The 111,691-nt window shown below is 67.6% G+C and carries 106 protein-coding genes (1 of these 106 cut by a window edge); 53 read left to right on the plus strand and 53 right to left on the minus strand.

Features of this window, described 5'->3' with window-relative positions:
- Positions 1-394 precede the first annotated feature (394 nt).
- The 4 genes from NUV79_RS07015 (at position 395) to NUV79_RS07030 (ending at position 3,615) form a co-directional block, all read left to right on the plus strand.
- On the plus strand, positions 395-778 hold the full coding sequence (locus NUV79_RS07015) for a PRC-barrel domain-containing protein (protein ID WP_257732357.1): 384 nt from the start codon (positions 395-397) through the stop codon (positions 776-778).
- Positions 779-1,037: 259 nt separating this feature from the next.
- Positions 1,038-1,925 (plus strand): transglutaminase-like domain-containing protein, encoded by an 888-nt coding sequence (locus NUV79_RS07020; RefSeq protein ID WP_257732358.1) that lies wholly within the window; start codon positions 1,038-1,040, stop codon positions 1,923-1,925.
- 44 nt (positions 1,926-1,969) lie between these two features.
- Positions 1,970-2,869, plus strand: coding sequence for a diacylglycerol/lipid kinase family protein (locus NUV79_RS07025; protein ID WP_257732359.1), 900 nt, complete (start codon positions 1,970-1,972; stop codon positions 2,867-2,869).
- A 95-nt stretch (positions 2,870-2,964) separates the two neighbouring features.
- On the plus strand, positions 2,965-3,615 hold the full coding sequence (locus tag NUV79_RS07030) for a phosphatase PAP2 family protein (RefSeq protein ID WP_257732360.1): 651 nt from the start codon (positions 2,965-2,967) through the stop codon (positions 3,613-3,615).
- 13 nt (positions 3,616-3,628) lie between these two features.
- Here the strand turns inward: NUV79_RS07030 and NUV79_RS07035 are convergent, their stop codons facing one another.
- Positions 3,629-4,117 (minus strand): pyridoxamine 5'-phosphate oxidase family protein, encoded by a 489-nt coding sequence (locus NUV79_RS07035; RefSeq protein WP_257732361.1) that lies wholly within the window; start codon positions 4,115-4,117, stop codon positions 3,629-3,631.
- A gap of 172 nt (positions 4,118-4,289) precedes the next feature.
- Here NUV79_RS07035 and NUV79_RS07040 point away from each other — a divergent pair, with 172 nt between their 5' ends.
- Together NUV79_RS07040 and NUV79_RS07045 are read left to right on the plus strand one after the other, a co-directional pair.
- A complete protein-coding gene (locus NUV79_RS07040) occupies positions 4,290-4,442 on the plus strand; it encodes a hypothetical protein (protein WP_257732362.1) in 153 nt (50 codons plus the stop codon).
- 125 nt (positions 4,443-4,567) lie between these two features.
- On the plus strand, positions 4,568-6,013 hold the full coding sequence (locus NUV79_RS07045; protein ID WP_257732363.1) for an aldehyde dehydrogenase family protein: 1,446 nt from the start codon (positions 4,568-4,570) through the stop codon (positions 6,011-6,013).
- Positions 6,014-6,070: 57 nt separating this feature from the next.
- On the opposite strand, the gene NUV79_RS07050 is transcribed toward NUV79_RS07045, so the two are convergent.
- Positions 6,071-7,084 carry a zinc-binding alcohol dehydrogenase family protein gene (locus NUV79_RS07050; protein ID WP_257732364.1) on the minus strand — a complete coding sequence of 338 codons (1,014 nt, stop codon included), beginning with the start codon at positions 7,082-7,084 and terminating at the stop codon, positions 6,071-6,073.
- Positions 7,085-7,183: 99 nt separating this feature from the next.
- Here NUV79_RS07050 and NUV79_RS07055 point away from each other — a divergent pair, with 99 nt between their 5' ends.
- Positions 7,184-7,546: a winged helix-turn-helix transcriptional regulator gene (locus tag NUV79_RS07055; protein WP_257732365.1), complete on the plus strand. Its 363-nt coding sequence runs from the start codon at positions 7,184-7,186 to the stop codon at positions 7,544-7,546.
- A 4-nt stretch (positions 7,547-7,550) separates the two neighbouring features.
- Here the strand turns inward: NUV79_RS07055 and NUV79_RS07060 are convergent, their stop codons facing one another.
- From NUV79_RS07060 to NUV79_RS07070, 3 genes are read right to left on the minus strand one after another with little or no spacing between them, the layout of a single operon-like run.
- Positions 7,551-8,429, minus strand: a complete 879-nt coding sequence (locus NUV79_RS07060; protein ID WP_257732366.1) for a transglutaminase family protein — start codon at positions 8,427-8,429, stop codon at positions 7,551-7,553.
- Positions 8,426-10,948, minus strand: a complete 2,523-nt coding sequence (locus tag NUV79_RS07065) for a circularly permuted type 2 ATP-grasp protein (protein ID WP_257732367.1) — start codon at positions 10,946-10,948, stop codon at positions 8,426-8,428. Before NUV79_RS07065 ends, NUV79_RS07060 begins: the two co-directional genes overlap by 4 nt.
- An 8-nt stretch (positions 10,949-10,956) precedes the next feature.
- Positions 10,957-14,358 carry a transglutaminase family protein gene (locus NUV79_RS07070; protein ID WP_257732368.1) on the minus strand — a complete coding sequence of 1,134 codons (3,402 nt, stop codon included), beginning with the start codon at positions 14,356-14,358 and terminating at the stop codon, positions 10,957-10,959.
- Between the two features lie 234 nt (positions 14,359-14,592).
- On the opposite strand from NUV79_RS07070, the gene NUV79_RS07075 reads away from it, so the two are divergent.
- The 8 genes from NUV79_RS07075 (at position 14,593) to eda (ending at position 22,986) form a co-directional block, all read left to right on the plus strand.
- Positions 14,593-16,194 (plus strand): ABC transporter substrate-binding protein, encoded by a 1,602-nt coding sequence (locus NUV79_RS07075; RefSeq protein ID WP_374679018.1) that lies wholly within the window; start codon positions 14,593-14,595, stop codon positions 16,192-16,194.
- Positions 16,195-16,348: 154 nt separating this feature from the next.
- On the plus strand, positions 16,349-17,413 hold the full coding sequence (locus NUV79_RS07080; protein WP_257732370.1) for an ABC transporter permease: 1,065 nt from the start codon (positions 16,349-16,351) through the stop codon (positions 17,411-17,413).
- Positions 17,414-17,425: 12 nt separating this feature from the next.
- On the plus strand, positions 17,426-18,331 hold the full coding sequence (gene nikC / locus NUV79_RS07085; protein ID WP_257732371.1) for a nickel transporter permease: 906 nt from the start codon (positions 17,426-17,428) through the stop codon (positions 18,329-18,331).
- A gap of 4 nt (positions 18,332-18,335) precedes the next feature.
- Entirely contained in the window at positions 18,336-19,193 is an 858-nt protein-coding gene (locus tag NUV79_RS07090) for an ABC transporter ATP-binding protein (RefSeq protein WP_257732372.1), read from the plus strand.
- Complete coding sequence (locus NUV79_RS07095; protein WP_257732373.1) at positions 19,190-19,942, plus strand: ABC transporter ATP-binding protein; 753 nt, start codon at positions 19,190-19,192, stop codon at positions 19,940-19,942. Before NUV79_RS07090 ends, NUV79_RS07095 begins: the two co-directional genes overlap by 4 nt.
- Before the next feature lie 171 nt (positions 19,943-20,113).
- Positions 20,114-21,616 (plus strand): glucose-6-phosphate dehydrogenase, encoded by a 1,503-nt coding sequence (gene zwf, locus NUV79_RS07100; protein WP_257732374.1) that lies wholly within the window; start codon positions 20,114-20,116, stop codon positions 21,614-21,616.
- On the plus strand, positions 21,616-22,302 hold the full coding sequence (gene pgl, locus NUV79_RS07105) for a 6-phosphogluconolactonase (RefSeq protein ID WP_257732375.1): 687 nt from the start codon (positions 21,616-21,618) through the stop codon (positions 22,300-22,302). Before zwf ends, pgl begins: the two co-directional genes overlap by 1 nt.
- Before the next feature lie 39 nt (positions 22,303-22,341).
- A complete protein-coding gene (eda, locus tag NUV79_RS07110) occupies positions 22,342-22,986 on the plus strand; it encodes a bifunctional 4-hydroxy-2-oxoglutarate aldolase/2-dehydro-3-deoxy-phosphogluconate aldolase (protein WP_257732376.1) in 645 nt (214 codons plus the stop codon).
- Between the two features lie 174 nt (positions 22,987-23,160).
- On the opposite strand, the gene NUV79_RS07115 is transcribed toward eda, so the two are convergent.
- On the minus strand, positions 23,161-24,264 hold the full coding sequence (locus NUV79_RS07115; protein ID WP_257732377.1) for an NAD(P)/FAD-dependent oxidoreductase: 1,104 nt from the start codon (positions 24,262-24,264) through the stop codon (positions 23,161-23,163).
- 11 nt (positions 24,265-24,275) lie between these two features.
- The gene (locus NUV79_RS07120) at positions 24,276-25,448 is read right to left on the minus strand and encodes a M20 aminoacylase family protein (RefSeq protein ID WP_257732378.1); all 1,173 of its coding nucleotides are present in this window, start codon (positions 25,446-25,448) and stop codon (positions 24,276-24,278) included.
- A 650-nt stretch (positions 25,449-26,098) separates the two neighbouring features.
- Here NUV79_RS07120 and NUV79_RS07125 point away from each other — a divergent pair.
- Positions 26,099-26,410, plus strand: a complete 312-nt coding sequence (locus tag NUV79_RS07125) for a DUF882 domain-containing protein (protein ID WP_257732379.1) — start codon at positions 26,099-26,101, stop codon at positions 26,408-26,410.
- A gap of 18 nt (positions 26,411-26,428) precedes the next feature.
- Here the strand turns inward: NUV79_RS07125 and NUV79_RS07130 are convergent, their stop codons facing one another.
- The 3 genes from NUV79_RS07130 to NUV79_RS07140 form a co-directional block, all read right to left on the minus strand.
- Positions 26,429-26,950 carry a GNAT family N-acetyltransferase gene (locus NUV79_RS07130; protein WP_257732380.1) on the minus strand — a complete coding sequence of 174 codons (522 nt, stop codon included), beginning with the start codon at positions 26,948-26,950 and terminating at the stop codon, positions 26,429-26,431.
- 30 nt (positions 26,951-26,980) lie between these two features.
- Positions 26,981-27,964, minus strand: coding sequence for a threonine ammonia-lyase (locus tag NUV79_RS07135; RefSeq protein WP_257732381.1), 984 nt, complete (start codon positions 27,962-27,964; stop codon positions 26,981-26,983).
- Between the two features lie 113 nt (positions 27,965-28,077).
- Positions 28,078-29,334 carry a peptide ABC transporter permease gene (locus NUV79_RS07140; protein ID WP_257732382.1) on the minus strand — a complete coding sequence of 419 codons (1,257 nt, stop codon included), beginning with the start codon at positions 29,332-29,334 and terminating at the stop codon, positions 28,078-28,080.
- A 237-nt stretch (positions 29,335-29,571) separates the two neighbouring features.
- Between NUV79_RS07140 and NUV79_RS07145 the strand changes: the two genes are divergently transcribed.
- Entirely contained in the window at positions 29,572-30,087 is a 516-nt protein-coding gene (locus NUV79_RS07145) for a DUF2478 domain-containing protein (RefSeq protein ID WP_257732383.1), read from the plus strand.
- Positions 30,084-30,707: a molybdenum cofactor guanylyltransferase MobA gene (gene mobA, locus NUV79_RS07150; protein WP_257732384.1), complete on the plus strand. Its 624-nt coding sequence runs from the start codon at positions 30,084-30,086 to the stop codon at positions 30,705-30,707. The genes NUV79_RS07145 and mobA overlap by 4 nt, the downstream gene beginning before the upstream one ends.
- An 8-nt stretch (positions 30,708-30,715) precedes the next feature.
- Here mobA and NUV79_RS07155 read toward each other — a convergent pair whose 3' ends face one another.
- The 3 genes from NUV79_RS07155 to NUV79_RS07165 all read right to left on the minus strand — a co-directional run bounded on the left by NUV79_RS07155 (position 30,716) and on the right by NUV79_RS07165 (position 32,594).
- Positions 30,716-31,117 (minus strand): SRPBCC family protein, encoded by a 402-nt coding sequence (locus tag NUV79_RS07155; protein WP_257732385.1) that lies wholly within the window; start codon positions 31,115-31,117, stop codon positions 30,716-30,718.
- 78 nt (positions 31,118-31,195) lie between these two features.
- Positions 31,196-32,311 (minus strand): Mrp/NBP35 family ATP-binding protein, encoded by a 1,116-nt coding sequence (locus NUV79_RS07160; RefSeq protein ID WP_257732386.1) that lies wholly within the window; start codon positions 32,309-32,311, stop codon positions 31,196-31,198.
- 25 nt (positions 32,312-32,336) lie between these two features.
- The gene (locus NUV79_RS07165; RefSeq protein ID WP_308218169.1) at positions 32,337-32,594 is read right to left on the minus strand and encodes a sulfurtransferase TusA family protein; all 258 of its coding nucleotides are present in this window, start codon (positions 32,592-32,594) and stop codon (positions 32,337-32,339) included.
- A gap of 152 nt (positions 32,595-32,746) precedes the next feature.
- On the opposite strand from NUV79_RS07165, the gene NUV79_RS07170 reads away from it, so the two are divergent.
- Positions 32,747-33,988: a molybdopterin molybdotransferase MoeA gene (locus tag NUV79_RS07170; protein WP_257732387.1), complete on the plus strand. Its 1,242-nt coding sequence runs from the start codon at positions 32,747-32,749 to the stop codon at positions 33,986-33,988.
- On the opposite strand, the gene NUV79_RS07175 is transcribed toward NUV79_RS07170, so the two are convergent.
- The 3 genes from NUV79_RS07175 to NUV79_RS07185 form a co-directional block, all read right to left on the minus strand.
- On the minus strand, positions 33,985-34,755 hold the full coding sequence (locus NUV79_RS07175) for a TIGR02186 family protein (RefSeq protein ID WP_257732388.1): 771 nt from the start codon (positions 34,753-34,755) through the stop codon (positions 33,985-33,987). The two genes, NUV79_RS07170 and NUV79_RS07175, sit on opposite strands and share 4 nt — an antisense overlap.
- Entirely contained in the window at positions 34,752-35,681 is a 930-nt protein-coding gene (locus NUV79_RS07180) for a sulfite exporter TauE/SafE family protein (protein ID WP_257732389.1), read from the minus strand. Before NUV79_RS07180 ends, NUV79_RS07175 begins: the two co-directional genes overlap by 4 nt.
- A gap of 181 nt (positions 35,682-35,862) precedes the next feature.
- A complete protein-coding gene (locus NUV79_RS07185; protein WP_257732390.1) occupies positions 35,863-39,213 on the minus strand; it encodes a hypothetical protein in 3,351 nt (1,116 codons plus the stop codon).
- A 355-nt stretch (positions 39,214-39,568) separates the two neighbouring features.
- On the opposite strand from NUV79_RS07185, the gene NUV79_RS07190 reads away from it, so the two are divergent.
- The 4 genes from NUV79_RS07190 to NUV79_RS07205 all read left to right on the plus strand — a co-directional run bounded on the left by NUV79_RS07190 (position 39,569) and on the right by NUV79_RS07205 (position 45,601).
- The gene (locus NUV79_RS07190) at positions 39,569-40,027 is read left to right on the plus strand and encodes a MerR family transcriptional regulator (RefSeq protein ID WP_257732391.1); all 459 of its coding nucleotides are present in this window, start codon (positions 39,569-39,571) and stop codon (positions 40,025-40,027) included.
- Positions 40,028-40,239: 212 nt separating this feature from the next.
- Positions 40,240-42,027 (plus strand): acyl-CoA dehydrogenase C-terminal domain-containing protein, encoded by a 1,788-nt coding sequence (locus tag NUV79_RS07195; RefSeq protein WP_257732392.1) that lies wholly within the window; start codon positions 40,240-40,242, stop codon positions 42,025-42,027.
- Positions 42,028-42,167: 140 nt separating this feature from the next.
- On the plus strand, positions 42,168-43,376 hold the full coding sequence (locus NUV79_RS07200; protein ID WP_257732393.1) for an acetyl-CoA C-acetyltransferase: 1,209 nt from the start codon (positions 42,168-42,170) through the stop codon (positions 43,374-43,376).
- 23 nt (positions 43,377-43,399) lie between these two features.
- Positions 43,400-45,601: a 3-hydroxyacyl-CoA dehydrogenase NAD-binding domain-containing protein gene (locus tag NUV79_RS07205; RefSeq protein ID WP_257732394.1), complete on the plus strand. Its 2,202-nt coding sequence runs from the start codon at positions 43,400-43,402 to the stop codon at positions 45,599-45,601.
- 110 nt (positions 45,602-45,711) lie between these two features.
- Here NUV79_RS07205 and NUV79_RS07210 read toward each other — a convergent pair whose 3' ends face one another.
- On the minus strand, positions 45,712-46,614 hold the full coding sequence (locus NUV79_RS07210; RefSeq protein ID WP_257732395.1) for a LysR family transcriptional regulator: 903 nt from the start codon (positions 46,612-46,614) through the stop codon (positions 45,712-45,714).
- Positions 46,615-46,729: 115 nt separating this feature from the next.
- Between NUV79_RS07210 and NUV79_RS07215 the strand changes: the two genes are divergently transcribed.
- The 3 genes from NUV79_RS07215 to NUV79_RS07225 all read left to right on the plus strand — a co-directional run bounded on the left by NUV79_RS07215 (position 46,730) and on the right by NUV79_RS07225 (position 48,503).
- A complete protein-coding gene (locus tag NUV79_RS07215; RefSeq protein WP_257732396.1) occupies positions 46,730-47,503 on the plus strand; it encodes an SDR family oxidoreductase in 774 nt (257 codons plus the stop codon).
- 151 nt (positions 47,504-47,654) lie between these two features.
- Positions 47,655-48,149, plus strand: a complete 495-nt coding sequence (locus NUV79_RS07220; RefSeq protein ID WP_257732397.1) for a peptide deformylase — start codon at positions 47,655-47,657, stop codon at positions 48,147-48,149.
- An 87-nt stretch (positions 48,150-48,236) separates the two neighbouring features.
- Positions 48,237-48,503: a hypothetical protein gene (locus NUV79_RS07225; protein ID WP_257732398.1), complete on the plus strand. Its 267-nt coding sequence runs from the start codon at positions 48,237-48,239 to the stop codon at positions 48,501-48,503.
- Positions 48,504-48,583: 80 nt separating this feature from the next.
- Here the strand turns inward: NUV79_RS07225 and aptA are convergent, their stop codons facing one another.
- On the minus strand, positions 48,584-49,924 hold the full coding sequence (gene aptA / locus NUV79_RS07230) for an omega-aminotransferase AptA (RefSeq protein WP_257732399.1): 1,341 nt from the start codon (positions 49,922-49,924) through the stop codon (positions 48,584-48,586).
- Between the two features lie 180 nt (positions 49,925-50,104).
- Here aptA and NUV79_RS07235 point away from each other — a divergent pair, with 180 nt between their 5' ends.
- The 3 genes from NUV79_RS07235 to NUV79_RS07245 all read left to right on the plus strand — a co-directional run bounded on the left by NUV79_RS07235 (position 50,105) and on the right by NUV79_RS07245 (position 54,481).
- Entirely contained in the window at positions 50,105-51,862 is a 1,758-nt protein-coding gene (locus tag NUV79_RS07235; protein ID WP_257732400.1) for a tetratricopeptide repeat protein, read from the plus strand.
- A 133-nt stretch (positions 51,863-51,995) separates the two neighbouring features.
- Positions 51,996-53,501, plus strand: a complete 1,506-nt coding sequence (locus NUV79_RS07240) for an EAL domain-containing protein (RefSeq protein ID WP_257732401.1) — start codon at positions 51,996-51,998, stop codon at positions 53,499-53,501.
- A gap of 110 nt (positions 53,502-53,611) precedes the next feature.
- Complete coding sequence (locus NUV79_RS07245) at positions 53,612-54,481, plus strand: TIGR01459 family HAD-type hydrolase (RefSeq protein ID WP_257732402.1); 870 nt, start codon at positions 53,612-53,614, stop codon at positions 54,479-54,481.
- A 6-nt stretch (positions 54,482-54,487) separates the two neighbouring features.
- Here the strand turns inward: NUV79_RS07245 and NUV79_RS07250 are convergent, their stop codons facing one another.
- Positions 54,488-54,874 carry a response regulator gene (locus NUV79_RS07250; protein ID WP_257732403.1) on the minus strand — a complete coding sequence of 129 codons (387 nt, stop codon included), beginning with the start codon at positions 54,872-54,874 and terminating at the stop codon, positions 54,488-54,490.
- A gap of 227 nt (positions 54,875-55,101) precedes the next feature.
- Here NUV79_RS07250 and NUV79_RS07255 point away from each other — a divergent pair, with 227 nt between their 5' ends.
- The 10 genes from NUV79_RS07255 (at position 55,102) to NUV79_RS07300 (ending at position 67,679) form a co-directional block, all read left to right on the plus strand.
- Positions 55,102-55,557, plus strand: coding sequence for a MaoC family dehydratase (locus NUV79_RS07255; RefSeq protein ID WP_257732404.1), 456 nt, complete (start codon positions 55,102-55,104; stop codon positions 55,555-55,557).
- Between the two features lie 97 nt (positions 55,558-55,654).
- Positions 55,655-56,638: a bifunctional riboflavin kinase/FAD synthetase gene (locus NUV79_RS07260; protein ID WP_257732405.1), complete on the plus strand. Its 984-nt coding sequence runs from the start codon at positions 55,655-55,657 to the stop codon at positions 56,636-56,638.
- 205 nt (positions 56,639-56,843) lie between these two features.
- Complete coding sequence (ileS, locus tag NUV79_RS07265) at positions 56,844-59,906, plus strand: isoleucine--tRNA ligase (RefSeq protein ID WP_257732406.1); 3,063 nt, start codon at positions 56,844-56,846, stop codon at positions 59,904-59,906.
- The gene (lspA, locus tag NUV79_RS07270) at positions 59,906-60,388 is read left to right on the plus strand and encodes a signal peptidase II (protein WP_257732407.1); all 483 of its coding nucleotides are present in this window, start codon (positions 59,906-59,908) and stop codon (positions 60,386-60,388) included. The genes ileS and lspA overlap by 1 nt, the downstream gene beginning before the upstream one ends.
- A 74-nt stretch (positions 60,389-60,462) precedes the next feature.
- Positions 60,463-61,104, plus strand: coding sequence for a hypothetical protein (locus tag NUV79_RS07275; RefSeq protein WP_257732408.1), 642 nt, complete (start codon positions 60,463-60,465; stop codon positions 61,102-61,104).
- A 147-nt stretch (positions 61,105-61,251) separates the two neighbouring features.
- Positions 61,252-62,541: a M16 family metallopeptidase gene (locus NUV79_RS07280; RefSeq protein ID WP_257732409.1), complete on the plus strand. Its 1,290-nt coding sequence runs from the start codon at positions 61,252-61,254 to the stop codon at positions 62,539-62,541.
- Positions 62,542-62,594: 53 nt separating this feature from the next.
- The gene (locus NUV79_RS07285) at positions 62,595-63,890 is read left to right on the plus strand and encodes a M16 family metallopeptidase (protein WP_257732410.1); all 1,296 of its coding nucleotides are present in this window, start codon (positions 62,595-62,597) and stop codon (positions 63,888-63,890) included.
- 35 nt (positions 63,891-63,925) lie between these two features.
- Entirely contained in the window at positions 63,926-65,251 is a 1,326-nt protein-coding gene (locus NUV79_RS07290) for a glucose-6-phosphate isomerase (RefSeq protein ID WP_257732411.1), read from the plus strand.
- A gap of 155 nt (positions 65,252-65,406) precedes the next feature.
- The gene (gene mutL, locus NUV79_RS07295) at positions 65,407-67,212 is read left to right on the plus strand and encodes a DNA mismatch repair endonuclease MutL (RefSeq protein WP_257732412.1); all 1,806 of its coding nucleotides are present in this window, start codon (positions 65,407-65,409) and stop codon (positions 67,210-67,212) included.
- A gap of 41 nt (positions 67,213-67,253) precedes the next feature.
- A complete protein-coding gene (locus NUV79_RS07300) occupies positions 67,254-67,679 on the plus strand; it encodes a GFA family protein (protein WP_257732413.1) in 426 nt (141 codons plus the stop codon).
- Positions 67,680-67,720: 41 nt separating this feature from the next.
- Here NUV79_RS07300 and NUV79_RS07305 read toward each other — a convergent pair whose 3' ends face one another.
- The 4 genes from NUV79_RS07305 to NUV79_RS07320 form a co-directional block, all read right to left on the minus strand.
- Positions 67,721-68,095 carry a DUF2019 domain-containing protein gene (locus NUV79_RS07305; RefSeq protein ID WP_257732414.1) on the minus strand — a complete coding sequence of 125 codons (375 nt, stop codon included), beginning with the start codon at positions 68,093-68,095 and terminating at the stop codon, positions 67,721-67,723.
- The gene (locus NUV79_RS07310; protein ID WP_257732415.1) at positions 68,092-68,784 is read right to left on the minus strand and encodes a hypothetical protein; all 693 of its coding nucleotides are present in this window, start codon (positions 68,782-68,784) and stop codon (positions 68,092-68,094) included. The genes NUV79_RS07305 and NUV79_RS07310 overlap by 4 nt, the downstream gene beginning before the upstream one ends.
- Before the next feature lie 120 nt (positions 68,785-68,904).
- Positions 68,905-69,465, minus strand: a complete 561-nt coding sequence (gene rsmD, locus NUV79_RS07315) for a 16S rRNA (guanine(966)-N(2))-methyltransferase RsmD (RefSeq protein ID WP_257732416.1) — start codon at positions 69,463-69,465, stop codon at positions 68,905-68,907.
- Between the two features lie 3 nt (positions 69,466-69,468).
- The gene (locus NUV79_RS07320) at positions 69,469-71,694 is read right to left on the minus strand and encodes a pseudouridine synthase (protein ID WP_374678960.1); all 2,226 of its coding nucleotides are present in this window, start codon (positions 71,692-71,694) and stop codon (positions 69,469-69,471) included.
- A 123-nt stretch (positions 71,695-71,817) separates the two neighbouring features.
- Between NUV79_RS07320 and NUV79_RS07325 the strand changes: the two genes are divergently transcribed.
- On the plus strand, positions 71,818-72,282 hold the full coding sequence (locus NUV79_RS07325) for a nucleoside deaminase (RefSeq protein ID WP_257732417.1): 465 nt from the start codon (positions 71,818-71,820) through the stop codon (positions 72,280-72,282).
- Between the two features lie 3 nt (positions 72,283-72,285).
- Here NUV79_RS07325 and NUV79_RS07330 read toward each other — a convergent pair whose 3' ends face one another.
- A complete protein-coding gene (locus tag NUV79_RS07330) occupies positions 72,286-72,537 on the minus strand; it encodes a hypothetical protein (protein WP_257732418.1) in 252 nt (83 codons plus the stop codon).
- Between the two features lie 102 nt (positions 72,538-72,639).
- Entirely contained in the window at positions 72,640-73,383 is a 744-nt protein-coding gene (locus NUV79_RS07335) for a sulfite exporter TauE/SafE family protein (RefSeq protein WP_257732419.1), read from the minus strand.
- 105 nt (positions 73,384-73,488) lie between these two features.
- Here NUV79_RS07335 and NUV79_RS07340 point away from each other — a divergent pair, with 105 nt between their 5' ends.
- Complete coding sequence (locus NUV79_RS07340) at positions 73,489-74,235, plus strand: ArsR/SmtB family transcription factor (RefSeq protein WP_257732420.1); 747 nt, start codon at positions 73,489-73,491, stop codon at positions 74,233-74,235.
- On the opposite strand, the gene NUV79_RS07345 is transcribed toward NUV79_RS07340, so the two are convergent.
- The 3 genes from NUV79_RS07345 to purD form a co-directional block, all read right to left on the minus strand.
- Positions 74,195-75,049, minus strand: coding sequence for a patatin-like phospholipase family protein (locus tag NUV79_RS07345; RefSeq protein ID WP_257732421.1), 855 nt, complete (start codon positions 75,047-75,049; stop codon positions 74,195-74,197). The two genes, NUV79_RS07340 and NUV79_RS07345, sit on opposite strands and share 41 nt — an antisense overlap.
- A gap of 275 nt (positions 75,050-75,324) precedes the next feature.
- The gene (locus NUV79_RS07350) at positions 75,325-76,239 is read right to left on the minus strand and encodes an alpha/beta fold hydrolase (RefSeq protein ID WP_257732422.1); all 915 of its coding nucleotides are present in this window, start codon (positions 76,237-76,239) and stop codon (positions 75,325-75,327) included.
- A 32-nt stretch (positions 76,240-76,271) separates the two neighbouring features.
- Positions 76,272-77,549 (minus strand): phosphoribosylamine--glycine ligase, encoded by a 1,278-nt coding sequence (gene purD, locus NUV79_RS07355; RefSeq protein WP_257732423.1) that lies wholly within the window; start codon positions 77,547-77,549, stop codon positions 76,272-76,274.
- A 92-nt stretch (positions 77,550-77,641) separates the two neighbouring features.
- Between purD and xseA the strand changes: the two genes are divergently transcribed.
- On the plus strand, positions 77,642-79,237 hold the full coding sequence (gene xseA, locus NUV79_RS07360) for an exodeoxyribonuclease VII large subunit (RefSeq protein ID WP_257732424.1): 1,596 nt from the start codon (positions 77,642-77,644) through the stop codon (positions 79,235-79,237).
- A gap of 3 nt (positions 79,238-79,240) precedes the next feature.
- Here xseA and NUV79_RS07365 read toward each other — a convergent pair whose 3' ends face one another.
- Positions 79,241-80,053: a dienelactone hydrolase family protein gene (locus NUV79_RS07365; protein WP_257732425.1), complete on the minus strand. Its 813-nt coding sequence runs from the start codon at positions 80,051-80,053 to the stop codon at positions 79,241-79,243.
- A 110-nt stretch (positions 80,054-80,163) separates the two neighbouring features.
- On the opposite strand from NUV79_RS07365, the gene NUV79_RS07370 reads away from it, so the two are divergent.
- Complete coding sequence (locus NUV79_RS07370; protein WP_257732426.1) at positions 80,164-80,385, plus strand: DUF2093 domain-containing protein; 222 nt, start codon at positions 80,164-80,166, stop codon at positions 80,383-80,385.
- Between the two features lie 7 nt (positions 80,386-80,392).
- Here NUV79_RS07370 and lpxK read toward each other — a convergent pair whose 3' ends face one another.
- The 5 genes from lpxK to NUV79_RS07395 all read right to left on the minus strand — a co-directional run bounded on the left by lpxK (position 80,393) and on the right by NUV79_RS07395 (position 84,624).
- Positions 80,393-81,397: a tetraacyldisaccharide 4'-kinase gene (gene lpxK / locus NUV79_RS07375; RefSeq protein WP_257732427.1), complete on the minus strand. Its 1,005-nt coding sequence runs from the start codon at positions 81,395-81,397 to the stop codon at positions 80,393-80,395.
- Positions 81,397-82,701: a 3-deoxy-D-manno-octulosonic acid transferase gene (locus NUV79_RS07380; protein ID WP_257732428.1), complete on the minus strand. Its 1,305-nt coding sequence runs from the start codon at positions 82,699-82,701 to the stop codon at positions 81,397-81,399. Before NUV79_RS07380 ends, lpxK begins: the two co-directional genes overlap by 1 nt.
- The gene (locus NUV79_RS07385) at positions 82,698-83,435 is read right to left on the minus strand and encodes a lysophospholipid acyltransferase family protein (RefSeq protein WP_257732429.1); all 738 of its coding nucleotides are present in this window, start codon (positions 83,433-83,435) and stop codon (positions 82,698-82,700) included. The genes NUV79_RS07380 and NUV79_RS07385 overlap by 4 nt, the downstream gene beginning before the upstream one ends.
- Positions 83,436-83,464: 29 nt before the next feature.
- On the minus strand, positions 83,465-83,707 hold the full coding sequence (locus NUV79_RS07390) for a DUF4170 domain-containing protein (protein WP_257732430.1): 243 nt from the start codon (positions 83,705-83,707) through the stop codon (positions 83,465-83,467).
- 89 nt (positions 83,708-83,796) lie between these two features.
- Positions 83,797-84,624 (minus strand): 3'(2'),5'-bisphosphate nucleotidase CysQ, encoded by an 828-nt coding sequence (locus tag NUV79_RS07395; RefSeq protein ID WP_257732431.1) that lies wholly within the window; start codon positions 84,622-84,624, stop codon positions 83,797-83,799.
- Between the two features lie 249 nt (positions 84,625-84,873).
- On the opposite strand from NUV79_RS07395, the gene NUV79_RS07400 reads away from it, so the two are divergent.
- A complete protein-coding gene (locus NUV79_RS07400; RefSeq protein ID WP_257732432.1) occupies positions 84,874-85,395 on the plus strand; it encodes a DUF6101 family protein in 522 nt (173 codons plus the stop codon).
- Positions 85,396-85,398: 3 nt separating this feature from the next.
- On the opposite strand, the gene ubiA is transcribed toward NUV79_RS07400, so the two are convergent.
- Entirely contained in the window at positions 85,399-86,352 is a 954-nt protein-coding gene (ubiA, locus tag NUV79_RS07405) for a 4-hydroxybenzoate octaprenyltransferase (RefSeq protein WP_257732433.1), read from the minus strand.
- A gap of 44 nt (positions 86,353-86,396) precedes the next feature.
- Positions 86,397-86,864, minus strand: coding sequence for a hypothetical protein (locus tag NUV79_RS07410; RefSeq protein WP_257732434.1), 468 nt, complete (start codon positions 86,862-86,864; stop codon positions 86,397-86,399).
- A 206-nt stretch (positions 86,865-87,070) separates the two neighbouring features.
- Between NUV79_RS07410 and NUV79_RS07415 the strand changes: the two genes are divergently transcribed.
- The 3 genes from NUV79_RS07415 (at position 87,071) to NUV79_RS07425 (ending at position 89,651) form a co-directional block, all read left to right on the plus strand.
- The gene (locus NUV79_RS07415; protein ID WP_257732435.1) at positions 87,071-87,817 is read left to right on the plus strand and encodes a 16S rRNA (uracil(1498)-N(3))-methyltransferase; all 747 of its coding nucleotides are present in this window, start codon (positions 87,071-87,073) and stop codon (positions 87,815-87,817) included.
- 171 nt (positions 87,818-87,988) lie between these two features.
- A complete protein-coding gene (locus tag NUV79_RS07420; protein ID WP_257732436.1) occupies positions 87,989-89,368 on the plus strand; it encodes a glutamate--cysteine ligase in 1,380 nt (459 codons plus the stop codon).
- Positions 89,369-89,471: 103 nt separating this feature from the next.
- Positions 89,472-89,651, plus strand: a complete 180-nt coding sequence (locus NUV79_RS07425; protein WP_257732437.1) for a Flp family type IVb pilin — start codon at positions 89,472-89,474, stop codon at positions 89,649-89,651.
- A gap of 9 nt (positions 89,652-89,660) precedes the next feature.
- Here NUV79_RS07425 and NUV79_RS07430 read toward each other — a convergent pair whose 3' ends face one another.
- Positions 89,661-90,542, minus strand: a complete 882-nt coding sequence (locus tag NUV79_RS07430) for a LysR substrate-binding domain-containing protein (RefSeq protein WP_047580398.1) — start codon at positions 90,540-90,542, stop codon at positions 89,661-89,663.
- A 179-nt stretch (positions 90,543-90,721) separates the two neighbouring features.
- Here NUV79_RS07430 and NUV79_RS07435 point away from each other — a divergent pair, with 179 nt between their 5' ends.
- On the plus strand, positions 90,722-91,084 hold the full coding sequence (locus tag NUV79_RS07435) for a DUF1127 domain-containing protein (RefSeq protein WP_257732438.1): 363 nt from the start codon (positions 90,722-90,724) through the stop codon (positions 91,082-91,084).
- An 86-nt stretch (positions 91,085-91,170) separates the two neighbouring features.
- On the opposite strand, the gene NUV79_RS07440 is transcribed toward NUV79_RS07435, so the two are convergent.
- Genes NUV79_RS07440 through NUV79_RS07450 form a run of 3 tightly spaced genes read right to left on the minus strand, consistent with a single transcriptional unit; the run spans position 91,171 to position 95,365 of the window.
- Entirely contained in the window at positions 91,171-92,061 is an 891-nt protein-coding gene (locus tag NUV79_RS07440) for a DUF937 domain-containing protein (RefSeq protein ID WP_257732439.1), read from the minus strand.
- Between the two features lie 35 nt (positions 92,062-92,096).
- Complete coding sequence (locus tag NUV79_RS07445) at positions 92,097-93,503, minus strand: MATE family efflux transporter (RefSeq protein WP_257732440.1); 1,407 nt, start codon at positions 93,501-93,503, stop codon at positions 92,097-92,099.
- Entirely contained in the window at positions 93,500-95,365 is a 1,866-nt protein-coding gene (locus NUV79_RS07450; RefSeq protein ID WP_257732441.1) for a monovalent cation:proton antiporter-2 (CPA2) family protein, read from the minus strand. Before NUV79_RS07450 ends, NUV79_RS07445 begins: the two co-directional genes overlap by 4 nt.
- Positions 95,366-95,564: 199 nt before the next feature.
- Here NUV79_RS07450 and ispH point away from each other — a divergent pair, with 199 nt between their 5' ends.
- The 3 genes from ispH (at position 95,565) to rnhA (ending at position 98,079) form a co-directional block, all read left to right on the plus strand.
- Positions 95,565-96,536: a 4-hydroxy-3-methylbut-2-enyl diphosphate reductase gene (ispH, locus tag NUV79_RS07455; protein ID WP_257732442.1), complete on the plus strand. Its 972-nt coding sequence runs from the start codon at positions 95,565-95,567 to the stop codon at positions 96,534-96,536.
- A 21-nt stretch (positions 96,537-96,557) separates the two neighbouring features.
- Complete coding sequence (locus NUV79_RS07460) at positions 96,558-97,523, plus strand: homoserine kinase (protein WP_257732443.1); 966 nt, start codon at positions 96,558-96,560, stop codon at positions 97,521-97,523.
- Positions 97,524-97,632: 109 nt separating this feature from the next.
- Positions 97,633-98,079, plus strand: coding sequence for a ribonuclease HI (gene rnhA / locus NUV79_RS07465; protein WP_257732444.1), 447 nt, complete (start codon positions 97,633-97,635; stop codon positions 98,077-98,079).
- On the opposite strand, the gene NUV79_RS07470 is transcribed toward rnhA, so the two are convergent.
- On the minus strand, positions 98,063-98,674 hold the full coding sequence (locus NUV79_RS07470; RefSeq protein ID WP_257732445.1) for a TetR/AcrR family transcriptional regulator: 612 nt from the start codon (positions 98,672-98,674) through the stop codon (positions 98,063-98,065). The genes rnhA and NUV79_RS07470 overlap by 17 nt on opposite strands.
- Before the next feature lie 88 nt (positions 98,675-98,762).
- Here NUV79_RS07470 and NUV79_RS07475 point away from each other — a divergent pair, with 88 nt between their 5' ends.
- The gene (locus tag NUV79_RS07475) at positions 98,763-99,281 is read left to right on the plus strand and encodes an anthrone oxygenase family protein (RefSeq protein WP_257732446.1); all 519 of its coding nucleotides are present in this window, start codon (positions 98,763-98,765) and stop codon (positions 99,279-99,281) included.
- Here NUV79_RS07475 and NUV79_RS07480 read toward each other — a convergent pair.
- The 5 genes from NUV79_RS07480 to NUV79_RS07500 form a co-directional block, all read right to left on the minus strand.
- Complete coding sequence (locus tag NUV79_RS07480; protein ID WP_257732447.1) at positions 99,278-100,060, minus strand: GNAT family N-acetyltransferase; 783 nt, start codon at positions 100,058-100,060, stop codon at positions 99,278-99,280. The genes NUV79_RS07475 and NUV79_RS07480 overlap by 4 nt on opposite strands.
- A gap of 20 nt (positions 100,061-100,080) precedes the next feature.
- Positions 100,081-100,530: a GNAT family N-acetyltransferase gene (locus NUV79_RS07485; RefSeq protein ID WP_257732448.1), complete on the minus strand. Its 450-nt coding sequence runs from the start codon at positions 100,528-100,530 to the stop codon at positions 100,081-100,083.
- Positions 100,531-100,603: 73 nt separating this feature from the next.
- Positions 100,604-100,834, minus strand: coding sequence for a hypothetical protein (locus NUV79_RS07490; RefSeq protein ID WP_257732449.1), 231 nt, complete (start codon positions 100,832-100,834; stop codon positions 100,604-100,606).
- A gap of 486 nt (positions 100,835-101,320) precedes the next feature.
- Positions 101,321-101,806: a peroxiredoxin gene (locus NUV79_RS07495; RefSeq protein ID WP_257732450.1), complete on the minus strand. Its 486-nt coding sequence runs from the start codon at positions 101,804-101,806 to the stop codon at positions 101,321-101,323.
- Positions 101,807-101,859: 53 nt separating this feature from the next.
- On the minus strand, positions 101,860-102,723 hold the full coding sequence (locus NUV79_RS07500) for a protein-disulfide reductase DsbD domain-containing protein (protein ID WP_257732451.1): 864 nt from the start codon (positions 102,721-102,723) through the stop codon (positions 101,860-101,862).
- Between the two features lie 249 nt (positions 102,724-102,972).
- Between NUV79_RS07500 and NUV79_RS07505 the strand changes: the two genes are divergently transcribed.
- A complete protein-coding gene (locus tag NUV79_RS07505) occupies positions 102,973-103,593 on the plus strand; it encodes a YqgE/AlgH family protein (RefSeq protein ID WP_257732452.1) in 621 nt (206 codons plus the stop codon).
- Positions 103,594-103,775: 182 nt separating this feature from the next.
- Here NUV79_RS07505 and NUV79_RS07510 read toward each other — a convergent pair whose 3' ends face one another.
- From NUV79_RS07510 to NUV79_RS07540, 7 genes are all read right to left on the minus strand, one after another.
- The gene (locus NUV79_RS07510) at positions 103,776-106,715 is read right to left on the minus strand and encodes an EAL domain-containing protein (RefSeq protein ID WP_257732453.1); all 2,940 of its coding nucleotides are present in this window, start codon (positions 106,713-106,715) and stop codon (positions 103,776-103,778) included.
- Positions 106,716-106,792: 77 nt separating this feature from the next.
- Positions 106,793-107,392: a GNAT family N-acetyltransferase gene (locus NUV79_RS07515; RefSeq protein ID WP_257732454.1), complete on the minus strand. Its 600-nt coding sequence runs from the start codon at positions 107,390-107,392 to the stop codon at positions 106,793-106,795.
- Positions 107,393-107,398: 6 nt separating this feature from the next.
- Positions 107,399-108,721 (minus strand): M16 family metallopeptidase, encoded by a 1,323-nt coding sequence (locus tag NUV79_RS07520; RefSeq protein WP_257732587.1) that lies wholly within the window; start codon positions 108,719-108,721, stop codon positions 107,399-107,401.
- A 14-nt stretch (positions 108,722-108,735) separates the two neighbouring features.
- Entirely contained in the window at positions 108,736-110,151 is a 1,416-nt protein-coding gene (thrC, locus tag NUV79_RS07525) for a threonine synthase (protein ID WP_257732455.1), read from the minus strand.
- A 71-nt stretch (positions 110,152-110,222) separates the two neighbouring features.
- A complete protein-coding gene (locus tag NUV79_RS07530) occupies positions 110,223-110,990 on the minus strand; it encodes an SURF1 family protein (RefSeq protein WP_257732456.1) in 768 nt (255 codons plus the stop codon).
- Complete coding sequence (locus tag NUV79_RS07535) at positions 110,987-111,361, minus strand: DUF983 domain-containing protein (protein ID WP_257732457.1); 375 nt, start codon at positions 111,359-111,361, stop codon at positions 110,987-110,989. The genes NUV79_RS07530 and NUV79_RS07535 overlap by 4 nt, the downstream gene beginning before the upstream one ends.
- Before the next feature lie 140 nt (positions 111,362-111,501).
- Positions 111,502-111,691: the final stretch of a cytochrome c oxidase subunit 3 gene (locus NUV79_RS07540; RefSeq protein WP_257732458.1), read on the minus strand. The gene runs 671 nt beyond the window's last position; only the last 190 of its 861 coding nucleotides appear in the window; its start codon lies off the right edge, out of view; the stop codon is at positions 111,502-111,504.

Below are 111,691 nucleotides of genomic sequence, written 5' to 3' on the forward strand. Positions count from 1 at the left end.
GTCCCGTGGCGGCGCCGCCGATGATGGCCCCGGCGCCAGCCCCGATCAGCGCACCCGTGCCGGCATTCTGTTCGCGCGCCGTGCAGGCGCCCAGAGCGGCGCCCAGCGCCGCGACGAGCATCAGTTTCTTGATGATCATGACCTCTCCTCCTCCGTGAGATGACGAGTCGCTCGCAGCATCAAACAGCGTTGGGCGCCTAAGGTTCCGCCGGGCGATGGGCCGCCATCGGCCTCCTCCATCGGTCATCAACTTTGGAGAGGGCTTTTGTGTCGGCACAAAGGCCGCGAAAATTCTCGGCTCATCGGAACCTATCGCGGCAGCGCTGGTTGGAGAGACAAGTCCCGCCGGAGGACAGGTTCTCCGGCATCCCATCGTGAACCAAGGGGGAAGACGATGACCGACATTCCCATGACCGCCGCCGTGACCGCCAACCCGCTGATCGCCGGTGCCCGCGTCGCTGGAACGGATGTCTACAACACCGCAGGCGACCATCTCGGCGAAATCTACGACGTGATGCTCGACAAGCTGACCGGCAAGGTCGCTTACGCGATCATGTCCTTCGGCGGCTTCCTCGGGCTGGGCGAGAAGTATCACCCCATCCCGTGGAGCGTGCTCGACTACGATACGCAGCGCGGCGGCTATGTCGTGCCGCTGACCAAGGAACAGCTCGAGGCGGCGCCGATGTATGACAGCGAGGGCGAGCCCGACTGGGACGACAAGGCTTATGGCAAACGCGTCCACGACTACTACGGCACCATGCCCTACTGGATGATGTAGGAGCTGCCAGGCGCAGGTCGCGGCGGTTGCTATCCCCCCAGCCGAACCGTCGTGGCGGCGGGATGCGGGCCGAAAGGCCCGCATCTTCTTTTTGGGCTTCCATCAAACGCTGAATGTCGCGGTTTCCGAACCATTTTCGTCGATCCGCGGGAACAGCAGAGCCCTTCGCGCGTCTATCCGCCGGGGGATTATGACGCCCGATGATCCGCAGCGGAGAGTTCGCGCAGCGGTCCCGGCCCTCACATCAGGAGAAGGCGAGATGCGCATCCGCTACGGCTATCGGATCGAGCTGGTCTGTGCCCATGACATGCCCTTGATCACGTTGCTCGACGTGCACCCGTCGCGCCGGCACGATCTGACGACGCCGGACGAGATGAAGGTGACCGCGCTGGCCGATCCGTCCATCGGGATAGCGATGGCGCAGGATCTCGACGCCTTCGGCAACATTCGCCGCCGCATGGTCGCGCCGCCCGGCGGCATCCGCCTGGAATCGGAGGGGATCGTCCACGATTCCGGCGAGCCCGATATCATCAACCCGTCCGCCCGCGAGGTCTCGCCCTCACGCCTGCCGGACTCCGCCCTCGTCTACCTCCTGGGCAGCCGTTACTGCGAGACCGACAAGCTCTACGATCAGGCCTGGAGCCTGTTCGGGCAGGTGCAGCCGGGCTGGTCGCGGGTGCAGGCGATCGTCGAGTTCGTCCACAATCACCTGACTTTCGGCTACCATTTCGCCCGTAACACTCGCACGGCCGCCGAGGCTTTCGAGGAGCGGATCGGCGTTTGCCGCGACTTCGCCCATCTGGCGGTTACGCTCTGCCGCTGCATGAACATCCCGGCGCGCTACTGCAACGGCTATCTCGGCGATATCGGCGTGCCCGCCAATCCCGCGCCGATGGATTTCAACGCCTGGTTCGAGGTTTTCCTCGGTGGGCGCTGGTACACGTTCGATGCCCGACACAACGAGCCGCGCATCGGCCGCATCGTCATCGCGCGTGGCCGGGACGCGACCGATGTCGCGATGATCAGCTCCTTCGGAACCCATGCGCTGCAGCGCTTCGAGGTGATCACCGAGGAGGTCGAGGACGTGCCGATGCCCTTGATGCCGCCGGTGCCGGAACAGTTCAACGCTCGCCCGGCTGCCGCCTGAGCGCCCTTGCGCGTGGTCGAACGCCACCCATCTAGACCAGCACCATGCGCTACACTGTCGTCGTCAATGCCCGCGCCGGAACCGTCCTCGAAGCCGGCGCGGATGCTTTCGCTGCGCGGCTGGAGGCAGCCTTCGCCAACCATGGCTGCGGAGTGGATGTGCGGCTCGTGCCGCCGCGCGAGATCGACGATGCGCTCTCGCTCGCGATCGAGGACAAGCATGCGCTGCCGGTTTTGGCCGGCGGCGACGGCACGATCAATGGCGCCCTGCCGGTCCTGATCCAGGCAGATCGCCCGATCGGTATCCTGCCCATGGGGACGGTCAACGTGCTCGGCCGTGATCTCGGCCTGTTCGGCACGCTGGAGCAGCAGGTCGCGGCGCTGTGTGGAGGCGAGCCCGTGGAGATGGATGTCGGGCGGGTCAACGATCGCCTGTTCCACTCGCTCTCCGGCATGGGCTTTTTCAGCCTGATGGCGCGCGAGCGCGAATATGCGCGCCGCCGCTTCCCCTTCAGCCGCGCTGCCGCTTTCGGCGTCGCCGCGACGCGCTCGATCCTGTTCACGCGGCCGGTGACGCTCGACATCACCGTCGGCAACGATCATCGCATCGTCGAGGCGGATGCCGTGCTGGTCACGGTCAACCGTTTCGAAGGCGCGGACTGGCGCCGCCCGAGACTCGATGACGGCCTCTTCGAGGTCCATGTGCTCAACGCCGGCGGGCTCTATTCGCGCAGCAAGGCGGCGCTCTCGGTGGTCTCGGGCCATTGGCGGAACTCGCACAACCTGACCTCCTTCACCGGCGATGCGGTGACCCTGATCCGGCGCGACAAGCGGCGCGGCCACATCACCTTCGACGGCGAGGTCGAGCGCAAGGCGGGGCCGTTGAGCTACGGCTTGCTGCGGAAGGCGCTGCGAGTGATCGCGGCGCGCCCCGCGAGCCACTGAACGAGGGCCGGATCATGGGTGGCAGAACGCCGCCTGTTCGATGTTCGCGAGCGCCTGTTAATCTCCTGCCCGATCCCTTCCGGAGACCGCCTTTCTTGCCCCAACCCCGTATCCTGGTTCCCGCTGCCGCCGCTCTGGTCTTCCTCGGGCTCGCGCTGCTGATCGTCTCCGGGCGCAGCTTCTCCCTCGATACGACGCTGATCATGCTGTTCCGTGACGCGGCCAACCCGGCTGTCCCGATCGGGCCGGCCTGGTTCCAGGAGGCTGTGCGCGACATGACCGCGCTCGGCAGCTTCATCGGCCTGTTCTTCATGGCGCTGACGGCGACGCTGGCGCTCTGGCTCTGCGGCTATCGCCATCTCGCGATCGGGCTCGTGGTCAGCCTCATCGCCGCCTTCCTGGCAAGCACCGGCCTGAAGATCGCGATCGCCCGCAAGCGGCCGGATATCGTCGAGCACGCCGCCTTGACCTTCACCGCCAGCTTCCCGAGCGGCCACGCCTTCCTCTCGGCCGTGACGCTGCTGACCATCGCCGGCTTCGTCGGCCTCGCCTCGCGGCGGACGGATATCGCCCGCTTCTGCATGGTCATGGCCGTGGTCATGGTCGGCCTGATCGGGCTCAGCCGCATCTATCTCGGCGTGCACTGGCCTTCCGACGTCCTCGGCGGCTGGGCCCTCGGCATCGTCTGGTCGAGCGTCGCCACGGCCTGGCTCGGCCGCCGGATGGCGGAATCCGACCCGGCCTGAGCCCGATTGGGGCTCAGCGCATGTCGATGGTGGCGTTGACGCCGAGAGCGGGCGTGCGCCCGAGAATCTTGGCGGTCGCCAGCTTGAAGGCGACCAGCACGCTGCTCGACGGCCCATCCCAGATCTCGGCCGAGGTCGGCGTCAGGGCCAGCAGGGTCGCATCCGGATCGTGCGGCCCGTTCGGGAACCAGGCGCTCGCCATCGGCGTCCAGACCTGCCGCAGCGTCTCACGGTCCGGAACTTCCGAGGCCGAGCAGGAGATCGCGGTGTAGAAGTTGCGGTCTTCGTGGCTGATCGCGACGCCAACGGAAGGCGAGCGCAGCGCCGCTCCAATGATACCGGTATGCCGGTGCGTGATGAAGAGCAGGCGGTGATGGTCGCGGTCGAGATGGCCCGACATCGGTCGGGTCCTGATATCGCCTTCGGTGACGAGCGAAACCATGTAGACCGGGTGCGCCGCCAGCGCGGCCCAGATGCGTTCCTGCAGTTCGGTGTCTGGCATGGCAACCTCCTGCCGGTGCGATCCTGTCACGACCGGCCCCGCATGGAAACCGGCCTGTGCGTCATGCCAACGCCGCGTGGCAGGCAACGTTCCCGGTTCTCGCTGGAACATCATGGCCGGCCCTGCGTTGGGGATGGGCTCGCGGCCTCGCCGCCATTATCGGGAATTGTCCATGGCTCTATCGCGTAATCTCCTGGCCGCGCTGGTCCTTGTCCTCGTCGCTGCCCTCGCCGTGACCGGCTTCTCGCTCTACCAGGAGAAGAAGCAGCCTGATGGCGTCGAGATTTCGGTCGGCAAGAACGGGCTGTCGATCAAGGAAAAATAGTCCCGCAGCAGCTGCAGTCGTCCGTCACGCGGCCATAAAGATGGGCGGCTGCCCAAAGGGCATTGGCCTTGCCGGCTCAAAGGCGCTAACACCCGAACCACGAACCTGTGTCGTGGGAGAACGAGATGAACGCGCCCTTCAAGAACCTCATCGCCGGCGAATGGGCCGGCGGCACCAATGCTTCGCGCAACATCAATCCCTCGAACACCAATGACGTCGTCGGCGAGTATGTCCAGGGCTCGGTCGAGGACCTGAACAACGCGGTCGCCGCCGCCAAGGCCGCCTTTCCGGCCTGGAGCCGCTCCACCCCGCAGGAGCGCTACGACATCCTGAAGAAGGCCTCCGACGAAATTCTCGCGCGCAAGGACGAGCTCGGCCGCCTGCTCTCGCGCGAAGAGGGCAAGACCCTTGGCGAGGGCATCGGCGAGGCGACCCGCGCCGGTCAGGTCTTCGCCTTCTTCGCGGGCGAGTGCCTGCGCCTCGGCGGCGAGATGGTTCCGTCCGTGCGTCCGGGCGTCGGCGTCGAGATCACCCGCGAGGCGGTCGGCATCGTCGGCATGATCACGCCCTGGAACTTCCCGATCGCGATCCCCGCCTGGAAGATCGCGCCTGCGCTCGCCTGGGGCAACTGCGTCGTTCTGAAGCCCGCCGATCTGGTGCCGGGCTCGGCCTGGGCGCTGGTCGACATCATCCAGCGCGCCGGCCTGCCCAAGGGTGCGCTCAACCTCGTCATGGGCCGTGGCTCGGTCGTGGGCCAGGCGCTGCTCGAGCATAAGGACGTCGCCGCGATTTCCTTCACCGGCTCGGTCGGCACCGGCCGCAAGGTCGCGGCTGCCGCCATTGCCGGCAGCCCGATGAAGAAGGTCCAGCTCGAGATGGGCGGCAAGAATCCGCTCGTCGTGCTCGACGACGCCGACCTGAAGGTCGCCGTCGAGGTTGCCGTCAACGGTGCCTTCTTCTCGACCGGCCAGCGCTGCACGGCCTCCTCGCGCCTGATCGTCCAGGCCGGCATCCACGACAAGTTCGTCGAGGCCTGCATCGAGCGCCTGAAGGGCGTCGTCGTCGATGACGCGCTGAAGGCCGGCACTCATATCGGCCCGGTCGTCGACCAGAGCCAGCTCGACCAGGACCTGAAATACATCCAGATCGCCAAGGACGAGGGCGGCAAGCTGGTCTTCGGCGGCGAGCTCCTGAAGCGCGATACCCCCGGCTTCTATCTGGCGCCGGCGCTGTTCACCGAGACGACCAACGCGATGCGCATCTCGCGCGAGGAGGTCTTCGGCCCGGTCGCCAACATCGTCCGCGTCAAGGATTACGACGAGGCGCTCGCCGTCGCCAACGACACCGAGTTCGGCCTCTCCTCGGGCATCTGCACGACCTCGCTGAAGCATGCGACGCATTTCAAGCGCAACAGCGAGGCCGGCATGGTGATGGTCAACCTGCCGACGGCGGGCGTCGACTATCATGTCCCGTTCGGCGGCCGGAAGGGCTCCAGCTACGGCCCGCGCGAGCAGGGCGCCTACGCCAAGGAGTTCTACACCACGGTCAAGACGGCCTACACGCTGGCCTGATCGGTTCGGAACCGACGAGAATTGGAGGGCCGCGCCGGAAGGCGCGGCCCTTTTCGTTCAGAAGCCTTCCAGCACGATCTTGCCCTTGGCGCGGTTGCTCTCGATCAGCGCATGCGCCCGCTTGAGATTGTTGGCGTTGATCGTGCCGAAATGCTCGGCCAGCGTCGTGCGAACCTTGCCTTCGTCCACGAGCCGCGAGACCTCCGCCAGAAGCTTGCCCTGCTCGCCCATATCGGCGGTGTGGAACAGCGAGCGGGTGAACATCAGCTCCCAGTGTAGCGACAGGCTCTTGCGCTTCAGCGGATTGGCATCGAGCGTCTTCGGGTCGTCGATCAGGCCGAACCGTCCCTGCGGCGCCATGAGTTCGACGATGCTCTCCAGATGGCTGTCGGTATGGGTGGTCGAGAACACGAAGGCCGGCGCGCCGATGCCGAGCGCGGCGACCTGCTCGGCCAGCGGCTTCGTGTGGTCGATGACATGATGCGCGCCGAGCTCCTGCGCCCAGGCGCGGGTCTCCGGCCGTGAGGCAGTCGCGATCACCGTGACGTCGCTGAGCTGGCGCGCGAGCTGGATCGCGATCGAGCCGACGCCGCCCGCACCGCCGATGATCAACAGCGCATGCGCCGCGCCCGGCACGGGCTTGCGGACATCGAGCCGGTCGAACAGCATCTCCCAGGCGGTGATGGCTGTCAGCGGCAGGGCGGCAGCCTCCGCGAAGCCGAGGTTCTTCGGCTTGGGCCCGACGATGCGCTCGTCGACGAGATGGAATTCCGCATTAGAGCCGGGCCGGTCGATCGCCCCGGCATAGAACACGGCATCGCCCGGTTTGAAGCCGGTCACCTCCGGCCCCACCGCCTTGACGATGCCGGCAGCATCCCAGCCGAGCACGCTGGTCTGGCCTTCCCCCGGCTGGCTGCGGACGCGGATCTTGGTGTCGACCGGGTTGACCGAGACCGCCTTGACCTCGACCAGGAGGTCGCGCCCGGCCGCCTTCGGCTCGGGCAAATCGAGATCGATCAGGCTGGTCTCGGCGGCGATGGGTTGCGACTGGCGGTATCCGACGGCGCGCATGGCGTCTCTCCTGCATTGCGATACAGCCGAGATGCGCATAACCTTCAAAAGGCGCAAGAACGCACAATTTCAGCCTATAGTATCGAAAAGGATACCCTCATGCCGCCGCGCTTCCAGGAGCCGTATTGCTCGGCCGGCTGCCCCGTCGAGGCGGCGCTGGGCCTGATCGGTGGCAAGTGGAAGGGCATCGCGCTCTATCACCTGATGGGCGGCACCTTGCGCTTCAACGAGATCCGCCGGCGCATTCCCGGCGTCACCCAGCGGATGCTGACGACGCAGTTGCGCGAGCTGGAGGCGGACGGCCTGATCGTGCGGGTCGTCTATCCGGAAGTGCCGCCGCGGGTGGAATACAGCCTGTCAGTCAAAGGGCGGACGCTGGAGCCGGTGATCATGGCGCTGAAGAGCTGGGGCGAAACCCACGCCCGTTCGCCGCAGCCGCAGGGGGCCGAAGCGGCGGCCTGAGGGCTCAGCCGACCGGGACCACGTCCACGGCGACGCCGACCTTCTGCGTGCCCGGTCCGATCACCACGCCGTCGAGCGGGGCGACATCGGCATAGTCGCGGCCGAAGGCGGTGACGATATGGTCGTCCGCGACGATCAGGTCATTGGTCGGGTCGAGCCCGACCCAGCCGATCTCGGGCCCGCACCACAGCATCGCCCAGGCATGGCTGGCATCGGCGCCTTCGAGCCGCTTCTGGCCCGGCGGCGGGATGGTGCGGATATAGCCGGAGACATAGGCCGCCGGCAGGCCGAGCCCCCTGAGGCCGGCGATCATGATATGCGCGAAATCCTGGCAGACGCCGTGGCGCTGGGCGAAGGCCTCGGCCAGCGGCGTCGTCACCTCCGTCGCTTCGGGGTCGTAGACGAAATCGCGCCTGATCCGGGCCATCAGGTCGCAGGCCGCCTCCAGCACCGGCCGGCCTGCGTCGAAGCTCGACCGCGCATAGTCGATCACCGCCGGGACATGCGGCACGAGCCGGCTCGGATAGAGGTGATGGGCCGGCGAGTCCGGCTGGAGGCTCCGGGAATCGAGCGCCAGCGCCGCGACATCCTCCCAGTTCCGCGTCAGCCCGGCATGGGGCGGCGGCGGCCGGTCGACCTCGATCCGCGCCCTCATTTCGAGCTTCAGCTCGCGATGCGGCTTGGTGATGGTGATCGTGGTCATGTGATTGCCGAAGAAGCAGAGCCCGTCACTGCGCTCGGCCGGGCGGGGTGCGATCAGCAATTCGCTCTTCAGCACGCGCTGGCCGCTGCCGTCGCGCGGCAGCAGGCGCAGGATGCAGCGCGAAAAGGGCACCGGCCGGCTATAGCCGTAGGTGGTGACGTGGCGCAGCTCGTAGATCACGCGATGCTCGTCATCCGCGAGCCTTCGGGGCCGCTGTTCTGCAGGAAATAGCGGTCGGCGATCGCGCCCGAGAGCCCCATCAGCAATTGCTCGAACAGCAGGATGCTGGTCCGGTCGAGCCGGCTCGCCTCCATCGTCCGGCAATCGGCGGCGAGGCGCAGTACCAGCCGGCGCGGCGCCTCCAGCATGCCGTCATCGGAGAGTGTCGGCAGGTTGGCGATCTCGGTGTCGAGCCGCTCGACCTGGAAGGCGACCGAGCGCGGGTTGTAGGGATCGAGCATGACGAGATCGAGCACCGGCTGCAGGCTGGCGCCGAGCAGGTAGCGCGAGCGATAGGTGATCTGCGAATCCGTCAGGTCGAGCAGGGCATCCAGGTTGTCGCCGGAGGCATTGCTGTCGGCTAGCTGCCGGGCGAAGCGACAGGTCGCGATGCCGCGCTCCAATCGCCGGCCGATATCGAGGAAGCGCCAGCCATTGCCGCGCACCATGTTTTCCTGGCCGAGGCCGGAGAAGGCGGCGAGCGTTTTCAGCGCCCGGTCGGCGATCTCATAGGCTTCGCCCTCGCTCGGCTTGCGGCCCTCTTCGGGGTCGAGCTGGTGCTGGAGGTCGCCGAACAGCCGCCAGGCATCGACCGAGAGGCGCTCGCGGATGACCGAGGCGGTGCGCCGGGCTTCCCGCAGCGAGGCTGCGGCGGAGCCGTAGTCGTCGAGGCTGTAGAGCGCGGCATAGGCCTGCGCCGCCGGTGTCCGCTTCTCCTGCCCTCCCGGAGCCGCGCCCCAGGCGACGAGCATGCCGGCGAGCTGGCGCACGGTATCGTTGCGCCCCGGCGCCGGGTCCGGGTCGATCAGGCGGCCGAGGAGAGCCCGCACCAGCCGCAAGGTGGCCTCGCCGCGCTCCAGATAGCGCCCGAGCCAGAAAAGGTTGTCGGCCGCCCGGCTCGGCAATGTGCCGGTGACGCGACGGATGCTGATCCGGTCCGGCGTCGGCAACAGGCTGACCTGCGCGACCGGCTCCTCCGACGTCACCCAGACATCGCTGGAGCGCACGCCGTTGCGCATGCTGACCGCCCGTGCGTCTGGCTCGTCCGAGATGCGGCAGAAGCCGCCGGGCATGACTTTCCAGCCGTCAGGCGTCGCGGCGGCGAAGACGCGCAGCGTCATCGGGTGGGGTTCGAGCCGGCCGTTCTGGAAGACCGGCATGGTCGAAAGCCGGACGACCTCCTGCCCGACATAGTCCATGCCATGCGCTTCGATCCGCGCGCGCAATGCCGCTCGTTCCGCCTCCGGCAATTCGCCGGCCACGACCTGCGTCGTATCGAGCCCGCCTCCGGCATTGCGGAAGGCCGGCGCGATGCTCATCTCGCCGAGCCGGTCGAGCACGGCCTGGCGCTCCTGCGGCTGTCCGCACCACCATGTCGCGATGTTCGGCAGGATCAGGTCCTGGCCGAGCACGTGCCGGGCGAGCGCCGGCAGGAAGCCCATCAGGGCGCGCGCCTCGACGACGCCCGAACCGAGCCCGTTGGCGACATGAACCTGTCCCTGACGGACCGCCTCGACCAGCCCGGCGACACCGAGCGCCGAGCCGGAATTGAGCTCCAGCGGATCGGCGAAATCGCCATCGATGCGCCGCCAGATCACGTCGGCGCGCTTCAGCCCGGCGATGGTGCGCACATGCACCCGGCCCTCGCGCATCAGCAGGTCGCCGCCCTCGACCAGCAGGAAGCCGAGATAGCGCGCGAGATAGGCCTGCTCGAAATAGCTTTCGTTGAGCGAGCCGGGCGTCAGCAGGGCGATGCGCGGCTCGACGCGCTTCGAACGTGTGACGAGTCCGGCGCGGAAGCTCTGGAAGAAGGCCGCCAGCCGCTCGATATTCATGCTGCGGAACATGTCGGGGAAGGCGCGCGCCAGCGCCAGCCGGTTCTCCAGTGCATAGCCGGTGCCGGAGGGCGCTTGTGTCCGGTCCTGCAGCACCCACCAGCGCCCGTCAGGCCCACGCCCGAGATCGGCGGCATAGAGCTGCAGCGTGCCGCCGCCTGCGATGCCGTGAAGCGGGCGCAGGTAGTCGGGGCTGCCAGTGACGACGGCGGCGGGCAGATGGCCCTCCGCGATCAATTCGCCCGGCCCGTAGATGTCGTCGAGCACGGTCGAGAGCAGTTCGGCGCGCTGCGTCACGCCGGCCGCGATCGCCTGCCATTCCGCCTCGGGGATGACCAGCGGCACATGCGAGAGCGGCCAGGCCCGCTCGCCGACGCCGGGGTCGCGCTCGTCGATATCGCCATGGACGCGATAGGAGACGCCGGTATCGCGGACATGCCGGTCGGCCAGCCCGAAGCGCTGGGTCAGCTCGGAGGGCGACAGCGCGCACCAGGCCGAGAGGAACGGCTCCCAATGCGGGCGTACTTGGCCGTTTTCGTCGATGAACTCATCGAAGACGCCAGGCAGCGGGCGATAGCCGGCGAGCAGCGCCGCGCGCCGCTCGGCCCTGCTGCGTCCCGATCGGATGCGCCCCTGCACCGCCATTCTTCGCGTCAAATCCCTGTCGGGCGCCTCAGGTCCAGCGTGAGCGGGAATTCGGCGCTGCGTTCCTCCGGCGGAATCGCCAGAGGGCCGGGACTATGACCGATCGCCTCGAAACGCGCGAGCCGTCTTGCCTCCGCCTCGTAGGAATTGACCGGGGGTGTCTCGTAATTGCGACCCCCGGGATGGGCGACATGGTAGACGCAACCGCCGAGCGACCGGCCGGACCAGAGATCGACGATGTCGAAGGTCAGGGGCGCGTGCACGGGGATCGTCGGATGCAGGCCCGAGGCCGGCTGCCAGGCCTTGAAGCGCACCGCTGCGACCGCCTCGCCCGAAATGCCGGTTGGCGTCATCGGCAGGCGGCGGCCGTTGCAGGTTATGAGATGGCGGCCCGGCACCAGCCCGGTCGCCTTGACCTGCAGACGCTCGATCGAGGAATCGACATAGCGCACCGTGCCGCCGATCGCGCCTTCCTCGCCCATGACATGCCAGGGTTCGAGCGCCTGCCGGATCTCGATCTCGACGCCGCCATGCGCGACCTTGCCGAAGAAGGGGAAGCGGAACTCGGCCTGCGCCTCGAACCAGACGGGATCGAAAGCATAGCCGGCGCGCTGGAGATCGCCGAGCACGCCCTTGAAATCCTGCCAGACCATCTCCGGCAGCATGAAGCGGTCATGCAGGGCGGTGCCCCACCGGATGAGCTTGCCCTCCAGCGGCTCGCGCCAGAACCAGGCGATCAGCGCGCGCAGCAGCAATTGCTGGGCGAGCGACATCCGCGAATCCGGCGGCATCTCGAAGCCGCGGAACTCGACCAGCCCGAGCCGCCCGGTCGGCCCATCGGGTGAATAGAGCTTGTCGATGCAGATCTCGGTGCGGTGCGTGTTGCCGGAGACATCGACCAGGAGGTTGCGGAACAAACGGTCGACCAGCCAGAGCGGGATCGGCGCCTCGCCGGGCTTCGGCACCTGCGCCAGCGCGATCTCCAGCTCGTAGAGCTGATCCTGCCGGGCCTCGTCGATGCGCGGCGCCTGGCTGGTCGGGCCGATGAACAGGCCGGAGAACAGGTAGGAGAGCGAGGGGTGCCGGTTCCAATAGAGGATGATGCTCTTCAGGAGGTCCGGCCGGCGTAGGAAGGGCGAGTCGGCTGGCGTCACGCCGCCGAGCACGGCATGGTTGCCGCCGCCGGTGCCGGTATGGCGGCCGTCGACCATGAACTTCTCGGCGCAGAGCCGCGCCAGCCGTGCCTCCTCGTAGACGCCCCGCGTGATCGCCGCCGCTTCGCGCCAATCCGTCGCCGGATGGATATTGACCTCGATCACGCCGGGATCGGGCGTGACCTTGATCACGTCGAGACGGGGATCGAAGGGCGGCGCATAGCCCTCGATATGCACGGGCTGGCCGAGCTCTTCCGCCACCGCCTCGACGGAGGCGACCAGGTCGAGATAATCCTCCAGCCGCTCGACCGGAGGCAGGAAGACGCAGAGCACGTTGTCGCGGATTTCGAGGCTGAGCGCGGTGCGGACATGATCGCCGCCGATCTCCTGCTCGCGCCGGTCCTGGACCGGCCCTGAGGCGGTGGAGCCTCCAATGCTCATCTGCGCCAGACCGGGCCTTTCCTCTCCGGGTGCTGGCTCCGTGGGCCGTGCCTCGGGATGATCGGTCCAGCTCGCCCCGGCCGGACCAGCGGCTGCCAATGGCGGGCGTGGCTCCATCGGGTCCTGCGGATGGATATGCGGATATTCGGCCTTTGGCACGACCGGCAGCGAGCCCAATGGCAGGCGGTAGCCGACCGGCGAGTCGCCCGGCACGAGGAAGAGCTTGCCCCGCCGCAGTTTCCATTTCTCCGAGCGCCAGCGCCGGTCGCTCGCGCCCGCCTGCCAGCGCTGCACCGGGATGACATAGCCGCGCGGATTGCCCAGGCCGAGCTCGAAGACGCGCGCCATCCGCGAGCGCTCCTCTGGATCGGAGAGGCGCGAATCGAGCGGATCGACATTGTCGGGAAGCTGCGCCTCCTTGAGCAGCCAGACGCCGGTATCCTCATAGGCCGGCATCACGTAATCGGCGCCGAGCCCGAGCTTTTCGGACAGCCCTTGGGCCAAGGCTTCGGCATCGCGAATGGTGGCGCTGATCTCCAGTTCGCGGTCGCCGCCGGTCTGCGCCTCCGGCTCGCGGGCGATGAGATCGGCATTGCGCCAGATCGGCTGGCCATCTCGCCGCCAGTACAGGGCGAAGGCCCAACGCGGGAGGGTCTCGCCCGGATACCATTTGCCCTGGCCGTAATGCAGCATCCCGCCGGGCGCGAAACGTTCGCGCAGGCGCCGGATCAGCGTGTCGGCGCGCTGGCGCTTGGTCGGCCCGACGGCGGCGATGTTCCATTCCGCGCCGGTCTGGTCGTCGATCGAAACGAAGGTCGGCTCGCCGCCCATGGTGAGCCGGACATCCTGCGCCTTGAGATCGGCCTCGACCTTGTCGCCGAGCGCATCGAGCTCGCCCCAGGACGCATCGGAGAAGGGCAGGGTGATGCGCGGCACCTCATGGACGCGCGTCACGCTCATCTGGAAGTCGAATGTCGTCTCGGCATAGCTCGTGACGCCCGAGACCGGCGCGGCCGCGCGATAATGCGCCGTAGCCGCCAGCGGCAGATGGCCCTCGCCGGTGAGCAGGCCGGAGGTCGGATCGAGCCCGACCCAGCCGGCGCCGGGAATGTAGACCTCGGCCCAGGCATGCAGGTCGGTGAAATCCTTGTCCGTCCCGCGCGGGCCTTCGAGCGGATCGATATCCGCCTTCATCTGGATCAGGTAACCGGAGACGAAGCGCGCCGCGAGGCCGAGATGCCGGAGCGCCTGGACGAGCAGCCAGCTCGTGTCGCGGCAGGAGCCCGACCCGATCGACAGCGTATGCTCCGGCTCCTGCACGCCGGGCTCCATGCGGATGCCATAGGCAATGCGCTGCTGCAGGCGGGCATTGAGGTCGACGATGAAATTGACCGTGTTCATCGGCTCGCGCGGCAGTTCGGCGAGGAACGCTGAAAGCAGCGGCCCTGCGGGTTCCTTCACCAGATAGGGCGCGAGCTCCTCGGTCTGCTCTTGCGTATAGGCGAAGGGGAAGGTCTCGGCCTGCGCCTCGACGAAGAAGTCGAACGGGTTGATGATCGACAACTCGGTGACGACGTCGACCTCGATGCGGAACTCCATCACCGGTTCCGGGAAGACAAAGCGCGCCAGCCAGTTGCCGGCGGGGTCCTGCTGCCAGTTCACGAAATGCTGCGCCGGCGTCACCTTCAGCGAGTAGCTTTCGATCCCGGCCCGGCAATGCGGCGCCGGCCGCAGGCGCACGATCTGCGGTCCGAGCGTGACCGGCCGGTCGTAGCGGTAATGCGTGACATGGTTCAGCGCGGCGATGATGGCCAAGTTTCGCCCCCTAGTCCCAGGCGATAGCCGCCTGCAACGTCAGGTTAGCGGTGCGGCTGGCGCGCGCAAGGCATAGCCTGTGCCTGGGTGACGTGATTAGCCGGTATCCCTGCTCAAGAGATGTGCAAAATGCTCCGTTCCGTCCGTTCCATCGCCGTTCGTTGACTGGACAGTCGCGATGGACTGGTTGCAGATAGCGCCCAACGGGCGGCCATCGCCCGCGCAACACGAATGATGGGGAATCCGATGCGTCACGTAGCCAAATTGATGGCGGTTTCGGCCTTTGCCGCCCTGATGTCGACGACCGCCTTCGCGCAGACGCCGAAGGACACGGTCGTGATGGCCAAGCAGATCGACGACATCATCACGCTCGATCCGGCCGAGGCTTTCGAGTTCTCGGGCGTCGAGGTCGGCGCGAATGTCTACGACAAGCTGATCAACATCGACATTTCCAAGAACAACGAGCTGATCCCGGATCTCGCCGAGAGCTGGAGCGTCAGCCCCGACAACCTCACCTACACCTTCAAGCTGCGCAAAGGCGTCAAGTTCCACTCGGGCAACCCGGTGACGGCGGCCGACGTGGTCTATTCCTTCCAGCGGGCGGTCACGCTCAACAAGTCGCCGGGCTTCATCCTGCGCCAGTTCGGTTTCGTCGCCGAGAACGTGCTCGACAAGGTCAAGGCCGTCGACGAGAACACCGTCCAGATCACGGTCTCGAAGCCCTACGCGCCGACCTTCTTCTATAACTGCCTGACCTCCGGTGTCGCCGCGATCGTCGACTCGAAGCTGGTCAAGGCCAACGAGAAGGACGGCGACTGGGGCAATGGCTGGCTGAAGCTGAATTCGGCCGGCTCCGGCGCCTACAAGGTCCGCAGCTATCGTCCGAACGAGCAATACACGCTCGACGCCAACGAGAGCTGGTACAGGGGCGCGCCGAAGAGCAAGCGCATCGTCGTGCGCCATGTCGCCGAGCCGGCCTCCCAGCGCCTCCTCGTCGAGAAGGGCGACGTCGACATCGCCCGCAACCTCTCCAAGGACCAGCTCACGGCGGTTAAGGGCAACGACGCGCTCAAGATCGTCCAGGGCGATAAGGGTTACATCCTCTATCTCGGCCTGAACCAGAAGAACCCGAACCTCGCCAAGCCCGAGGTCCGCGAGGCGCTGAAGCTCCTGGTCGATTACGCCTCGATCGAGAAGAACATCCTCGAGGGCACCTACAAGGGCCACGAGTCCTTCCTGCCGCAGGGCTTCCTCGGCGCGATCTCGGACAAGCCCTACCAGCTCAACGTCGCCAAGGCGAAGGAGCTGCTCGCCAAGGCCGGTCTCTCCAACGGTTTCACCGTCACCATGGACACCCGCTCGATCTCCCCGATCACCGACATCGCGCAGGCGATCCAGGCGACCTGGGCCCAGGCCGGCGTCAAGCTGGAGATCATCCCCGGTGACGGCAAGCAGACCCTGACCAAGTACCGCGCCCGCACCCACGACATCTATATCGGCCAGTGGGGCCCGGACTATCTCGACCCGCACACCAATGCCGAGACCTTCGCCATCAACGAGGACAATGGCGAGGAAGCGAAGTCGAAGACGCTGGCCTGGCGCAATGCCTGGAACATTCCGGACATGACCAAGGTCACCCAGAGCGCCGTGCTGGAAGCCGATGCGAGCAAGCGCAAGACCACCTATGAAGCTTTGCAGCGCGACCACCAGAAGGTCTCGCCCTTCGTGATCATGTTCCAGCAGATCGAGGTCTCGGCCGAGCGCAAGAATGTGAACGGCTGGGTCATCGGACCGAGCTCCGACACCAACCGCTACGCCACCATCGTCAAGAACTGAGCCTTCCGGCTCAGGAGCCCGCCGCGATCCCGAAAGATCGCGGCGGGCTTCCTTTCATGCTCATCCCGGACATGGCCAGGAATTCGGCGCGGCGTGAAACGCCTGCGGCCACTTCCGGCGCTCCGACGAAAAACACTGGAAACGGAGGCGGGTCATGACAGCCGTGACGCAAGCTCCCACAGGCAAGGCCGCCGCGCCGGGCAGGCTGCGGCGTTGGGGCCGCGCGCTCTCGCGCGAGCTGACGACCGTGGTCATCACCATGTTCGGCCTGCTGCTGGTCACCTTCTTCATCGCCCGCGTCATCCCGATCGACCCGGTGCTCGCCGTCGTCGGCGACAACGCCAAGCCCGAGACCTACGAGGCGGCGCGCATCGAACTCGGCCTCGACAAACCGCTCTGGCAGCAATTCGCCATCTATATCGGCAAGGTCTTCACCGGGAATCTCGGCACCTCCGTGCTGACTTCGAATCCCGTCGTCGAGGACATCAAGCGCGTCTTCCCGGCGACGCTGGAGCTCGCGACGCTCGGCACGCTGATCGGCGTCCTCATCGGCGTGCCGCTCGGCATCCTCGCCGCCGTCAACCAGGGCCGCTGGCAGGACCAGGTCGCCCGCGTCGTCGGGCTCGTCGGCTATTCCGTCCCGGTCTTCTGGATCGGGCTGATGGCGCTCTTGCTGTTCTACGCCAAGCTCGGTTGGGTCTCCGGACCGGGGCGTATCTCGGTGGTCTGGCAGGACATCGTCACCACCCGCACCGGCGTCATCATGATCGACGCGGCGCTGGAGGGCGAATGGGAGGCGTTCTGGGATGCCTTCTCGCATCTCATCCTGCCGGCACTGGTGCTCGGCCTGCTCTCGGTCGCCTATATCAGCCGCATGACGCGCAGCTTCATGATCACCGAGCTGCAGCAGCAATATGTCATCGCCGCCCGCGTGAAGGGCGTCTCCGAGACCGCCGTGATCTGGCGCCACGCGTTGCGCAACGCCGCCGTGCCGCTCTTCACCGTGATCGCGCTCTCCTACATGCATCTGCTGGAGGGCTCGGTGCTGACCGAGACGATCTTCGCCTGGCCGGGCCTCGGCCGCTATCTGACCAACGCCCTGCTCAACGCCGACATGAACGCGGTTCTCGGCGGCACGCTGGTGGTCGGCGTCGTCTTCATTGCGGTCAATCTCCTGACCGACATCATCGGCCGCCTGGCCGATCCGCGCGTGCGCTGAGGAGGCGGACTTATGAGTGACACCTCCTCCACCGGGCTGCATGCCTGGCTGATCAGCGACAGCCCAGAGTCGCGCCGCCAGGCCCGTCTCGGCCAGCTCTACCGGCAATGGCTCGCCTTCAAGCGCAACCCTATGGCGGTGGCGGGCCTCGCCATCATCGTCCTGCTGCTGCTGATCGCCGCCTTCGCGCCCCTGATCGCGCCCTTCGATCCGATCGCGCAGGCGCTCGACAAGCGGCTCATGCCGCCGTCCTCGATCAACTGGTTCGGCACCGATGCGCTCGGCCGCGACATCTTCAGCCGCATCGTCTACGGCACGCGGATCACGCTGGTCATCGTGCTGCTGGTCGTCGTCACGGTCGGCCCCTTCGGCCTGCTGATCGGCGCGATCTCCGGCTATTACGGCGGCTGGGTCGACCGTCTGCTCATGCGCATCACCGACGTGTTCCTGGCCTTCCCGCGCCTCGTCCTGGCGCTGGCCTTCGTCGCGGCGCTCGGCCCCGGCATCGTCAACGCCATCATCGCCATCGCGATCACGACCTGGCCGCCTTATGCCCGTGTCGCCCGCGCCGAGACGATGGTGATCCGCAACCAGGACTACATCGCCGCGATGCGCCTGCAGGGCGCGTCGCAGGCCCGCATCATCTGGAAGCATGTCGTGCCGATGTGCATGTCCTCGCTGATCGTGCGCACCACCTTCGACATGGCCGGCATCATCCTGACCGCCGCCGGGCTCGGCTTCCTCGGCCTCGGCGCGCAGCCGCCGATGCCGGAATGGGGCGCGATGATCTCCGCCGGTCGCGAGCAGATTTTCGACCAGTGGTGGGTCGCGACCTTCCCCGGCGTCGCCATCTGCATCGTTGCGCTCGGCTTCAACCTGCTCGGCGACGGGCTCCGCGACGTCATGGATGCGAGGTAAGTCGATGGCGAGCGAGCAGCCTCTTCTTGAGGTCGACAATCTCAAGGTCGACTTCCACACGCCGACCGGCATCGTCCGGGCCGTGCGCGGCCTCTCCTTCACGCTCGGCCGCGAGCGGCTCGGCATCGTCGGCGAATCCGGCTCGGGCAAGTCGATGACCGGCCGCGCCATCCTCGATCTGATCCCGCACCCGGGCGTCGTCAGCGCCGACCGCATGCGTTTCCGCGGCCAGGACCTGACGGCGATGGACAAGGGCGCGCGGCGCAAGCTCCGCGGCCGCCATATCTCCATGGTGATGCAGGATCCGAAATTCTCGCTGAACCCGGTCGAGACCGTGGGCAGCCAGATTGCCGAGGCCTATCGCATCCACCGCAAGGCCGGCGCCCGCGAAGCCCGTGAGCGCAGCCTCGCCATGCTGGAGCAGGTGCAGATCCGCGAGCCCGCCCGCGTCTACGATCTCTATCCGCACGAGGTCTCGGGCGGCATGGGCCAGCGCGTCATGATCGCGATGATGCTGATCGCCGAGCCCGAAGTCCTGATCGCCGACGAGCCGACCTCGGCGCTCGACGTCACCGTCCAGCTCCAGATCCTCAATATCCTCGACGATCTCGTCACCGAGCGCGGCATGGGGCTGATCTTCATCAGCCACGACCTGCATCTGGTGCAGTCCTTCTGTGACCGCGTCATCGTCATGTATGGCGGCAAGGTCATGGAGACGCTGCCGGCGGCCGAGCTTGCCGACCCGGCGGCGCGCAGCCGCCGCCATCCCTATACGCTCGGCCTGCTCGAATGCCTGCCGGACCTCGACCATCCCCGGGCGAAGCTCGCCACCCTCAACCGTGACCCGGCGTGGCTGGCATGACGAACGCAGCGATCTCCGTCGACAAGCTCAACGTCTCTTTCGGCGATTCCCATGTCGTGAAGGACCTCTCCTTCGAAGTCCGCAAGGGCGAGAGCTACGGCCTCGTCGGCGAGTCCGGTTCGGGCAAGTCGACCGTGCTGCGCGTGCTCTCCGGCCTCAACCGGGAGTGGAGCGGGACCGTCACGATCGAGGGCGCTGTCCAGCCCAAGGTCCGCGACAAGGCCTTCTATCGCAACGTCCAGATGGTGTTCCAGGACCCCTATGGTTCGCTGCACCCGAAGAAGACGGTCGACGACACCTTGGCCGAGCCGCTCGCGATCCACGGGCTCGACAATGCCGAGGCCCGCATCGGCAAGGCGCTCTCCGATGTCGGTCTGCCGGCCTCGTTCCGCTTCCGCTATCCGCACCAGCTCTCGGGCGGACAGCGCCAGCGCGTCGCGATCGCCCGCTCCCTCGTGCTCGAACCCTCGATCCTGCTGCTGGACGAGCCGACCTCCGCGCTCGACGTCTCGATCCAGGCGGAGGTGCTGAACCTGCTCGCTGCGCTAAGGCAGGAGCGCAAGCTGACCTATATCCTCGTCAGCCACGATCTCTCAGTCGTCGGGCACATGTGCGAGCGCCTGCTGGTCATGCAATTCGGCCGCGCCGTCGAGGAAATGACGGTCGAGACGCTGGCCGCTCGCCAGCCGCAGACGGCCTATGCCCAGCAATTGCTGACCGCGAGCGCCGGCTTCCGGCGCGCGGGCTGAATGGCGAGGGGACCGGCCCTGCGCCGTCCCCTCTTTGCAGCGCGGCAAAACCGTCCCACTCTGGCCGCAGCCTTGCGTTAGCTGCTTCGCGTCCGGAACGGACAACGGCCGGCTAGCGAAGCTTCGCGCCGGTCCAGCGAACCGGCACCGCCTGACGGAGTTACTGGATTGATGGACGCCATCGTGGACAACGCGCTTCGGCCCGAGACCGCTCCCGAGCGGACGCCGGTTCCGCCCTTCGATCTCGTGATCTTCGGTGCGGGCGGTGATCTCGCCTTGCGCAAGCTCTTCCCGGCGCTGGCCCAGCGCAACCGCGAAGGCGTTCTGCCGGGCGAGAGCCGCATCCTCGCCATCGTCCGCAAGGAGGAGGATGTCGAGGGCCTGCCGAAGCAGATCGCCAAGCGCCTCGACGAGGAAGGCATCCCGAAGGATCAGGTCGAGCCCTTCCTGCGCCGCCTGACCATGGTGATGCTCGATGCGGTGAAGCCGGAGACCTATGGCGCGCTGAAAGAGGCTCTGGGCGAGAGCGAGCGCGTCCGCTCCTTCTATCTCTCGACGCCGCCGGACCTCTTCATCCCGATCTGCGAGAACCTCGCCAAGGCCGATATCCTGACGCCGACCTCGCGCGTCATCCTGGAGAAGCCGCTCGGCCGCGATCTCGCCTCGGCGCGGGCAATCAACGATGCCGTCGCGCGCATCCTGCCGGAAAGCCGCACCTACCGGATTGATCATTATCTCGGCAAGGAGACGGTGCAGAACCTGCTCGTCCTGCGCTTCGCCAACACGCTGTTCGAGCGCTCCTGGTCGAGCCGCGACATCGACCATGTCCAGATCACCGTGGCCGAGACGGTCGGGCTGGAGCAGCGCGCCGGCTATTACGACAAGTCCGGGCATATGCGCGACATGGTCCAGAACCATCTCATGCAGTTGCTCACCCTCTTCGCCATCGAGCCGCCGAACATGCTGGAGGCCGGCGCCGTCCGTGAGGAGAAGATCAAGGTGCTGAAGGCGCTGCGCCCCATCGTCGGGCCGGATGTCCAGCGCTACACGGTGCGCGGTCAGTACGGTGCCGGGCAGATCGATGGCCAGCGCGTGCGCGGTTATTCCGAGGAGCTCGGCCACGGCTCGAACACCGAGACCTTCGTCGCCATCCGCTGCGAGGTCGACAACTGGCGCTGGGCCGGCGTGCCGATCTATCTGCGCACGGGCAAGCGCATGGCGCAGCGCTATTCCGAGATCGCGGTCACCTTCAAGCCGGTGCCGCACTCGATCTTCGGCGGTGGTTCCTGCGACCGGCTCGACGCCAACCGCCTCTTCATCCGCCTGCAGCCCAATGACGGCGTACAGCTTCAGTTGATGATGAAGGTGCCGGGCTCCGGCCGGCTCAAGATCGTGCCGCGCCAGCTCGACCTGCGCTATTCCACCGCCTTCGACGAGCGCACGCCGGACGCCTATGAGCGCCTGCTGACCGACGTCATCCGCGGCGACCAGACGCTGTTCATGCATCGCGACGAGGTCGAGCAGGCCTGGTCCTGGGTCGATCCGATCATCGCCGGCTGGCAGGACTACTATCCGCATCCGCATCGCTATGCCGCCGGCTCCTGGGGACCGTCGCAGGCGATCGGCCTGATCGAGCGCGACGGCCGCTCCTGGGCCGATCCGGACTTGGTCTGATGGCCGGCCCGCTCGCCTGGCACCGTTTCGCCACGCTCGCCGATGCTTCCGAGGCGCTGGCGGAGGCGGTCGCAGTGCGGCTGAAGGATTTGCTCGCAGGGCAGGGCAGGGCGCTTCTCGCCGTGCCCGGCGGTACGACCCCGGCCGGCTTCCTCGCTGCGCTCGGGCAGCATGATCTGGCCTGGGAACAGGTCACGCTCCTGCCGACAGACGAGCGCTTCGTCGCGGCCGATGACGCCGCCTCGAACGAGCGCATGATCCGCGCGCAATTCGCGCCGCTGGTCGAGGGGCGGGCCAACTTCCTGTCCTTCCACGAGCATGGCAGCGATATCGAGGCCGCCGCTGCTCTGCTCTGCGCCAAGCTGGCCGAACTCCCCGAGGTCGATCTGCTCGTCAGCGGCATGGGGGCGGACGGGCATATCGCCTCGCTCTTCCCCGGCGCCGAGGCCACCTTCGACGCGGTGCCGGACAGCGGCATCGTCGTCGCCCGCCCGCCAGGCTTGCCGCCGCGCCTGTCGCTCTCGCCGGCTCGTCTGCTCGGCGCTGGCTGGGCGAGTCTGCTCGTCTCGGGTGCCGCAAAGGAAGCGGTGCTCAAGGCTGCGCCCGAGCGCGAGCAGCAGCCGCTGCCGGTCGATCTTCTGCTCGGCAGCGCGCGAGGGCTCGACGTCTACTGGGCGAAGGAGTAGAGCCGGATTTCCTGCTCAAATCGATTGAAAGACGAGACCATGGACGAGACTGCCGCGATTGCCCGGTTGAAGAGCTGCGGCGTGATCCCCGTCGTGGTGATCGAGGACGCCTCGCGCGCCGTCGATCTCGCTCACGCACTGGTCGCCGGCGGCATCGATGTCGTCGAGGTCACGCTGCGTCGCCCGGCCGCGATGGAAGCGCTCGCGGCGATCGCGAAATCGGTGCCGAAGGCATTGGCCGTGGCTGGCACGGTCGTGACGCCGGCGCAGGCTCAGCAGGTCAAGGATGCCGGCGCGCAGGCCGTGGTCAGCCCCGGCTTCAGCGAGAGCGTCGACGAGGCCCTGCGCAAGGCGGGCCTGCCCTGGCTTCCGGGTGTCGCCACTGCCTCCGATTGCATGCGCGCGGTTGCTGCCGGGCGCACCACGGCGAAATTCTTCCCGGCCGAGCAGGCTGGCGGCCCGCCGGCCCTGAAGGCACTCTCCGGCCCGTTCCCGCAGATGACCTTCTGCCCGACCGGCGGTGTCAGCCTGAAGAACCTCGGCGACTACCTCGCCTTGCCGCAGGTCATCTGCGTCGGCGGTTCCTGGCTGGTTCCGGCCGATGCGATCGCTACAGGTGATTGGAAGCGGATCGAGACGCTGGCGCGCGAGGCGAAGGAAGCGTTCCTGAAGGCACGGGCGTAAGCGCGGGAAAAGAAGCGAGGCGCGAGAGCGAAAGAGTGTCATCCCGTGCGCGCTGCGGCATGCGAATGCCGCTGCGCAGACACGGGATCGTCCTCAGAAAGAGGCGCCTTCTCGTCACGCGGTCCCGTGTCTGCGCAGCAGCGTTTCACGCTGCAGCGCGCACGGGATCACACCCTACGATAGTGTCTCGCGCACCATTTCCGCGATCGCGAGCGAACTCGTCAGCCCAGGGCTCTCGATGCCCAGTAGGTTGACCAGTTCGGCGACTCCATGAACCTCCGGCCCGTCGATGCGGAAATCCGGCATCGGTTCGCTTGGCCCGTGCAGTTTCGGCCGGATGCCCGCGTAATCCGCGACCAGCGCGCCATCCGGCAGTGCGGGCCAGTAGGTCCGGATTGCCGCGTAGAACTTCTCCGCTCGCGCCGGATCGACCACCAGATCCTGATCGTGCTCAACCCATTCGACATCGGGGCCGAACTTGACCCGCCCGCCCATGTCGATCGTGGCGTGGATGCCGAGGCCCGCCGCCTCCGGCACCGGGTAGACGAGATGGCTGAACGGCTGCTTGCCCGTCAGCGCGAAGTAATTGCCCTTGGCATAGTGCTGCACCGGCACATGCTCAGGCTGGAAGCCTTCGAGCAGGCCGAGCAGCTTCGGCGCGCCATGGCCCGCCGAATTGACCACGGTCCGCACACTATAGGTCGCCGGATCGTCGCCGCCGAAATCGACGCTGAATCCATCAGCCTCGCGCCGCCAGCCGGTGATCGGCGTGTTCAAGGCAAGCGAGCCGCCGGCCGCCTCGCATTCGCCGAGCAGCGAGAGCATCAGCGCATGGCTGTCGACCACGCCGGTCTCGGGCGAGATCAGCGCGATCTCGCAGCGCACCTCGGGCTCCATCGCCCTGGCCTCGGCGCCGGAGAGCCAGCGCAGCGTATCGACGCCCGAGGCCTTGGCGCGGGCCATGATCGTCTCCAGCGCCGGCTTCTGGGCCTCGGAGGTGGCGACGATCAGCTTGCCGCAAGCCTTGTGCGGTAGGCCGCGCTCCTGCAGGTAGCGATAGAGCTTTTCACGGCCCGCGACGCAGACGCGGGCCTTCAGCGAGCCGGGCGGGTAGTAGATCCCGGCATGGATGACCTCGGAATTGCGGGCCGAGGTCTGGGTGCCGATGCCCTCGGCCGCTTCGGCGATGACGACCTCGCGTCCGGCCAGCGCCAGCTCGCGGGCAACCGCGAGGCCGACGACGCCGGCCCCGATCACCAGACAATCGATATCGCTCATCGCCTGAGCCGTCAGCCGCGCTGCGGCATGGCGATCTCGATGAGGCTCGCCCAGTAGTTCACGCCCACCGGGATCGCCGCATCGTTGAACTCGTAGGCCGGGTTGTGCAGGCCGGCCGAGTCGCCATTGCCGATATTGATGAAGGCGCCGGGGCGCTCCTCCAGCATGTAGGAGAAGTCTTCCGAGCCCATGGTCGGCGGCACTTCGGTGTTGATCGCGTCCGAGCCGAAGGCCTCCTTCGTCACGCTGGTGGCGAAATCGGTCTGGCCGGCATGGTTGAAGGTCACCGGGTAGCCGCGGCGATAGTTGAGCTGGTACTTCATGCCGAAGGCCTTCATCACGCCCTCGACGATCTCGGCGATGCGCTTCTCGGCGAGGTCGCGGGTTTCCGGCGTCAGCGTGCGGATCGAGCCCTTGATCTCCGCGGTCTGCGGAATGACGTTGAAGGCCTCGCCGGCATTGAGCGCGGTCACCGAGACGACGATCGAGTCGAGCGGGTCGGCATTACGCGAAGAGACTGTCTGCAGCGCCGAGACGAGCGCGCAGGAGGCGACGATCGGGTCGTTGACGCGATGCGGCGCGGCCGCATGGCCGCCGAGGCCCTCGATCTTGATGTGGAGCTGGTCGGCCGCGGCCATCGCGGGACCCTTGCGGATTTCGAACTTGCCGACGGGCACGCCCGGCTTGTTGTGCATGCCGTAGACTTCCTGGATGCCGAAGCGGGTGATCAGCCCGTCGTCGATCATCGCCTTGGCGCCGGCGCCGCCTTCTTCGGCCGGCTGGAAGATCAGCACGGCGGTGCCGTCGAAATCGCGGGTCTCGCTCAGGTACTTGGCGGCGCCGAGCAGCATGGCGGTGTGGCCGTCATGGCCGCAGGCATGCATCTTGCCGGGCACGGTCGAGCGGTGCGGCAGATTGGTCTCCTCGTGGATCGGCAGCGCGTCCATGTCGGCGCGCATGGCGATGACCCGGCCGGAATCCTGGCCCTTGCCCTTGATGACGCCGACCACACCGGTCTGGCCCACGCCGGTGGCGACTTCGTCGACGCCCCATTCCCGGAGCTTGTCGGCGACGAGGCCGGCGGTCCGGTGAACGTCGTACATCAGCTCGGGGTGGCGATGGATGTCGCGGCGGATCGCGGTGATTTCCGGGGTGAGCGCCGCGATGATGTCGGTCTTGGGCATCGTATCCTCTGAGATGGCATGGGGCGACCGCGCAGAAAGCGGGTGCCGTCGCGCAGGCTAGCCCAGCCTCGCACCGCCTGTCCAAGCCGGTGGCGCGCAGGGGATGGGCCTTGGCGGAATGGCCGGGCCTTTCCACCGGGTCATCCCGTGCGCGCCGCGGCATGAAATGCCGCTGCGCAGACACGGGACCGTCTCCCGTAGAGGCGCTTTCTCAGGGCGCATGAGCAGAGGCACCTTCTCGTCGCGCGGTCCCGTGTCTGCGCAGCAGCGCTTCACGCTGCAGTGCGCACGGGATGACAGCTCCCTTTCTCGGTGCCACTCCAGATCGCCGGTCAGGGTTCATCGGTGGATTGACCAAGAGCCATGAACGATCTGGGTAACGGTAGTGAAATAATCTCGAAAGGACGTAGCCATGATTTGGCCTTGCTTGACGATTAGCGGAGGCGGCATCCGCTCGGGCCATCGAGATTATCTGGCCTGATCCTTTCAATTCCCCCTTACATGTTTGGTAGATGATGCGTCGCTTGTCGTTGCTTGCGTTACTGTGTGGTTTCTTGCCTGCGGCCGCCCTGGCTGATGTTACGCCCGAGAAAGTTTCCTTTCAGCCGCAGGTCAAAGGCCTGGGCTGCCTCAAGCCCGAGACGAAGGCGATGATCGCCGAGCTCGTCGCGAAGATCGGCCCGATCCAGATCACTTCGACCTGCGGCGGCCGTCATGCCCGCCACTCACAGCACTATAGCGGCCGGGCGATCGATTTCCGGCCGATGGCGACCTCGTCGCGCAAAGCAGCCGCCGCCGCACGCGCGATCGACAATGTCGGCGGCGTCGGCACCTACTCCAACGGGCTGGTTCATGCCGATGTCGGCGAGCGCGAGCTGTCCTGGTACGGCCACAAGCGCAGCCGTTACGCTTCCGCCAGCAAGCGCAGCCGCTATGCCCGGCTCGCCCGCAATAGCAACTGACGAAGCCTGCTACGCCCTTTAGGGGGACGTGGTCGTGAGCCTGTGCCGATAGACCAGATCGTTCGGGTCCGGTCTGTCGGCCACCAGGTCTCGCGCCGCGCCGAGCCGCTCGGCCACGGCGGCCGAACCTGTATTGTTCGGCGCGATATAGCTGACCAGCTCGGGAACTCCGAGCGTCTGCGCGGCCCAACTCCGCAGGGCGATGGCGGCCTCGGTGGCATAGCCCTGTCCCTCGTGGCCCTCATAGAGCAGCCAGCCCAGCTCCTTCTCCGGAAAGAGCGGGCCATGGCTGATGCCGACCTGTCCGATGCAGATGCCGTCCGCGCGCCGGTCGATCATTAGCCCGCCATGGCCGTACAGGCTCCAGCAGGCGATGTCGTGGCAGAACAGGCCCCAGGCCTGCCGCTTTGACAACGGCCCGCCCAGCCCGGCGGCACGCGGCGAGGCCAGGAAGGCGGCATAGGCGGGAAAATCCGCCTCCGCCATCGGGCGCAGCACGAGGCGCTGCGTCTGCAACGTCGGGATCGGACGGTTGGTCATGGCAGGTTCCGGAAAGGCGTTCGGGCCGGTTCAGACGCCGAAGCTCTTGCGCCAGCCCTCGATATCCTCAAGCGCGACATTCGAACCGCAGAGCACGAGGCAAACCCTCTCGTCGGACCGGAAGCTGTCCTTGCGCGCCAGAGCGGCTGCGACCACGCAGGCGGCAGCCGGCTCCAGCAGAACCCGCCCGTTCTGAAGCACCCAGACCAGCTCGCGGACGGTGTCCGCATCGGGCACCACGACGATCTCCTCGAGGAATTGCCGCGCCGCCGCCATGGTGCGTTTCGTCGCGAAGGGCGCGCCGAGCGTGCGGGCGATCGAGGTCGGGCGGATTGAAACGGGTTCCCCAGCGGCCAGCGCCTGGGTCATCGTCGTGGCGCCCTCGGTCTCGACGCCGTGCAGGCGCACCGCCGGGTCGAGGCCCTTGAGGGCGGTGCCGACGCCGGCCGAGAAACCACCGCCGCCGATCGAGATGAAGACATGGTCGAGCCGCCCGCCGGCATCCGCCGCCAGTTCGAGGCCGAGCGTGCCATGGCCGGCGATGATCGCGGGGTCGTCATAGGAATGGACATGGGTCATGCCCCGCGCGGCGTAGTCTTCGGCCTTTGCGAAGGCTGCGAGTGAATCCTCGCAGAGCTCGACCTGCCCGCCCGCTTCTTCCGTCAGGCGGATGTTGAGGGCCGGCGTCGCCTTCGGCATCAGCACCAGTGCCCGCGTGCCGACGGCTCGCGCGACCAGCGACACGGCGATGGCATGATTGCCGCCCGAGACGGTGACGACACCGCGTGCCAGCTCGGCTTCGCTGAGCCCCATCAGCTTGTTGTAGCAGCCGCGGACCTTGAACGAGCCGCCGAGTTGCAGGCTCTCGACCTTTACCCAGGTCTCGACGCCGAGCCGCGCGGACAACCCCGCGCTGTAATAGGTCGGCGTGCGGCGGACCTTGCCGGCGATGCGCGCCGCGGCGGCCTGGACGTCGGCGAGAGTGACGTCGAATGCGGTGACGTCGAAGGTCATGGCGCTCTGGTCCTTTGCCGCGGCGATTCCGGTTCGGCGGCACGAGAGCGCGGCGGATGCCCAGCCGTCAAGCGTCGGCCAGTCGCATTCGACATTGCAGCTGAAACCTGCCGTCAGGGAGCGGCAGGCGGGCCCGCCTTGGGGCGCGTATGATTGACCGGGCGCGTCGGCAGGGGGACGGCGGGGCGGTCGGTGCGGTATTGGCCGCGCGCGATGGCGCCGAAGAGCAGCATCACGGCTGTCAGCGTCATCAGCCACCACGGCAGGAGCGGCGCGAAGCCGAAGACGCTGAGCGCGAAGGCGGTGGTGAAGGCTGCGACGCCGCCCGCCGCCAAGGCACCGGTCATGCGGCCGGCGGCGCGGATCGCGAAATAGAGGCAGGCTGCGGCGGCCGCGGCGCCGACCAGCCCGAGCTCATACCAGGTCTCGAACAGCAGGGTCGCGGGAGCAGGCTGCGGCAAGGTGCCGTTCATCTGCCCGCGCACGACGGTATCGAGCCCATGCCCGGTGATCAGCTCGATCGGCGACTGACGGATCACGTCGGCCCAGATCGAGAGCATCTGCGCGAAGTCGTCGGCGCTGTCGGGCAGGATCGAGACCAGCGGCGCCAGCAGAAAGGGCAGGATCGGCGCGAACAGCATCAGCCCGGCGACGATCGCGGCGATGATCTGCGTCGCGCGCTCACGGTTGGCGGTAACGGCGCCGAAGGCGACCGCGCCGAAGATCATCGCCAGCGTTTCGCCGTCCTCGAAGCGGGTCAGCGCCAGCAGCGTTACGACAAGCGCCAAGCCCAGCGCGCTCAGGCCGCGCTCGCGCGACAGCAGCCAGGCCAGCGCCGGCCAGGCCATGATCAGGATGATCGAGACGCCGCGCTCGACGGCGCCGGGCGGCGTCTCGGCATGGCGCAGCGCCGCAACCGCGATCAGCCCGAGCGCGAAGATGCCGGCGCTGCCGGTGCCGAGCGCGACGAGGTTGAGGTTCGAGGAGCGCATCCGCTCGGGCAGGGCGGAGAGGCCGACGAAGCCGAGCACCGCTGCCAGCATGAGATTGCCGGCCTTTTCGGCGGCGGCGGCCGGGAACGGGCTCCAGACCAGCGAGAGGAAGGCCCAGGCGATCAGGCCGATCAGGATCAGGCCGGGGCGGCTGACCAGAAGCTCCCGGAGCGTGCCGACGAACTTGCGGGGCTCCTCGACCAGGGTCGCGATGATCAGCAGGGCGACGCCGATCGGCACCAGCACCACGGCGGCGCGGCGCGAGACCAGCGCGGCCAGCGGCAGGACGAGCGCCAGCGTGCCGAAGCCGATGCGTCGCAGCAGGAGCGCGGCGTCGGTGGCCGGATCGAGCGGGGCTTGGGCGTTGTTGCGGATCATGCGTTCCGGCGGGGTCCTGACAGCCTCTCGGCCTGCCCGGCCGCCCGGGATGAGCCGCTGCCACCCTAGCGGGCGCGAGCGCCCTCGACTGTAGGTGCGGCGCAACACTGGAAGCCTGTTTTGATATCGTCAGATCGGTAGCGCGGAGCAGGATGATCTTCCGCCGGCCTTTGATTGCTCCCGGTGGTGCGACGCCGGGCCTCTGGCGAAGCGGCGGTGTTCGTGAGAGAAACCGGCATGACCATGCTGGCGGCCATCCCCTTTGCGAGCGGTTTTCCGATCGATGCCTTCATGCACGGGCTCGTCGACAGTCTGAAGCGGCAGGGCCTGCGCCTTGGCGGCGTCGTCCAGCACAATGATGCGACCTGCGACGACCGCTGCATGGCGATGTCGCTGGAGGATGTCGCGAGCGGCCGGCGTTTCCCCATTAGCCAGGATCTTGGCGCAGGCGCTTCGGGCTGCCATCTCGATGCAGCCGGGCTCGCCGCCGCCGCCGTCGCCTTCTCCGATGCATTGGCCGGCCGCGTCGATCTCGTCATCGTCAATCGCTTCGGGAAGCAGGAAGCGGCGGGCGAGGGTTTGCGCCAGGAGATCGCCGGAGCGCTGCTCGCGGGCCTGCCTCTGCTCATCGCCGTGCGCAGCGATTTTCTGCCGGCCTGGCGGGCATTCGCCGGTGACGACTGGCTCGAATTGCCTGTCGATGAGGCGGTGGTGGAACGCTGGGTGCAGGCCGCAACGCGCGTCGCAGCTTGAGCCTCGTGGCGAAGGCGTCGACCATCGGCCTGATCCTCGCGGGCGGCCTCGCCCGGCGCATGGCCGGTGGCGACAAGGCGCTGAAACCGCTCGCCGGCCGGCCGATCCTCGCCCATGTCATCGATCGCCTGCGCGGCCAGTGCGACGATCTCCTGCTCAATGCCAACGGCGATCCGGCGCGGCTTGCCGATTTCGGCCTGCCGGTCGTCGCCGATACGGTGCCCGATTTTGCAGGGCCTCTCGCCGGCATATTGGCCGGGCTCGACTGGATCGCTGCGCATCGGCCGCAAACCGAGTGGCTGCTCAGCGCCGCCGCCGATACGCCCTTCATTCCCGGCGATCTCGCCGCGCGCCTGCATCAGGCGAGGGCCGCTGCCGGCACGCCGCTGGCCTGCGCCGTTTCGGGCGGGCAGCAGCATCATGCCATCGGCCTCTGGCCGGTCGTGTTGCGGGAGGATTTACGCGAGGCGCTCGTTGCAGGAGAGCGCAGGCTCGGCCGTTGGACGCAAGGGCATGGCGTCGCCCAAGCGGAATGGCCGGCCGAGCCGATCGATCCCTTCTTCAACGTCAATACGCCGGAGGACTTGGCCGAAGCTGAGCGGCTGGCGGCAGGTCTCTGACGGGCGGCTCACCCCTCCAGCAGCGCCTTCAGTGCCGCGAGGTCACGGCTGACCATCGCCGCGTCCCGCGCCATTTCGTCGTCGGACATGCCCTCGCGCTGGAACAGCGTGAACACGATTTCGGCCCCGTCGCCATTAGCGACGACGCGCATCGGGTTATGCATCGCGGGCCCGTGCTCGGGGATGACGGCATGGTCGAGCACGCCATGGTTGTTCGGCTCGCTGAACAGGATGCGCATCGGGCCCATCGGCGTCTCGGCGCGCCAGGTCATGCCCTCGACCGGCACGAAGCTATGGCCGAGGCCTTCGGCCCAGCGCGGGAAATTCGCGGGCTCGGCGAGGAAGGCATAGACCTCCTCCACCGGCCGGTCGATGCCGACCCCGATATGGCGGGCGCGATGAACGGCCATGATTTTTGTCCTTCTGTATAGAACAAAAGAAGAACAAATAGACTTGTCTGTCAAGTAGCCGAAGGCATTCGGCGCAGGCTACTCGATGACGATGCGCGGCGCCGCCCGAACCGCACCGCCGAGGCTGGCCTGCACCTGCCGCGCCAGCGCGACATAGGCCTTGGCATGGGCGCTCGACGGGTCGCTCGCGACGATCGGCCGGCCGCCGTCGGAGGTTTCGCGGATCGGCATCGCCAGTGGGATTTCGCCGAGGAAGGGGATGGAAAGCCGCTCGGCCTCGTGCCGGGCGCCGCCATGGGCGAAGATGTCGGAGCGATGGCCGCAGGCCGGGCAGGTGAAATAGCTCATGTTCTCGACGAGGCCGAGGATCGGCACCGCGACCTTCCTGAACATCGCGACGCCGCGGCGCGCGTCGAGCAAGGCGAGGTCCTGCGGCGTCGAGACGATGACGGCGCCGGCGAGCGGCACCTGCTGGGCCATGGTGAGCTGGGCGTCGCCGGTGCCGGGCGGCATGTCGACGACGAGCACGTCGAGATCGCCCCAGGCGACCTCGCGCAGCATCTGGGTGATCGCCGAGATCACCATCGGCCCGCGCCAGATCATCGGCGTCTCCTCGTCGACGAGGAAGCCGATCGACATCACCTTGAGGCCATAGGCCTCCATCGGCGCCAGCGTCCGGCCCGAGACGATCTGGGGCTTGCCGGTAATGCCGAAGATCTTCGGCATGGACGGCCCATAGATGTCGGAATCGAGCACGCCGACCTTGAGGCCGAGCGTCGAGAGCGCCACGGCGAGATTGGCTGCGGTCGTCGACTTGCCGACGCCGCCCTTGCCGCTGGCGACCGCGATGATCTGCTTCACGCCCGGCACGCCGGCCGGCCGGGGCGGGCCGCCCGGTCCGGGGCGCTGCGCCTGCTGGCGCGCCTGCATCCCGGCCGAGGGGCCAGCCTTGTCGGCGGTCAGCCCGACGAGAACCTGCGTCACGCCGGGCAGGCCGCCGACGGCGCTTTCGGCCGCCTTGCGCACCGGCTCCATTGCAGCAGCCTCGGTCGCGTCGATGCCGATGGCGAAGATCACCTTGCCGCCATCGACGAGGATGTCGCCGATGCGGCCGGAGGCGGCGAGCGATTGTCCGCTCGCCGGCAGCTTCACCAGTTCGAGGGCCCGCAGGACATCGGCTTGGGAGACGGTCACGTCATTGGACTCCGTTGGCTCGCGGCTAGGCCGCCTTGCGGATATGGAAGACGAGGGCGCCGTCCGCATCCCCCTGCCGCTCGATGATGTCGCCGGTTTCGCGCACGAGGTTCGGCAGGTCGATCGCCGCCATCGGGTCGGTGCATTCCACGACGAGGAGCGTGCCGGCCCGCGCGGCGATCAGCGATTTGCGGACGCGCAGCACCGGAAGCGGGCATTTCAGGCCGCGCAGGTCGAGCTGGATCGCATCGGGGGGCGTGCCCGTCGGGGCCATCGTCGTCATGCTGCTTCATAGGACGGCTGTTCGGCGGCGGGCAACCGCCGCCGTGCCGCAGGGCGCTTGACCCCGCTGGCCGCGCCGCCGATGAAGAAGCGATCGATCGGGAGGAAGCGGGCGGCGATGCGCTCAGGCGGCCGAAGCAGGCGGGAACCGTGATGGCGCGGCTGGGTGATGGCCGGGGCGATTCCGGGCTCGTCACGCTCGACGAGGCGGCTGCCGATGCGGTCTCGCGCGTGCATCCTGTCGCCGGCACCGTTAAGCTCTCGCTCGCCGAGGCTGACGGCCATGTGCTGGCCGATGCGGTGATCGCGCCGCTCGGCCTCCCGCCCTTCGCCAATTCCGCGGTGGATGGTTATGCCGTCCGCTGCGCCGATCTCGCGCCCGGCGCGGCGACCAGCCTGCCGGTGCTGGGCCGGACGATGGCCGGAGAGGCCCCCGCGAGCTTGGGGCGCGGTGCCTGGCGCATCTTCACTGGCGCCCCGGTTCCCAAGGGCGCCGATACCATCGTGATGCAGGAGGATGTTGTCGCGAGCGACGACATGGTCACCCTGCCGGCCGGAATCAAGCGCGGGGCCAATCTGCGGCTGGCAGGCGAGGATGTCGCGCACGGGCAGGAGGTGCTGCCGGCAGGCCGGCGCCTGCTTCCTCGGGATCTCGGGTTGCTCGCGGCGCTGGGGCTGGCCGATGTCACGGTACGTCGCCGCCCGCGCGTCGCGCTGTTTTCCACCGGTGATGAGCTCACCGAGCCGGGACAGCCGCTCGGTTCCGGCGCGATCTATGACGCCAACCGGGCGATGCTGCGGGCCATGCTGGCGCGTGCCGGAGCCGAGGTCGTCGATCTCGGCATCCTGCGCGACGAGGCGATGGGTCTCGAGCAACGGCTGCGCGAGGCGGCAGCCGGTTGCGATCTCGTCATCACCTCCGGCGGCGTCTCGGTTGGCGAGGCCGATCATGTCAGGGATGCGGTCCTGGCCTGCGGTGCGCTCGACCTCTGGCGTGTCGCGATCAAGCCGGGCAAGCCGATCGCGATCGGCAATGTCGCGGGAACACCTTTCGTCGGGCTGCCCGGCAATCCGGTCGCGGTCTTCGTCGGCTTCGCCTTCGTCGCGCGCTCTTTGCTCGCCCGCCTGGCCGGCGAAGCCTATGCTCCACCGCGGCCATGGCCGGTCAGGTTGGGCTTCGCGCATGTCAGGAAGCCGGGTCGTCGCGAATTCCTGCGCGTTTCGCTCGAGCAGGGCGCCGATGGCATCGTCGTCGCGCGCAAGCATCCCGGCGAGGGCGCGGGCTCGCTGGCCTCCCTCGCGCAATCCGATGGGCTCGTCGTGCTGGCCGAGGAGGTCGCGCAAGTCGAGGCGGGCGATTTCGCGCCGTTCCTGCCCTATGCGGAGCTTCTCTAGTCGCGCCGGAAGATCACGCTCGCGCTCCAGCCGAGGAAGAGGGCCAGCAGCACCGTGGCGAGGCCGTACAGGATGGGCCAGTCATAGGCTCCCGATGCCAGCCGCTGTTCGATGCCGGTCTTGACCACTTCGAAATTGGTCTGTTGCCGCGCCAGTGGCACGCCGCCGGAATAGAGCACGATATCGACGGTGTAGGCGCCGGTCGGCGCCGTCGCGGGGATGTCGACCGGCGCGCTGAACAGCGCGCTCGACAGGAAGGTGACGCCGCGCTCCTCGTAGCCGTAGAGGTCCTTGGCCTGCATGATCCTGACGAGGCTTTCGCGGAAGCGCCGCGCGCCGGGATCGAGATCGACCCAGCTGCCGGACGGCCGCTCGGCATTGGCGAGGCCGATGCGGTCGCGCTGGGCCGTCTCGTTGGACATCATCTCCGCGATCGGCCGGTTGCTGGCGACGTGCAGGAAGACTGGGTTGTCGGGAAAACGACGCTGCGTCCGGTTGATCCAGATCGGCCCGAGCCGCTCCTTCTCGCGCACCAGCAGCATCCGCCGGGGGCCGCGCACCGTGACGATGATATCGTAGGGGTCGCCGCGCGCGACCGTACGGCCGTCGCGCTCGACCAGTCCGAAGACCGTGAGCTGGCTGCCGGTATAGTTCGAGGTGATCTGGATCTGATGGCTCGACATCGCCGCGATCAGAGTCTCGGCGCGGACCGCGCTGGCCGTGAGCCCGATCGTGAATGCGGTGAGGAGTGCGGCGAGCCATTTCATCGCGCGCTCTCCGGCACGACGACCGAGAAGGGCTCGCTCGGCGGGATGAAGAGCTCGATGGCGAAGCGCAGGCCGACCGACAGGATCAGCAGCGCCAGCAGCAGGCGGAAGGATTCGACATTGAGGTTGCGCGCCGCGCGCCCGCCGAACTGCGCGCCGATCACGCCGCCGACCAGCAGCAGCACGGCCAGCACGATATCGACCGACTGGTTGGTGACGGCGTGCAGCACGGTCGCGCCGGTCATCGTCACGAGGATCTGGAACAGCGAGGTGCCGACCACGACCGCCGGTGGAATCCGGAAGAAATAGATCAGGCCGGGCACGAGGATGAAGCCGCCGCCGACGCCGAGCACCGCCCCGATGAAGCCGATGACGATGGCGAGGAACGCGATCGGCAGCACGCTGCAATAGAGCCCGGAACGGTAGAAGCGCTGGCGGAAGGGCAGGCCCATCCACCAGGGATGCATGCCGCCGCGCCGCTTCAGGCGCGCGGGCTTGCCGGCTCGGACGCGCAGCATCGCGCGCAGCGCGTCGTAGAGCATCAGCCCGCCGATGATCGAGAACAGCGTGACATAGGACAGCGTGATGACCAGCTCGAGCTGGCCGAGCCGGCGCATCGTGTTGAAGAACAGCACGCCGAGCACGGTGCCGAGGATGCCGCCGCTGACGAGCACGCCGCCGAGCTTGAGGTCGAGCGCCTTGCGCCGGAGATAGGTCAGCACGCCGGTCATCGAGGAGCCCGCGACCTGCGCCGCGACGGTCGCGACGGCAACGGCCGGCGGGATGTCGAGGAAGATCAGCAGTGGCGTCAGCAGGAAGCCGCCGCCGACGCCGAACAGGCCGGAGATGAAGCCCACCGCGCCACTCAGGCCGAGAACCATCAGCACGCTGATCGGCAGCTCGGCGATTGGCAGGTAGATCTGCACGCTGTCCCCTCGCAAGCGGCGCATGGGCTTTTTGCATGCGCTGGATTGACCCCAGACTAGGCTGTCCGGGTTAAGACAAGGTCTTGAAATGGAAAGACGGGCCGTTTCCGGCCCGTCCTAGGAAACGATCGTTCTTAGTCTCGCGTCAACACGTCGAAAGCATGACGTTGCGCGATGCGGCTCAGGATCGGGACGGCTTTGCCGGCTTGGCCACCGCCGCGGTGGGCTGGGAATCCCAGCCCTTGGCCGGCGGAGCAACTTCGTTGGCGGCAGCGTCGAGCGTCCGGGGCTTCCAGCCCGACGCCAGCCCCTTGGCCGCGGTGAGCTCCTCGGGCTTCATGCGCTGGGCCACCTCGTCGCGCTTGCGGCCGGCATCCTCGTCGCCCTGGGCCGCCGCGACCGAGAACCAGACAAAGGACTGGGCAAGATCGGTCGGCGCGCCGAGGCCGCGCCCGAGCAGCACGGCCAGATTGTACTGGCTGTCACGGACGCCGAGTTCGGCGGCGCGGCGGAACCATTCCGCCGCCATGGCATAGTCCGGCTTGCCGGCGATGCCCTCGGCATGCAGCACGGCGAGGTTGTGCATCGCCTTGGCGTTGCCGCGCTCGGCGGCGCGCTGGTACCAGACCCGCGCAAGCGACAGGTCGCGTTGCGTGCCGATGCCCTTCTCGAACATGTTCCCGACGCGGAACTGGGCGGGCGCGAGCCCGGCGACCGCCGCGCGTTCGAACAGGCGCAGCGCGAGCTTGGCGTCGCGCTGGTTGGCCGGGCCGTCGGCCGCCTTGCTCGCAAGTTCGTAGACCGCGCGCGCGTCTCCATCCTGGGCTGCCTTGCGCAGTCCGGCGCTGCCGAACCCCGCCGGCAGGTCGCCGATTCCGGTCACGGCCTGAGCCTGCTCGGGAGGAGCCGCTGCAGGGGCGGCTTCGGGCGCGACTGGCGCCGCGGGAGCAGCCGATGCAGTGACGGAGCGCTCGGGCGCGGCATTGCTGGCCGCCGGCTGGGCCGGGGCCTCCTGTGGGGCGGCAGGCAGCGCCGAGGACTGGTCCTTGGCGGGGTCCTGGGCCGGAGCGGCAGGCGCTTCCGGCTGGATGGCCGGCGGCGCGATCAGGCTGCGGGCTTCGCTATTGGCGGTCTTGTCGCCATCGCCGCGCAGCGAATTCGTCACGAGATGCGCCGTGCCCATGGCGAGGATCAGCGCGGCAAGGCCGAGCAAGAGCGGGCGCTTGCGCTTCTCCAGGATCTCCTTGAGGCGGCCGGGGCTCTTGGTCGACGGCTCGGCGGCGGGCGCAGGCGCGGAAGCGGCCGCCTCGCTGGCGGCCTTGGCGGAACGCCGCGCGGCGGCGATCAGGCTCTGGCGCACCGATTGCGGGTCCTGGCCCGCAGCGGCGGCGGCTTCGGGACGCGGGCGCCCGGAGCCGGGCTCGAGCGGCATGTCGAAGGCGGTGCTGGCCGCCGGCAGGGCCGGCTCGGTGCGGACGGGCTCGCTTGCCGGCGCGGCAAAACGGTCCTGCGCGGCGGCGCCGACCGAAAGGCTTGCGCCGTCACGCCTGGGAGCAGGGGCCGGCTTGGCCTGGACGAGGGAGTCGTCGCCGCGCATCGCGGCGGCGAGCGTACCTGCCGGCGGACGCCGCTCGCCGTGCAGTTCGGCTTCGAGGCTCGCGAGCCGCGACATGATCGTCTCGAGCGAGCCGTGGACGGCGCCAAGCGCATCGCGGGTCTGGCGATCGGACGAGGCGTGGGTGTCGTGCAGCCCGGTGACCAGGCTCGACAGTTCGGCAATGCCCTTTCCGGGCGCCGCGGTGCTCGCCGCCTGAACCAGCGCGGCCCGTTCGGCGGCGGTCTCCTCGCGCATCGAGCGCAGGTGCACGACGAGGTCCTGCAGCGTGCGCTCCATGCCGTTCTCGGCGGAGCGGGTGGCGGACGCTTCGTCCAGGCGGCTGGCGATGCCGGAAATCTGCCGTTCGAGCGCATCGAAGGATTCGGCGTTGGCGCCGGGCGCGCCGGCCTCGTCGATCTTCTCGGCGAGATGCTTCAGCATCTGCTCGATCGGGTTGAGGTCGACCGGGGCCGCGCCATCGCCGACCATCCGGGTCAGCTGGCTCGAAGCGGCGAGGCTCTCGATCCGGCCGGAGAGCGCCTCGATCTGGCGGGTGACGGCGGAGGGGCCCTGCTCGGCCAGCGTCTCGATCCGGTGCTGCAGCGAGTCGATACGGCTGGCGAGGTAGTCGCTCTGGCGCTGGGACGCCGCTTCGTCGAGCTTCTGCGAGGCGATCGCGTCGAACTTGTGCGAGAGGGCGTCGATCTGGGTGCCCAGCGAGGTCAGCAGGCCGGCGCCGGGAATCTCGCCGCGCTGCGACAGCACGGCGCCGCGCACGTCGTCGATCGCGCTCGCCAGGCTGCGCAACTCGCTCATGTCGGGCTGGACGTCGCGCAGCCGCCCGATCTCGAAACCGAGCGTGGCGACCTGCTCGGAGAGGTTCTCCAGCTTGTGGTCCTGCCCGCCGGCACCGAGGAGGTCCCTCAGTTCGGCGATGTCGCGTCGGACCGGGTCGAGATTGGCGACCTGCCCGCCGCGGGTGGCCAGCGCATCGACCTTGGCAGCGAGATGCGCGATCTCGAGCTGGAAGCGCTGGTAGCTCTCGCCGGCGCGGTCCTGCGACAGTCGCGACACTTCGGCCTCGATCCGGGTGAGCGGCTTGAGCAGGGGTTCGAACTGGTCCCGCCGGTCGAGCCTGTCGAGACGCTCGGCCAGCAGGCCGATCTTGGCCTCGATGGCGCTGGTGTCGACGCGCACCGGGGCAGCCGGTCGCTGCGATTGAGCCGGACGACGGCCTTCGTAGGAGAGGCGCGAGCCGATCTCGCGCAGGTCCTCGCGCAAGGCCGAGATGCGTTCGGGCGCGACCGCAGATGGGCGGGCGGCCACGGCCTCTTCGGTGTCGAGAAAACGCTGGCGCGTGCGGATATCGGTGACGGCGGCGGCAAGCCCCTCGCGGCTGAAGGCGAGGCGGGGCGCCTGCTCGACGCGGGGCTGCTGGGCTTCGAGGCTACGGCGCTCGATCTCGGCGATGCGCTCGCCCATCGTCTTGATGGCGTCGGCGATGACGTTGGTAGCGCGCTCCTGCCGTTCGGCCGAGCCGCGCTCGCTCGACGACATGCGGTCTTCGGTCTTCTCGATCCAGCGGGTGATCGAATCCAGCGCGCCGGCGGTCCGGGCATTGGCTTCGCGGGTCATGCTTTCGAGGGCGGCGGCCTGGCCGACGAGGCTGTCGATCGCCTCGCGCGACGGGGCCGGCTCCGGCTGCCGCGGCGCCGTGTCCATCCGGCCCTGCGACAGGCGCGCCAGCCGCTCCGACAAGGCGGCGATGTCGAGCTGTTCCGGCGGCGTCGGGGCAAGGGCTTCCTCGCTCTCGTCGCGGATCTTGTGGTCGAGCCATTCGCCCAGCGTCATGCCGGCCCGGCGGGCAGCCGCCTTTGCCGCATCGCGCGTCCGGGGATCGACGCCCTTCACGCTCCAGGGCAAGCTGTTGGCCATGATCTCGCTCGCCTAAGGGGACCTTGTCTGCGGCAGGCGAGGCCCCCTGGTGCCGTCGCCTTCCGCGCGAACCTTGGCAGATCGTGAAATTACCGTTGACGAAGCCACGACGCCGATGCGCGTTCCCGACATTTGGCTGGCATGGTAAACAGCAGGTTAATAACCGGGGTTCCGATCGTTAATTTTTCCCGAATGACCCATGGGAAGGCGCCTTTCCGGGGCATGTAACGGTAACTTACCCCGGGCCTGCGACGTATTACCTGACGCAGCGAGAGCTCCCACCCTATCACTGGGCCATCGATCGATGCCGCCAGAAGGTCGGCGATTCGATCCAATCGCAAGGATTGCAGCTTTCATGTCACGCCAAAGCTTGGCTATGGCGGGTTCCTCGATTCATGAAACCCGCGCCGCCGCCGACTCTGCCGACGCCGAACAGACCGGCGATTTCACCATCAGCGACCTCGCCCGCGATTTCGGCGTGACGCTGCGCACGCTGCGCTTCTACGAATCGCGGGGTCTGATCGCCCCGAGCCGTTCCGGCATGACGCGCATCTATTCGGCGCGCGACCGGGCTCGTCTCGCCCTGATCCTCAAAGGCAAGCAGCTGGGTTTTACGCTTGTCGAGATCCGCGCCATGCTCGCCAATGAGGACAAGAAGGGTTCGTCCGGGGATGCCGCCGCATCCGTCGGCGGCCTGCAACTCAGCCGCGAGCAGATCGTCGAGCAGCTCGAGTTGCTGCGCAGCCAGCGCGCCGAGATCGAAGGCGCGATCGCCGAGCTGGAGACCTCGCTCTCACGCATGCCGAAGGCCTGAGCGGGTCTTTCCAGCGCAGGCCAAGGGCGACATCCCCAAAGCCCCGGCTTTCGCCGGGGCTTTTTTATGCGCGGCGCAGCGCACCTCCCCGTCGCATGCCCGACAAAATCGTATCGTCACAGTTGCAACTTCATCCAGATTGTTTATATATGAACTATCTTGATGCGGCGACAGGAATCAAGCGCCGCCTTTGCGACGAGAGGGAGGATCAGATGCCGGTCTACAAGGCACCCGTCGATGACACGCTTTTCCTGCTCAACGACGTCTTCAACATCGAGCGCTACAACAACCTGCCGGGCTTCGCCGACGCGTCTTCGGACGTGATCGAGGCCGTGCTCGGCGAGGGCGCGAAGCTCTGCGAGGAAGTCCTCCAGCCGATCAATTATTCCGGTGATCAGGAAGGCTGCACGCGCCATGCGGATGGCCGTGTCACCACGCCGAAGGGTTTCAAGGAAGCCTATGAGGCCTATGCCGGCGGCGGCTGGATCGGCCTTGCCATGGACCCTGAATACGGCGGTCAGGGCCTGCCCTACACGCTCGGCGCCGTGATGAACGAATATGCCTCGGCCGCGAACATGGCCTTCGCGATGTATCCGGGCCTGACCATGGGCGCGATCGCCGCGCTCTATGTCCACGGTTCCGACGAGATCAAGCGTACCTATCTGCCGAAGATGATCGACGGCACCTGGTCGGGCACCATGAACCTGACCGAGCCGCATTGCGGCACCGATCTCGGCCTGCTCAAGACCAAGGCCGTGCCGAACGGCGACGGTTCCTATGCCATCTCCGGCACCAAGATCTTCATCTCGGCCGGCGAGCAGGACATCACCGGGAACATCATCCATCTCGTGCTTGCTCGCATCGAGGGCGCGCCGGCTGGCGTGAAGGGCATCTCGCTCTTCGTCGTGCCGCGCAACAAGCTGGGCGCGGACGGCTCGGTCGGTGCCAATAACGGCGTCTCCTGCGGCTCGATCGAGCACAAGATGGGCATCCACGGCAATTCGACCTGCGTCATGAACTACGACGGCGCCCAGGGCTGGCTGGTCGGGGCCGAGAACAAGGGCCTCAACGCCATGTTCGTGATGATGAACGAGGCCCGCCTCGGCGTCGCGATCCAGGGCCTGGCCCAGTCCGAGGTCGCCTATCAGAACGCCGTCGCCTACGCGAAGGAGCGCCTGCAGGGCCGTGCGCTGACCGGCGCCAAGGAAGCCTCCAAGCCGGCCGATCCGATCATCGTCCACCCCGACGTGCGCCGCACGCTGATGTCGATCAAGGCCTTCAACGAGGCAGCCCGCGCCTTCGTGCTCTGGAACGCGCTGAAGTCCGACATCGCCCATCGCTCCGGCGACGCGGCCGAGCGTCAGGCGGCCGACGACCAGCTCGGCCTGATGACCCCGGTGCTCAAGGGCGTGCTCACCGATGTCGGCTTCGACAACGCCGTGAAGGCGCAGCAGATGTTCGGTGGCCACGGCTACATCGCCGAGACCGGCGTCGAGCAGTTCGTCCGCGATGCCCGCATCGCCATGATCTACGAAGGCGCCAATGGCGTGCAGGCGATGGACCTCGTCGGCCGCAAGCTCGGCCGCGACGGCGGCCGCGGCATCATGGCCTTCTTCAACGAGGTCGGCACCTTCCTGAAGGAGAATGCCGAGGACGAGGCGCTGAAGCCGCTGCTCGGGCCTTTGCAGGTTTCGCTGGGCCATCTCCAGCAGGCGGCGATGTGGTTCATGAACAATGCGCTCGCCAAGCCCGACAACGCCGGCGCCGGCGCCAGCGAATTCATGCATCTGCTCGGCCTCGTCTCGCTCGGCTACATGTGGGTGAAGATGGCCAAGGCCGCGCAGGAGAAGCTCAAGGCCGGCGCCGACGAGCGGATGAGCGCCAAGCTGGTCACCGCCCGCTTCTTCATGGAGCGCACCTTGCCGGAGACCGCCGCCCATCTGGCGCGGATCACCTCCGGCGCCGACACCACCATGGCGCTGAGCGCCGAACAGTTCTGATCGAACGACAATCATGCCCGGGCCTGGCCCGGGCAGCCCTTGATGAGTTCGCTGGATAGGAAGATGGTCGGGCCAAGCCGACCACGACGTCCGGCAGGAAAACAAGCCGCCGGGTCGCGGCAGGCCAGGGAGATCCCTCGATGGCAGACGCATTCATCTACGATCACGTCCGGACGCCGCGCGGCAAGGGCAAGGCTGACGGTTCGCTTCACGAAGTCACCGCGATCGAGCTCGGCACCCAGGCCCTGCGCGCGATCAAGGACCGAAACGATCTCGATCCGCTCCTCGTCGAGGACGTGGTGATGGGCTGCGTCGATCCGGTCGGCGAGGCCGGCGCCGATATCGCCCGCACCGTCGCGCTCAAGGCCGGCTACGGCAAGGAAGTGCCGGGCGTCCAGATCAACCGCTTCTGCGCCTCGGGCCTCGATGCGGTGAACCTTGCCGCGGCGCAGGTCATGTCCGGTCAGAAGGAGATGGCGATCGGCGGCGGCGTCGAGTCGATGTCCCGCGTCGGCATGGGCGCCTCGGGCTTCGGCATCGCGGTCGATCCCAGCGTCGCCATCGACACCTATTTCATGCCGCAGGGCGTCGCGGCCGACCTGATCGCGACCAAATACGGCTTCTCGCGCGACGATGTCGACGCCTTCGCCGTGCGCTCGCACCAGCGCGCCGCCAAGGCCTGGGCCGAAGGCCGCTTCAAGAGCTCGGTGATCCCCGTTACCGACGTCAACGGCCTCGTCATCCTCGACCGCGACGAGACGATCCGCCCCGGCACCGACATGCAGGCGCTGGCTTCGCTCAAGGCTTCCTTCGTCCAGATGGGCGAGATGGGCGGCTTCGATGCTGTCGCGACTGCGGCGCATCCCGATGTCGAGTTCGTCAATCACGTCCACCATGCCGGCAATTCGTCGGGCATCGTCGATGGCGCGGCTGCCGTGCTGGTCGGTTCGAAGAAGGCCGGCAAGGCTGCGGGCCTGAAGCCCCGCGCCCGCATCAAGGCCTTCGCCACGGTCGGCTCCGACCTTGCGCTGATGCTGACCGGCCCGGTCGACGTCACCGAGCGCGTGCTGAAGAAGGCCGGCATGTCCGTCAAGGACATCGACCTGTTCGAGCTGAACGAGGCCTTCTCCTCGGTCGTGCTGCGCTACCAGCAGGCGCTCGACATCGATGACGCCATACTGAACGTGAACGGCGGCGCCATCGCCATGGGCCATCCGCTCGGAGCGACCGGCGCGATGGTGCTCGGCACCGTGCTCGACGAGCTGGAGCGGCAGGACAAGCAGACCGCGCTGGTGACGCTCTGCGTCGCCGTCGGCATGGGCGTCGCCACCATCATCGAGCGCGTCTGAGCTGAAGCGTAGGGAGAGAGAACATGAACCTCACCAATTTCCGCTTCGAGACCGACGCCGACGGCATCGCCGTCGCGACCTGGGACATGCCGGGCCGCTCGATGAACGTCATCACCCCCGAGGTGATGGAAGAGCTCAACCAGATCGTCGACAAGGTCGCGGGCGATGAAGCCATCAAGGGCTGCGTCATCACCTCCGGCAAGGAGAGCTTCTCCGGCGGCGCCGACCTCACCATGCTCCAGGGCCTGCGCGACCTCTATGTGAAGCTCGCCAGGGAGAAGGGCGAGGCGGTCGCGATGCAGACCTTCTTCGACGAGAGCCGCAAGCTCTCGCTGCTCTATCGCAAGCTCGAGACCTGCGGGAAACCCTTCGCCGCGACGATCAACGGCGTCTGCCTCGGCGGCGCCTTCGAGCTCGCGCTCTCCTGCCAGTACCGCGTCGTCTCGGACGATGCCTCGACCCGCGTCGGCCTGCCCGAGATCAAGGTCGGGCTCTTCCCCGGCGCCGGCGGCACCCAGCGCGTGGCGCGCCTGATGCAGACCGGTGACGCGCTCCAGATGATGTTCAAGGGCGAGCAGGTGAAGGCGCTGCCGGCCCGCAATTCCGGCCTCGTCCATGCCGTCGCGCCGCGCGCCGACATCGTCCAGAATGCCAAGGACTGGCTCAAGGCCAACCCGCAGGCGACGCAGCCCTGGGACCAGAAGGGCTTCAAGCTGCCCTCCAACAAGGTGCATTCGCCGGCCGGCATGCAGATCTGGCCGCCGGCCAACGCGATCTACCGCCGCGAGACCAACGACAATTACCCGGCCGCGCGCGCCATCCTCTGCGCGGTCCATGAGGGCTTGCAGCTGCCGATCGATCTCGGCCTCAAGGTCGAGAGCCGCTACTTCGCCAAGATTCTCAGGACGAAGGAGGCGGCCTCGATGATCCGCTCGCTCTTCGTCTCGATGCAGGAACTGAACAAGGGCGCCCGCCGCCCGGCCGACGTGCCGCCCTCCAAGCTCAAGAAGGTCGGCGTCATCGGCGCGGGCTTCATGGGCGCCGGCATCGCCTATGTCACCGCCAATGCCGGCCTGGAGGTCGTGCTGGTCGACAAGGACCTCGAGGCGGCCGAGAAGGGCAAGGCCTATTCCCACAAGCTGGTTTCCGACCAGATCATGAAAGGCCGCGCCAAGACCGCCGACCGCGACGCGCTGCTCGGCCGCATCAAGGCCTCGGCCGATTATGCGGATCTCAAGGGCTGCGACCTGATCGTCGAAGCCGTGTTCGAGGACCCGAAGGTCAAGGCCGAGGTCATCGCCAAGGTCGAGGCCGTGGTCGGCCCGCGCACGATCTTCGGTTCCAACACCTCGACGCTGCCGATCACCGGCCTAGCCCAGACCAGCCAGCGGCCGAAGAACTTCATCGGCATCCATTTCTTCTCGCCGGTCGAGAAGATGCTGCTGGTCGAGGTCATCATGGCCAAGAAGACCGGCAAGAAGGCGCTCGCCATGGCGCTGGACTTCGTCCGTGCCATCAAGAAGACGCCGATCGTCGTCAACGACACCCGCGGCTTCTACGCCAATCGCTGCGTCGGCAACTATATCCGCGAAGGCCATCTGATGCTGATGGAGGGCGTGCCCCCGGCGATGATCGAGGCCGCGGGCAAGCAGGCCGGCATGCCGGTCGGCCCGCTCTCGCTCAATGACGAGGTCGCGGTCGATCTCGCCTACAAGGTGCTGAAGGCGACCAAGGCCCAGCTCGGCGACGGTGCGGTCGATCCGGCGCAGGAGAAGCTGCTCGCCGACATGGTCGAGAAGCATGGCCGCCTTGGCCGCAAGAACAAGAAGGGCTTCTACGACTATCCGGAAGCCGGGCCGAAGCGCCTCTGGCCGGGCCTCGTCGATCTCGTCGGCAAGCGGCTCGATCCCGAGAGCGTTGACATGGAGGAGCTGAAGCACCGCCTCCTGGTGACGCAGGCGCTGGAAGCCGCCAAGACCTATGAGGAAGGCGTCGTCACCGATCCGCGCGAGGCCGATGTCGGCTCGATCATCGGCTTCGGTTTCGCGCCTTACTCGGGCGGCACGCTCTCCTATATCGACAACATGGGCGCGGCCGCCTTCGTGAAGCTCTGCGAGAAGCTGGCCAAGGCCCATGGCGAGCGCTTCAAGCCGAACCGCCTCCTGAAGCGGATGGCCAAGACCGGCGAGAGCTTCTACGGCACGGCCGAGAAGAAGGCGGCCTGAGCCAGAGCATTTTCGAGCGAAGTGGATACCGGTTCGCGTGAAGAAAATGCGATAAAACAAAAGTCTGGAGCACTGACGCGTTTCGGAGAAACGTGGCAGTGCCCCAGGGCTCAGTTCGCCAGCCGCGTGCGCAGCAGCGCCACGAGCCAGTCCGCGAAGACCTGCAGCCGGCGTGACAGGTGCCGGCGGTGGGGATAGAGCAATGTCATCGGCATCGGCGCGGCCCGGTGCCGGGACATGACCTCGACGAGATCGCCCGCAGCGAGATGCTCGGCCACGTCATAGGCCGGGATCTGGATCAGGCCGAGCCCGGCGAGGCAGCAGGCGATATAGGCTTCGGCGCTGTTGGCGGTGACGCGGCCCGGCAGGACGCGGCCGTGAAGCGCGCCATCCTCCAGCCATTCCCAGGGCTCGATCCGCCCCGTCGTCGGCGAGGCGTAGTTGACGGCCCTGTGCCCATCGAGTTCGCCGGGATGCGCGGGCGTGCCATGCGCATCGAGATAGCCGGGACTGGCGACATTGATCAGCGGCAATTCTCCGACCGAGCGCGCGATCAGACCTGAATCGCTCAGGGGGCCAACGCGCAGCACACAGTCGATGCCGTCCTCGATCAGGTTGCTCGCCCGGTCGGTGACGCTGAGCTCGATATCGATCTCGGGATATCGCGCCAGAAAATCGGATAGGGCCGGCGCGATGATCAGGCGTCCGATCCGACCGGGTACGTCGATCCTGAGCCGCCCGGCCGGCCTTGCGGCGCTATGGCGGAACAGCGCCTCGGTTTCCTCGACATCGGCGACAAGCCTCGCGCAATGCTCATAGAAGGCCGCGCCGTCCGGTGTCGCCGAGACGCGCCGCGTCGTGCGCTGGAGCAGCCTTGTTCCGATCCGCTGTTCCAACGCTGCGACCGCGGCAGAGACCGAGGACCGCGGCAGCCCGAGTGCCTTGGCGGCCTGGGTGAAGCTCTCGCATTCGACGACGCGGGCATAGATGCGGAAAAGGTCGATGCGGTCCAAATCGGCACCCTGATTGTTCGTGATTTCTGACCAGTGATGTCCTGATTGAAATCTTTATAGCCAATTTCAGGACGATATCTTGTGGCCATCGATTGCAAGCGAACAGGAGCATGCGATGGCCGATCACGGCATCAAGGGTAAGACGGTTCTGATCGCCGGTGGCGCCAAGAATCTCGGTGGCCTGCTGGCGAAGGACCTGGCGGCGCAGGGCGCGAAGGCCGTCACTATCCATTACAACAGCGCTCCGGCCAAGGCCGAGGCTGAGAAGACATTGGCCGCGATCAAGGCGGCAGGCGCGCAAGCCTATGCCTTCCAGGCCGACCTGACCTCGGCTGCCGCCATGGAGAAGCTCTTCACCGAGGCCAAGGCGGCGATGGGCTCGATCGACATTGCCGTGAACACGGTGGGCAAGGTCTTGAAGAAGCCGATGGTCGAGATCAGCGAGGCCGAGTTCGACGAGATGAGCGCGGTCAACTCCAAGACGGCGTTCTTCTTCCTCAAGGAGGCCGGTAAACAGGTGAACGACAACGGCAAGGTCTGCACGCTGGTGACCTCGCTGCTTGGCGCCTTCACGCCCTTCTATGCGAGCTATGCCGGCACCAAGGCACCGGTCGAGCACTATACCCGCGCGGCCTCCAAGGAATTCGGCGCACGCGGCATCTCGGTCACCGCGATCGGCCCCGGTCCGATGGACACGCCGTTCTTCTATCCGGCCGAGGGCGCCGACGCGGTCGCTTATCACAAGACGGCCGCCGCGCTCTCGCCCTTCTCGAAGACCGGGCTGACCGATATCGAGGACATCGTGCCCTGGATTCGGTTCCTCGTCTCGGACGGCTGGTGGATGACCGGCCAGACCATCCTCGTGAATGGCGGCTACACCACGAAGTGAGCTTGCTGTCGGATCGGCGACAGGCCTACGGAGTATGTGTCGTCGTTCGATCGAATGATGTGTTCTTCGGCGGCATCGGCAAGCGGTGTGCCGGTGGGGGCCGGTTTCGACGACCGGGAGCGGGGCATGAGCGCAGGGTCGTAACAAGCATATGTCATCAAGGCCGATCCTGAGCTTTCCCGACCCACGCCTGCGCGTGGCGGCTACCCCCGTCACGCGTTTCGATGCCGATCTGCGCGAGCTTGCCGCCGATCTGCTCGACACGATGCGGGAGGCACCCGGTATCGGCATCACCGCGCCGCATGTCGGTGTGTCGCTGCGGCTGGTGGTGCTGGAGCTGGTGCCGGGCAGCGTCCGGACCTACGTGAACCCGGTTCTCGATGGCGTCTCGCGCGAGACCATCCGCCACGTCGAGGGCAGCGTCTCGATGCCCGGCATCACCGATGAGCTGGAGCGCCACGCCCATGTCCGCGTGCGCTATCACGATCTCGACGGGGTGGAGCATGTCGAGGAAGCGAACGGCCTGCTGGCCGTCTGCCATCAGCACGAGATCGACCAGCTCGACGGCATCTTCTGGATCGACCGCCTGTCGCGGCTGAAGCGCGACAGGCTGGTTGCGCGGTACAACAAGCTGCGCCGGGGTTGAGCGCAGGCGAGGTTCGCCTGCCTTCTTTCGGGCGTCGTAGGTTTCGCAGAATCTGTTTCCGTTCGTTCGACGGTGAGGAGCGGGCATATGCACGTGGCGATGGTCATCGGCGGCGGTGTGGTACTGCTCGGCCTGTTCCTGCTCTTCGGCAAGCTGTGGGGTGGGGCCCAGCCGGATTATGGTCTCGCAGCCAAGTTCTTCGTGCTGCTCTGGCTTGCAGTCGCGCTGGTCAACATGTGGGTCGGCGTCACCAAGGCGGGCTATTCCGTGCGTGAGGAACTGCCGATCCTCGTTCTGGTCTTCGCCGTGCCGGCCTTGCTGGCTTTGCTCATCGGCTGGCGCGTCGCGCGCTGACAAATGCGCGAAGGGGCGCCACCCCCGGGCGGGGGCCCTTCTGTCTTCTGCGGCTGGTCACGCGGGCGTTCCTGCCCGAGCTAATTCGCGACCGACCGGATCACCCGGCGCAACTTGCCGATCAACTCGTCGATCTGCGACTCGGTGATGATCAGCGGCGGCGAGAAGGCGATTGTGTCGGCGGCAGTGCGGATCATCAGCCCTTCCTCGTGGAAGGCGCGCTCGATCACCTCGTAGCCGCGCTTGCCGGGGCCTTCCGCGCGCGGGGCGAGGTCGACGGCGCCGACCATGCCGAGCGTGCGGATGTCGACGACGTTGGGCTCGCCCTTCAGGCTCATCACGGCATCGGCCCAGGCGCCTTCCATGGCGCGCGCCCGCTCGAACAGCCCTTCCTCGCGATAGATGTCGAGCGATGCGAGGGCAGCCGCCGCCGCCAGCGGATGCCCCGAATAGGTATAGCCGTGGAACAGCTCGATGACGTTGTCCGGCCCGCCCATGAAGGCGTCGTAGATATGCTTGCGCACGATCACGCCGCCCATCGGCACGGTGCCGGAAGTGACGCCCTTGGCGAAGGTGATCATGTCGGGGATCACGCCGTAGCGCTCGGCGGCGAAGGCGAAGCCGAGGCGCCCGAAGCCGGTGATGACCTCGTCGAAGATCAGCAGGATGCCGTGCTTGTCGCAGATCTCGCGCAGGCGCTTGAGATAGCCCTTCGGCGGCGGCAGCGCGCCGGTCGAACCCGCCATCGGCTCGACGATCACGGCGGCGATGGTCGAGGCGTCGTGCAGCGCGACGATGCGTTCGAGGTCATCGGCGAAATGCGCGCCGTAGTCCGGCTCGCCCTTGCTGAAGGCCTGCTTCTCGCGGTCGTAAGTGTGGGCGAGGTGGTCGACGCCGGTGAGCAGCGAGCCGAAGAACTTGCGGTTGTTCGACATGCCGCCGACCGAGATGCCGCCGAAGCCGACGCCGTGATAGCCGCGCTCGCGGCCGATCAGGCGGGTCTTGGCCGCCTTGCCCGAGACGTTCCAGTAAGCCAGCGCGATCTTGAGCGCCGAATCGGCGGCCTCCGAGCCGGAACCCGCGAAGAAGACATGGTCGAGATCGCCCGGCGCCAGCGCCGCGATCCGGGCCGCGGCGGCGAAGACCTTGGGGTGGCCGTACTGGAAGGACGGGGCGTAGTCGAGGTCGCGTGCCTGCGCCTGGATCGCCTGGATGATCGGCTCGCGGGCATGGCCGGCATTGCAGCACCACAGGCCGGCCGTACCGTCCATGACCGGCTTGTTGTCGGGCGTGTAGTAGAACATGCCCTCGGCGCGGGCGACCATGCGCGGGTTCTTCTTGAACGACCGATTGGCCGTGAACGGCATCCAGTAGGCTTCAAGGTCGTTCGGTGTGCCGATGGTGGACAATGCGGACGTCATTCGAAGGCCCCTGTGGATTAACCTTGGTTAAAGCTAGCAGGAGCGAGCAGCCTGTAAATCGCCATCATGACATCGAATGGCTGCGCCTCGCGGATGACGGCTCGAACTCGCTTGAGGGTGACGTTAGGTCGCCGATGGCGTAAACTCCCCGCTTGAGGGGCGCGAAGAGAACGGACCCCGATGGCCGAAGGCGCAGATGATCCTGGACGGCTGGACGTACGAGCCGCGGCGATCATTCGCGCGGGCCTCGACAGGGTCCTTGTCTCGGATGCCTTCCGCGCCGCGCCCCAGCTTTCGGCCTTCCTGAGCTTCGTGGTCGAGCGCACCGTCGAAGGGCGCGCGGCCGAGCTCAAGGGCTATACGATCGCGGTGGAGGGCCTCGGCCGCCCCGCCGATTTCAACCCGCAGCTCGATCCGATCGTCCGGGTCGAGGCCGGGCGGCTGCGGCGGGCGCTGGCGCAGTACTATTCCGGGGACGGCCGCGACGACCCCGTGCAGATCTCCATGCCGGTCGGCGGTTATGTCCCGGTCTTCACCTGGTTCGGCGGCGAGGGGAACCGGACTGCGCCTGATCCTTCGGATGAGGCGCAGGAGCCTGATCGGCGGACCGCGCTGCGCTGGGCCGGGCTGACCGTCACGGCCCTGGCCGTCGGCCTGCTGGCGCTCGGCTGGTGGTATCTGGCGCCGGCCCGCGGCCCGGTCCTGACCGAAGCGGCGAAGCCCGCCGCTGTCGAGCCGGGAGCCGGCGCACCACGCGAGATGGTCGCGATGCCTCTTCTCGTGCGCGTTGCGATCATCACCCCTAACCCACCTTCCGACCCCAAGCTTGCCGAGGTCCTGCGCCGCTTCTCGGCGCTGCTGGTCGATGCCATGGCGCGGTTCGATGACCTCGTGACGATCCGGACACCGCTCCCCGGCTCCGCCCCGGAGGACGAGGTCGATTACGCGATCGAGATCGACGCCCAGGGGCTGGACAGCGGGGCGGTGGGTCTGGCCCGCCTGCGCTCGGTGCGAGACGGACGTATCGTCTGGACGACATCGTCGAGCCGCTCGTCGCTCGCGACGCTCCAGGAAAGCGATCTCGCCGAGATGGCGCGGCGGCTGGCGACACGCTTGGCCGAGCCTTTCGGCATCATTCTCGCCGATGCACGCCAATCCGTGGCGTCGCCGGCCATGCGTTGCATCCTGAAGGCCTTCGACGCGCGCCGCGCCATGCAGCCCGAGATGCACCTGGCGGCCGGGCTCTGTCTCGCGCAACTGGTCGAGCAGGAGCCGGGTTTCTATCCGGCCTGGGCCCATCTCGCGATCATGACGCTGCGCGAGCATGCCAGCCCGGCTCCGCAAGGCGCTGCCGCTCAGGGTGACGCAAGCAATAGGCGCCCCCCGCTCGACCGCTCCCTCGCGGCGGCCTTGACGGCGGTCCGGCTCGCGCCATCGGGCGCGCGGGCCTATCAGGCGATGATGAAGGTGCTGCTGCTGCGCGGCGCGACCGACGAGGCGATCCAGATGGGCCGTGAGGCACAGGCCCGCAATCCCTATGATCCGGAGATCATGGCCGATATCGGTGCGTTGTATGTCCGGCTCGGCCGCCCGCTCGAAGGGTTGCCGCTGTTGGAGCGCGCGACCTCGCTCAGCGTAGCCCGCCCGCCGCGCTACGATTTCTATGCTTTCCTCGGCGCCTATCTGGTCGGGGCGGGCAAGGTGTCGGAAAGCCATGCCGGGATGCTGGCGGCGGATTCGAGCCAGTTCGGCCTGCTTGGCCAGGCGCTCAAGGCAGCGACCGACAATGAACCGGAAAAGCAGGCGAAGCTGCTGACGCAGCTCAACGACAAGGCGCCGCTCTTCGGAAAGGACCCGCGTGCCTTCCTCGAAAGGCGGGGCTTCGCGAAACCGGTGATCGACCGGATCCTGACGACGCTCGGGCTGAACAGGCCATAAACCGGCGCGCCGCGCGCCGGATGTGGCGGAACTGGGGCGGCCGCTCGCATAACCGCGCCGGCAAGGTTAATCTGCGGTTGTAGACCGTGATTCGCTTCCCATTCCGATTCCTCGACGTAGCGCGAACGCTGCCGTGGCACCTGCCCGCCTGAAAACCCTGCACCCTCTCGCCGGCGCCGTGACCGGCCTGTCGGCCGGCGCAGCGGTCGCGATTCTGCTGCCGGGCGGGCTCGGGTCGGCGCTCGGCCTGCTGGCCGCCGGGGCCGGTTTCATGCTGGCGATGCGGGCCTTCGAGCGACGCGGCCTTGCCCGGCACGAGCAGGCCATGGCAGGGATCGGCGAGGTCAAGGTCCGGCTCGCGACCAATGCCATTCGCCTCGACGCCTTGTCGCAGCGCGTCGAGCAGATGCCGATGCGCGACGCCGATGCTGCGCCTGCACGCGCCGCGATCCACGAACTGACGGCCGAAGTCGGATTGCTCGGCGATCTGATCCATCAGGTCGCTACGACGCTTGCCGACCATGAGACGGTGCTTGCGCGCATGCCGGAGCCTGCCGCGGCGCCGCTGCCCGCGCCGGCACCCGAGGTGGTGCTCGATCCGGAGGCGATCCGCCGGGAGCGGGCCGAGAAGCTGGCCGCCGAGCGCGCGGCTGCCGCTGCTGCAGCGCGCGAGGAGGCCGAGGCCGAACGCGCGGCGCTGATCGGCAAGGCGCTCAGCGAAGGCCGGCTGGAGGTCCATCTGCAGCCGATCGTCTCGCTGCCGCAACGCCGGACCTGCGGCTATGAAGCGCTGGCGCGGCTGCGGCTGGACGAGAACACGCTGCTCCTGCCGCATGAATTCATCGAGACAGTCGAGACGCGCGGCTTCGGGCCGACGCTGGACGCGCTCGTGCTGACGCGGGCCCTGGCGATTGCCCGCCATCTCGGCTCGAAAGATGGCGGCATCTTCGTCTCCTGCAATTTCAGCCGCGCGACCTGGAACTCGTCACGGGCGCTGGCGGCTTTGACCCGCATCCTCGATAAATACCGCGATCATACCGCCCATCTCGTCATCGAGATGCCGCAGGCAGTCTTCCGCGAGCTCGACCCGACCAGCCTCGGGCTGCTGGGCGCGATGTCGGCGAACGGCGTGCGTTTTGCGCTCGACCAGCTCGTCGACCTGCGCCTCGACCCCAGTGCCCTGTTCGATCGGGGCATCCGCTATGTGAAGGCGCCTGCCGCGCTGCTCCAGGCGCATCTCGACGGCCGGATCCAGAGCGATATCGCTGCCGGCGATCTCGCAACGCTGCTGGCCCGGGTCTCGGTCACGCTCGTGGCTGATCAGGTCGAGGACAATCCCGCAGCTGCCGACATGATCGAGCTTGGCGCCACGATGGGGCAGGGGCTGGCCTTCTCGCCGCCGCGCCCGGTCAAGCCCGAAGTCTTCGCTGAGCCGGAGCCCGTGTCTGCCACGCCCGCGCCAGTGCCGACCGCTCCCGCACAGGCTGAAGCCACGCCGGCGCCGCAGAGCATCGCCGAGCGCCTGCTCGCCAGAGCCAGTGCTTCGCCGGCGCCGCTGCCGTTCCCTGAGACGGCTCCGCAGGAAACGCGGCCCGAGCGGCTGCCTTTCCGCGCCGTGCTGCGCCGCGCCAGCGCCTGACGCGCGGCGGCTCGTCGCGGTCTCCGGTTCCGCTTTCGACGAATCCCGTCTAGATCAGGCCATGTCGAGGGGCGACATCCGCCTATCTCACCCAGCCGGAGATCGAGACAGTGTCGCCATCGGGGATCGCTTCCACCCTTCCGCTTTCGGGTTTCTCCGAGGTCGCGGATCGCTTCGATCTCTGCCTGTGCGATGTCTGGGGCGTCGTCCACAACGGCGTCGCAGCCTATCGTGACGCGGTCGCCGCGCTGATGCGGATGCGCGAGCACGGCATCAGCGTCGTCCTCGTCACCAATGCCCCGCGCCCGGCCGATGTCATCGTCGGCCAGCTCGACGGCTTCGCGGTGCCGCGCGAGGCCTGGGATGCGATCGTGACCTCCGGCGATGTCTGCCGCGCGCTGATCCGCGAGCGCGCCGGCCAGCCGATGTACCGGCTCGGTCCCGATCGCGATCTGCCGCTGATCGCCGGGCTCGACGTGCGGGAAGTCTCCCCCGACGAAGCGGCCTATGTGCTCTGCACCGGCCTGTTCGACGACGAGAAGGACACGGCCGCGACCTATGCCGATCTGCTTGCCGGTTTCGCCGCGCGCGGGCTGCCGCTGATCTGTGCCAATCCCGATCTCGTCGTCGAGCGCGGCGGGCGCATCATTCCCTGTGCCGGATCGGTCGCGCTCGCCTATGAGGAGATCGGCGGCCGGGTGATCTATGCCGGCAAGCCGCATCGGCCTATCTACGAGGCGGCGGTCGCGGCAGCCGAGAAGGCGCGGGGAAGCGCGATCGCCCAGGACAGGATCTGCGCGATCGGCGATGCGATCCGCACCGATATCGCCGGCGCCGACGCCTTCGGCGCGGCCGGGATCATGGTGCTGGCCGGCATCCACGCCCAGGATCTGATGGAAGCGTCATGGGAGGAGCGCCATGGCTGGTTCGGCCGGCAGACGCACCGCCCGGCCTATGCCATGCCGCATCTGGTCTGGTGAGGCCCGTCAGGCGGCGGCGCAGACCGATTCGATCTTGGTCTTCAGCGTCTGCGCGTTGAACGGCTTGACGATGTAGTTGCTCACGCCGGCCTTTTTGGCGGCGACGACGTTCTCGGTCTTCGACTCGGCGGTGACGATGATGAACGGCGTTTCCGACAGCGCCGTCTCCTCGCGGACCTTCTGGAGCAGTTCGAAGCCGCTCATCGGCTCCATGTTCCAGTCGGAGATCACGAGTCCGTATTTCTTGTCGCGCATCTTCGAGATCGCGGCCGAGCCGTCCGAGGCATCGTCGACATTCTCGAAGCCGAGCTGCTTCAGCAGGTTGCGGATGATGCGGACCATCGTCTGGTAGTCGTCGACGACGAGGATCGGCATGGACGGGTCGAGAGCCATTCTGATGCTCCAGGCATGACGGTCGCGGTGCTGGGAGATACCAGCGCCGTGCCGCTCGCCTGAGTTGATAGCCGCACCGCCTTGCGAACCGGTTAATCCGATACGGAAGTGACGTTGGGGGAAGTGGGTGCGCCGCACCAAAGTCCAATTGCGCTGATGTTGCGGTTGCGAGATGCTTAACCCGATCGCAGACAGGAGGGCACAGGCCCATGGGCCGTGCGGGATCCATGACAGTTCAGCCGATGTCTGGCGGGCTCTACACCGTCCATGCCTTCGAGGATCTGGCCGTCGGCCGGAGCGAAAGCCTGATGCGGACCGTGATGGAGCGGGACGTCGCGCTCTTCGCCGAACTCTCCGGCGATGCCAACCCGATCCATCTCTGCGACCATTTCGCGGCCAATACCAAGTTCGGCCAGCGCATCGCCCATGGCATGCTGACGGCCAGCCTCATCTCCGCGCTGCTCGGCACGCGCTTGCCGGGGCCGGGCGCGGTCTATCTCTCGCAGACGCTGACCTTCCTCGCTCCGGTCAAGATCGGCGACGTCGTCACCGCCCGCGTCGAGGTCGTCGAGCTGGTTGCCGAGCGCCGCCGGGCCCGCTTCTTCTGCGAGTGCCTCGTCGACGGCAAGGCGGTGATGGAGGGCGAGGCCTGGGTCGCGATGCCGCCGCGGCCGCGCGACTGAGGCTCTCGTCCGGCTCGTGGCCTTGACGCCCCGGCGGCCTTCGCCGCAAAGACGGTCATCGCCCTGTTTGTGAGGGGCAGGTGGACGTTTCCGATTGATGCCATCCCAAGCCGATGCGCCTGACCGCCCCGAGCCGACGGCCGTGGTCCTCGACCTCGACAAGCCCCTTCCGGATGCCTTGCGTGGCGCCGTCCTGGCACTCGGCAATTTCGACGGCGTCCATCGCGGCCATGCCGAGCTGGCGCACCGTGCCGCGGCTCTGGCCGGCGAGCGCGGCACCCGGCCCGCCGCCTTCACCTTCGAGCCGCATCCGCGCAGCGTCTTCCGGCCCGAAGAGCCGGTCTTCCGGCTGACCGCGCCGCAGCTCAAGCTTGAATTGCTGGCGGAGGCCGGCCTGCCGCAGGTCTTCGTCCTGCCCTTCGACCGCGAGATCGCGGCGATCCCCGCCGAGAGCTTCGTCGACGACCTGCTGATCGGCCGGCTCGGCGCCGCCGGCCTCGTCTGCGGCTACGATTTCCATTTCGGCAAGGGCCGCACCGGCTCGCCGGAGATGCTGCAGGCCCATGGCCTCGCCGTCGGCATTCCTGTCGCGGTCGTGCCGCCTTTCAGCTGGAAGGGCGAGCCTGTTTCCTCGACGCTGATCCGCACGGCGCTGGAGGCCGGCGACGTCGCGCGCGCGGCGGAATTTCTCGGCCGGCCCTGGCTGGTGCGCGGCCTGATCGCCCATGGCGACAAGCGTGGGCGCGAGCTCGGCTACCCCACCGCCAACATGCAGCTCGCCCGCGACTGCAGGCTGCGCCACGGCATCTATGCGGTCCGCATGAAGGTCGAGGGTACCTGGCATGACGGTGTCGCGAGCTTCGGCCGCCGCCCGACTTTCGACGATGGCGCGCCGCGGCTTGAAACCTTCGTCTTCGATTTCTCCGGCGATCTCTATGGCCAGCGCGTCGATGTCGCCTTCGTCGACTGGCTGCGCGGCGAGGAGAAGTTCGATTCGCTGGAGGCACTGATCGCCCAGATGGACGCCGACAGCGCCCGCGCACGCGACATTCTGGCGGGAACGCCGCCCTTCCTTCCGTAAGCCGCGCCTGCTAGAAGCCCCTCATGCCCGCAGAACGCGCCATGCTGATCGATCTTTCCCGGCGAATTACGGGCCCGGCTGCCGCCTCGCGCTAGATTAGGCGCGGGCGCTTGCGCAGTCCGGGTTGAAGACCGCTTTTCCCGTTTCACGCGTGGACGCCCGCGGCCCCTGACCGGCCCGCCGTCCCGACTGTCCGAGCCGGATGATGACCGACAAGACCAACACCGCCAAAGCCGCCGAGACCGCTGCCGACGGCGTCGATTACTCGCAGACGCTCTTCCTGCCGCAGACCGAGTTCCCGATGCGCGCCGGCCTGCCGCAGCGCGAGCCGGAATTGCTCGCCCGCTGGGCCAAGATGGACCTCTACCGCAAGCTCCGCGAGGCCGGGCAGGGGCGGGACCGTTTCGTCCTGCATGACGGCCCTCCCTATGCCAATGGCAACATCCATATCGGCCATGCGCTGAACAAGGTCCTCAAGGACCTCGTCACGCGCTCGCAGCAGATGCTCGGCTACGATTCCAACTATGTGCCGGGCTGGGACTGTCATGGCCTGCCGATCGAGTGGAAAATCGAGGAGCAATACCGCGCCAAGGGCCTGAACAAGGACGACGTCCCGGTCGTCGAATTCCGCAAGGAATGCCGCGCCTTCGCCGAGCACTGGGTCGATGTCCAGCGCGAGGAGTTCAAGCGCTTGGGCGTCGAGGGTGACTGGGCCAACCCCTACCTGACGATGGCCTATCCCGCAGAGGCGCAGATCGCCCGCGAGATCATGAAATTCGCCGAGACCGGCCAGCTCTATCGCGGCTCCAAGCCGGTGATGTGGTCGGTGGTCGAGAAGACCGCGCTCGCCGAGGCCGAGGTCGAGTACGAGGAGCATATCAGCGACACGATCTATGTCGCGTTCCCGATTGATCGTGATCGGACCGCACATGGGCCTTTGGTTGAGGGACTTGATGCGAAGGCAGCTTTCGACGAGTTGCTAGGGGCCTCCATCGTAATCTGGACAACGACCCCTTGGACCATCCCGGGCAACCGCGCGATTTCGTTCAACAATAAGGTCGCTTACGGTCTCTATCGGGTAACCGCCGCTGCTGAAAACAATTGGGCTAAGGTCGGCGCGACATACATCCTCGCGAAGAACCTCGCCGAAGGCGTCTTCAAGGCGGCCAAGGTCGAGGCTTTTGAGCTTGTAAGAGATGTGCCAGCGGAGTGGCTGCCGGAAGTGGCCACCGCCCACCCGTTGCGCGGCCGCGGCTACGACTTCATCGTCCCGCTGCTCGACGGCGATCATGTCACCGATGATGCCGGTACCGGCTTCGTTCACACGGCGCCCAGCCACGGCCGTGAGGACTTCGACGTCTGGATGGCCAATGGTCGCCAGCTCACCGAGCGCGGCATCGAGACCCGCATCCCCTATACCGTCGATGCCGATGGCCGTTTCACCAAGGAGGCGCCGGGCTTCGAGGGCGCGCAGGTCATCACCGACAAGGGCGACAAGGGCAATGCCAACGACGTCGTCATCAAGGCGCTGGTCGAGGCCGGCAACATCATCGCGCGCGGCCGCCTGAAGCATCAGTATCCGCATAGCTGGCGCTCGAAGAAGCCGGTGATCTTCCGCAACACGCCGCAATGGTTCATCGCCATGGACAAGCCGATCGGCGAGGCCGGCGCACCGGACGCGGCCGATCCGCAGCCGGTCGCGGGCGGCAACACCGACACGCTGCGCAACCGCGCGCTGAAGGCGATCAAGGAGACCGAATGGGTCCCCGCCGCCGGCGAGAACCGCATCACCGGTATGATCGCCAACCGTCCGGACTGGGTCGTCTCGCGCCAGCGTGCCTGGGGCGTGCCGATCACCGTCTTCGTCGAGAAGGAGACCAAGGACATCCTCGTCGATGCCAAGGTCAACGCGGCCATCGCCGAGGCCTTCGAGGCCGAGGGTGCCGATGCCTGGTTCACCGATACGGACGGTGCCCGCTTCCTCAAGCCCTTCGGCTATGATCCGGCGCAGTACGAGCGCGTCACCGACGTGCTCGACGTCTGGTTCGATTCCGGCTCGACCCACGCCTTCACGCTGGAGAAGCGCGGCGACCTGCGTGCCCGTCGCCGCGGCGATGGCGGCAAGGATCGGGTGATGTATCTCGAAGGCTCGGACCAGCATCGCGGCTGGTTCCATTCGAGCCTGCTCGAGAGCTGCGGCACGCGTGGCCGGGCGCCCTACGACATCGTCCTCACCCACGGCTTCTGCCTGGACGAGAAGGGCGAGAAGATGTCGAAGTCGAAGGGCAACGTCACCGCTCCGCAGGACATCATCAAGGATTCGGGCGCCGACATCCTGCGCCTCTGGGTCGCGGCGGCCGACTATTCCGACGACCTGCGCATCGGCAAGGAGATCCTCAAGACCTTCGTCGAGACCTATCGCAAGCTGCGCAACACCATGCGCTGGATGCTCGGCACGCTCGCCCATTTCAGCGAGGACGTCCGCGTCGCCGACCCGCAGACCATGCCGGAGCTCGAGCGGCTGATGCTGCATCGCCTTGCGGAGCTTGGGCCGCAGGTCGAGGAAGCCTATCGCGCTTACGACTACAAGAAGGTCGTGTTCCTGCTCTCGCAGTTCATGAACACCGAGCTCTCGGCCTTCTATTTCGATGTGCGCAAGGACGCGCTCTATTGCGATCCGCTCTCCAGCCATGTCCGCAAGAGCGCGCTCACCGTCGTCGATCATCTCTTCCGCTGCCTGACGACCTGGCTCGCGCCGATCCTGGTCTTCACGGCCGAGGAAGCCTGGCTCGATCGCTATCCCGACCAGAAGGCGGGCGAGGGCTCGGTTCATCTCGAGCGCTTCGTCGCGGCCAAGGCAGAGTGGCTCGATCCGGAGCTGGCGGAGCGCTGGGCCAAGATCCGCCGCGTGCGCCGCGTCGTCACCGGCGCGCTGGAGCTGGAGCGCGCGGCCAAGCGCATCGGCTCCTCGCTGGAGGCGGCGCCGCAGGTCTTCGTCTCCGACAGTGATCTCTACGCGGCCCTGTCCGGTGCCGATCTCGCCGAGATCAGCATCACCTCCGGCATCCGCGTCGAGAGCGGCGAGGGGCCAGCCGAGGCCTTCCGTCTTGCCGACGTGCCGGGTGTCGCGGTCGTGCCGCATCGCGCGGCTGGCATCAAATGCGCCCGCTCCTGGAAGTATTTCGATCCGGCGACGGCCGACAAGGCTTATCCCCAGGTTACGCCGCGCGACGCCAAGGCTCTGAAGGAGCTGGGAGTGCGCGCCTGATGACGCCGACCCGCCGCCTCGGACTAGCCGTCGTCCTGATCGTCTTCATCGCCGATCAGCTCCTGAAATGGTGGCTGCTCTACAGCGTCGGGCTGGCCGAGAACGGGCCTTACGATCTCACCTCGTTCCTGACGATCGTGCTGGCCTGGAACCGCGGCATCTCCTACGGCCTGTTCCAGCAGGGCACCGATCTCGGCCGCTGGTTCCTCGTCGTCATTTCCTTCGTCGCAGCCATCTGGCTGTGGCGCTGGATGTGGCGCGAGCCGCGGGCTTTCAGCGTGTTCAGCCTCGCGTTGATCATCGGCGGGGCGCTCGGAAACGGCGTCGATCGCGCCGTCTATGGCGCGGTCGTCGACTTCGTGCATTTCCACTGGGGCAGCTTCAGCTGGTATATCTTCAACATCGCCGACGTTGCGATCGTTGTCGGAGTGGTCGGCCTGCTATATGAGTCCTTCCGCCCGAGCGCGGAAAACACAGCTTAACGACGGTCTCGCCATTGTTTTGCCGTTCGTCTGGGTTTTGAGACGAGGCGAGATTGTCCGAAGGGAGATTTGACATGGCCAAACGCATCCGCGTGGCTCATCTGCTCATCGCCGGCGGGCTTGTCCTCGCCGCTTCGCCGGCCTTCGCGCAGGACGGCATGCTGTTCAAGAACCTGATGGAAGGCGTCTTGGGCAGGGGCGGCGATCCGGATATCGATTATCGCGCCCGCGCCCCGCTCGTCGTGCCGCCGAACTCGACCCTGCCGCGTCCGCAGCAGGCGGCGAGCGAGCGCAATGCCGCCTGGCCGAATGATCCCGACGTGCAGCGCCGTAAGGACGAAGCCAATCCGGCTCCCTATGTCCCGGCGCTCGGGGTTCGCAACAACCCGATGATGTCGCCGCAGGAAGTTCGCCGCGGTCGCACCACGCGCCCCTCGGAGGGCCCGCGCTTCACCGAGGAACAGAACAACTACAACAACCAGATCCAGCCGATCCGGATCGGCCGCGAACTTGCCGCGCGCCAGAACCAGATCGACCAGAACGCGACCCTCTATGGCGAGGAGCCGCCGCGCCGCACCCTGACCGAACCGCCGACCGGCTACCGTCGCCCAGCCGCGACGGCCGCCTTTGGCCCGGGCGTGAGCGGGCCCAAGGAAGACACGCAAGCCACCGGCCAGCGTGAGTTCGTGACCGGGCGTGGCCCGGTCATGCAGTGACCAGGCCGGCCTTCGGACGAAGCGTGATCGCACGGGCGTGACCGCCAGTCCGATTGCCCCTTGCCGAAGCAGGGTTGCCTGACCAAGTTGTCCAGAAGGGCGGGCGCGTCGCGCCCGCCCTTTTTTCGATCGAGGAGACGGCATCAGGTGAACATCCATGCGCACCGGAGCGACCAGGCGGAGCCGGTCGAATCCTTCCGGTTGGCCAATGGCCTCGATGTCGTGGTGGTGAAGGACCGGCGTGCTCCGGTCGTCACCCACATGGTCTGGTATCGCAACGGCTCGGCCGATGATCCGTCCGCCAAGTCCGGCATCGCGCATTTCCTCGAGCACCTGATGTTCAAGGGCACCGAGCGCTGGCCCGCGGGGGAATTCTCCAAGATCGTCGCCGGTTATGGCGGCCAGGAGAACGCCTTCACCTCCTTCGACTACACCGCCTATTTCCAGCGCGTGCCGAAGGAGCATCTGCGCGCGATGATGGATTACGAGGCCGACCGGATGACCGGCCTCTCCTTCGACGAGGCCGTGGTCGCTCCCGAGCGCGACGTGGTGCTGGAGGAACGGCGCATGCGCGTCGATTCCGATCCCGCCGCACAGCTTGGCGAGGAATTTTCCTCCACGCTGTTCTTCCACCATCCCTACGGCACGCCGATCATCGGCTGGGAGCATGAGATCGAGGGCCTGAGCCGGGACGACGCCTTCGCCTATTACCAGCGCTTCTACACGCCGGAGAACGCGATCCTTGTCGTCGCCGGCGATACCGATGCCGCCGAGGTCCGCCGCCTCGCCGAGGAGACCTATGGCAAGATCGCGGCTCGCGGCGCGGCGCCGGTCCGCTCCCGCCCGATCGAGCCGGAACCGCGTGCCTCGCGCCGCGTCCAGCTCAACGATCCGCGCGTGCAGCAGCCCTCGCTGCGGCGTGGCTGGCTGACCCCGACCTATACGAGCGGCGAGCGTGACGAGGTTCTCGCGCTTGAACTCGTCGCCGAGATCCTCGGCGGGGGCACGACCTCGCGGCTCTATCGCAAGCTCTGCGTCGAGGACGAGCTGGCCGCTGGCGCCAGCGCCTATTTCATGAGCTCGATGGTCGACCGCGCCGCCTTCCAGATTTCCGCCAGCCCACGCCCCGGTGTCGAGATGGCGGCGATGGAGGCCGGGCTCGATGCGGCGCTCGCCGCCTTCCTGGCGGACGGACCGACCGAACTGGAATTGGCGCGTGCCCGCACCCGGCTGGTTGCCGAGACGGTCTTCGCCCGCGACAACCAGTCCTCGCTTGCCCGCATCTTCGGCTCGGCGCTCGCCGTCGGCGAAACTGTCGAGGACGTGCTCGCCTGGCCGCAGCGGATCGAGGCTGTCGGTCGCGATGCCGTGGTCGAAGCGGCGCGCCGTTACCTCAAATCTGATCGCAGCGTCACCGGCCTGCTGCTGCCCGCCTGACACTGCCGTCTCACCGAACGGGCGGAGTTCCTGCTCCGCCGACAGGAAGCGACATGAACGCCCCGATTCCGACGCCCAAGCTCAATACGGCCGGCCCCGCCATCACCGTCCAGACCGTCCGCTCGCCCGGCGGTGTCGAGGCCTGGCTGGTCGAGGAGCACAGCCTGCCGCTGATCGCGGTCGATTTCGCCTTCGACGGTGGCGCCAGCCTTGACCCCGACAATGCCGCCGGCAGCGCCTACCTGATTTCCGGCCTGCTCGACGAGGGCGCCGGCGATCTCGACGCCGAAGCCTTCCAGGGCCGCATGGCCGATCATGCGATCAGCATGGGCTTCGAGGCCCGACGCGATGATTTCCACGGCTATCTCCAGACGCTCTCGACCCATCGCGACACGGCTTTCGAGCTGCTGGGGCTGGCGCTCAACCAGCCGCGTTTCGATGCCGATGCGGTTGCGCGTGTCAGGGCGCAGGTCATCGCCGGCCTGCAGCGCCAGGCGAAGAACCCCGAGGTGATGTGCCGCAACGCGCTCTATGCCGCGGCCTTCCCGGGCCATGCCTATAGCCGGCCTGAGAAGGGCGATATCGACAGTGTTTCCAGGCTGGAAGCGCCGGCGCTGAAGGCGCTGCGGCCCACGCTGCTGGATCGCGCCGGCCTCAAGATCGTCGTGGTCGGGGATATCACCGCAGCCGAACTCGCCGGCCGCCTCGACGCGCTCTTCGGTGAATTGCCCAAGGGCGAGGTGCGGCCCCGCCCGGAGCAGCCCCTGCCGATCCAGGGGCTCGGCCAGACCCATGTCATCGATCTCGACGTGCCGCAGACCGTTTTGCGCTTCGTCGGCCCGGGGCTGATGTGGGACGATCCCGATTTCATCACTGCCAGTGTGCTGAACCATATCCTCGGCGGTTCCGCCTTCACCTCGCGCCTGTTCATGGAAGTCCGCGAGAAGCGCGGCCTCGCCTATGGCGTCTCCTCCAGCCTGATGCCGATGCGCGAGAGTGCCATGCTGGTCGGCGGCACGGCCACCCGCAACGACCGCGCGGCCCAGTCGATGCAGGTCATCCGCGAGGAGATGCTGAAGCTCGCCGAGGAAGGCCCGACCGAGCACGAGGTCGAGGAAGCCAAGCGCTACATCATCGGCTCCTATCCGCTGCGCTTCGACACCTCGCCGAAGATCGCCGGCGAGTTGCTGGCGCTGGCACTGCGCGGCGACACGCCGGATTTCCTCGCCCGCCGCAACGGCCTCTTCGCGGCGGTCACGCTCTCCGACGTCAGGCGCGTCGCGAAGCGCTTGTTCGGCAACCCCGAACTGCTCGTCCAGGCGGTTGGCAAGCCCGTCGCGCTGGTCTGAAATAGCGTCGTCTTCTCGTCGATACGGATAGGTTCATGCTTCAGCAAAGCTTCGATCTCGCGCTCGAATCCAAGGTCGGCAAGGGCGGCATTCCCGATGCGGCCTTCGAGACGGCGCTGACCGATCTCAAGCCCGCGCTGGCGAAGCTGCAGGCACAAGCCAAGGACGGCTCGCTGCCGCTGCTGAAGCTGCCGAGCGACACCGCCGATCTCGGCCCCGTGAAGGCCGCCGCCGAACGGCTCAAATCCGGCGATACGACTGACGTGCTGGTGCTCGGCACCGGCGGTTCCAGCCTCGGCGGCCAGACGCTGGCGCAGCTCACCGGCTACGGCATCGCGGGCTTGTCGCAGTTCACCTCAGGCGTACGCGTCCATTTCATCGACAATCTCGACCCGGCGACCTATGCGGCGCTGCTCGCCAAGCTGCCGCTCAAGACGACCAAATTCGTCGCCATCTCGAAATCGGGCGGCACCGGCGAAACGCTGCTGCAATCGATCGCCGCGATCGAGGCCTTGCGCGGCGCGCATCTCTCGGATCAGCAGATCGGCACGCATTTCGAGGGACTGTCCGAGCCGGCCAAGCCCGGCAAGCTGCATCCCCTGCGGGCGCTGCTCGAACCCTTCGGCACGCCTTTCCTCGAGCACCACACCGATGTCGGCGGGCGCTATTCCGTGCTGACCAATTGCGGCCTGCTGCCGGCCGCCATGCTCGGCCTCGATATCGAGGCGCTCCGGCTCGGCGCCAGCCGCGCAGTGGCGCCGCTCTTCGCCGGCAAGGATGTCCGTGAGACGCCGGCAGCGGTCGGCGCCGCGCTCCATCTCGCCGCGATGCGCTCGGACAAGAACATCGCCGTACTCATGCCCTATGCCGACAAGCTCGCGCTGCTCACCCGTTGGTGGATGCAGCTCTGGGCCGAGAGCCTAGGCAAGGACGGGCAGGGCACGCAGCCTGTCGGCGCGCTCGGCCCGGTCGACCAGCATTCGCAGCAGCAGCTCTATCTCGCCGGCCCGAAGGACAAGTTCTTCACGGTCATCACCACCAGCGTGAAGGGCAAGGGCCCGCAGATAGACGCTGCCCTCGCTGAAAAGATCGGCCAGGTCGATTTCGCCGGCAAGACCATCGGCGACCTCGTGGCGGCACAAGGGGTCGCCATGATCGACACCTTCGCCAAGAACGGTTGCGCGGTGCGCCGTTTCCATGTCGAGCGCATCGACGAGACCAGCCATGGCGAAATGCTGATGCATTTCATGCTGGAGACGATCCTGACCGGTTACGCGATGGGCGTGGACCCCTTCGACCAGCCGGCCGTGGAAGAAGCGAAGCTCCTCGCCAAGCGCTATCTTGCCGAAGGGCGGGCCTGAGCCGCGCTTTCTGGTAGGGGCGCGTCATGCTCGGGCTTGACCCGAGCATCTCATGACACGAAGGCTCGGGAGCCTCTTTCGGAAAGAGATTCTCGGGTCGTCGCTGACGCGCCGCCCGAGAATGACGAGCTTTTCCTGATGACCGCCAGAGTTCCATGACCGTCCGCCGCCTTGATCCCGTTCTGGTCGACCGCATCGCCGCCGGCGAGGTGATCGAGCGGCCGGCCGCGGCCGTGAAGGAACTGGTCGAGAACGCGATCGATGCCGGGGCGCGGTCGATCGCCGTCACCATCCAGGGTGGCGGGCGCGAACTCATCCGGGTCGTCGACGATGGCGCCGGCATGACGCCGGACGACCTCGAACTCGCGGTCGACCGTCATGCCACCTCGAAGCTCCCCGACGGCGACCTCTTCGCCATCGACACGTTGGGCTTCCGCGGCGAGGCCTTGCCCTCGATCGGCTCGGTCGCCCGGCTTTCGATCGCGACGCGCCGTCGCGATGCGGCGCAGGGCTCCGGCCTTGTCGTCGAGGCCGGCGAGAAGGGTGTCGTCCGCCCCGTCGCCGCCGCGCCGGGCACGCGCATCGAGGTTTCGGACCTCTTCATCTTCACGCCGGCCCGCCTGAAATTCCTCAAGAGCGACCGCGCCGAAGCGCAGGCCGTCTCCGAGATGCTCAGGCGCCTTGCGATCGCCCATCCCGAGATCCGCTTCTCGCTCGAAGGCGAGCATATCAGCGCCTTCGACTGGCCGGCAGAACCGATCGGGGAGGAGGGCCTGCTGCGCCGCCTCGGCCGCGCGCTGGGCCGCGACTTTCCCGAGAATGCGCTGCGCATCGAGGCCGAGCGCGAGGGCTTCCGCATATCCGGCTTCGCCGGCCTGCCGACCTTCCATCGCGGCACCTCGGCCGGCGTGCATCTCTCCGTCAACGGCCGGCCCGTGCGCGACAAGCTGCTGCTCTCGGCGGTGCGCGGCGCCTATGCCGATGTCGTGCCCTCCGACCGGCATCCGGTGCTCTTCCTCGATATCGGCTGCGATCCGCGCTCGGTCGATGTCAACGTCCACCCGGCCAAGAGCGAGGTCCGCTTCCGCGATCCGGCGCTGGTGCGTGGTCTCGTCGTCTCCGGCCTGAAGGCGGCGCTCGCCGCCGCCGGCCACCGCGCCACCACGACGGGCGGTGCCCGCACGCTCGATGCCTTCCGCGCCGTCTTGTCGATGGGCGGCAGCGGCAACGCGATCCCGCGCCCCGCCTTTCCGCAGGCGCCAAGCTGGAGCGCGCCGGCCGCGCTTCCGATGAGCACCCCGCAATCCGGCTTCTCGGATTTCGCGGCGCCCTCGGCCGATGCCCGCGCCCATCTCGCCGAGCCCTCGGCGGATGCGCTCGACCGGCCGCTCGGCGCCGCCCGTGCCCAGGTCCACGAGACCTATATCGTCGCCCAGACCCGCGAGGGCGTCGTCATCGTCGACCAGCACGCCGCCCATGAGCGCCTCGTCTATGAGCGCCTCAAGGCCGAGCGCGCCCGCAACGGCATCGCGCGCCAGCCCTTGCTGCTGCCGGAAGTGGTCGAGCTCGATCCCGTCGATGCCGACCGCCTGATCGCGGCGGGCAGCGAGCTCGAAAGCCTCGGCCTCGTACTGGAATCCTTCGGCCCCGGCGCCGTGCTGGTCCGCGAGGCGCCGAGCCAACTCGCCGGCGGCAATCTCCAGCGCCTCGTCCGCGATGTCGCCGATGCGCTGGCCGAGCATGGCACGGCTGGCTCGCTGGAACGCCGGCTCGACCATGTGCTCGCGACGATGGCCTGCCACAACTCGGTCCGCGCCGGCCGTCGCATGCGCCCGGAGGAAATGGACGCGCTGCTGCGCGAGATGGAGATCACGCCCAATTCCGGCCAGTGCAACCACGGCCGGCCGACCTATGTCGAGCTGAAGCTCAGCGATATCGAGCGGCTGTTCGGGCGGCGGTAAGCCCCTATAAAGGGGGCGGGGTAGGCAGCGGGGAGACGGCGATGGCGGGAGACAAGATTGTTCAGGCTACGTGTCACTGCAAAAGCGTTCGCTTCGAAGCGACATTGACCGACGGCATGAACACCGCGCGGCGCTGCGATTGCTCGTTCTGCCGGATGCGTGGCGCGGTGGTCGTTTCGGCGAGCGATGTCCGAGTCGTCTTGGGTGAGGACACGCTCGGCGAGTACCAGTTCAACACCTGGACGGCGAACCACTTTTTCTGCCTGAGCTGCGGCATCTACACTCATCACCAGCGCCGCTCGAACCCCGGTCAGCTCGGCGTGAACGTCGCCTGCATCGCCGGCGCGAGCCCCTTCGACTTCCGGGAGCTGCAGGTCAATGACGGCATCAACCATCCCAGCGACATGCCCACTGGGTCAAAGCCGAGGGTCGCAGGGATTCTGCGATACGAGCCGAGCCAGGAATAGCCTCGGTAGTCGTGACTTCGCTTCGGAGCCAGGTATTCATGTTAGATCGGCCGGTAAACGCCGCGATCGATGTTCCAGAGTGTCATGCCGGCGTCAGCGGATTGCGGAAACCATTGCTCATCGACAATGGCCTCAAGCTCGCGCCGCGCGGCGACGTAATCGACCGCGAGGTTGGCGCGGGCCGCGGCTAGACGGACCTGCATGTTGGGGTGGCCGAACAGCTTCATGAGGATACGCCTCTGATCGCCGGAGCGCGATTTGAGCTCGGTTTCCAAAGCCCAGCTTCTTTGGATCAACCGATTTGCTCTTGCGTTCGCGTTACCCTCGATCGCGTCGTATTGTTCGATGCAGAGCTGCTCAAACAGAGCAAGAATTGCGGCGTTTGATAACGCCTTGAGATCTTGTTCATGTTTCATTTGAGCACCTTGATCTCGCGAAGGGCTTGATGACCCACCCGAACATGCTCTGCCCAGTCTCTGCCACGAAGGTAGTCGCGCGGAGCTAGCATGTTGAAATCTGGACTTTGTCGGCTGTACCAGCCCGTGATCTCGTGATGCTTATATCGTGGAATGCTGACGACGTTGTCCATGCCGTCGATAGCGGAGCGCGAAAAACCTTCGCGGCTTCCCGCGCCCTGCTCGACGATATGGTGGTCCTCATACCCCGGCCGCCTTTTGCCTGCCTGTTCCTGAAGTTCTCCGAGCGATTTCGGTTCGTCCTGATAGGATCGGATCGAGGGCCATTCCGTGTAAAGCCAGTGACCGGCTTCGATCGCCGTGACGACGGCGCCGATTGGTCCGGCCCTTCTGAGCGCCTGGCGTGCGATCGCCTTTGCCAGAGCCTTCGCGGCCTTGGTCTTCGCCTGTCGGTCTTGGGGTGGGTCCTTGACGGGATCGAGCGCCGGGCCGCCATTGTCGCCGATCCCCGGCTGCCGGCTTTGACTGCCGCCCTCGCCGCCGCCCCACTGGCCGCCTTCCGGACTGCCCGCCGGCACACGCGGTTGGTCCGGGTTAAAGCCGCCCTTTTCGACAAGCGCCTGCAAACGAACGAGGGCGCGCATCAAGCGTTCGCCAGCGAGGTGGCACGCGAGGGTATGGCGGGCCATCAATATAGGCCCGCGAGGTTCGATGGATTGAAAGATTGGCATCCAGCGCTTGATCTCCGCGGCGGATGCGGAGATTAAGCGCGGAAACGGAGACGGGGATAAGTGATTGGCAGGCCCGCCCTATAAGGCTCGCAGCACCAACACCTGCGTCTCGCCGTAAGCCCGCCGCTCCAGCTCCTCGAAGCCTTCGGGCAGGCTGATCTCGGCATCCGCCGCCTCTTCCAGCACGATCAGGGCATCGGGCGCGAGCCAGCCGCCTTCGCGGGCCGAGGTGAGCGCCTTCTCGCCGAGCCCCTTGCGATAGGGCGGGTCGCAGAAGACGAGCCCGAACGGCGCCATGCCGGTGATCGGGCCGAGCTTGGTCGCGTCGCGGCGGAAGATGCGGCTGAAGCCGGCCAGCCCCAGCGCCATCTGGTTCTCGCGGATGATGCCGCGCGCCTCGGTGCCGTCATCGACCAAGAGCGCGAAGCCCGCGCCGCGCGACAAGGCCTCGAAGCCGAGCGCGCCCGTGCCGGCGAAGAGATCGAGCACGCGCGCGCCCTCGACTGCATCGCCATAGGCATGGACGAGCACGTTGAACAGGGATTCGCGCAGGCGGTCCGAGGTCGGCCGGATGCTGCCGATCCCTGGTTTCGGGCCGGCCAGAGGCCGGCCGCCCAGGCGTCCGCCGACGATCCGCATCGCTTAGTCGCGCTTGCCGCCGCCAGACGGGCGCGGCCCCCTGCCACCGCCACCGGGGCGCGGACCGCGTCCGCCGCCCGGCTTGCCGCCGAAGGGCCGTCCGCCGCCGGCAGGACGATCCGAGGAGCGCGAGCCGAAGCCCTTGCCGCCCGGCTTGTCGCTGAAGCTGCGGCCACGGGGCCGGTCATCGCCCGGCCGATCGGACGAGCGCGCGCCGAAGCCTTTGCCCCCGAAGCCCTTGCCGGCCGGCTTGTCACCGAAGCTGCGGCCGCGCGGCCGATCCTCGGAAGAACGCTCGCGGAAGGTGCGGGCAGGGCGCTCAGTGCCGTCGCGCGGGGCACGGTCGGGACGTTCGCCGCGCGGGGCACGATCTTCCCACGGCCGGTCGCCACCGCGGTCGCGTCCGCCGGCCTCGCTGCGCGGGCGTCGTGCCGGCCGCTCGTCGCCACTGGTGCGCGAGAGGGGACGTGACGTGCGCATCTCGTCGCCGCCACGCTCCTGGGCACCGCGCTGCTGGCGCGGCATGCGGTCGGGCCTGCGCTTGCTCTCGCGGGCGGGCGCGTCGCGTTCCTCGGCCACCGGGGCACTGACGCGCTCGACCAGCACGCGCCGGCCCTTGGGGTCGGCGATCGGCGTGTCGCGGCGGCGCTTCACATCGCCGGTCGCCTCGCGCTCCTGCCGCTCCAGCTTCGGGTCGGCGCCGCGGCGTGGCGGGGCCTTGCGCTCGCGCTGCGGCTCGGTCTCGGCATCGCGCCAGACGGTCCGGGTCCAGGGCTTGTCGCCGCGCAATTCGCGCACCGCCTCACGGCGGGTCTCATGCTCATCCTCGACCGGTTCGCGGCGGCGGCGCGGGCGATCGTCGCCGGCCGGGGCCGGACGCGGCGCGGCGGGCAGGGCGTCGCGTCGCGGCGATTCGAAATCGGCGCCGGCCTTGGCAGCGAGCTCGGTGCCGAGCTGGTCCTGCAACACGCGCGAGCGGATCTCGTCGACCTCGCCCTCCTCGAGCTCGCCGAGCTGGAACGGGCCGAAGGAGATGCGGATCAGCCGGTTCACCGTCAGCCCGAGATGCTCGAGCACGGTCTTGACCTCGCGGTTCTTGCCCTCGCGCAGATCGACCGTCAGCCAGGTGTTGAAGCCCTGCTGGCGCTCGAAGCGCGCGATCACCGGCCCGTAATGGACGTCATCGATGGTGACGCCGTCCTTGACGGTGTCGAGCACGTCCTGCGTCACCTCGCCGAAGGCGCGCACGCGGTAGCGCCGGAGCCAGCCGGTCTCCGGCAGCTCCAGCACCCGCGCCAGCCCGCCATCATTGGTCAGCAGCAGCAGGCCTTCGGTGTTGATGTCGAGCCTGCCGATGGTCAGCACGCGCGGCAGGTCTTCCGGCAGCACGTCGAAGACGGTCGGGCGGCCTTCCGGATCGAAATTGGTCGTCACGACGCCGCGGGGCTTGTGGTAGAGCCAGAGCCGCGTGCGCTCCCGGGCCGGCAAGGGCTCGCCGTCGATCAGCACGATATCGGTCGGCTTCACGTCGCGGGCCGGGCTGTCCAGCACCGTGCCGTTCACGCTGACGCGGCCTTCCGCGATCATCGCCTCGCTGTCGCGACGCGAAGCCACGCCTGCACGCGCCATCACCTTGGCGATGCGCTCCGGCTCCTCCGCCGTGATCAGCTTGCGCTCAGGCTCAGCCGCGCGCGGGCGGCGCGGACGATCGTCCTGGCCCTCGAAACGCGGCGAACGCGGACGTGAAAAGCGCTTCTCGCCATCGCGGCCTTCGCCACGCGGCGGCCGGTCGCCCTGCGGCCTGTCACGGCCAGCAAAGGGGCGATCGCCCGTGCGGCGCGGGTGCTCCTCGCCCGAACGCTCGCGGAAGCCGCGGCCTTCGCCCTCGGCCCTGGCGCGGACCGGACGGTCGCCATCGAAGCGGCGCGGACGCGGAGCCTCGCCCTCGGCGCCGGCAGGGCGCTCGAAACGGCGGGCCGGACGCTCGTCGCCGGCCGAATGACCACGGAAGGGCTTGCGCTCGCCGTCCCGGGCCGGGCGCTCATCACCGCCCGAGCGGCTGCGGAACGGCTTGCGTTCGCCATCGCGGGCAGGGCCGCGACCTTCGCCACTGGGCCGGCTGCCGAAGCTCTTGCCACCGAAGCCTTTGCCACCGGAGCCGGGTCCACGGCCGCCGGCGCCACCGCCCTTGCGTGGGCCGCGGCCTCTGTTGTTGTCGTCGTCTTTCATGGCTGCTCCTGAGCCGGCCGAGCACAACCGCTTTGCGGGAAAGGCCTGGCTCGCTTATTCGCTATAGCCGGCGCTTGTAGCAGAGGCTTTCCCTTGCTGCGAGCGCCAAAACCGGGGTTTTCGATGTCGCCGCCGCAACACGCTTCCACGATCGACGCCATGGCGCTCGCCTTCGACGAGGCGAAGGCGGCCGCCTTGCGGGGCGAGGTGCCGGTCGGCGCGGTGATCGTGCGTGATGGCGCAGTCCTCGGCCGTGCGGGTAACCGCACGCTGGAGCTGAAGGATCCGACGGCGCATGCCGAGATGCTAGCGCTCAGGCTCGCCTGCGCGGCGATCGGCTCCGAGCGCCTGATCGGCTGCGATCTCTACGTTACGCTCGAGCCTTGCCCGATGTGCGCGGCGGCGATCTCATTCTCCCGGATCAGGCGGCTCTATTTCGGCGCCGGTGATCCGAAGGGCGGCGCGGTCGAGAACGGCGTCAGGCTCTATGAGAGCCCGACCTGCCACCATGCACCCGAGGTCTATGGCGGCCTGCGCGAGAGCGAGGCCGCGGCGCTGCTCAGGGATTTCTTCCGCGAGCGGCGTTGACGCTCAGGTGTCCGACGAGGCGATGCCGAATTTCGCCGCGAGCTGCGCGCGGTCCATGCAGGAGACGTCATAGGTCACCTGCCGGCCCTTGAATTCCGGGCGCTTGCCGAATTCCCGGGTTATCGTGCGGGCGATGTCGTCGATCCGCGCCTCGCAGGCTTGCACCGTGGTGAAGCCCATCTCGCTGACGCGGCTGGTCGCGCAATGCGCTTCGCCGGCGACGCAGGCCATGATGACCATGGTGAAGGCATCCATGCGAGCCGCTCCTGTTGCTGCCGGCCGAGGCTGCGCCCGTATGGTTAGCGCCTGGTTAAGCCTGCGAACTGCGTCCTGCTGCGCCAAGCAAGAGCCGGACCATCAGGCCAGGCTGCGCCAGCAGAGATAGGCGCCCAGTGCCAGCAAACCGGCGAAGAAGCAGATCTTGAAGGTGGCCGGCGAGATGCGGCTGCGGATGAACTGCCCGGCACCCATGCCGATCAGGGCCGGGACGAGCGCCAGCAACGACTGCCAGGCGACGGTGCCATTCAGCGCCCCGGCCCCGATCAGGCCGAAGGAGAGCGCCAGCGTCGAGACGATGAAGGAGATCCCGAGTGCCTGCACCAGCTCGTCCTTGTCGAAGCCGAGCGCCTGCAGGTACGGCACGGCCGGCAGCACGAAGACGCCGGTCGCTGCGGTGACGACGCCTGTCGTGAAGCCGATGAGGGGGCCGAGCCAGCCTTCCCAGCGCTCCGGCACGCGCAGCTTCGCTGCCTTCAGGCCGACGAGGGCATAGAGAACAAGCGCTGCGCCGAGCCAGAGCGTGGCGCTGCCATCCTTCTGCTGCTGCAAAAGCCCGGCGCCGGCCCAGGTTCCCAGGCAGATGGTCGCGAGCATCGGCCAGAGGCGCTTCAGCGTGGCCCCGAGCTTTGGCCCGGTCGCGATCTGCCAGCCATTGGTGACGAGATTGGGTACGACCAGGAGCGCTGCCGCTTGAGCGGGTGCCATGACCACGCCGAGGATACCGACCGCGATGGTCGGCAGGCCCAGCCCGATCACGCCCTTGACGAAGCCGGCGAGCACGAAGGTCGCGGTGACGAAGATGAGAAGAGTCGTGTTGTCCATGGCCTGCTTGTCGCATCGCTTGCGGCGCCTGTCGCGGCCCGACGCTACGGCCGTCGCCGTAGCGTTCCCGCTTGCGGCGATGCTGGGATGGCGCATCATGCGGCCATGAGCACGCAAGGTCCCTATCTCGCGGAGATCGCCCATCTGATGGGCGATCCGGCCCGCGCCAACATGCTGCACGCGCTGATGGATGGCCGCGCGCTGACGGCAAAGGAACTCGCCTGGATCGCCGGCGTCGCGCCGCAGACTGCGAGCGGCCATCTCGCCAAGCTGATGCAGGGCAAGCTGATCGACGTCGCGGTGCAGGGGCGCCATCGCTATTACCGGCTCGCCGGCCCCGAGGTCGCGACGGCGCTGGAAGGTCTGATGGTGCTGGCCAATCTCGACGGCACCAGCCGGCGCCTGCCCTCGCGCGTGGGCGCCGAACTGAGTCAGGCCCGCACCTGCTACGATCATTTCGCCGGAAGGCTCGGCATCGGCATCCACGACGCCTTGATGGCGGGCGGGCATCTCGCAGCGAGCGAGGGCGGCTACGCGCTGACAACCTCGGGCAAGGCGATTTTCAAGGCGCTTGGTCTCGACCCTGACGCCAGCGTTAAAGCCCGGCGCGCTGCCTTGCGTCCCTGTCTCGACTGGAGCGAGCGCCGGCCGCATCTCGCCGGCCATCTCGCGGCAGCACTCGCCTGCCGCTGCTTCGAGATGGACTGGGTGCGCCGCCGCAAGGACAGCCGTGCGGTGATCCTGACCGAGGAGGGCAGGGCGGTGCTGGAAGCCGCGCTACCAGGCTTCCGTTGCGACGCGCCGGAGCCGGTCAGCCCCGTGCTTCGAGAGCCCGTTCCAGCGCTCGCTTGACCTCGTCCTTGATTGGCTCGGCTGCTGCGAGGATCGCCTTCGCCTTGAAGAAGTCGAGCCCGCCGATGCCGTCTGCGCCGGCCCGGATCAGGATATCCGGCGGCTGCTGTTCGATCAGGCGCTGGACCAGCGTGCGCGTCAGGATCTGCGAGGCGCCGACCAGCGCCTCCATCGCGCCGGGAATGCGCGCTTCGCCGGGCTCGGTCATCGGCGCGCTGACATCGACCGCGAGGACGATGCGGCCGGGCGCCAGCAACTCGCGATAGGGTAGGGGATCGATCGCGCCGCCATCGATCAGCACGCGCCCTCCGAGCGCGACCGGCCGCACCAGCCCAGGAATGGCGAGCGAGGCCGCGACGGCCGGGGTCAGCGGGCCATCGTGCAGCGCGACTTCGCTGTGCCGATAGTAGTCCGCTGCAATCGCCGTGAACGGGATCGTCAATTCCTCGAACCGATCCGGCACGGCTTCCGGCCAGAACAGGTCGAGCAGCCTTTCGCCGTCGATCAGCACGGGGTTGCCGAGGCCGCGCACGAGATCGGCGAGCTTGCCGACGCGGCAATCGAGCAGGCGGGCGATCACCCGCGCCCGGTCGCGAAACATCGCTAGCACATGCTCGCGTAGCTCCCGGCCGGAGAGCCCGGCGGCGAAGGCTGCGCCGATGATCGCGCCGATCGAGCAGCCGGCGATACGCGCGGGCTTGAGGCCAAGCTCGTCGAGCGCCTCCAGCACGGCGATATGGCTCAGGCCACGCGCTCCGCCGGCTCCGAGCACAAGGGCGATTTCAAATGTATCTGGTTCAGAAACCGTCTTCATTGTCCTTCATCGTCGATGAAGCCGCTGCCCGACCCATGAGCGCCACCCAGCTCCGGAAAGTGAGGACAGCGCGGGGAACCCTTTCCCGGAGGGAGAGGGCAGGGTGAGGGGTAGGCCGTTGGACGTCTTGGTCTGGCCCCAACCGCAGCAGTGGCGAGGGCGTTCGCAACTGGTCCAGGGGCCTACACCTCACCCCTGCCCCTCTCCTTACAGGAGAGGGGTTCCCCGCACTGTCTATGCAATCCGAAGTAGCGTCGTGTTCATGGCGTTCCGGCTCAGGCCATAACCCGCGTCAGGAACGGCTTCAGCGCCGCGAGCGTCGCCTGCGGATTCTCCTCCGGAAGGAAATGGCCGCTGTTGATGGCCTGCCCCTCGGCCTGCGGCGCGAAGGTCTGGTGCCAGACATCCAGCGGGCTCGCACCCTTGGCCGGGATGCCGGCCTCGCCCCAGAGCACCAGCGTCGGGCAGAGGATGCGCTTGCTCGCAGCGAGATCGGCCTTGTCGTGCGCGATATCGGTCGTGGCGCCGGCGCGGTAATCCTCGCAGGCCGCATGCGTGCGCGAGGGATCGCTGAAGGATTCCGCATAGGACTGCATCGCCAGCGGGTCGAACAGGTCGAGATTCTTGGCTCGGCTCCAGCTCGCGATGGTGCGGTCGAGCCAGCCGACCGGGTCGGCCTTGAGCAGGTTCTCCGGGATCGGCTCGGGCTGGGCCAGGAAGGTCCAGTGATAGACCTGCATGGCGCGCGCCGCGTTCATGCCCTCCCACATCGAGACCGTCGGCAGGATGTCGAGCAGGACGAGCCGCTCGACGCGGCCGGGATGATCGAGCGCGAGGCGATAGGCGACGCGCGCCCCGCGATCATGGCCGATCACGCCGAAGCGGATATGGCCGAGCGCCTGCATCACCGCGACGATATCCTCGCCCATGCCGCGCTTGGTGTAGGTCTCTTGGCCGCCATCGCCATGTGGCGCCGCTGACCAGCCATAGCCGCGCAGGTCGGGGCAGATGACGGTGTGCGTCTTGGCCAGCTCCGGCGCCAGCCGATGCCATTCGGCATGGGTCTGCGGAAAGCCGTGGATCAGCACAAGTGGCGGGCCTTCGCCGCCGACCCGCGCGAAGATCTTGCCGACCGGCCCGTCGATCCAGTGCGCCTTGAACCCGGGGAAGAGAGAGTCGATGTTCGCCATGGCGGGAGCATAGCCCCGGCGATGGAGAACTGTCAGCCTTGCTCGCGCTTGATCGCCTGCCAGCCGATGTCACGACGGCAGAAGCCGCCGGGCCAGTCGATCTTGTCGACCGCCTCATAGGCACGCTTCTGCGCCTCGCCGACGGTCTTGCCGAGGGCGACGACATTGAGCACGCGCCCGCCATTGGCGACGAGATCGCCGTTCTTGAGCTTCGTGCCGGCATGGAAGACCAGCACCTCGTCCAGCGCCTCGGCCTTCTCGACGTCGCGGATGATGCTGCCGGTCTCCGGCTTGGCCGGATAGCCCTTGGCCGCGAGCACCACGGTCAGCGCCGGCTCGTCACGCCAGCGCAGGTCGATCCGGTCGAGCACGCCATCGCAGGCGGCGAGCAGCGCCGGCACGATGTCGCTCTTGAGGCGCGGCATCAGCACCTCGCATTCGGGATCGCCGAAGCGGGTGTTGTATTCGATCAGCTTCGGCCCCTGCGCCGTGATCATCAGGCCGGCGAAGAGCACGCCCTGGAACGGCGTACCGCGCTTGGCCATGCCGGCGAGCGTCGGCCGGATGATCTCGGCCATGACGCGCTCGGTCAGCGCGGGCGTCATCACGGGGGCTGGCGAATAGGCGCCCATGCCGCCGGTATTCGGGCCGGTATCGCCGTCGCCGACGCGCTTGTGATCCTGGGCCGAGGCGAGCGCCAGCGCATGCGTGCCGTCGCAGAGCGCGAAGAAGCTGGCTTCCTCCCCGATCATCCATTCCTCGACCACGACCTCGGCGCCGGCCGCGCCGAACCCACCAGAGAACATCATGTCGATGGCCTCGTTCGCCTCGTCCAGCGTCTCGGCCATGATCACGCCCTTGCCGGCGGCGAGCCCGTCGGCCTTGATCACGATCGGCGCGCCCTGGGCGGCGACATAGGTCTTCGCGGAAGCAGCCTCGGAAAAGCGGCCGAATCCGGCGGTCGGAATACCGAACTCGGCGCAGAGTTCCTTGGTGAAGCCCTTCGACCCCTCGAGCTGGGCTGCAGCCTTGGACGGGCCGAAGACCTTGAAACCGGCGGCGCGGAGATCGTCGGCGATGCCGGCGACGAGCGGTCCTTCCGGCCCGACGACGACGAGGTCGATGCCCTGCAGGCGGCAGAAGGCGACGACTGCGGCATGGTCGGCGATATCGATCACGACATTCTCGCCGCAATGGGCGGTGCCGGGATTGCCCGGCGCGATGAACAGCGTGTCGCAGAGCGGCGAGGCCGAAATCGCCCAGGCGAGCGCATGCTCGCGGCCGCCCGAACCGATCAGAAGAATTTTCATTGCCGTCTCCGCTCCGTCACGGGCGCAATAGCGGCACCGGGCGCTGCGGGCAACGCTTCTGCTGTATCGTCGGTCCGGCTATGGTCCCGGCCATGACCAGCGAATCGCAGCAGACGACCGGCAATGCGCCCGAATGGAGCGTCTCTGACCTCTCGGGAGCGCTGAAGCGCACCATCGAGGACAGTTTCGGCTTCGTGCGCGTACGCGGCGAGATTTCCGGCTATCGCGGCCCGGTCGCCTCCGGCCATGTCTATTTCTCGCTGAAGGACCAGAACGCCAAGATCGATGCGGTGATCTGGAAAGGCGTGTTCGGCCGGCTGAAGACGCGCCCGCAGGAAGGGCTGGAGGTCGTCGCCACCGGCAAGATCACCACCTTCGCCGGCAAGTCGAGCTACCAGATCGTCATCGATTCGCTGGAGCTGGCGGGGGCCGGCGCGCTGATGGCGCTGCTGGAAGAGCGCCGCAAGCGGCTCGCGGCCGAGGGGCTCTTCGCCGAGGAGCGCAAGCAGCTCATCCCCTATCTGCCCTCCGTCATCGGCGTCGTGACTTCGCCGACCGGCGCGGTTATCCGCGACATCCTGCACCGCCTCGAGGATCGCTTTCCGCGCCATGTCCTGGTCTGGCCTGTGAGGGTGCAAGGCGAGACCAGCGCGGCCGAGGTCGCCAACGCGATTACCGGCTTCAATGCTTTGCCCGTGGGCGGGCGCATTCCCCGGCCGGACGTCATCATCGTCGCGCGCGGCGGCGGCTCGCTCGAAGACCTGATGAGCTTCAACGAGGAGATTGTGGTCCGCGCCGCTGCGGCCTCCGAGATTCCGCTGGTCTCCGCCGTCGGCCACGAGACCGACTGGACGCTGATCGATCACGCCGCCGACCTGCGTGCCCCGACCCCGACCGGCGCGGCCGAGAAGGTCGTGCCGGTGCGGGCGGAATTGATGGGCTTCGTCGCCGATCTCGCCCGCCGCCATGCCGGCGCGATGCTTCGTCTCTCCGATCGCCGCCGCAGCGACTTGCGCGCGCTTGCCCGTGCCTTGCCGGGGCCTGAGGCCGTCCTGTCCGGCCCGCGCCAGCGGCTCGATCTCGCCGCGACGCGGCTCGCCCCGGCGCTGGCTCGGAACGCGCGCGCGCATGAACTCGCTCTGCAGGCACTCTCGCGCCGATTGGAAGCGCGCTCACCGCGCGTCGCCCTTGCCCGCCTGCGGGCTGAACTCGCAGGCTTCGGGCGCGTGCTGACCGCGGCGCGCGGCAACGCCATCGCCGGCGAGCGCACGCGGATCGCCACTGCCCGCGACCGTCTCGCGGCACTGGAGACGCGGGCGCATAATGCGTTCGGCCAGAGTCTGATCCAGCGGCGCGAGCGCGGCCTCGCGCTGGCTCAGCGTGCCGATCGCGCCTTCGGTCAGGCGCTCCATCGGCGCACTGACCGGCTCTCCTCGCTCTGGGCCTTGATCCGCTCGCTCGGGCCGGAAGCGGTGCTCTCCCGCGGCTATGCCCTGATCCGCGACGAGGCTGGCACCCTGGTGCGCAGCGTCGGGGCGGCCCAGCCGGGCAGGGGGCTCTCCGTTCAGCTCGCCGATGGCAGCTTCGGTGTCACGGTCTTGGGTGGCGAGGCCGGAGGGCCGAAACCGTCTGCGCCGCGGCCGGTTCGCAAGGCGCCGACACCGGGAACGCAAGGTGATCTGTTTTGAGGTTCAGGGGCCGGTCAGGAAGGCCTTGACCCGCTTCAGCGCGTCCTCGCGTGCCGCCATATTGGTGCCGACCGTGGCCTTGCCGGTGCCGCTGGCAGAATAGGCGATGTTGTCGCGCTCCTTCACCTCAAGGCGCGGGTGGTCGAAATCATGCAGCGCGCCGGGATAGAGCACGAGCCCGACCTGCTCGCCGCGCGCCTGCGCCGCCTTGGCGAGATGGCTGCAGGGTGCGGCCGGGGTCCAGTCGTCGGCCTCGCCGATCAGGATCAGCAGCGGAATGCGGGCGGAGAAGCTCGGCGATTCCGACTGGCTCCGGCAGGCCGGGTAGAAGGCGGCGGCGCGCTTGAAATCGGGCATGCCGTCGGCGGGAATGCGCTCCTTGCGGATCGCGGTCAGCACGGTCAGGCCGCCGCTCGACCAGCCGAGGAGGGCAATCGAGTCAGGCTTGATGTTGCCGCGCTGCTGCAGCCAGCTCCGCGCGGCCATCGCATCGGCGACGCGTTCCCGGTTGGCCCGGACGGTCAGGTCCTTCACGCCGCATTGCGAGCCGAGCCCGCGCGAGCCGTAGCTGTCCGGCATCAGCACGGCGAAGCCGGCGGCGGCCAAGCGCTCGCCCCAATCGGCGTGCCGGAGCGAAAGCTGGCCTTGCTCGCGCCACAAGCCGCCGCAACCATGCAGCGCGACGACAGCCGGAAACGGCCCCTGGCCGGCCGGCAGATAGAACACCCCGGTCAGCGTTCCCTGGTCGGTCTCGATGGCCACGCGTTCGTAGCCACCGGCACGGGCTGCCGGTGCTGCGAGCAGCGCAAGACTCATCAGGCACGCCATGAGGCGCAGGAGACTGGACATCGCCGACCAGAAGGTTATCACAAACCCCGGAGTATCCCGGCTTTCCGTTTCCCGATCAATGATTTGATGCAATTTTGATGAATATCAGCGAGCGCCTTCCGCCTCATGGCCCTGAAGCTGTCGTCGATTACGGCCCCGGCGAGTTCCGCGTGGTCAAGCCCGGCGCTTTCGTGCGCTGCGCCGTGACCGGCGCGCCGATCCGCCTCGACGATCTCCGCTACTGGTCGATCGAGTGGCAGGAAGCTTATTCCTCGTCGGAAGCCGCGCTTTTGAGACTGCGCCGCGCCGGCCGCGCCTGACGAAATCTCAGCTCGCCTTGCCGACGCCGGCGAGCAACCCGCTGATCCCGGCTGGCTCTGCGAAGACCAGCGAGACCGGCACAACGACCAGCCGTTCACGCGCATCCTCGGGCCAGAGCGGCGCGAGCTTGGTCCAGTCCTTCTCGGTCGTCGCGACAAGCGCTGAACGCTCCCGGGCACTTGCGAGCGCAGCTGCAATATCGCTTTCCGCGTAAGCGTGGTGATCGCCATGGGCCAGCTCGGCTGCGACGATCGCCCCCGCACCCCGCAGCGTGGTCGCGAATTTTTCCGGCCGCCCGATCCCTGACAGCGCCACGACTTTTCGTCCGCGCAAGCGCTCGACGGCGGCATCGGCAGGCTTGAGCACGGCCGCGAGAACCGGCTTCTGCGCCGCCCGCGCGGCGGCGGCAACGCGCTGGCCTGCGTCCCCCGGTCCGATCACGATGACGGCGTCAGTTTCGGCCATCTGCTCCGCAAGCGGCGCGCGCAGGGGGCCGGCCGGCAGGCAAAGCCCGTTGCCGGCGCCGCTGGCTCCATCCACCACCGCGAGCCTGAGATGCTTGACCAGCGATGGGTTCTGCAACCCGTCATCCATCACGACGATGCTGGCCCCTAGGCCGCGCGCCAGCCTCGCGCCGGCCACGCGGTCGCGGGCGATGACAGTGCGGGCATGGCGGGCCATCAGCAGCGGCTCGTCGCCGACATCGGTGGCGCGATGCCGGTCCGGATCGACCTCGACCGGCCCCGTGAGCCGCCCGCCATAGCCGCGCATCAGCACGAAGGGTTTTTCGCCGCGCTCTTCCAGCAGGCGGGCTATGGCGATCGCCGTCGGCGTCTTGCCTGCGCCGCCGGCGATGAAATTGCCGACGCAGATGACCGGAACACCGGCTTCGGTTCCGGGCCGCTGCATCCGCCGCAGCGTGATCCGGCCGTAGATGAAACCCAGCGGCTGGAGCAGCCGGGCAAGCAGCGTGGGTCTCTCCCGCCACCAGAAGCGCGGGGCACGCAACATCAGGGCGCGCTCTCGCGCTGGCCGATCGCGACCCGCATCAGCAGGGGCTCGATCGCATGGAGAGTGCGGTTCAGGGCGCCACCGAGCTCGGTTGCGGTCTGCGCGGCGGCGCGCGCCGCCTGCCGGGCTTCGGCCGGGTTGTTCAGCCAGCGATGGACCGCGCCGGCCAGCGCCTGCGCATCGGCGACCTCGCGCGAGCCACCGCCGCGGTCGAAGGCGGCGAAGATCTCGGCGGCGTTATGGACATGCGGCCCGTGCAGCAGCGCGCAGCCGAGCTTCGCCGGCTCGATCGGATTGTGCCCGCCGATGCCCTCGACCAGAGAGCCGCCGAGGAAGGCGACCTGCGACAAACGGTAAAACAGCCCGAGCTCGTTGACGGTGTCGGCGACATAGAGATCGACATCGCGCTCGGGGCTGGCACCGGCGGCGCGGCGCGAGACCGCGACGTCGTTGGCCTCGGCGAGAGCCTCGATCTCCGGGCCGCGCTGCGGGTGGCGCGGCGCGATGATCGTCAGCAGCTTCGGCAGATAGGGCTTGATCGCGAGATGGGCGGCGAGCACCAGCTCATCCTCGCCGGGATGGGTGCTGGCTGCGATCCAGACCGGGCGGCCCGTCGTCTGGCCGTCGAGGATCGCGAGCGTGTCGGGGTCGGCGGGTGGAGCCGGCACGTCGAATTTCAGGTTGCCGCTGACGCTGACGCGCGGCGCGCCGAGCTGAGCCAGCCGCTCGGCATCGCCTTGCGATTGCGCCAGGCAGGCCTCGAAGCAGGAGAGCAGGAAGCGCGAGGTCTTCGGCATCTTGTACCAGCGCGCGAAGGAGCGCTCCGACATGCGGCCATTGACCATCACGACGGGGATGTCGCGGCGCTGCGCCTCGATCAGCAGGTTCGGCCAAATCTCGGATTCGCAGATCAGGCAGAGATCTGGCCGCCAATGATCCATGAAGCGGCGCATGTAGCGGGCCACGTCCAGCGGGATGTACTGATGGATCACGCCGCCCGGCAGGCGCGCCGCCATCAGCTTGGCCGAGGTGACGGTGCCGGAGGTCACCAGCACCGCGAAGCCGCGCTTCTGCAGTTTCGCGATCAGCGGCAGCAGGGTCACGGTCTCGCCGACGCTGGCGCCGTGCAGCCAGACCAGCTGCTTGTTCGGCCGCTTGACGCTGGCGTGCCCGCGCCGCTCGGCGAGGCGCGTGGCATCCTCCTTGCCGCGCCGCTGGCGCCAAAGCAGGAGCCCGGCCGCAGCCGGCTCCAGCAGGGAGGTTGCATAGCGATAGCTGCGGAGGATCGCGCCCTTGCCGCTCATGCGGGCGCCCCGACAGCCAGCTGCTTCTCGCGCAGGCCGGCGCCCGGATCGCGGCTGCCGACCAGCGCATAACCGCGGGCATGGACGTCGTCGAGGCTGGCCTGAAGCGCGAGCCGCGCCGCCTCCTGCGTCGCCTCGTCGGCGTCGCGCGCGACCAGGATCGGCTCGCCGACGACGATGGCGCAGCGCCCGAAGGGCAGGCCGATCGAGGCCCGGTCCCAGCTGTTGAAGTCGATGCGCCGGCTCGTCACCACGGCAACCGCACGGATCGGCCGGCCGGAGGCGCGGGCCAGCGCGATGATGCCGGGACCGACGATGCGGGCCCGCTTCGGGATGTCTGCGGTGAGCACCATGGTGTCGCCTGCGGCGAGGCGCCGAACCATGGCGAGGAAGGCGCTGGCGCCGCCCTTCTCGCGGATTTTCTTGCCGAGGGCCCCCGAGCCGCGGATCGCGCCGATGCCGAGTTCGCGCAGCGCCACCGCATTGAAGCCGCCGTCGCCATGACGCGAGACCAGCGAGCAGGCCGGCATCCAGTCCGGCCGGGCGAAGGGGATCATGATGTGCTGGCCGTGCCACATCGCGAAGATCAGCGGCAGGTCCGGCCGGACATGGTCGTAGATATCGGTGGGCTCGAAGACGATCCGGTTCGTGCGCTGCACGAGGCGCAGGTAGCCGGCCAGCATCCGGCCGAGCGTTTCCTGCGCCACGCGCGTCTTGAGGATCGAAAAACCCATAGGTCCTGTCGTTCTAAGCCCGTCGGGGCTCAGCTCTTGGCGGTCTCGGGGTCGAGCAGCCGGTGGAGATGCACGATGAAATAGCGCGTCTGCGCCTGGTCGACCGTCTGCTGGGCCTTGGCCTTCCAGGCTGTGTGGGCGGTGGCATAGTTCGGGAAGACGCCGACGATGTCGAGCTTCGCCAGGTCCTTGAAGGTGATGCCGTCGAGCGAGGCGAGCTCGCCGCCAAGCACGAGGTGAAGGAGTTGCTTCTGTTCCGGTTCCGCGCTCATCGAACTCTCCTGCAGGGGCCGTTTCGCCCCCATAAGCCATCCCGGCGGCCCATGCGAGCGGGCCGCGCCGGAAGCGTTGAAAAAAATGGTCAGGCGGGCTGCGTCCGTCCGTCGCGCAGCCGTTCGATCGCGGCTTGCAGCGGCACGGCGAGCTTGCCGTTGCTGGCCGCGAGCATGCCATGGACCGGCACTTCGCGATTGTAAGCGACAGGCCGGCCCTCGCCGTCGGTGAGCCGCCCGCCGGCCTCGCTCAGCACGAGATCGGCCGCCGCCAGGTCCCAGTCGCGGGCATCGGGCGAGATCAGGCCGGCATCGATCGTGCCGTCGGCGATGCGCGTGAGCCGCAGCGCCAGCGATGGAATGCGGCCGGCGGCCTCGAAGCTCTCGAACTGTGCGAGCGCATCGAGCATCGGCTTGGGCCCGGCGATGCGGGCTCCGGTCAGGGTTTCCACGGAAGAGGCTCTGATGGTTTCACCATTGAGCGTCGCACCGCCGCCGGCGAGTGCGCGATAGGTCGCGTTGCAGGCCGGCGCATGGACGATGCCGAGGACGGGCGCGCCCTGGTCGAGCAGGGCGACGCAGACGGCCCAGTCCGGCGAGCCCTGCATGAAGGCGCGCGTGCCGTCGATCGGGTCGACGACCCAGACGTAGCGATGCGAGAGACGCTGCGCGTCGTCGACCGTCTCCTCGGAAAGCCAGGCGGCCTCGGGCAACAGTTCCGACAATCGAATCCGCAGGAAGGTGTCGACGCCGATATCGGCTTCGGTGACGGGCGATCCGCCGCTCTTGGACCAGGTTCGCGCTGCCGTCGCCGCGCCCGGCCGGAACAGCTCCAGGGCGATCGTGCCGGCTTCGAGGCAGCTTTCGCCGACGGCCTTCAGCAGCTCGGCCGCGATCGGTAGCGTGGTGGCGTTCATGGCTTTCCTATCGGCCGTCAAAGTCGCTGTTTCAAGCCGAAAATGCGGCCGTGGATCGAAAGATTCCGTCAAGCATCCGGCTGGAAACCGCTCGTTTCGGGTCGGATCGCGGCGGAAACACCTTCCTTTAACCCAACCCCTTAAGCGCTCGGACACGGCTGGCGGCCATCCTCTCAGGGCAAGCACGAGAGCCCCGGCATCGACAGAGGGCTCCGTTGCAGCAGGGATTACAGAGAGGCGTTACAACCGATGGCCAGCGTCACGCCGGCCGCCGGAGAGAGCGGTTTTGTGCCTGTTCTCTCCGGCGGTCCGACAACCACAGCGATCGTTTCCCGCAACCCGATGCCGGCTCGGCCGGTCGCTCCGGCGATCGAGCGTGTCGGCTCCGTGCGGATCCTGCGCGGCGGCGCGAACTGGCGCGGCGTCGCGCTGCGTCTGGCCAACCCGGCCGGCGATGACGAGCGTTTCGAGCTGGCCCTGACCGCTGGTGACGGCCGTTCCATCGTGGTGGCCTCAGCCGATCAGGAGGATGCGGTCGCGCTCTGGCGGGATTTCGGCCGGACCAGCGGCTTGCCGCTGCTGCTCGAAGCCGCCGATGGCGTGGTGACCGAGCCATATCCACAACTCGGCCGCGTCGCGCTGGGAGCGGTTCGTATCCGCCGCCGTCACGGCTTGCTCAATGGCCGCCGCCCGCGCTTCCTGACCCGTCGCAAGACCGGGCGCCTCGCCGAACTGCCGGTGATCGTCAGCGGCGACCGGATGACAGACTGATCCTCAGAACAGCGAACGACTCATCGCATCGAGCGCGAGCCCGGCCGCCAGAAGCAGGCCGGCATCGCGGTTCGATCGGAAAATCCTGAGGGCTTCGGGCGCCGTCGCGCCGTTGATGCGCGTCACTTGCCGTCCGAGATGCACGGCGAAGGCGGCAAAGCCGAGCCAGGCGACCGGGCCACCCCCGACCAGCCAGATAGCGATGCCCGTGAGCACAGCCGCCAGCGCAAAGCACAGTGCCACCGCTTCGCGCGTATGATCGCCGAAATAGCGTGCGCTCGAACGGATGCCGGCGATGACATCGTCTTCCAGATCCTGCATCGCATAGATCGTGTCGTAGCCGACCGTCCAGGCGATGGAGGCTGCGTAGATCAGGTAGGCCGGTGCATCGAGCCGTCCGAAAACGGCGCTCCAGCCCATCAGCCCGCCCCATGAGAAGGCGAGCCCCAGCACGAATTGCGGCATGTTCGTGACCCGCTTCATGAACGGGTAAATCGCGACGATGACGAGCGAGGCGATGCCGAGGATGATCGTGAAGCTGTTGAACTGCAGCAGTACGATGAAGCCGAGGAGCGCCTGCGCGACCATGAACAGTGCGGCGGCCTTCGCCGTCACCTGCCCGGATGGCAGTGGCCGGCCGCGTGTGCGCGCGACCTCCGCGTCGAGCTTGCGGTCGATGATATCGTTGAAGGTGCAGCCCGCGCCGCGCATCAGCACGGCGCCGACGAAGAAGAGCAGGCAGTGCCAGGGATTGGGATAGGGCTGGCCGGCTGCGATGGCGGCAAGGCCGGCGGCCCACCAGCAGGGCATCAGCAGCAGCCACCAGCCGATCGGTCGCTCGATACGGGCGAGCTTCAGGAATGGCCTTGTGGTCCGGGGTGCCCGCGTATCGACCCAGTGCCCCTTGAGCGCATCGGGCAGAGGTGCGTCGGGGAGGGGCGCGTCGCCCCCGGGCATGGCCCCTGCGGGTGTCGGTTCAGGCATGGCGCCGGGGGCGCCGGTCAGAGCGCGCCTTGCGGCACGCGCATGCCGCCGCCGACGCCGCCGGTGATGGAATCGGCGCCGCCGAACGGATTGGCGCCTTGCGCTTGCTGCTGGGCGCGGCGCTGCATCGCGGCCTGCTGCTTCACGGCGTTGCAGGCCTGGGCGCGGAAGCCGGTCACCTTCTTGTTGTCGGCCTGCATGCCTTCGATGAAGGTCGCCGGAATCTGGCACCAGTCCTGGTTGGCGGTGGCGAACTTGATCGCGGCATCGCCATTATTGACGAGACGGCCGAAGGCGCTGCAGGCTTCCTGCGGCGTCATCTTCTGCTTGGCCTTCTGCGCGGCCGAAAGGCGCGCGACGATCGACTGGCGCTCGGAGAGCAGCTTCTGAATCTGCTCGCAGCCCGAGACCTGCGCGTTTGCGGGAGCAGCCGCCAGGAACGGGGCCACGGCAAGGCCGAGCACCGCGATTGCGCCTGAAGCCATCCAACGCCGCATGGTTTCCTTACTCCAGATTGCCGGCCTCCCCGGCCGATCCTTCGATACGTCCTTAACAGCAGGCGCTGTTAACGCCAACGACTCTTGCGAGTCCATGGGTGGCCTTTTGGGAACGGATCGCTACTAGAAGGACATTGTGGCGTTTTTCGTAGCGTTCTCGACGATATCACAGCTTTCCGGAGGCGCTTGCGCCCATGTCCGCTCCCGATTTCGCCCGGCACCGGCTCTTCATCGATCAGCCCTTTGGCCCGGCTGCGATTCTCCCGCTCGAACGCGAGCAGGCCAATTATCTGCTCAATGTCCTGCGTCTGCGGGTCGAGGGCACCATCCTCGTCTTCAACGGGCGCGACGGCGAATGGCTGGCGCGCCTCGTGCCGGAAGGCCGCAAGCAGGCAAGCCTCGAACTGGTTCGACAGACGAAGCCGCAGCCTCCGGCCTCCGACCTGCACTACCTGTTCGCACCGCTGAAACATGCCCGGCTCGACTACATGGCGCAGAAGGCGGTCGAGATGGGGGCGGGCGTGCTTCAGCCCGTGCTGACCCGGCGTACCCAGGTCTCCCGACTCAACCTCGACCGGATGCGCGCCAATGCCGTCGAGGCGGCCGAGCAATGCGGCATCCTTTGCCTGCCGGGGATCGAGCCGGAACGCTCCCTCGAAGCCGCGCTCGCGGCGCTGGCGCCGGAGCGGCTGCTGGTCTTCTGCGACGAGGGCATGGCGGAGGCGAGCCCGCTTTCGGCCCTGGGTGCGTGCAAGCCTGCGCCGCTTGCCGTCCTGATCGGCCCTGAAGGCGGCTTCGACGAAGCCGAGAGGCAATTGATCCGGTCGCGGCCCAACACGCTGCCGATCTCGCTCGGTCCGCGCATTCTGCGGGCGGATACGGCCGCGGTGGCGGCGCTCGCTCTGGTGCAGGCCGCTCTCGGCGACTGGCCGCGGGCCTGACAATCAGGGCGGCGAGACCTGCCGCCAGCGCCGGTCGCCTTTGCGCGAATGCACGATACCGGTCGTTGTCGAGCGCCCGGCGCTCGCCTATGTCTGTGCATCCTCTTCCGGCTTCCTCCGCGCGCTCAGTGCCGGGGGCCGGTCGTCCTGACTTAATCTGCCGGAGCGCCCATGGCTCGCGACGTGTCCGATTCGACCCCGATCGGTTCCAAGGCCGAACTGATTGCGTGGATCGCCGCCGGCGAGAAACCGGTCTCGTCCTTCCGGATCGGCACCGAGCACGAGAAATTCCCGTTCTATCGGAGCGACCTCGCGCCTGTTCCCTATGAGGGGCGCGCTGGCGCCGGCGGTATCCGCGCGCTGCTGGAAGGCATGCAGCAGCGGCTCGGCTGGGAGCCGATCGTCGATGCCGGCCATATCATCGGCCTGGCCGGGCCGGATGGCGGTGGGGCGATCTCGCTGGAGCCCGGCGGTCAGTTCGAGCTGTCCGGCGCGCCGCTGGCGACGCTGCATGAGACGGAGGCCGAGCTTCTGGCCCATCTCGCCGATGTGAAGGCCGTCGCTGCCCCGCATGATATCGGCTTCGCCGGCCTTGGTGCCTCGCCGCTCTGGACCCGCACCGAGACGCCGGTCATGCCGAAGGGTCGCTACAAGATCATGGCGAACTACATGCCGAAGGTCGGCACGATGGGCCTCGACATGATGTTCCGGACCTGCACCGTGCAGGTCAATCTCGACTTCGCCAGCGAGACGGACATGGTCCGCAAGCTCCGGGTCTCGCTGGCATTGCAGCCGCTCTCCACCGCCCTGTTCGCCTCCTCGCCTTTCCTGGAGCGCAAGCTCAACGGCTTCCAGTCGATGCGCTCGGAAATCTGGCGCGACACCGACAAGGCCCGCTCCGGCATGCTGGCCTTCGCCTTCGACGAAGGCATGTCCTATGAGGGCTATGTCGACTGGGCGCTCGACGTCCCCATGTACTTCGTCAAGCGCGGCGACACCTATCATGACGTCGCGGGCGCCTCCTTCCGCGATCTGCTGGCCGGCCGCCTGCCGCAATTGCCGGGCGAGAAGGCGACCATGTCCGACTGGGCCAATCATCTCTCGACGCTGTTCCCCGAGGTCCGGCTCAAGCGCTTCCTCGAGATGCGCGGCTGCGATGCCGGGCCGGCCGACATGCTGGCTGCGATGCCGGCCTTCTGGGTCGGCCTGCTCTACGATACCACCTCGCTCGATGCGGCCTGGGATCTCGTCAAGGGCTGGAACGCCGAGGAGCGGCAGGCGTTGCGCGATGCGGTGCCGGCGCAAGGGCTTGCGGCTGCGATCGGTGGGCGCAAGCTCGCGGAGATCGCTGCCGAGGTCGTGGAACTGTCGCGCGCGGGCCTTGCGCGCAGGGCCTTCAAGAACGGCGCCGGGCAGGACGAGACCCGTTTCCTGGCGCCTTTGCAAGGCATTCTGGAGTGTGGCCAGAATCTCGCGCAGGTGCTGGAGGCGCGCTATCGTGATGCTTGGCAGGGCAAGGTCGAGCCCGTCATGACCGAAATGGCGCTCTGAAACGGCCCGCGATCCCCTCGCTTCCACGCGATAATCGCCATTTCGGGCGGATTGCAGCGTCGGAATTAACGAGTTGGATGAAGCTTGCCGTTAATCTGCCGGCATGGAGCGGATCAGACAGAGCTTCCTTGAGTTTGTTCGTGACGAGCGCGGTGCGACCGTGATCGAGTACGGCCTCGTCGCCGTCATCATCTCGATCACGATCATCACCTCGGTCACCTTTTACGGCGCCCGGGTCAATTCCTTCCTGATGGCCGCAGCCAGCGGCATCAAGATGCCCTGAGCCGCTTTTCTATTCTGCCGCCGTCTTGAAGCTCGCCAGGTTGTCCAGGCTCTGGATGATGTGCTCGGCCAGCGCGTTCGACAGAACCGAGGGATCGAAGCGGGTGCGCAGCAGCCCGATCTTGCATGACGGCAAGGTTGCGAAGCCTTCCGAGGGCCCCAGGATGCGCATGCCCGGTCTGACCGCGCTCTCCGGCAGCACCGAGATCGCGAGCCCAGCCAGCACCGCCGCGCCGACGGCCGTGGAATTCCAGCTCGCATAGAGCACGCGGAAGCGCCGCCCCTTCGATTCCAGCGCATCGACCGCGGCCTGCCGCCAGTTGCAGGTCGGCCGCCCCAGCGCGAGCGGCAGCGGGTCCTCCTCATGCACGCTATGGCGCGCCGAGGTGACCCAGAGCAGCGGCTCGATGCGGATGATCTCGCCCTGGCCGCGGCTTTCGACATGGGTGATGATCGCGAGGTCGATATCGCCGGTCGCGATCCGCTCCGCCAGCATCGGGGTCGGCTCGCAGACCACGGTGACCTCGGCGCGCGGATTCGAATGGGCGAAGCGCGCCAGGATTTCCGGCAGGTAGCGATCGGCATAGTCGTCAGGCACGCCGAGACGGATGCGGCCCTTGAGATCGGCATCGGCGAAGGATGCCACGCATTCGAGATTGAGGCGCACGATCCGGCGGGCATAGTCGAGCAGGCGCTCGCCATCCTCGGTCAGCTTGGCATGGCGCCCGTCACGGCCGAACAGGGGCCGCCCGACGCGCTCCTCAAGCCGCTTCATCTGCATGGAAACGGCCGATTGCGTCTTGAAGACGATCTCCGCGGCGCGGGTGAAGGAACCGGTATCGGCGATGGCGACGAAGGTCTTGAGCTGATCGGCGTCGAGCACATGAGCCATTGGCGATCCCCGTCCACTGTCCATCAATATCAGTGTTGCGAGACATCATAACCATTCGTTTGGCTGATGGCCAGAGCTTCGCTAGGGTCTGGATGCACTCCGAAATTTCCCGTCAATGGCGCGTCCGGGCGGGGCGGAGAGGCAAAGATCAACGTTCCGCACCGCCAAAGGAGGCCGTCATGCTGCTCATGACCATTACCGCGAAGTCGCTCTCGTCCGTTTCGGCCGGCGTCACGCGTGTTGCCACCATCGCCGCTGCCGGAACGATTCAACTCGTGCGCGCGCTCGCCCATCGTCGTGAGGTGATGCGGCTGGGTGCCGAGCTCGACGAGCGCGGACTCAAGGATATCGGCCTCGTGCGTTCGGATATCGACGGCGCGCTGGCGACGTCCTGGCTTGACGATCCCTCGACCGTCCTGGCTGAGCGCTCGCGCACGTCGTCGAACCTCGCCGCCGCGCGGCGCGAGCATGCCCTGCGCCATGCCGGCGCCGCGCCGATGCTGGCCGGCAAGGCCGATATCACGGTTGCACGCTGCGCCTGACCCCTTGGCGACAGCGTCCCTGCGGGCGGGAGCTTCGTGCTTCCGCCCCTTTTTCTTGCGCTCAACACATCGAAAGTTGAAATGCCTCAGCGGCGGCCCTGTCCGCCGCCGAGCATGGCGTCGAGGATCGATTTCAGCGCGTTCTGATGATCGTCCTGGATCTGGCGGCCGTGCTCGAACATCTGGTTGAGGGCGTCGAGCCCGATCGAGCCCGGCCCGTTGGCCGAGGATGAGGGTGCCGTCTCCTCCGGCTCGGGCTCGGGCGCACGCCGCGGCGCGCTGCGTGGACGGGGAGCGGGCTCCGGCTCCGGTTGCTGCGGTGCTAAGCCGCCAAACATGCCGCCGAGAATCTGGCCGAGCGCGCCGCCGAACGGATCGGAAGGGGAGGCCTGCGGGGTAGGCTGCGGCTGGCCGCCGGCCTGGCCGAACATGCCCTTGAGGATCGCCTCGAACGGATTGGCCGGCATCTGGGGCTGCTGCGGCGGCGCCGGCTGCATGCCGGGCATCTGGCCGCGCATCATTTCGGCGAACTGGCCGAGGATGCCGCCCAGCCCCTCGTTGCTCGATGTCTTCGACAGGCCGCCCATTAGCATCGCGGCGATGACCGGCAGCATCTGCTTGAGGATGGCTTGCGAAACGCCGCTGGTCGCGGCCGCCTGCGCCGCGATCGCCTGGCTGACCTCGCGCGAGCCGAAGAGCTGGCTGAGCACGTCGTTGCCGGCGGTCTGCGCACCGGCCGGAATGCCGTAGCCGCCGGCCTCGAAGAAGCGGGCATAGGGCGAGGCCGTCATCATCTGCGCCAGCGAGCCGAAGGCGTAGGGGTCGCGGGTCTGCCGCTGCAGCCCCATCGAGAAGGCCGGCAGCAGGGCATCGAGCGCGGCCTGCGTCTGCTGCAGGCTCAGTCCGTATTGCTGGGCGAGGTTAGGCAGCGCCTGGCCGTGCTGGGCCGATTGCATGATATCGAACAGGTTCATCATGGACGCTTCTCCCCGGCCGGCCCCTGGTTCCAGCTCTAGGGCGACGATAGCAGGGTGTCCTTGCCTGGCAAATCTGTTGCCGCTTGCCGCTGCGCGGCCCGGCGCTCCAGCCGGGTGATGCCGCGATAGGCGAAGATCAGCGCCAGCACGCCGAAGGCGACGGCGCCGAGCGCCGAGCCCGCCATCGCGCCCTTCGGTCCGGCGAGATGCGCTCCGAGGATGGCCAGCGGCACGGTGCCCAGCGTGGCGCGGCCCCAGCTGAACAGCGTCGACATGAACGGCATGCCGAGGTTGTTGAAGGCGGCATTGGCGACGAAGAGCATGCCGACGAAAATCCACATCGGCCCGGCGATCAGGCAGAAGAACAGAACCAGCTCGGCCGTCAGCCCCGTCGCATGGAAGGCGGAGACGAGGACGTCGCGGAAGGCGAAGAGCAGCGCCCAGGAGACGAGGACGCAGCCACCGGCGAAGATCGCCGAATCGGTCAGGCCCCGGCGCATACGGTCGAAGCGCCCGGCACCCCAGTTCTGGCCGAGGATCGGCCCGACCGAGCCTGACAGCGCGAACAGCACACCGAAGGCGACGGGCACGAGCCGGTCCACGATCGCGAGCGCCGCGATCGCCGCATCGCCGAAACGGGCTATGACGCTGGCGAAGACTGCGTTGGCGATCGGGTTCGAGAGATTGGTCAGGATCGCCGGCCCCGCGATCGCGAAGGTCCGGGCGGCATCCTGCCGGATGAAGGACAGGCGCGGGCGGTCGATCATGTCATGCACCACCACGCAGCCATGGAAGCCGATGGCGATGATGATGATACGCGCCAGCACGATCGCGATGGCGGCGCCGTCCGGCCCGAGCCCGAAGCCGAAGATCAGCAGCGGGTCGAGCCCCGCCGTCGCGATGCCGCCGCCGAGTGTCACGAACATCGCGCGCCTGGCGTCGCCGACCGCGCGCAGGATGCCGGAGAGGCCCATGCCGATCGCCATCAGGGCGTTCGATGGCAGCACGATGTGGAGGAAGGAGAGGGCGACCGCATGCGACTGGTCGCGCGCACCGAGCAGGCTGAGCAGCTTCGGCAGGAAGGGCAGCACTGCGAGCGAGATGACGAGCGCCACGAGCGCCGACAGGACCATGGTTGAGGCCGCGATGCGTCGTGCGGCAGGGCGGTCGCCCGCACCGATGCTGCGTGAGGTCAGCGCGGTGACGGCGATCATCAGCCCGACATTCACCGAGATCATCAGGTAGAGCACGATCGTGGCGAAGCCGACGCCGGCCGTCGCCTCCGGCCGCCCGAGCCAGGAGACGTAGAGCAGCGAAAGCAGGTCGACCACGAAGACCGCCATCAGGCCGACCGAACTCGTCGCGGTCATCACCGCGACATGGCGCATCAGCGGTCCCTCGAGGAAGACGGCCTGTGCCGGCCGCGCCGCAGCCTCGCTCATCGCTCGGGCTCGCCGACGCCGCCGACCGCGACCTCTGCTCCGCCATCCTCGATGACCTGCCGCGTCTCCGGCGTGAGCGGCTTCGACTTGGCCTTGGGCGGCACGAGCGGCTCCGGCGTGACGCGCGGCACGCGGTTGATCGCGGCGGCGAGCCCTTCGTGGAACTGAATCTCCATGCGCTGCGCGTCGCGGTCGCGGACATGGTCGATCACGAGATCGGCCTCGTCGCGGGTCAGGCCCAGCGTCTCCAGGGTGACGCGGCCGAAGCCCAGCGCCGATTCGAAGGTCTCGCGCATCTGGAAGTCGACATTCGCCTTCATCAGCTCGATCGCATGGATGCGGTCATAGGCCCGCACATGCAGCCGCACGCTCGGGAACTCGGCCTTGACCATCTCGACGATCCGGAGCGCCGCCTGCCTGTCGTCGACGCAGATGCAGATGACGCGGGCCTTGCCGGCGCCGGCCGCGCGCAGCACGTCGAGCCGCGTGCCGTCGCCGTAATAGATCTTGAAGCCGAACTGCGCGGCCGAGCGGATGCGCTCGACATCGGAATCGATGACGGTGACATCGATATGCTGGAGCAGCAGCGCCTGCGTCACGATCTGGCCGAAACGGCCGAAGCCGATCACCATCACCGGGCTGTCGCCGGCGCCCTCATAGTCCTCGTCCATCGTCGCGGGCGTGATGCGGGCGAGCAGTGCCGCATCGATCAGCTTGGCGACGACGGGACCGAGCAGCATGCTGATCGCCGCGAGCGCGGTGACCATCGCCGATTGCTGGGCCGTGAGCAGCCCGTTCGCGAGGCCCAGCGGCAGCAGCACGAAGGCGAATTCGCCAGCCGGCGAGAGCAGGGCGCCGGCCCGCACCGCCTCGAGCCAGGACGAGCAGGACAGCCGCAGGATCGAGGTCACCACCGCGATCTTGAACAGAACCAGCAGCGGCGCGGCGAGCGCCAGCAGCAGCCAGTTATCGGCGACGAGCTTGAGGTCGAGCGACATGCCGACCGCCATGAAGAACAGGCCGAGCAGCACGCCGCGGAACGGCTCGATATCGGCTTCCAGCTCATGCCGGAAATGCGAATCGGCCAGCATCACGCCGGCGAGGAAAGCGCCCATCGCCATCGAGAGCCCGACATGCTCCATCAGGAGCGCGGCGCCGAGAACGATCAGCAGCGCAGCCGCCGTCATCACATCCTTGGCGCCGGTATGGGCGAGGATGCGGAAGAACGGGTTCATCACATAGCGCCCGGCCAGCACGATCAGCACCAGCGCGAAGAGCGCGATGCCGAGACTCGCCAGCGCCATCATCGGGCTGCCGGTTTCCTTGCCGCCCGTGGTCGCGAGCAGCGGCAGCAGTGCCAGCACGGGCGCGATCGCCATGTCCTGGAACAGCAGGATCGAGAAGGTGCGCCGGCCATAGGTCTCGTTGCCGTCGCCGCGCTCCTCCAGCAATTGCAGCGCGATCGAAGTGGCCGAGAGGGCGAGCGCGACGCCGACCGCGACGGCGCCCGCCGCAGACAGGCCGAAATACCAGCCGGTCAGCCCGATGCCGCCGGCGCTGAGCGCCATCTGCGCGAGGCCGGAGCCGAGAATGTCCTTGCGCATCGAGTAGAGCCGCGACGGCTGCAATTCGAGGCCGACGAGGAAGAGCAGCAGCACGACGCCGATCTCGGCCGTACCGCGGATCGTGTCGGGATCCTTGATCACGCCGAGGATCGAGGGGCCGATGACGATGCCGGCCGCGAGATAACCCAGCACCGCCGACTGGCCGAGCTTGCGGAACAGGGGTACGGCGATCACCGCCCCCGCGCAGAAGGTCAGGATCGGCGGAAGATAGCTGGCATGCGAGGCGGCGTCGGCCATGCGGAACTCGGGGCTTTTGGAACGGGCTTGGCGGTCCGGCGCGACGCGCGGCGTGGCGGGCCGTGTTTCTATCTAGGCTTTCGACGGCGATCCTGCGAGAGGCAATCGGCATGGCGGTCCAGCCTGCGCCGCTTCGCTTCCTTGACATCGCCCCGATCCCGCCGAAAGAAGACGCGGACTGTTGGAGAACTCTTCGCGCGTGACCAAGCCGCCGCTCGACATCCTGCTTTGCGCCCCGCGTGGTTTCTGCGCCGGGGTCGTGCGCGCCATCGACGCTGTCGAGAAGGCGCTGAAGCTGCATGGCGCGCCGGTCTATGTCCGCCACGAGATCGTCCACAACAAATACGTCGTCGAATCCCTGAAGCGGAAGGGTGCGGTCTTCGTCGCCGAGCTCGACGAGGTGCCGGACGAGACGCGCCCCGTGATCTTCTCGGCCCATGGCGTCGCCAAGGCGGTGCCGGCGGCCGCGAAGGCGCGCAACCTCTTCGCCATCGACGCGACCTGCCCGCTGGTCACCAAGGTCCATCGCGAGGCCGAGGTCCACCACAAGCGCGGCCGTCATATCCTGCTCGTCGGCCATGCCGGCCATCCCGAGGTCATCGGCACGATGGGCCAGCTCCCCGAGGGCGCGATCACGCTGATCGAGACGCTGGACGACGTCGCGACGCTTGAAGCGCCGGAAGGCCAGCCGCTCGCCTATGTCACCCAGACCACGCTCTCGGTCGACGACACCCGCGAGATCGTCGATGCGCTGCAGGCCCGCTTCCCGGAGCTGATCGCCCCGCACAAGGAAGACATCTGCTACGCCACGACCAACCGCCAGGAGGCGGTGAAGCGCGTCGCGCCGCTGGTCGAGGGGCTGATCGTCGTCGGCTCGCCCAATTCCTCGAACTCGCAGCGCCTGCGCGAGGTCGCCGAGCGCGCCGGCTGCCCGGTCGCGCGGCTCGTGCTGCGCACCGACGAGATCGACTGGTCGGTCTTCGGCAATATCCGCAGCCTCGGCATCACCGCCGGTGCGAGCGCGCCCGAGGTGCTGGTCGAGGAGATCATCGACGCCTTCGCCGCGCGCTACGAGGTCCGCGTCGAGACCGTCTCGACCGCCGACGAGAACGTCTTCTTCCCGCTGCCGCGCGAATTGCGCGGCGAGGCGACGCCGGACGCGGCGGAATAATCTCAGCAGAAGAGTGCAAGCGTGGCCGTCTATACCGAAGTGCCCGATGACGAGTTGGCTGCCTTCGTGGCGCGCTATGGCATCGGCGATCTCCTCTCCGTCAAGGGCATCGCCGAGGGCGTCTCGAACTCGAATTTCCTGCTGCACACGACCAAGGCCTTCTACATCCTGACCCTCTATGAGGAGCGGGTGGACGAGACCGAGCTGCCCTTCTTCATCGGGCTGATGGACCATCTCGCCCGGCGCGGCCTGATCTGCCCGGTCCCCTTGCGCATGGATGATGGTGCGGCCGTCGGCCGGCTGGCCGGCCGTCCGGCGGCGATCGTCTCTTTCCTCGACGGCCTGTCCGTCCGGCGTCCGAACGTGACCCATTGCGCGGAGCTCGGACGCGGGCTTGCCCAGCTGCACGAAGCCGGTGCCGATTTCGGCATGGAGCGGGTCAATTCGCTGTCGGTCCCGGGCTGGCGTCCGCTGGCCGAGCAGGCCGGTGCGGCGGCCGATACGGTCTCGCCCGGGCTGGCCCGGCGCGTCATGGCGGAGGTCGAGGTTCATGAGCGCTCGTGGCCGCAGGACCTGCCGCGCGGCGTGATCCATGCCGATCTCTTTCCGAACAATGTCTTCTTCATCAAGGACAGGCTGTCCGGCCTGATCGACTTCTATTTCGCCTGCACCGATGCCTTCGCCTATGATCTCGCGATCTGCCTGAACTCCTGGTGCTTCGAGGCCGATGCCTCGTTCAACCTCACGAAGGGGCAGGCGCTGCTCGCTGGCTACGAGAGCGTGCGCCCGCTGACGGCGGCGGAGGTCGAGGCGTTGCCGCAGCTCTGCCGCGGCTCGGCCCTGCGCTTCCTGGTGACGCGACTGGTCGACTGGCTGAACGTGCCGCCGGGCGCCCTGGTCAAGCCGCTCGATCCGCTCGAATACGACCGCAGGCTCGTCTTTCACCAGCGCATCGCTGACGCCCGCGAATACGGGCTGAAGCGATGAGCGGCGATACGGTCGAAGTCTGGACGGATGGTGCCTGCTCGGGAAACCCTGGCCCGGGCGCGTTTTGGGCTCGCCCCATTCGCGCAGCTAAAAACAGCCGGGGCCTGTCATGAGCGATACGGTCGAAGTCTGGACGGACGGCGCTTGCTCGGGCAACCCGGGCCCCGGCGGCTGGGGCGCGATCCTGACCTTCAACGGCGTCGAGAAGGAGCTCTCCGGCGGCGAAGCTCAGACCACCAATAACCGCATGGAATTGATGGCGGCGATTGCAGCGTTGGAGGCGCTGAAGCGCCCCGTCACGGTCGCGCTCCACACCGACAGCCAGTATCTGCGGCAGGGCATCACCGGCTGGATCCATGGCTGGAAGAAAAACGGCTGGAAGACGGCCGACCGCAAGCCGGTCAAGAACGCCGAACTCTGGCAGCGCCTCGAAGCCGCGCTCGGCCGCCACAAGATCGAGTGGAAATGGGTCAAGGGCCATGCCGGCGACGAGATGAACGAGCGCGCCGATGCGCTGGCGCGAGCAGGGATGGCGCCGTTCAAACCAGGGCGCTAGGTCCACAGAGCTTTCGGAAGGCCGAGAGCGCGCTGGCGACCCGTACACCGATTTCCACCTCGCTGGGCTGTTCCAGCGCGCGGGTGACGCGCCTGATCTGTTGATCACCGATCAGAAGGCAGAGGAACCACTCTGTCGCTACGCGCGCTGACGGGGCATCCCGCCCGCCGGTCGCCATCCCGCCCGCGATCAGCGTTTCGATCAGCGGAAAAACGGCGCTGCGGCCCGCCAGATTGATCGCCGCGCCCAGCTCCCCTGTCTCGTCGGAAGCGGCCGCCCGGTTCAGCAGGATCGCCTTCTCGCCGAGGAGCATCGAAAGCAGGATCGGAGCGATCCTCTCCAGCGTGGCGATAGCGTCCGCCCCATCTTCGATCGCCGCCCGCAACATGTCGGCGGTTGCCTGCGCATTCCGCTCGACCATCGCGGTAAGCAGCCCACGCTTGTTGCCGTACCAGCGATAGAGCGTCTCGTTCGAGGCCTTCGCTTCCTTCGCGATCGCCAGCATCGACACGCCGCCATAGCCGCGGTCCCGGATGAGCCGATAGGCCACGGCCTCGATCTCGCGCTGGCGCTCCGCCTTGCTCTCGTCCCGCATCCCACGCTCCGTCGCATCTTGATTCAGTCCGTATCTATATGTACGGATAAATCAAGCGTACTGATGTGTACGGATTAAGGATGCCTCCATGCCCAACCTGCTCGTGATGCTGTCGACGGCGTCGATCCTGCTCTGCGGCGCGATCTTCGGCTTCTTCTACGCCTGGGTCTGCTCGACGATGTGGGGGCTGGATCAGGCCGATCCGCGCGTGGCCATCGCGGCGATACAGGCAATGAATGCGTCGGTGCGCAACATCACCTTCTTCCCGGCCTTCTTTCTCACCCCGGTGGCTTTGGCGCTGACGGCTCTCGCCCTATTCCTGTCCCGTCAGCGGCAGGCGGCGTGCTGGTTCATGGCTGCCGCCGTCATCTATGCGGTTTTTGGCCTCGCCCTCACGATGCTCGTCAATGTCCCGATGAATGAGGCGCTGGCGAAGGTCTCGCCTGTCCCGTCGGATATCGATGCGGCCCGGGACATCTGGGCCGGCTACTCCGGCCGCTGGCAGGTCTGGAATCAGGTCCGGACCGTTGCCTCCGGATTGGCGTTGACCTGCGCTGTCTTTGGATTGACGAAGCTGCAGCCAGCCGTACGGAAAGTCGCGAACTAACGCTCGTGCAGGTAATGCGTCAGTCGCAGAAGCGGTTTCATCGCGAGCGACTCCGCCAGCCGGATCGAGGCGATGTTGCCTTCATGGACCTGATAGCGGGCCAGCAGCCCGCGTCGCGCCAGTTCGGCGAGCGCGGCGCCGACCACGCGCGCGCCGAGGCCACGACCGCGCTGGTCGGGCCGCGTGACCACGCCGCCGATCTCCCAGACGCTGCCATAGCTCTCGAAGGCGAGGCAGACGGAGAGCGGCTCATCGCTTGAGCCGATCACGCATGTGAAGGCGCGCCCGCCCGCCAGCAGCGGCGAGAGCCAATCCCGCTCGTGATCCTGCGTACGATAGAGCGCGTACATCGCATCCGCGGCGCTGTCCGCGACGAAGGCGCCATCATGATCGGCAACGCGCTCTGGCGACGTGAATGACAGGAAGCTGGTCTTGCGCACGAGCGGATAGCGTCGGTGGAGGACATCGTGCTCGGTCGGGCTGCTGAGCTTGAAGAGGATGCCGCCATCAGCCGGCAACTCGCTCAGCAGCATATCCGTCAGTGCGGCGTCGTTGCTGCGGAGGATGGCGGCGTGTGCGGCTGTCGGATAGTTCTTGCGGTCATAGTCGCTGGCGGCGGTGTCGAGCAGGACGAGCGTCGCCGTGCCGGCCGGTGAGCATCGCTGAAATGCCCGTGCATGCTGCGGAAAGGCCACGAGATGCTTGAGCAGGACGACATTGCCGAGCGGATCGGCGCCGAGCCGCTCGATGATCTCATATCTGTCCCGGATCGCGATCACGGTCGCTCCGGCCGGGTCTCTCAGCCCAGCGGCTGGCGGTAGACGATGAAGCCGGACTTGTCGGCGACCTTGTCGTAGAGCGCCTGTCCCTGCAGGTTGGATTCATGCGTCTGCCAGTAGACGCGATAGCAGTTCTTCGCCCGTGCCATCTGGTTCACGGCCTCGATCAGCTTGCGGCCGACGCCCGTGCCGCGCGATTCCGGCACGGTGAACAGGTCCTGGAGGTAGCAGATCGGCTTCTCGCTCCAGGTCGTGCGGTGGAGCACCCAGTTGACCATGCCGAGCGGCTTGTCGCCCTGGAAGGCGAGGAAGCCGCCCATCGGCTCCTCGCCGCCGGTCAGGCGCCCGAAGGTGATCGCATCGATCTCGGGCGGCAGCGTCGCCTTGTAGAAGGTCAGGTAGCCATGCCAGAGCGGCGTCCACGCCTCCCTGTCGGTCGCGGCAAGCGGGCGAATGGTGATCTCGGCCATCGGTGTTCTCCTCCGGCCCGGAAGCTAGCTTTGGTTTTCCGGCTTGTCTCATGACAAGCGCAGATCGGATCGATCAGTTGAGTTGGTCTGACGCCAGGAAGCGCTCGACAGCGCTGGCACTCAAGGCCTGAGCGGGATTTTCTCTCCAAAGATCGAGGATGATGGCAGCCAGGCGGGCTCTCGCCCGTTTCTGCTGCTGGCCGCCGACGGTGTTGACGCTGTTCACCGCCATCCAGGCGGCGTCGAAAGCGCCAGCCAATTTTGCCAGCTCCGCAGGTTCGACAACAAAGCCTTGAAACGGCATGTCCTCCTCCATGTGCCGGAGAAGTGGAGCAGTTTAAGAGGCAGCGCACTCCCCGCAATGTCAAAAGCTAGGTCGGCTATCGACCCATAGCCGTCGTTTCGAGAATGTGCGACGTTGCTCGAATGTCCCGTTTCTGAGTTTCAGAGCCTTAGCATGCTGAAGATATTGCGAGCTCCGTTTCCCACACTGGTCATAATAATCGCTAGCTTTATTTCTAGCTTCGTCGCTCAAAGGGCGCACGATGAATTCGATTTAAGCGCCCTCGTGACAGCATGCCTAGCAACAGCAATGTTTGCGGGTCTCAGTCTGGCATATCTCGTTATTTCCAGAGGGAAATAATCACGCTCTGATCACACGGCGAGGCCTCGTCTAAGGGGCGTTGCGTCCGCTTCCGACCCTTTGTAGACATTTGTCCGATACGGCCAGCCAACAAAAAAGCCCGCGCAGTGTCTGCGCGGGCTCCGATCTCTCTCCGAGCGCTGAGGCTCAGAGCTTGGCGAGCATCGCCTCGGCGCCGGAGGCTTCCGCCTTGCCGGCGGCTTCCTCGACGCTGAGCACCTTCACGGTGCCGTCCTCGACCAGCATCGAGTAGCGCTGCGAGCGGGTGCCGAGGCCGAAGCCCGAGCCGTCCAGCGAGAGGCCGATCTCCTTGGCGAAATCGGCATTGCCGTCCGAGAGGAACTCGATCACGCCGGCGCCGCCGGTCGCCTTCGACCAGGCGTCCATGACGAAGACGTCGTTGGTGCTGGTGACCATGATGGCGTCGACGCCCTTCGCCTGGATCTCGGCCGCCTTCTCCAGATAGCCGGGCAGGTGGTTGCGATGGCAGGTCGGGGTGAAGGCGCCGGGCACGGCGAAGAGCACCACCTTCTTGCCGCTGAACAGGTCGTCGGTCGTGCGCGCGGCGGGGCCGTCGGCGGTCATGACGCGGAACGTCGCCTGGGGAAGCTTGTCACCCACCTTGATGGTCATGAGCCTGTCTCTCCGTGAAGCCTGCGGCCAGAGGGGCCGCCCGGCTTGAGGAATTAGGGCTTTGAGGCGGGGATGTCGAGGTCGAGCCGCGTCTCGATCGGCCGTGGCGTGCCGCGCATGGTGAAGATCAGCGGAACCGGGCCGGCCACGCCCTTCGGCCGCTCGTCGATCCGGATCTGGGCGAGGACGGTGCCGTCCGCCTGCGGCGTCAGGCGGGACTTGCCGAAGGACCACATGCCGGAGCCTTCGACGAAGATATCCTCGATCCTGCCGTCCGGCGGGGGCTGCAGGATGAGGCGCAGGCCAGGATCGACCACACTGTCGTCGGGCGCGGCTTCGACGATCGCGATCTTCTCCTTATGCACGCCGGGCTTGACCGGAACCGGCACGCGCGCCTCGAAGCTTTCGAGCCGTGGCGAGGCCACGGTGGTCACGCCGGGTTCGAGCCACAGGCTGGCCTCGCCCTTGGCGGGGATGCAGATCTTCTCGCAGACCGCATAGTCGAGCTTGAGCACGACGAGCACCGGCCGCGACGGATCGACGGGCTGGACCGAGATCGGGATCACGACCTCGCCGACATAGCCGATGGAATAGCCGGCCGAATCCTGGAAGCGCTCCGGCACGGGCCAGCGCACGTCAAGCCCGCCGATATTGGTCGAGCCCGACCAGTCGAAGGCCGGCGGCACACCGAACTGTCCGGGGCTGCGCCAATAGGTCTTGTAGCCCGGCGACATCACGATCTCGACGCCGACGCGCTGCTTGCCGGTCGAGGTGGTCGGTCCGGCGATCAGGCGCAGCTTCGCATGCTCGCTCGCGGACCATGGCGAGGTCGCGGCCTCGTGGGTGGCATCTTGCGCCTGCGCCATCGAATTAAGCGCCAGCGGCAGCAGGGCCAGCAGAGGGAGAATGCGGTTCACGGGCCCAGCCTTTAACGATTGCGAGCCTGAAAAGCGAACAAAACCTGTCTTCCTCCGCCGGTCGGCGCCTGTGCGATCTCACGGTAACTTCGCGCAGGATTGGGGCACAATCGCGATAGGGACGGCCGTGCGTTGCGCGGCGCGGCTGGTGCACGCGAACGTGATCGGGTCAGGGGGCAACCGCGAAGGCGCTCCTCGGCGTCATCGACCTTAGCCAAGCCTTGCCGACACTCCCCGAGAGCCTCTAGCATGAGCCTCATGAAAATCGGCTCACAATCGCGCGTCGGCGGCCGCTCCTATCTCGATGGGCAATGCCTGATCGCGATGCCGGGCATGGCCGATACACGTTTCAGCCGCAGCGTCGTCTATGTCTGCGCCCATTCCGAGGATGGGGCGATGGGCATCATCGTCAACAAGCCGGCGGGCGACACGAAATTCCCGGAGCTGCTCGTCCAGCTCGACGTGATTCCTTCCGAGGAGGTGATCCGCCTGCCGAGTCGGGCCGAGCGCATGCAGGTGCTGCGCGGCGGGCCGGTCGAGACCAAGCGCGGCTTCGTCCTGCATACGGCGGACTTCTTCCTGGAATCGGCGACGCTTCCTATCGACGAAGGCATCTGCCTCACCGCGACGCTCGATATCCTGCGCGCCATCGCCAATGGCGACGGACCGGAGAATGCGGTGCTGGCTTTGGGCTATGCCGGCTGGGCTGCGGGGCAACTGGAGGCCGAGATCCAGTCCAACGGCTGGCTGCATTGCGCCGCCGATCCTGAATTGCTCTTCGACGAGGGCATCGAGACCAAATACCAGCGCGCGCTCGGCAAGATCGGCATCGACCCGGCGTTCCTGTCGCGGGAGGCGGGGCACGCCTGAGAACTGCCCGTTGTCATTCCGGGGCTTCGCGAAGCGAAGAACCCGGAACCCACGACCGGGCGAGCCGCCAGCAACCGCGCATCAAATGTCTCACCCCGTCGTGGGTTCCGGGTTCGCGCCTGCGGCGCGCCCCGGAATGACAACGGTGGAGTTGGAAGCCCAGCGGAGCTGCTGACGGAGCCTTAAGCCGCCTCGGTCGCCGCCGCAGCCGCCGCGCCCATCAGGCGCCGCGCTTCCGCTGCCGTCATCGGCTGGCCGAAGATGTAGCCCTGCGCGTATTGGCAGCCGAGCTGGTAGAGCTCGATCGCATCCGACTCGCTCTCGGCGCCCTCCGCGACGACATCCATCTGGAGATCGGCGGCGAGCTGCACGATCGAGCGCAGGATGACTGGCGGGCGGCCATTGCCCATCTGGCGCACGAAGCTCTGGTCGATCTTGATCGTGTCGAAGGGGAAGCGCTGCAGGTAGGACAGCGAGGAATAGCCCGTTCCGAAATCGTCGAGCGAGAGGCCGGCGCCGAGATCGCGGATGCGCTGCAGCATCTGCGCGGCATATTCCGGGTTCTCCATGACGAGACTCTCGGTGATCTCGAGCTTGAGCGTGCCCGGCAGCACGCGGCGGCGCCCGAGCACGGTCTTCACGTCATGCAGCAGGTCGTGGCGCAGCAATTGCCGGCTCGAGACGTTGACGCTGGCGAAGATCGGCGGGTCGACCTCCAGCGCCGCCTGCCAGGCTTCCAGCTCACGCGCCGTCTTGTCCATGACATAGACGCCGAGATCGACGATCAGCCCGGTCTCCTCGGCGATGGCGAGGAAATCCTGCGGCATCAGGCGGCCTTCGCGCGGATGGTCCCAGCGCACCAGCGCCTCGAACCCGGCGATGGTGCGGTCCTCCAGCCGGACGATCGGCTGGTACATGACCTGGATCTCGTTGCGTTCGATCGCCCGGCGCAGGTCGCTCTCCAGCGCGAGGCGGTCGTTGCGGTCGGTCCGCATCGCCGGCACGAAGACCTCGATCTTGTTGCCGCCCTGGCGCTTGGCATGGGCCATGGCGAGCTCGGCATTCTTCAGCGCGTCTTCCTTGCGCGAGGCCGGGGCCGGATCGAACAGGGCGAGCCCGATCGAGGGTGTCAGCACGATCTCGCGCTCGGCATAGGTGATCGGCGTCGAGACGGCGCGGCGCACCAATTCGGCCAACGCCAGGATACGCTCGGGGTCGCGCTCGGAGACCAGGATCATCGCGAAGGTGTCGCCGCCAATGCGGGCGAGCGTGTCCTGCGCCCGGAGCAGCCGGCCGAGGCGGCGCGCCAGCGTCAGCAGGATCGAATCGCCGGCCGAGAAGCCGACGGATTCGTTGACCTGCTTGAAGCGGTCGACATCGATGACCAGCACGGTCGGACGGATATTGTCGTCGGCGCGGGTGAAACCGAAGATCGCACCGAGCCGGTCCTGGAACAGCTTGCGGTTGGGCAGGCCGGTCAGGTTGTCATGGACGGCATCGTGCAGCAGGCGCTCCTGCGCGGTGCGCTGCTCGGTGACATCGGCCAGCGTGCCGATGACGCGGATGACCTCGCCGTCCGAGCCGATCACCGGCCGCGCTTTCACGTTGATCCAGTGATAGGCACCGTTGGCGGAGCGCAGGCGCAGGTCGAGATTGAGCTTGCCGCGGCGCTGCTCCAGCACGGCGTCGAGCGTGACGCGGTAGCGGTCGCGATCGGCGACATGCATATGCTCCAGCCAGCGCGCGGCGGAGCCTTCGAGCGCGCCCTTGGGCAGGCCGAGCAGCGTCTCGATCTGGGGGGAGACGAAGATCTTGTCGGAGCTGACATCCCAGTCGAAGACAAGGTCGCCCGAGCCGGAGAGGGCGAGCGCCCGGCGCTCCGTATCGGAGACCAGCCCCTGCGAGATCGCGCCGCCGGCGAAGGCATGCTGGATCACGGTGAAGCCGATGAGCAGCACGATCAGGACGAGGCCGCCCAACAAGGCGGGCGCCACCAGATCGCGCTGGAACTGCCCGGTCACGGTGAAGCTCGCGGCGGTGACCCAGACGGCGAGCAGGAACCAGGTCGGGATCAGCATCACCGCGCGCTCGTAGCCATGCGTCGCCAGATGCACGACTAGGATGAAGCCGATCGCCGCGACGGCCGCGATCGAGATGCGCGCGATGCCGGACGCCATCGGCGCGTCGAAGACGGCAAGCCCGATCAATCCGGCGAGGCCGAGAATCCAGAGCAGCGTGACGTGGCCATAGCGCACATGCCAGCGCGACAGGTTGAGATAGGCGAAGAGGAAGACGAGCAGCGTCGCCGCCAGTACCACCTCGGCACCGGCGCGATAGATGCGTTCGATCGCCGGTGTCAGCGGAAAGAGCCGCTGGAAGAAGCCGAAATCGAGGCCGGCATAAGCCAGGACCGCCCAGGCCAGCGCCGCGGCGGCCGGGAAGATCACCGCGCCCTTGACCACGAAGATGATGGTGAGGAACAGCGCCAGAAGGCCGGCGATGCCGATGATGATGCCCTTGTAGAGCGTCAGGCCGTTGGTCTTCTGCCGGTAGGCCTCGGCTTCGTAGAGATAGAGCTGCGGCAGGTTCGGCGACTTGAGCTCGGCGACGAAAGTGACCGTCGTGCCGGGGTCGAGCGTGATCAGGAAGACGTCGGCATCCGGGCTGGGCTCGCGGTCGGGCGAGAGACCCTGGCTCGCCGTCACCGCCTCGATGCGCTTGTCGCCGAGATCGGGCCAGACCACGCCGGAGCCGATCAGGCGGTGGAACGGCGCGACCAGCAAGCGGTCGATCTGCTCGTCGGAATCATTGGTGAGCGCGAAGACGATCCAGTCCGGCCGCGCGCCGGCCTCTCGCGCCTTCACCGCGATGCGGCGGACGATGCCATCGGGTCCCGGCGCGGTCGAGATCTGGATGACGTCGCCATCGGACTTGTTGCGCTCGACGACATTGGTCAGGTCGATGACGGGGGCATCGACGGGAACCCGCACCGCCTCGACGGCCTGGGCCGGCAGGACAGCGGCGCAGAACCACAGGAGAAGGCCGGCCAAGGCGAGGCCGGCCCGGAAGATGCGCTCGGAAATGGACAAGCTGTGCTCGGCTATCAGGCGGGAAGCGATCATTCGAAGTTTAACGAAAAGCCCTATCGGCCGCTCATGGCAAGGGCAAGGCGAAGCGGGGCTGTGGTCAACCGCCGCCGTCACGGCCTGCTTCCGGGCAAGGTGTCGGTGGAGAGCGCGGCATAGAGCAGGTGGTCGGCCCAGTTGCCGTTGATCTTGAGATAGGCCCGCGCCAAGCCCTCGTGCTGGAAGCCGACGCGTTCCAGCAGGCGCCGCGACGGCTCGTTATTGGGCAGGCAGGCGGCCTCGACGCGGTGGAGCGCGAGGTCGGAGAAGGCGAAGCGCACGGCCCCGCGCACGGCCTCCGTCATATGGCCCTTTCCGGCATGACGCCGGCCCATCCAGTAGCCGAGCGTGCAGGCCTGCGCGACGCCGCGCCGGATCAGCCCCAGCGTCAGCCCGCCGATCAGGGTTTCCGTCCCCGTCTCGAAGATGAAGAGCGAATAGGCCTCGTCGGTCGAGATCTCGCGGGCCGCGCGCTTGGCGCGCAGCCGGAAGGAGGCGCGGGTGAGGTCGTCCTCGTTCCAGGTCGGCTCCCAGGGCGTCAGGAATTCGCGGCTTTCCATGCGCAGCAGCGCCCAGGCCGCATGGTCGCTGGCCTGGGGCGCGCGCAGATAGAGGTTCGGCGTCCGGATCAGCGGGCGGCTCGGCGGCTCGCTCGGGAAACGGAAGAGCGCCATCGCCGGTCAGTCCGCCGCCCGGGCCGCGTGGCGCAGGCGCTTGGCCGGCGGCAGGCCATGGGTCGGGCCGACGGCTGCGATGGTCGGCTGGTGCCCGAGCAGCGAGCGGCCGGCGGCGCGCACGTCGTCGAGCGTCACCGCATCGAGCCGGGCGGCCAGTTCCTCGCGCGGGATCGCCCGGCCGAAGAGCAGGACCTGCCGCGCCATCTGCTCCAGCTTGCCGCCGGGGCTTTCGAGCGAGGCCAGCAAGCCGACCTTCATCTGGGCGCGGGCGCGAGCGACCTCGGCCTCGCTGACGTCTTCCGCCGCCTGACGCAGGCAGCCGAGCGCGACCTCGATCAGTTCGCCCGCATCCTCCGGCGCCGTGCCGGCCCCGATGCCGAAGACGCCGCAATCGGAGAAAGGCCAGTGGAACGCGTCGATCGCATAGGCGAGGCCGCGCTGCTCGCGCACCTCCTGGAACAGGCGCGAGGACAGGCCGCCGCCCAGCACCGAGGCGAAGATCTGCAGTGCGTAATGCTGGCCGCCCTTGAAGGGCAGGCCGGGCAGGCCGAGCACGAGATGGACCTGCTCCTCGTCGCTGCCGATACGGGCCTCGCCGCCGCGATACTCGCCGGCTTCGCGGGGAAGCGGCTTGATGGGAGCGGCCGGGAGCTTCGAAAGATGCTCTGTTGCCAGCGCGACGAGTTCGTCATGGTCGACCGCGCCGGAGGCGGCGAGCACCATGTTGCCGGCATGGTAGTTGCGGGCGAGATAGGCGCGGATCGCGTCGGGCGTGAAGCTTTTCACCGTCTTGGCGGTGCCGAGGATCGGCCGGCCGATCGGCTGATCGGGGAAGGCCGCCTGCAGGAAGCGGTCATAGACGAGATCGTCCGGCGTATCCTGCACGGCCGAGATTTCCTGCAGGATCACGCCCTTCTCGCGCTTCAGCTCCTCCTCGGTCAGGGACGGGGAGGTGATGATGTCGGCGAGGATATCGACGGCGAGCGCGAGATCCGAGCCGAGCACGCGGGCGGTGTAGCAGGTATATTCGACGGAGGTCGCAGCGTTGAGATCGCCGCCAACGCTCTCGATCTCCTCGGCGATCTCGAGCGCGCTGCGCCGCGCCGTGCCCTTGAACGCCATATGCTCGAGCAAATGGGCAAGCCCATGCTCGTTCGGCAATTCGTCGCGTGCCCCAGCGCCGATCCAGATGCCGAGCGAGACGGTCGCGGCATGGTCCATCCGCTGCGAGACGACGCGCAGGCCCGAGGGCAGGGTGGTCAGCGCCACATCGGGGTCGTGAGACCCGTCTGGCCGTGCGGGCGCGGCCAGCTCGTGCTCGTCCATCGGGGCGGTCGCGCTCACGCCGCCGCCCCGCGCACGGCCCGCGCATGCTCGCGCACGAAGGTCTCGATCGTGCCGAGGTCGTTCGGCAGCAGGGTCACGCGCTCCTTGCGCTCCATCAGGTCGGCGAGATGGGCCGGAAGCGTAGGCTCCACTCCGCTCGCAGCCTTCACCGCCGCCGGGAACTTGGCGGGATGGGCGGTGCCGAGCACGATCATCGGCGTGGCGGAATCGCGCTTCAGCGCCTGCCGCGCCGCGCCGACGCCGATCGCGGTATGCGGATCGAGCAGATAGCCGGCCTCGGTCCAGCTCTTCCTGATCTCATTGGCGATCTCGTCCTCGCTCTGCGAGGCCGCGTCGAACTCGCCGCGGATGCGCTGGAGCGGCTCGCCAGTGAACTCAAAGCGGCCGGATTGCTGCAGCGACTGCATCAGCCGGCGGACGGCTGCGCCGTCGCGGCCATGGGCCTCGAACAGCAGGCGCTCGAAATTCGAGGAGATCTGGATATCCATCGAGGGCGAGGTCGTCGCCTGGACGCCGCGCATCTCATAGGCGCCGGTCTCCAGCGTGCGCGCCAGGATGTCGTTGCTGTTGGTGGCGATGCCCAGCCGCTCGATCGGCAGGCCCATCTGCTTGGCGACCCAGCCGGCGAGGATATCGCCGAAATTGCCGGTCGGGACGGTGAAGGAGACCTTCCGGCCCGGCCCACCCAGTGAGACCGCTGCCGTGAAGTAATAGACCACCTGCGCCGCGATGCGGGCCCAGTTGATCGAATTGACGCCGGAGAGTCCGATCTCGTCGCGGAAGGCGTGATGATTGAACATCGCCTTCACGAGGTTCTGGCAGTCGTCGAAGGTGCCTTCGACGGCGATGGCATGGACGTTCTCGGCATCGACCGTGGTCATCTGCCGGCGCTGCACATCCGATACGCGGCCCTGCGGGTAGAGGATGAAGACATCGACGCTCTTCAGGCCCTTGAAGGCATCGATGGCCGCGCCGCCCGTGTCGCCCGAGGTCGCGCCGACGATGGTGGCGCGCTGGCCGCGCTGGCCGAGCACATGGTCCATCAGCCGCCCGAGCAATTGCATCGCCACGTCCTTGAAGGCGAGCGTCGGGCCGTGGAACAGCTCCAGCACGAAGAGATTGTCGCCGATCTGCGTCAGCGGGCAGACGGCCGGGTGGCGGAAGCCGGCATAGGCCTGATGAATCATGCCCGAGAGCGCGCCGCTCTCGATGTCGCCGTCGGCCAGCGCGCCGAGCACGCGCTCGGCCACGGCCGTGTAGGGCTTCCCGGCGAAGCCCGCGATCTCCGCGGTGGAGAGTTTGGGCCAGCTCTGCGGCAAATAGAGTCCGCCGTCGCGGGCGAGCCCGGTCAGCAAGGCGTCGGAAAAGCTCAGCGCCGGGGCTTCACCCCGGGTGGAAACATGCAGCACGGTCTTGGCCTCGGTGATCTCAGCCTGATGCTATAGGCCGGTCCGGCGCTTTGGGCAAAACCGTTGCGCGCTCAGCTTGCCGCCGTGCCCTTCCTGGTCTGCCAGACCCAGGCCGCGAACACCCCGAGCAGCGTCAGCGCCAGCCCGAACCAGGTCAGCGCATATTGCAGGTGGTTGTCCGGAATGCGGGCGATCAGCTCGCGGACATCGACGCCGGCCGGCGGCGTCATGCCGTCGCCCTCGCGGGCTGCTTCCAGATAGAACGGTGCGGGCGGCTGGCCGAGTGCGGCCGCGATCGCGGCGGGGTCGCGCGTGTAGAACTCACGGATCGCCGGCAGGTCCTGCGGGGTGAAGCTGTTGCGGACTTCCGGTGCGCGCAGGAAGCCCTTGATCGTGTCGGGACCGCTGGCCGGGCCGATCTGACCGAGCCGCGCTTCCGGTACGAAACCGCGATTGACCAGGATGACCCCGCCATCCTCCAGCTTGAACGCCTGGAAGACCCAGCGCCCGAAGCCGGACAACTGGCGGCTGCCGGGTGGGCCGGCGGCGATCGTGGTGCGCACCCCGGCGATCCGGTCGTCGATATAGCTGCCCTTCGCGACGACATGGGTCAGGTCGAGCGCGGCGGGGTCGAGCTTCGCCCAGCTGGCGCTCGGCGGCATCGGGGCCGGTTTTCCGGCTGCCTGTTCCTGAAGGCGGTCGATATAGGCGTGCTTCTCACCCATGCGCTGGAGCTGCCAGGTGCCGAGCGTGCACAGCACCACCGTGCCGATGACGGTCAGCAGCGTCGGCAGCAGCAGGCCGGGTTTGTGGGGAGCGGGGGACGACGCGGCGGTCACGATTCGCGCCTGCCTTCCTCGGCCTTGTGGGCATATTGCAGGGCGACGGCGAGCCCTTTCATCGGCCTGAGCAGGCCGAGGCAGAGCACGATGGCCAGCGGCAGCCACAGCAGCATGTGCAGCCAGATCGGCGGCTCGTAGGCGATTTCGACATAAAGCGCCGCGCCGAGCACGATGAAGCCGGCGATCAGCATGATGAACACGGCCGGGCCATCGGCCGAGTCGGCGAACTTGAAGTCGAGCCCGCAGGCGCTGCAGCTTGGCTTGAGCTTGAGGAAGCCATCGAACAGTGCGCCCTCGCCGCAGCGCGGGCAGCGACCGGCCAGCCCCGTCGAATAGGGGGAGGGCAGTGTAGGTTTAGGACCGGCCATCGCAGCCTCCCAGAGCATCGAGCCGAAAGCTGGAGCGTGGCTTCCGGCCAAGGCGATGCGCAATCAAAGGGCCTAAGCAGGAAAGGCGGCCTCGCGGCCGCCTTTCGTCAGACGAAACCGCGAGAGCGCGGTCAGCGGCGTCAGTGCCCGGCGGCAGGCGCGCCCGCTGCCCAGACATAGATCGCGGCGAACAGGAACAGCCAGACCACGTCGACGAAGTGCCAGTACCAGGCGGCGAACTCGAAGCCGAGATGCTGGTCCGGCTTGAAGTGGCCGAGATAGGCCCGGTACAGGCAGACCGCCAGGAAGATTGTGCCGATGATGACATGC

The sequence above is a fragment of the Allobosea sp. 47.2.35 genome, from assembly GCF_024655635.1.
Lineage (GTDB): Bacteria > Pseudomonadota > Alphaproteobacteria > Rhizobiales > Beijerinckiaceae > Allobosea.

Coding starts and splice junctions, on each gene's coding strand:
- NUV79_RS07325 (WP_257732417.1), top strand. CDS start 71,818: ATGTCGCCGCCGCAACACGCTTCCACGATCGACGCCATGGCGCTCGCC.
- NUV79_RS07350 (WP_257732422.1), bottom strand. CDS start 76,239: ATGGCGAACATCGACTCTCTCTTCCCCGGGTTCAAGGCGCACTGGATC.
- NUV79_RS07080 (WP_257732370.1), top strand. CDS start 16,349: ATGACAGCCGTGACGCAAGCTCCCACAGGCAAGGCCGCCGCGCCGGGC.
- purD (WP_257732423.1), bottom strand. CDS start 77,549: ATGAAAATTCTTCTGATCGGTTCGGGCGGCCGCGAGCATGCGCTCGCC.
- NUV79_RS07290 (WP_257732411.1), top strand. CDS start 63,926: ATGCTTCAGCAAAGCTTCGATCTCGCGCTCGAATCCAAGGTCGGCAAG.
- NUV79_RS07185 (WP_257732390.1), bottom strand. CDS start 39,213: ATGGCCAACAGCTTGCCCTGGAGCGTGAAGGGCGTCGATCCCCGGACG.
- NUV79_RS07395 (WP_257732431.1), bottom strand. CDS start 84,624: ATGAACGCCACCACGCTACCGATCGCGGCCGAGCTGCTGAAGGCCGTC.
- NUV79_RS07040 (WP_257732362.1), top strand. CDS start 4,290: ATGGCTCTATCGCGTAATCTCCTGGCCGCGCTGGTCCTTGTCCTCGTC.
- NUV79_RS07510 (WP_257732453.1), bottom strand. CDS start 106,715: ATGATCGCTTCCCGCCTGATAGCCGAGCACAGCTTGTCCATTTCCGAG.
- NUV79_RS07260 (WP_257732405.1), top strand. CDS start 55,655: ATGCCATCCCAAGCCGATGCGCCTGACCGCCCCGAGCCGACGGCCGTG.
- NUV79_RS07195 (WP_257732392.1), top strand. CDS start 40,240: ATGCCGGTCTACAAGGCACCCGTCGATGACACGCTTTTCCTGCTCAAC.
- NUV79_RS07175 (WP_257732388.1), bottom strand. CDS start 34,755: ATGAAATGGCTCGCCGCACTCCTCACCGCATTCACGATCGGGCTCACG.
- NUV79_RS07140 (WP_257732382.1), bottom strand. CDS start 29,334: ATGATCCGCAACAACGCCCAAGCCCCGCTCGATCCGGCCACCGACGCC.
- NUV79_RS07380 (WP_257732428.1), bottom strand. CDS start 82,701: ATGAGCGGCAAGGGCGCGATCCTCCGCAGCTATCGCTATGCAACCTCC.
- NUV79_RS07505 (WP_257732452.1), top strand. CDS start 102,973: ATGAGCCTCATGAAAATCGGCTCACAATCGCGCGTCGGCGGCCGCTCC.
- NUV79_RS07420 (WP_257732436.1), top strand. CDS start 87,989: ATGGCTCGCGACGTGTCCGATTCGACCCCGATCGGTTCCAAGGCCGAA.
- NUV79_RS07115 (WP_257732377.1), bottom strand. CDS start 24,264: ATGAGCGATATCGATTGTCTGGTGATCGGGGCCGGCGTCGTCGGCCTC.
- NUV79_RS07045 (WP_257732363.1), top strand. CDS start 4,568: ATGAACGCGCCCTTCAAGAACCTCATCGCCGGCGAATGGGCCGGCGGC.
- NUV79_RS07020 (WP_257732358.1), top strand. CDS start 1,038: ATGCGCATCCGCTACGGCTATCGGATCGAGCTGGTCTGTGCCCATGAC.
- NUV79_RS07035 (WP_257732361.1), bottom strand. CDS start 4,117: ATGCCAGACACCGAACTGCAGGAACGCATCTGGGCCGCGCTGGCGGCG.
- NUV79_RS07075 (WP_374679018.1), top strand. CDS start 14,593: ATGGGGAATCCGATGCGTCACGTAGCCAAATTGATGGCGGTTTCGGCC.
- ileS (WP_257732406.1), top strand. CDS start 56,844: ATGACCGACAAGACCAACACCGCCAAAGCCGCCGAGACCGCTGCCGAC.
- NUV79_RS07170 (WP_257732387.1), top strand. CDS start 32,747: ATGGCGCGGCTGGGTGATGGCCGGGGCGATTCCGGGCTCGTCACGCTC.
- NUV79_RS07305 (WP_257732414.1), bottom strand. CDS start 68,095: ATGAAACATGAACAAGATCTCAAGGCGTTATCAAACGCCGCAATTCTT.
- NUV79_RS07090 (WP_257732372.1), top strand. CDS start 18,336: ATGGCGAGCGAGCAGCCTCTTCTTGAGGTCGACAATCTCAAGGTCGAC.
- NUV79_RS07390 (WP_257732430.1), bottom strand. CDS start 83,707: ATGAGCGCGGAACCGGAACAGAAGCAACTCCTTCACCTCGTGCTTGGC.
- NUV79_RS07535 (WP_257732457.1), bottom strand. CDS start 111,361: ATGGCCGGTCCTAAACCTACACTGCCCTCCCCCTATTCGACGGGGCTG.
- NUV79_RS07065 (WP_257732367.1), bottom strand. CDS start 10,948: ATGGCGGTGCAGGGGCGCATCCGATCGGGACGCAGCAGGGCCGAGCGG.
- NUV79_RS07520 (WP_257732587.1), bottom strand. CDS start 108,721: ATGGACGAGCACGAGCTGGCCGCGCCCGCACGGCCAGACGGGTCTCAC.
- ubiA (WP_257732433.1), bottom strand. CDS start 86,352: ATGCCCGGGGGCGACGCGCCCCTCCCCGACGCACCTCTGCCCGATGCG.
- NUV79_RS07320 (WP_374678960.1), bottom strand. CDS start 71,694: ATGAAAGACGACGACAACAACAGAGGCCGCGGCCCACGCAAGGGCGGT.
- NUV79_RS07425 (WP_257732437.1), top strand. CDS start 89,472: ATGGAGCGGATCAGACAGAGCTTCCTTGAGTTTGTTCGTGACGAGCGC.
- NUV79_RS07165 (WP_308218169.1), bottom strand. CDS start 32,594: ATGACGACGATGGCCCCGACGGGCACGCCCCCCGATGCGATCCAGCTC.
- NUV79_RS07275 (WP_257732408.1), top strand. CDS start 60,463: ATGGCCAAACGCATCCGCGTGGCTCATCTGCTCATCGCCGGCGGGCTT.
- NUV79_RS07095 (WP_257732373.1), top strand. CDS start 19,190: ATGACGAACGCAGCGATCTCCGTCGACAAGCTCAACGTCTCTTTCGGC.
- rsmD (WP_257732416.1), bottom strand. CDS start 69,465: ATGCGGATCGTCGGCGGACGCCTGGGCGGCCGGCCTCTGGCCGGCCCG.
- NUV79_RS07235 (WP_257732400.1), top strand. CDS start 50,105: ATGGCCGAAGGCGCAGATGATCCTGGACGGCTGGACGTACGAGCCGCG.
- NUV79_RS07145 (WP_257732383.1), top strand. CDS start 29,572: ATGACCATGCTGGCGGCCATCCCCTTTGCGAGCGGTTTTCCGATCGAT.
- NUV79_RS07250 (WP_257732403.1), bottom strand. CDS start 54,874: ATGGCTCTCGACCCGTCCATGCCGATCCTCGTCGTCGACGACTACCAG.
- NUV79_RS07370 (WP_257732426.1), top strand. CDS start 80,164: ATGAATATCAGCGAGCGCCTTCCGCCTCATGGCCCTGAAGCTGTCGTC.
- xseA (WP_257732424.1), top strand. CDS start 77,642: ATGACCAGCGAATCGCAGCAGACGACCGGCAATGCGCCCGAATGGAGC.
- lpxK (WP_257732427.1), bottom strand. CDS start 81,397: ATGTTGCGTGCCCCGCGCTTCTGGTGGCGGGAGAGACCCACGCTGCTT.
- NUV79_RS07485 (WP_257732448.1), bottom strand. CDS start 100,530: ATGGCCGAGATCACCATTCGCCCGCTTGCCGCGACCGACAGGGAGGCG.
- lspA (WP_257732407.1), top strand. CDS start 59,906: ATGACGCCGACCCGCCGCCTCGGACTAGCCGTCGTCCTGATCGTCTTC.
- NUV79_RS07155 (WP_257732385.1), bottom strand. CDS start 31,117: ATGGCCGTTCATCGCGCCCGCCATATCGGGGTCGGCATCGACCGGCCG.
- NUV79_RS07190 (WP_257732391.1), top strand. CDS start 39,569: ATGTCACGCCAAAGCTTGGCTATGGCGGGTTCCTCGATTCATGAAACC.
- NUV79_RS07340 (WP_257732420.1), top strand. CDS start 73,489: ATGAGCACGCAAGGTCCCTATCTCGCGGAGATCGCCCATCTGATGGGC.
- NUV79_RS07385 (WP_257732429.1), bottom strand. CDS start 83,435: ATGGGTTTTTCGATCCTCAAGACGCGCGTGGCGCAGGAAACGCTCGGC.
- NUV79_RS07335 (WP_257732419.1), bottom strand. CDS start 73,383: ATGGACAACACGACTCTTCTCATCTTCGTCACCGCGACCTTCGTGCTC.
- NUV79_RS07445 (WP_257732440.1), bottom strand. CDS start 93,503: ATGAGCGAGGCTGCGGCGCGGCCGGCACAGGCCGTCTTCCTCGAGGGA.
- NUV79_RS07345 (WP_257732421.1), bottom strand. CDS start 75,049: ATGAAGACGGTTTCTGAACCAGATACATTTGAAATCGCCCTTGTGCTC.
- eda (WP_257732376.1), top strand. CDS start 22,342: ATGGACGAGACTGCCGCGATTGCCCGGTTGAAGAGCTGCGGCGTGATC.
- NUV79_RS07310 (WP_257732415.1), bottom strand. CDS start 68,784: ATGGCCCGCCATACCCTCGCGTGCCACCTCGCTGGCGAACGCTTGATG.
- aptA (WP_257732399.1), bottom strand. CDS start 49,924: ATGACGTCCGCATTGTCCACCATCGGCACACCGAACGACCTTGAAGCC.
- NUV79_RS07330 (WP_257732418.1), bottom strand. CDS start 72,537: ATGGATGCCTTCACCATGGTCATCATGGCCTGCGTCGCCGGCGAAGCG.
- NUV79_RS07300 (WP_257732413.1), top strand. CDS start 67,254: ATGGCGGGAGACAAGATTGTTCAGGCTACGTGTCACTGCAAAAGCGTT.
- rnhA (WP_257732444.1), top strand. CDS start 97,633: ATGAGCGATACGGTCGAAGTCTGGACGGACGGCGCTTGCTCGGGCAAC.
- NUV79_RS07220 (WP_257732397.1), top strand. CDS start 47,655: ATGTCATCAAGGCCGATCCTGAGCTTTCCCGACCCACGCCTGCGCGTG.
- NUV79_RS07490 (WP_257732449.1), bottom strand. CDS start 100,834: ATGCCGTTTCAAGGCTTTGTTGTCGAACCTGCGGAGCTGGCAAAATTG.
- NUV79_RS07415 (WP_257732435.1), top strand. CDS start 87,071: ATGTCCGCTCCCGATTTCGCCCGGCACCGGCTCTTCATCGATCAGCCC.
- NUV79_RS07450 (WP_257732441.1), bottom strand. CDS start 95,365: ATGGCCGACGCCGCCTCGCATGCCAGCTATCTTCCGCCGATCCTGACC.
- NUV79_RS07120 (WP_257732378.1), bottom strand. CDS start 25,448: ATGCCCAAGACCGACATCATCGCGGCGCTCACCCCGGAAATCACCGCG.
- NUV79_RS07130 (WP_257732380.1), bottom strand. CDS start 26,950: ATGACCAACCGTCCGATCCCGACGTTGCAGACGCAGCGCCTCGTGCTG.
- NUV79_RS07430 (WP_047580398.1), bottom strand. CDS start 90,542: ATGGCTCATGTGCTCGACGCCGATCAGCTCAAGACCTTCGTCGCCATC.
- NUV79_RS07125 (WP_257732379.1), top strand. CDS start 26,099: ATGATCGCCGAGCTCGTCGCGAAGATCGGCCCGATCCAGATCACTTCG.
- NUV79_RS07410 (WP_257732434.1), bottom strand. CDS start 86,864: ATGGCTTCAGGCGCAATCGCGGTGCTCGGCCTTGCCGTGGCCCCGTTC.
- NUV79_RS07050 (WP_257732364.1), bottom strand. CDS start 7,084: ATGCGCGCCGTCGGATACCGCCAGTCGCAACCCATCGCCGCCGAGACC.
- NUV79_RS07400 (WP_257732432.1), top strand. CDS start 84,874: ATGGCCAGCGTCACGCCGGCCGCCGGAGAGAGCGGTTTTGTGCCTGTT.
- NUV79_RS07225 (WP_257732398.1), top strand. CDS start 48,237: ATGCACGTGGCGATGGTCATCGGCGGCGGTGTGGTACTGCTCGGCCTG.
- NUV79_RS07365 (WP_257732425.1), bottom strand. CDS start 80,053: ATGAGTCTTGCGCTGCTCGCAGCACCGGCAGCCCGTGCCGGTGGCTAC.
- NUV79_RS07285 (WP_257732410.1), top strand. CDS start 62,595: ATGAACGCCCCGATTCCGACGCCCAAGCTCAATACGGCCGGCCCCGCC.
- NUV79_RS07515 (WP_257732454.1), bottom strand. CDS start 107,392: ATGGCGCTCTTCCGTTTCCCGAGCGAGCCGCCGAGCCGCCCGCTGATC.
- NUV79_RS07440 (WP_257732439.1), bottom strand. CDS start 92,061: ATGATGAACCTGTTCGATATCATGCAATCGGCCCAGCACGGCCAGGCG.
- NUV79_RS07495 (WP_257732450.1), bottom strand. CDS start 101,806: ATGACCATCAAGGTGGGTGACAAGCTTCCCCAGGCGACGTTCCGCGTC.
- NUV79_RS07200 (WP_257732393.1), top strand. CDS start 42,168: ATGGCAGACGCATTCATCTACGATCACGTCCGGACGCCGCGCGGCAAG.
- NUV79_RS07055 (WP_257732365.1), top strand. CDS start 7,184: ATGCCGCCGCGCTTCCAGGAGCCGTATTGCTCGGCCGGCTGCCCCGTC.
- NUV79_RS07470 (WP_257732445.1), bottom strand. CDS start 98,674: ATGCGGGACGAGAGCAAGGCGGAGCGCCAGCGCGAGATCGAGGCCGTG.
- NUV79_RS07255 (WP_257732404.1), top strand. CDS start 55,102: ATGACAGTTCAGCCGATGTCTGGCGGGCTCTACACCGTCCATGCCTTC.
- mutL (WP_257732412.1), top strand. CDS start 65,407: ATGACCGTCCGCCGCCTTGATCCCGTTCTGGTCGACCGCATCGCCGCC.
- zwf (WP_257732374.1), top strand. CDS start 20,114: ATGGACGCCATCGTGGACAACGCGCTTCGGCCCGAGACCGCTCCCGAG.
- nikC (WP_257732371.1), top strand. CDS start 17,426: ATGAGTGACACCTCCTCCACCGGGCTGCATGCCTGGCTGATCAGCGAC.
- NUV79_RS07215 (WP_257732396.1), top strand. CDS start 46,730: ATGGCCGATCACGGCATCAAGGGTAAGACGGTTCTGATCGCCGGTGGC.
- NUV79_RS07475 (WP_257732446.1), top strand. CDS start 98,763: ATGCCCAACCTGCTCGTGATGCTGTCGACGGCGTCGATCCTGCTCTGC.
- NUV79_RS07435 (WP_257732438.1), top strand. CDS start 90,722: ATGCTGCTCATGACCATTACCGCGAAGTCGCTCTCGTCCGTTTCGGCC.
- NUV79_RS07015 (WP_257732357.1), top strand. CDS start 395: ATGACCGACATTCCCATGACCGCCGCCGTGACCGCCAACCCGCTGATC.
- NUV79_RS07135 (WP_257732381.1), bottom strand. CDS start 27,964: ATGACCTTCGACGTCACCGCATTCGACGTCACTCTCGCCGACGTCCAG.
- pgl (WP_257732375.1), top strand. CDS start 21,616: ATGGCCGGCCCGCTCGCCTGGCACCGTTTCGCCACGCTCGCCGATGCT.
- NUV79_RS07025 (WP_257732359.1), top strand. CDS start 1,970: ATGCGCTACACTGTCGTCGTCAATGCCCGCGCCGGAACCGTCCTCGAA.
- NUV79_RS07205 (WP_257732394.1), top strand. CDS start 43,400: ATGAACCTCACCAATTTCCGCTTCGAGACCGACGCCGACGGCATCGCC.